Genomic DNA, 81,712 nt, shown 5'->3' with positions numbered 1-81,712 from the left:
CGTGCCGAGTTGACTGGCGCCGTGGCCGAGTTGACTGGCGCCGTGGCCGAGTTGACTGGCGCCGTGGCCGAGTTGACTGGCGCCGTGGCCGAGTTGACTGGCGCCGTGGCCGAGTTGACCGGCGCCGCGGCCGCACCGGCCGGTGGCGGGGCCGCACCGGCCGGTGGCGGGGCAGCCCGCGCCGAGAGGTCGGCCGCGGGCCGGAAATCGCCGAGGTTCTGGGGCCGCCGGCCGGCGCCGCCGTAGGACGGACCGGCATCCGCGCCCGGGTGCGCCGGCGGCACCGACGCGGTCGTCCGGGCCGGGGCGGCCGGTGCCGGCTGCGTCGGCGTGGACACCGGAGCCGCCGGCGGCGGGAAGGGGCCGGGCAGCTGTTCCTCGAGGGTGATCCGGTCCGGCCCGGGCACCGGCGCGGATCCGGCCACGGGCAGGCCCGCGACCGGCAGCCCGACCACGGCAGTCCACGGGGCGGGCTCGCCCACCGGCTTCCCGTCCTCGGCAGGCAGAGACGCCGACGGCCCGGCGACGACCGCGCCCGGCCCGGCGACGACGGCGCCCGGCCCGGCGACGACGGCGCCCGGCCCGGCGACGACCGCGCCCGGCCCGGCGACGACCGCGCCCGGCCCGGCGACGACCGCGCCCGGCCCCGCGACGACCGTCCCCGGCCCCGCGACGACCGTCCCCGGCCCGGCGACGGGCACCGGCGCCGTCCCCGGTCCGGCGGCGGGCGGTGGCGGCATCCCCGGCCCGGTGGCGGGCAACAGCGCCGGTTTCGGAGCCGCATTCGTCTCGGGCGCCGCGTGCCGGCCCACCGACACCGTCGGGAACAGTTCCTCGTCCTCGTACTCCGCCAGGCCGGCCCGCTCCTGGAGCCGGCGCAACGGCCCCGGCGCCCACCAGGCCGCGTCGCCCATCAGCCGCAGGACGGCCGGGACCAGCAGCATGCGGACCACGGTGGCGTCCAGGAACAGCGCGATGATCATCCCGACGCCGACGAAGCGCATGGTCGACACCGAGGAGAGGGCGAAGGCGCCGGTCACCACGATGAGCAGTACGGCCGCCGCGCTAATCACGCGGCCGGTGCGGGCCAGGCCCGTCGTCACCGCCTCCGCCGTCGAGGCGCCGCGGGTGCGGGCCTCCACCATGCGCGAGAGCAGGAACACCTCGTAGTCGGTGGAGAGGCCGAAGACGACTGCCGCCATGAGGACCACGATGCCGGCCTCGAGCGGGGCGGGGGTGACCCGCAGCAGGTCCGCGCCGTGGCCGTCCTGAAAGATCCACACGAGGATGCCGAAGGTGGCGCTCAGGCTCAGCGCGCTCATCAGCACCGCCTTGATCGGCAGCAGGACCGAGCCGAACGCCAGGAACATGAGCAGCAGGGTGGCGCCGATCAGCAGGGCCACCATCAGCGGAAGGCGGTCCGCGGTGGCCGCCAGGCTGTCCACGTTGCGGGCCGTCGTGCCGCCCACGAGCAGCTGCGAGCCGGTCGGCGGGCGCAGGTCGCGGATGCGGTCGACCGCCGTACGCGCCGCCGCGCTGAACGGGTCCTTGTCGGCGAGCGTCGCCGTGTACGTGACGACGTCGCCGCCCTTGCCGCCCGGGGTGACCGCCGCGATGCCGGGGACCTTCTTCACCTCGTCCGCGAACGGCCGGGTGTCCGTCAGGCTGCCGCGGAGCACGACCTGGATGCCGGCGCTGCTCAGGGCGGGATAGTCGCGCTTGAGCGTCTCGACCGCCTGCCGGGCCGGTTCGGTGGCCGGCAGCACCCGCTCGTCGTTCTCGCCGAACTGCACGCCGCGGATCGGGGCCGCCAGCACCAGCAGGCCGGCGAGGATGGGCAGCGCTACCAGGACCGGGCGGCGCAGCACCGTGTCCGCGAGGGCGGCCCAGCCCGTACCCGCGGCACGGCTGCGGCGGCGCGGCAGACGTACCGGAAGCTTGTCGACACGGTGACCCAGGACGGCCAGCAGCGCGGGCAGCAGGGTGAGGGACAGCAGGGCGGCGAGCGCGACGGCGGCGAGGCCGCCGTAGGCCAGCGACTTGAGGAAGCCCTGCGGGAAGAGGAGCAGCCCGGCCAGGGCGATCATCAGCAGCGTCGCGGAGAAGAGCACGGTGCGTCCGGCGGTCGCGACGGTACGGGTGACCGCCTGCGCCGGCGTCCGCCCGAAGCCCTGCTCCTCCCGGAACCGCCCCACCATGAACAGCCCGTAGTCGATGGCCATGCCCAGCCCCAGCAGACTGGCCACGTTGACGGCGAACGAGTTGACGTCGTGGCTGCGCGCAATCGCGTTCAGCACGCCCAGCGAGCCGAGCACCGCGCACCCGCCGACCAGCACCGGCAGCGACGCGGCGACCAGCGAGCCGAAGATGAACAGCAGCAGGATCAGCACGACGGGTAGGGAGACGGCCTCGGCGAACGCGAGGTCGTCGGTCGAGCGGGCGGCGGACGCGTCCCCGAGCGGTGCGGCCCCGGCGAGCTGGACGGTGGCCCCGGCGACCGACAGCTTGTCGTCGATCTCGCGGAACCTGTCGAGCTTCTCGCCGTCGTCCTCGCCGGTCAGCGTCAGGACGGCGACCGCGCTCCTCCGGTCCGCCGCGGCGTACTGCGCGGTCCGGCCGGGCCAGTAGCCGGTGACCGCGGCGACCGACGACTTCGGCAGGGCGGCGAGCCGGGCCTGGATCCGCCGGCCCAGCGCCGGGTCGTCGATCGAGCCCTGCGCCGGCCGGTAGATCACCACGACGTCGCCGTCCTGGGGGCCCAGCTGCGCGCGGACCACGGCGGCGGCGCGGCTCGACTCGCTGCCCGGGTCGGTGTAGCCGCCCTCGGAGAGCCGATCGAACACGCCCGTGCCCCAGATCCCGGCGGCCACGACCGCGATGATCGCGCTCGCGAGCACCGCCCAGCGGAACCGGGCCACGAATGAGCCCCACCCGGCGACCAACGAGAAACTCCCTGCAGGGATCAGCGCAGTGTCGCCGCTTCCAATGCGACGCCACCGCAGTCGGAACTGAACGAGTCCTCCGTGACCCAGCTGACGTTGATCTTGCCGTCCTTCGGCGCCCGGTACGTCACGACGAAGGCGACCGTGTCCAGGTTGCTGCCGCGCTCCTCGAAGCTGCTGCCGGCCGTCGGTCCGCCGGTGGACAGCTTGGCGGTGATCCGGCCGCGCCCGGCGAGGGCGCCGACGTACACCTTGAGCGTGCGCGTCGAGGTGCTCGCCGGCGCCGAGATGGTGAAGCCGTTGCCCTTGCCGCAGGTGCGGATGCCGGTGGGGGTGCCGTCGGAGTTGCTCACTGGGGAGCCGCCCCGCCAGGAGAAGCGCTGCGGGCTGAAGGCGTGCCGGAATCGCGGTGCGGTCGGCGCGCCCTCGAGGATGGCGAAGTCACCGTCCGACTTGCGTTCCAGCGAGAAGGTGCTCTGCTCGCCCCAGTGCACCCAGTCGCGGGTGCCCTCGTTGGAGAGGTCGACCACGGCCGTGATGCCGGTACGGGCGATCGAGACGGATCCCGCGAACGGCGAGGGGCTCTCCTTGCGTTCCGGCGGCTTCGTGGTCGTCTCGCTGGGCGACGGCGACGGGCTGTCGGAGGCGCTGGGCAGCGGGATGGGGAACTGGTTGGGCGGGTTGAGCGGCACGTCGCCCAGTGCGGGTGGCTGCACCGGCGGGATGGCGTTCTTGTCGTCGTTGCGGACCGCCCGCGTGATGATCAGGCCGAACGCGATGACGATGAGCACGCCGGCGAGGATCACGGCGGCGGGCATGAGGAACTCGCTCATCCTCCGGGGCCGGTCGTCGAGCAGCTCGGGCGGCACGGCCGCGCCGCGGCGGCCCGCCGTGCGGTAGCCGTAGCCGCTGCGGGGTGAGGCAGCCGGATAGGGCCTGCGGTGCGCGGCGTCGGACGGGCGCTCCCCGGGCTGTGGCTGGCGACCTGTCGTACGGTCGTCGTCCGGCAACCGACCCTCCCCGGTCGTTCGCGGGCGCACGCCGGTCGCCGCTGGCGGCCGGGCAAGTTGTCCCTGGTCCTGGTGCTGTGCTCAATCGGTACGGGCGGTGAGCGGCCGCCGTCATGCGGTTGGGGGAGTACACCGTCTCACCTTCTGTGAGTGACGGAGAAGAGCGAAATGAGTAACGAGCCGTTTAGTTGATCACTCGGGTCGGCGGTTCGGCGGAGGTCCGGGCGAACGGATGTCCGCCGAGGAAGTACGGTGTCCGAAGTTTCCTATCCGACGGGAGAAGCGGTACAGATGAGTGGTCAGGACCAGACTGCCGGCAAGCGTCGCGGCCAGGCGCTCTCGGGCGCCCTCGCCGGAGTCGCGGTGATCGCCGTGCTCGTCGCGGTCTTCGTCGGCATCCAGATGTCGGACGACGACAAGGGGAAGCAGAGCGCGGCACCGGCCGCCGCCACCGAGCCCGCCCCGGCTCCCAGCGAGCCGGCCGCCGCCGCGCCGAGCGCGCCGCCCGCGCAGACCGCCCTCGACCCGGCGCTGAAGGAGAAGCCGGTCGTCAAGGCGGGCAAGGGCGACGTCACCAAGCTGGTCGTCAAGCAGCTCGTCGCCGGCAAAGGCCCCAAGCTGACCGCCGGGCAGACCATCCAGGCGAACTACGTCGGCGTGACGTACAAGGACGGCAAGCAGTTCGGCTCGTCGTGGGAAAGCGGGCAGCCGGCCGAATTCCCGGTCGGCGTCGGCCAGCTGATCAAGGGCTGGGACGAGGGCCTCGTCGGCGTGCCGGTGGGCAGCCGGGTGCAGCTGGACATCCCCGCCGACCTCGCGTACGGCGAAAACGCCACGGGCGGCCGTCCCGCCGGTGACCTGCGTTTCGTCATCGACGTGCTGGCCGCGCAGTAACCCTCAGAGCTCGCGTACGACGACATCCGCCTGACGGGGGCGGCCCGCCGCGACGGGCCGCTCCTCGACGGTGTACTTGAGGTCCCGCAACGTCGTGAGCAGCTCGTCCACCGAGCCGGGCGCCACGCCCTCCTCCGCCAGCGCGCGTACCAGCCGGCCCTTGGTGGCCTTGTTGAAGTGGCTGACGACCGAGCGGCGCGGCTCGCCGTCGACGATCCGCTCGTGCAGCACCCGCAGCGCCACCGCCTGCGGCCCCGGCGTCCACATCGACGCGTACGCCCCGGAGCGCAGGTCCAGCACCGGTCCGCCGGCGGGCACGTGCCGGGTCAGGGCGGTCTTCCAGTACGGCGTGAGCCCCCCGATCCCCGGCAGCGTGACCCCGGCCGAGCACCGGTACGCCGGGATCCGGTCGGTGAGCCGTACGACGCCCCACAGCCCGGAGAACACGACGGCCCGGTCCGCCACCCACGCCCGCGCTTCCCGGGCGAGGGTCGCGACGTCGAGCGCCTCGTAGAGCACTCCGGTGTAGACCTCGGCCGCGGGCGCCGCGGGTGCGGTGGCCAGGCCGGCGTTGCGCTCGAGCTCGCCGCGCTGCCCGGCGCTGAGGCCGAGCACCTCGAGCGACTCCGCGACCGCGCGGGCGCTGCGCCGCCGGCTCATCGCGGCCAGCTTGCCGAGCACGCGCTTGCGGGCGGTGGCGAGCTTCGGCAGCCAGAGCGCGGCCGGGTCGACCGGCTCCCCGGCGGACGGCGCGGTCTTTCCCTCGGACGGCGGCAGCAGGATGAGCACGCCGCGAGATTACAAGGCCGCAGGCCGGTCACCCCGGCGGCGTTCCGGCGAGCGCGTCGGCCACGCTCGGATAGACGGCCAGGGTGGGCACGAGGCCTACCGTGCGCAGCAGGCCGTGCAGCCATTCGCCGGGAGCGGCGAGGCGCACCCAGCCCCCGGACGCCGCGGCGCGCTGGTGGCCGAGCACGAAGGCGCTGAGCCCGGTCGAGTCGCAGAAGTCGACGCCGGACAGGTCGACGACCACGCGCGGGTGGGGCCGCTCGAGCACCTGGTCCATGGTGGTGCGCAGGACCGGCGCGGTGTCCAGGTCCAGGTTGCCGCGGACGGTCACGACGACGGTGTCGTCCGGATTGCCGATGACGGACACGTGCACGGTCGGTCTCCTCGCATCGACGGAGACTTCCCTCTGCCCACTCAGGGTCGCTGCGGAACCTGCGGGACCGTGATCGTCGTCCGGACCGTCGCCTGGTCGATCTCCGTGGTCCGGACGGTGAAGGTGACGTCGTAGGTGCCGGGCAGCGGGAACGTCAGCGCGCCGACCGCGTCGTTGCGGGGGTCGAGCGGGAGCATCGGCTGCGTCACCGGTTCGAGGTCCTGCCCGCGCAGCCGGGTGGTCACCGTCCACTCCTGGGCAGCCAGCGGCTTGCCCTCCGGCGTGTACGTGAACCCGTGCACCGTGTTGTTCTCGCCGAGCTCGACCGGATACACGTAGTACTGCAGGGTGAACAGGCCCGAGGTGAGCGTGCCCGACACGCCCTTCTCGGTGGTGGCCACCCGCTCGGCCGTCGCGGCGCGCCCCGGGGTGGTCTGCACCAGCACGCCGCTCAGCCCGAGCACCACCACGGTCGCCACGAGCTCGATGCCGACCGTGCGGCGCAGCGGCCCGGGCCCGGTGGTGGTCACCCACGAGCGCCGCACGAACCGCCGGGCCACCGCCGCCACGGCGAGCACGCCCGCCAGAATCGCGATCTTGCCGAGCAGGATCCGGCCGTACGCGGTGGTCCAGAGCGCACCGAACGAGCCCAGCTGGACCACGGCCTGGACCACGCCGGCGCCGGTCAGCCACACCACGGCCAGCGCGGCCCAGCGCGACCAGACCGGCAGGATCCGGCCGAGGACCCGCGGGTGCGCCCGGCGCAGCAGGAAGACCGACAGGGTCACGAGGCCGCCGAGCCACGTGGCCATCGCGGCGATGTGCACGACGTCGGCGGCGACGATCGCGCCCGGCAGCGGTGACTCGGCGGCGTGCCCGCTCAGCGGCCAGGTCGTCAGCCCGGCGACGCCGAGCGCGATCAGGACCGCACCGCGGCGGCGGCCCCCGGTGCCGTGCAGCACCGGCGGCAGCAGCGCCGCGACGGCCGCCAGCACGGCCAGCCGGGCCAGCAGGGCGATCCCGTACGGGCTGGCCAGCACGTCCGCCAGCTCGGTCACCGACACGTCCCACCAGGGGGCGCCGCTGCTGGCGGGAGCCTGGGTCCACAGCCCGCCGAGGGTGGCCGCGGCGGTGCCGATCAGGCCGGCCCGTACCAGCAGGGTGGGGCCGCGCCGGGACAGCCGGCGGGGCCAGAGCAGCGCCAGCAGCAGCGCCGGGCCGACGATCAGCGTCAGGCCGGCGTACCCGGCGATCCGGAATGCGGGACCGGCGACCGCGACCGACGGATGCTCACCGGTGGGGTCGCCCTCGGCGGGCCGCGCCGAGGGCGCGCCGACCGAGAAGGTCATGGCGCCGCCGACCGGGTGGCTGTCGGCGGAGATGATCCGGTAGCTGACCAGGTACGTGCCCAGCGGCTGCGCGGCGCGGCGGACCTGGATGCGCAGCAGCGGGCCGGCCGCGGTGACCGTGCCGGTGATCCGCTTGCCGTCCGGGGCGAGCACCTGGGTCCGCCCGGGCACCGGCGTGACCGCCTCGCTGAAGCGCACGACGATCTCGTCCGGCGGCGCGCCCACCACGCTGCCCGGCTCCGGCGTCGCGCTCACCAGCGCCGCGTGCGCGCTCGCCGGCGCGGCCGGAAGCACGACGGCGAGACCCATCAGGAGCATGATGAGTACGCGAAAAGCCCGCGGCCCCCCGACCGCCCTCACCCCTGTCACGCGAGGTAGTTCGGATCCGCACGGGGAAAGGTTCAATCCGAGCAGCGACGCTACGATCCGGGCAGATCCACGCCCTCAAGGAGGCCCCTCGATGTCCGTGCACCCCCGCGCCGGCACCCCCGCCGATTCCCGCGACACCATCGACGTACCCCGGGTGGTCCTCAGCTACTACACCGAGCACCCCGACCCGCAGGCGGTCGAGCAGAAGGTCGCCTTCGGCACCTCCGGCCACCGCGGATCCAGCCTCCGGACCGCGTTCAACGAGGACCACATCGCCGCCACCAGCCAGGCCATCGTCGAGTACCGCCGCGACCAGGGCACCGACGGCCCGCTGTACCTCGGCCGCGACACCCACGCCCTCTCCGAGCCGGCCATGGTGACGGCCCTGGAGGTGTTCGCCGCCAACGACGTCCAGGTGCGGATCGACAGCCGGGACGGTTACACCCCGACGCCGGCGCTGTCGCACGCCATCCTCACGTACAACCGCGGCCGCACCGGTGGGCTCGCCGACGGCGTCGTCGTGACGCCGTCGCACAACCCGCCCGACGACGGGGGCTTCAAGTACAACCCGCCGAACGGCGGCCCGGCCGACACCGACGCCACCCGGTGGATCCAGGACCGGGCGAACGCGCTCATCGCGGCCGGGCTCAAGGACGTCCGCCGGGTCGGCGCGGCCAAGGCCCGCGCCGGCGACCTGGTGTCCGGCTACGACTACCTCTCCGCGTACGTGGACGACCTCGGCTCGGTCATCGACATGGAGGCGATCCGGGCCGCGGGGGTGCGCATCGGCGCCGACCCGCTGGGCGGCGCCTCGGTGGCCTACTGGGGGGAGATCGGCGAGCGGTACGGGCTCGACCTGACCGTGGTGAACCCGGACGTCGACCCGACCTTCCGGTTCATGACGCTGGACTGGGACGGCAAGATCCGGATGGACTGCTCGTCGCCGTACGCGATGGCCTCGCTGATCGCCCAGAAGGACCGGTTCCAGCTGGCGACCGGCAACGACGCCGACGCCGACCGGCACGGCATCGTGACGCCCGACGGTGGGCTGATGAACCCGAACCACTACCTCGCGGTGGCGATCTCGTACCTGTTCCGGGTCCGCACCGACTGGCCCGGAGGCGCGGCGATCGGCAAGACTCTGGTCTCCTCCTCGATGATCGACCGGGTCGCGGCGGACCTGGGCCGCACGCTCGTCGAAGTGCCGGTCGGCTTCAAGTGGTTCGTGCCGGGGCTGCTGGACGGCTCGGTCGGCTTCGGCGGCGAGGAGAGCGCCGGCGCGTCGTTCCTGCGCCGCGACGGCGGCCCATGGAGTACCGACAAGGACGGCATCCTGCTCGACCTGCTCGCCTCGGAGATCCTCGCGACAACCGGCCGGACGCCCAGCCAGCACTACGCCGACCTGACCGCGAAGTTCGGCTCGCCCGCGTACGCCCGCATCGACGCCCCGGCGACCCGGGAGGAGAAGGCCGTCCTCGGCAAGCTCTCCCCGTCGCAGGTGTCGGCGAAGGAACTCGACGGCGAGCCGATCACGGCGGTGCTCACCAGCGCGCCGGGCAACGACGCCCCGATCGGCGGGCTGAAGGTGGCCACCGAGTCCGGGTGGTTCGCCGCCCGCCCCTCCGGCACCGAGGACGTCTACAAGATCTACGCCGAGTCGTTCAAGGGCCCCGAGGCACTGGCCCGCATCCAGGAGGAGGCGCGCGCCGTGGTGTCGGCCGCGCTCAAGGGTTAGGCCGGACCAGGCCGAGGTTGTAGGCGACGATCGTCGCCTGCACCCGGTCGCGGACGCCGAGCTTGGCGAGCAGGGCGTTGACGTGCGCCTTCACGGTGCCGGTCGTGATGCCCAGCGCCGCGCCGATCTCGGCGTTCGACAGGCCACCGGCGATGCTGACCAGCACCTCGCGTTCGCGCGGGGTCAGCCCGTCCAGGCGCGGATCGTCGCGGGCGGCGGCGACCAGCCCGCCCGTGGCGAACGCGTCGATCAGCCGCCGGGTGACGGCGGGGCTGAGCATGGCCTCGCCGTCGGCCACCACCCGGATGGCGGCCAGCAGGTCGGCCGGCTCGGTGTCCTTGAGCACGAAGCCGGACGCGCCCGCCTTGAGCGCCTCGTAGACGTACGCGTCCTGGTGGAACGTGGTCAGCACCAGCACCTTCGGCGGTTGCGGCGCGGTGGTCAGCCGGGCCGTGGCGGTCAGCCCGTCCATGCCCGGCATCCGGATGTCCATGAGGACGACGTCCGGCCGGACCCGGGCGGCGACCTCCAGCGCCGCGGCGCCGTCGCCGGCCTCGCCCACGATCGCCAGGTCGTTCTCGGCGTCCACGATGGCCGCTATCCCGGCCCGCACCATCAGCTGATCGTCGACGACCATCACGCGGGTTGCGATGACGTCACCTCCCCGTTCGGCAGTGTGATCTCCGGGCTCGCGCCCGTGGTCAGGGCGCCGCCGACGGCCGCCAGGCGGGCACGCAGCCCCGCGGCCACCTCGCCGCCGGGGTCGGTGGGCATCGGCGTGACGCGGATCCGCAGCGGGTCAGCCGTGAGGTCCACCCGTACGGTCACCGGCCCGGTGTCCCCGGCCAGCAGCAGCTCCACGACCCGGTACGCGGACAGGTCCACGTCCGGGCCCAGCGCCCGTCCCGCGCCGGTCACCTCGAGGGTCACCGTACGGCCGTTGGCGCGCCACCGGTCGGCCAGGTCCGGCAGGGCGGCCAGGGTCGGCTGCGGGGTGCGGCCGTGGTCGGCCGGGTCGGCGGCCGGCGCCTCGCGCAGGTCGTTGAGCAGTCCGCGCATGCCGTCCAGGGCGGCCCGCGCCGACCGCAGCACCTGGTCGAGATCCCCGCGGTCGGCGGCCTCGGCGACCACCGCCGTGTCGCGCAGCACCGCGGCGCGCAGCCCGGCGGCGACCCGGGCCCGCTCGGCGCCCGCCTCGGCGACGGCCCAGGCGGTCAGCGCGGCGACCGCGTGGTTCTGCCGCAGGCGGTCCCGCTCGCGCCGGCGGCGCACCAGGAAACCGGTCAGCCACGCGCCGAGCACCCAGGAGCCGAGCGGGACGCCGGCGAACAGGATCATCACGACCAGCAGGAACGCGGGGGATTCCCCGGCGTCGTCGGCCGGCGGGTCGAGGACCAGGATCAGCGTGAGCGCCGGTATCGCCGTGACCAGCACCGCGAGCATGGACAGCCAGGAGAGCACCGGTTCCCGGCCGTAGCGGGCCACGGCGTGCACGGCGAGCACCTCCACACCCAGCGAGAGGCCGGCGATCCAGCCGTGGGTGAGGGAGAGAACGCCGACGGCGACCAGCGCGGGCCAGAGCCAGGTCGTGCCCACGGCGGCCGCCAGGACGATCCAGGGCCGGTCGCGCCGCCACATCAGCGGCGCCGCGTGCGCGATGATCAGAAGTACGGCCAGCGGGGCCTGCCCCGGTGTCAGGTAGCGCTCGCCGAGCAGGATCAGCAGGGCGACGACCGGTCCGACCAGGGCCAGCAGCAGCACCGCCGCGTCGATGAGCCGGTCGGCTCCCGGTCGCCGGCCGGTCGCGGCGGCGGGGGAGGGTACGGCCGGGAGCAGCGCGCGTACCTGCCATCCGCCGGCGGAGCGCGGCCCTGCCTCGAGGCTGCCGCCGAGCGCCTCGGCCCGCTCCCGCATGCCGGTGAGACCGCGACCGGAGCCGAGCCGGTCCGCGACCGTGCCGTCCGCCGTCGCGGCGCCGTCGTCGGTCACGGTCAGGTCCACCCCGCCGGGCACGTCCTGCAGCGCGACGGTGACGGTGGCTCCCGGCGCGTACCGCAGGGTGTTGGTGAGCGCTTCGCGGGCGATCCCGTAAGCGGCCTCGGCGACGGCCGGCGCCGGCTCCGCCCCGGCCGTGACCGTCACCCGCTGACCCAGCCTGCGGAAGCCCTCGGCCAGCTCCTCGAGCCGGGGACCGGCGGCGTCCGGGCCCACGTCCGGACGCTGCAGCAGGGCGACCAGCCGGTGCAGGGCGGCGAGCGTCTCCCGGCCGGTACGGGCGGCGAAGTCGCGCGCCTCGGCCACCAGCTCCGGCCGGGACGCTCCGATCCGCTGGGCGGCGGAGGCGATCACGACGATCGAGGTGAGGTGGTGCGCGGTGACATCGTGCAGCTCGCGGGCGAGCCGGTGGCGCTCGGTGTCCGCCGCCCGTGACCGGCGGTCCTCCGCCTCGGCCAGCTCCGCCGCCGCCCGGGCCCGGTCGGCGTGCCAGCGGTGCCGCGCCCGCCCCAGGGCCACGACGGTCACGTAGAACGCCACGAGCAGCGCCACCGCTGCCGGGTAGTCGGCGCCGAGCTCGTCGGTGGCCGCCACCAGCGCACACTGCCACCCGATCAGGCCGAGGACGGTCAGCAGTGTGGCGCGCTGGCTGCGGAGCACCGCCACGCCGTACAGCGCGATGACGTCGGCACCGCCGATCGCCGAGAGGGCGTCGGTCGGCAGACCCCACTCTCCGACGGTCAGCGCGACGACGATCACACCGGTCACCGCCACCGGCGCGGTACGCCGCCACAGCAACGCCACCGACGCGACCACGGTGACCGCCACGGCCGTCGCCGCAGCCAGCGCCGACACGTGTTCCCGCTCCAGGTACGGCAGCCCGGGCCAGGTCGTGAGCTGCAGAAGAGCGAGCACGACGGGCAGCACCCAGACCGGAATCCGTTTCATGACGCCTGCGACCCTAGGCGGCGTACGCACGCCCGCACATCGGTCTCCGGGTCCAACCGGATCTCTATCGCAGGTTAGGGCAGCTCCGTCGCGCTCGCGGCGGTGGCGGCCCGGATGCGGTAATTCTCAGCTTCCCTGCCCGTACGCCGACTGGAACACCGCCAGGACCAGCAGCGACAGGGAGTCGTACGCAGCATGACCACGCCGACCACGCGGGTGGGCCGCCGGCGCGCGCAGAAACAGGCCCGGCCGGGTCTGCTGCCGCCCGCCGCTGCCCTCGGCGCGGTGGTGTGGGTGCTGGTGTGGCTGGTCATGCGAGATGCCGACGACTCCATGCGCGCCGGGTACGCGGCAGGGCCGGTCGCCATGGCCGCCGCGTACCTCGCCTGCCGCCGGATCGGCGTCATGATCGTCGTCGCCCGGCCGATCCGCGGGTTCTGGCGGCTGTTCTCGCACGCCGCGCTCTGCGTCGGCATCGGGGCGGCCCTGATGGTGGCCCTCTCCAACAACCGGCCGGGGATCTCGCCGTTGGTGGCGGGGCCGGTGCTCATCGGTGTCGTCCTGCTGATGCTGGCGTTCCTGCACCTGCCGCGCGAGAAGCGGTCGTTGCAGCGCTGGGCGCAGCTGTTCCTGGACGGCGCCACGGTCGCCGTCGCGGGCGCCCTCATCTTCTCGTACGTCATCGTCGAGCTGGCCCCGCCCGCCACCGACCGCGTGACCCAGCAGGGTGCCGCCGTGGTCGGGGTCGGAGGCCTCATCGCGCTGGTGGTGATCGGCCGGGCGGCGATGAGCCCGGCCAGCGTGGTCGACTCGGTGGCGCTGCGGATCGTCACGGTCGCCCCGCTCACCGGGGTGGTCGTCGCGGTGCTGCTGATCGCCGGCGGGGAGGCCGGGCGGCTCTGGCTGTCGGTGCTGGCCGTACCGGTCGTGGGCGCGGCCATGACCCTCGCCGCCCATCGCCAGCAGCTCGTCCTCGCCCGTCCGGCCGCGGCGAGGCCGCCGGGCGGCCGCAACATCTACAACGCTCTGCCCCTGGCCGCGGTCATAGCGACCGCGGCCCTGGTCATCAGCGTCTCGGCCCGGCAGCTCGACGCCGACCAGCGGGTCGTCATCATCGGCGCCGTGCTCATCGCGGCCTTCGTCGTCGCCCGGCAGCTCCTCGGGCTGCGCGCCAACGAGAAGATGCTCGCCGGCATCCGGCGCCAGCAGGCCGAGCTCGAGCACCTGGCGATGCATGATCCGCTGACCGGGCTGGCGAACCGGGCCCGCTTCGGCGTGGTGCTCAGCGAGCGCCTGGCCGCGCACCTGCCGGCGACCGCGCTGCTCATCGACATCGACGACTTCAAGATGGTCAACGACACCATGGGCCACGCCGTCGGCGACCAGCTCCTCCACGAGGTGGCCCAGCGGCTGCGCCACCACAGCGCGGTCACCCACCTGCCGGCGCGGCTCGGCGGCGACGAGTTCACCGTCCTGCTCGACACCGAGGACCCGGTGCAGGCCGAGGCGGCCGCGGCGCGCATCCTCGCGGCGCTCGCCGTGCCGCTCAAGGTGGGCGAGCACCAGCTCCTGGCCCACGCCAGCATCGGCGTGGCCCTGGCCGGCCCCGGCGACAGCGCCGACGAGGTGCTGCGCAACGCCGACATCGCCATGTACGCCGCCAAGGCCGCCGGCAAGGCCTCCTGGGCCCGCTTCGAGCCGCGGATGCGTCACGAGGTGGTCAACCACGCCCGCCTCGGCAGCGAGCTGCACAACGCGATCATCCGGCACGAGCTGTACCTGGAGTACCAGCCGGTCTTCGACATCACCACGGGCCGCATGGCGGGGGCGGAGGCCCTGGTCCGCTGGCAGCACCCGGTGCGCGGCACGGTCCCGCCCGCCGACTTCATCCCGGTGGCCGAGCGGTCCGGGCTGATCGTCCCGCTCGGCGCCTGGGTGCTGCGCGAGGCCTGTGAGCAGCTCGCCCGCTGGCACGCGGAGCACGGCCCGGCCGCCATCCCGTCGATCAACGTCAACGTGGCGGCCCGGCAGCTGCGCGAGCCGGGCTTCGTGGACGACGTCGCCGCCGTGCTCAGCGACACCCGGCTCGGCCCCGCGAACCTGGTGCTCGAGGTGACCGAGACCTCGGTGCTCGACGGGCGGCAGGTGCGCGACACTCTGCAGGCCCTGCACGAGATGGGCGTACGGCTGGCCCTCGACGACTTCGGCACCGGCCAGTCGAGCCTGAGCCTGCTGCGCGCCTTCCCGGTGGACGTCCTGAAGCTGGACAAGTCCTTCGTCGACGGGATCTGCGAGGGCGAGGACCGCGGCCGCCTCGCGGTGGCCGCGGCCGTCGCCCAGCTCACGGAGTACCTCGACCTGTACGCGGTGGCCGAGGGCATCGAGAGCGCCGAGCAGATGGAACGGCTGCGCCGGATGGGCTACCGGCTGGGCCAGGGTTACCACCTGGCGAAGCCGCTGCCGCCGGCGGAGATGGCGGCCCTGATGGTGCGGACCGCCACCGCCGTACCGGCCTGACTCAGGCCTGCACCTCGTTGCGGTCCGCGCCCCACATGGTGTGGAACGCGCCCTCCTTGTCGACCCGGTGGTACGTGTGCGCGCCGAAGAAGTCGCGCTGACCCTGGATCAGCGCGGCCGGCAGGCGCTGGGCGCGCAGGCCGTCGTAGTACGCCAGCGCCGACGCGAAGCCCGGCGCCGGGATGCCCTGCTGGGCGGCGAGCGCGACGACCCGGCGCCACGCCTCCTGGGCGCCGCTGACCGCGTCCAGGAAGTAGTCGTCGACGAGCAGCGTCTGCAGGTTCGCGTCCTTGTCGTACGCCTGCTTGATGAAGTCCAGGAACTTGGCCCGGATGATGCAGCCCGCCCGCCAGATCTTCGCCATCGCGCCCGGGTCGATCTCCCAGCCGTACTCGGCGCTCGCCGCCTGGATCTGCTGGAACCCCTGGGCGTACGCGACGATCTTGGAGGCGAAGAGCGCCTGCTCGACGTCCGCCTGCAGGTCGGAGCCGCCGGCGCCGGTCTGCGCCGACGGGCCGGGCAGCTTGCCGGCCGCCGCCTTGCGGACGTCGGCCCCGCCGGACAGGGCCCGGGCGAAGACCGCCTCGGCGATGCCGCTGACGGGTACGCCCAGGTCCAGCGCCGACTGGACGGTCCAGCGCCCGGTGCCCTTCTGCTCCGCCTGGTCCACCACGACGTCGACGAACGGCTTCCCGCTCTCCGCGTCGACCTGCTTGAGCACCTCGGCGGTGATCTCGATCAGGTACGAGCCCAGCCGCCCCTCGTTCCAGCCGCGGAACACGTCGGCGATCTCCGCGGGCGAGTGGCCGCCGGCCTGCCTCAGCAGGTCGTACGCCTCGGCGATGAGCTGCATGTCGGCGTACTCGATGCCGTTGTGGACCATCTTGACGAAGTGGCCGGCGCCGTCCGGGCCGACGTGGACGCAGCAGGGCTCACCGTCCACCTTGGCCGAGATGTCCTCCAGCAGCGGGCCGAGCGACTCGTACGACTCCTTGGAGCCGCCGGGCATGATGCTGGGGCCGTTCAGCGCGCCCTCCTCGCCGCCCGAGACGCCGGTGCCGACGAAGTGCAGGCCCCGCTCCTTGAGCGACGCCTCCCGCCGGCGGGTGTCGGCGAAGTGCGCGTTGCCGGCGTCGATGATCATGTCGCCCGGCTCCAGCAGCGGGGCGAACTCCTCGATCACCGCGTCCGTCGGCTTGCCGGCCTTGACCATGATCACCACGCGGCGCGGGCGCTCGAGGCTCGCCACGAAGTCCTCGGCGCTCTCCGCCGGCAGGAACGTGCCCTCGTGCCCGAACTCCTCGACGAGTTCCTTGGTGCGGCCGTAGCTGCGGTTGTGCACGGCGACCGTGTGGCCGTGGCGGGCGAAGTTGCGGGCCAGGTTGCGCCCCATCACCGCCAGGCCGGTTACGCCGATCTGAGCCTTCTCCGTCATGAACGTCCTTCCTCCACGCGAGAGGCGGGCTGCATCCCGTCAGTCGCAAGCCGTCACCGTCATTGTTACGGATTCACAACGCCGCGAGTTCGATCGGTCATGAGGAACGCTCACCCTGCGGGACGGCCCGGCGCGCCGCGGAAGATCGGTCCGACGGTACGCTCGGCGCGTGAAGCGCGGCGAGATCTGGACCATCGGCAGCCGCACCGACCTGCGCTACCGGGTCCTCGTGCTCTCGGCCGACAGCTACAACGAGAGGTCGAACGCATCCCCGTACTGCGCCCCGATCGTGCGCCAGCGCGGCGTCACCGAGCTGCCACCGTACGCGGTGGCCCTCACCGAGCAGGATCCGATCACCGGCGTCGTGGTGGTCAACCGGATGCGCCGACTCCCCGCCTCCGTGGGTGCGGAGCGCATCGGCATGGTCACCGGCGCGAGCATGGCCCGGCTGACCGAGGCCATGCGAAACCTCTTCGAGCTCTAGCCACCACCGTGACCGGCACGGTAGCCCGTCCGGGTGATCCGGTCGACGTAGCGCCGCAGGTCGGATGAGGGTGGGGGTGTTCGGGGGATGACGGTGCCGCGGGCGCTGGCGTATCCAGGAGGGCGACGGGAGTTCCGCGGGCGCGGGCGTAAGAGGGGGCAGTGACCTGGATGGGCGGTCGGCAGGCGTACATCGAGGCGGTGGAGAGCCTGCGGACGGCCGCGAACCGTCCTTCGGGTGACGCCGCGCGCGCCGTCGTCGACCGGGCCGTGGGCCTGCTCGCCGGCCGCAGCCGGTGCCGGCTGGCCGACGCCCACCGGCGCCTGTTGCAGATGAGCGCCGAGCAGGGTCGCGACCTCGTCGAGGTGGCCGCCGGCGTGATCGGCCTCATGGACGTCCCCGACCAGCGCGAGGCTCGCACCGCGCCGCTCCTGCCGACGGCCGTCGGCGTCGCGCCGGTGCGGCCCAGCGCGGACTGGCTGCCCGTGGTGCAAGGCGTCCTCGACGCGATGCCGGGTCAGCACGCGCTGATGATGCCGGTCCGCGACGACACCGGCCGCCTCCACGACCTCGAGGTCGCCGTCGCCAGCCCGGCGGCGGTCGCCGTCGACGGGCTGCGCGGGCCCGCCCTGGTCGGCGCCCGGCTCGGCGAGCACTTCCCGCAGGCGCTGGTCAGCGAGCGCTGGCCGGTCTACCAGCGGGTGCTCGACACCGGCGAACCGGCCGAGATCGGGCCCTTCCGCAACGCCTTCGGCCGCTACAGCGTGCGCGCCCACCGCCTCGGCGCGGCGCTGCTCATGACCTGGGAGCGGCACGAGGACCACCCGGCGGGCAGCGAGCGGATCGCGGCCACCGAGCGTCTCGGCAACCTCGGCTGGGGCGAGTGGGACCTGGTCAGCGGCGAGGTCCGCTGGTCCGAGCAGCTGTACCGGATCTACGAGCGCGATCCCGCCCTCGGGCCGCTGCCACGGGAGGAGTCGGAGGCGCTCTCCCTCGCCGAGGACCTGCCCCTGAAGCTGGCCGCGGTCGAGGCGTTCGAGCGCGGCGAGCAGGTCGACCTGACCACCCGGGTACGCATCAACGGCCGGATCAAGCACCTGCGCTCCGTGGTGGACGCGGTCCGGGACGCGTCCGGCGCCCCGCTGCGCATCTTCGGCATCGTGCAGGACGTGACGGCCCGCGAGGCGAGCGTCCAACGCCTCGCGGAGGTCGAGCGCCAGCTGGCCGAGCAGCGCCGATCGCTCGACGCCGAGCACCAGCTCGCGGCCAAGCTGCAGCAGGTCATCCTCCCCATCCCGGAGACCCCGCTGGCGCTGCCGGGGCTCAAGGTCGCGGTCCGCTACCTGCCCGCGGAGCAGGAAGGCATGGTCGGCGGCGACTGGTACCACGCGGCGGCGCTGCGCGACGGCTCGGTGCTGCTCGCGGTCGGCGACGTCGCGGGCCACGGCACCCACGCCGCCACGACGATGGCCCAGCTGCGCCACTCCCTGCGCGCGCTCGCGGTCACCACCGGCGACCCGGGCGTGCTGCTCGGCCACCTCAACCGGCTGACCTGCGACCTCGACGAGGAGAACCCGGAGACGACGGCCACGGCGATCGTGGCCCGCTTCGAACCGGCCCGCCGCCGGCTCACCTGGGCCCAGGCCGGTCACCCGCCGCCACTGCTGTCCCGTGGCGGGCGCACCGCCCCGCTGCCGCGCCCGTCCGGCCCGATGCTCGGGGTGGTCGAGGACGCGACGTACGAGTGCGCGACGCTCGACCTGGCGATCGGCGACGTGCTGCTCTGCTACACCGACGGGCTCGTCGAGCATCGCCGGCGCAGCCTCGACGACGGCCTGAACGCGGTCATCCGGGCGGTCGACGAGGCGGTGGCGGTGTCGCCCCGCCAGCCGCTCGGCGAGCTGCTGAGCCGCCTGCGCCAGGCGAACCCGGACGACGACACCTGCATCCTGGCCGTCCGGCCGGTGACCGGCGAGACCCAGGACCTGCGGCACTTTCTGCGAGGCTGGTGAGCTCCGGTCCAGCCGGTCCCGGTCTCAGGCGACGGGTGCGCCGCGGTCGAGCCGGCGGTCGAGGCTGATGGCAGCGTCGATGAGCGCCAGGTGGGTGAACGCCTGGGGGAAGTTGCCGATCTGCTCGCCGGTGAGGGCGATCTCCTCCGAGTACAGACCGAGGTGGTTGCCGTAGGTGAGCATCTTCTCGAAGGTCACCTGTGCCTTGTCGACCTGTCCGGCGGTCGTCAGGGCGTCGACGTAGGCGAACGTGCACAGTGAGAAGGTGCCCTCGGTACCGCGCAGCCCGTCCGGCGAGGCGGCCGGATCGTAGCGGTACACCAGGCTGTCGGTGACCAGTTCCCGGTCCATGGCGGCGAGGGTGGACATCCACATCGGATCCGCCGGGCTGACGAAACCGACGCGCGGCATCCGCAGGAGCGCGGAGTCGAGGACGTCCGTGCCGTAGTGCTGCCGGAAGGCCCGGCGTTCCGGACTCCAGCCCCGCGTCATGATCTGCTGGTAGACGGCGTCCCGTTCGGCCTGCCACCGGCTGACAGCGGCCGGGCGCCCGTGCGCGGCCGCGAGCCGGATGCCCCGGTCGAGCGCCACCCACGACATGAGCCGGCCGTAGGTGAAGTCCTGTGGGCCGCCGCGGGTCTCCCAGATGCCCGCCTCCGGCCGGTCCCAGTTCTCGGTGAGCCAGTCCAGCACGTCGCAGATCCGCTGCCAGCCCTGGTGGCCCGCGGAGATCCCGTGCCGGTCGGCGACGTAGATGCTGTCCAGCGCCTCACCGTAGATGTCCAGCTGGAGCTGGTTCGCGGCGCCGTTGCCGATGCGGACCGGGGCCGATCCCCGGTACCCCTCCCAGTGGTCGAGGACCTCCTCCGTGAGATCGCTCGACCCGTCAACGCGGTACATGATGTTCAGCGGTCCGCTGCCGTCCTTGTCGCCCTGCTCCTCCACCCGGTCCCGCAGCCACCGCCCCAGCGCCGCGGCCTCCTCGCGGAATCCCATGCCGAGCAGCGAGTACACCGAGAACGAGGCATCCCGGACCCAGGTGTACCGGTAGTCCCAGTTCCGTTCGCCCCCGATCTGCTCCGGCAGCGCGGCGGTGGGTGCCGCCACCAGCCCGCCGCTCGGTGCGTACGTCATGAGCTTCAACGTGATCGCCGAACGGTGCAACGTCTCCCGCCAGCGCCCGGCGTACGTGGACTGTGCGAGCCAGCGCTTCCAATAGCCGACGGTCTCGTCGAACAGCCGCAGCGCCTCAGCCACCCGCACCGGGCGCGGTGCCGCCCGGTCGCCGGCCTCGAGGATGAGGCCCCGCAGCTCGCCGGCCCTCAGCTCCACCCGGGCGTTCAGGTCGCCGTCGGAGTCCACCCGGATCTTCGCCCGCTCGTCGTCCGGCTCACGGATGAATTCGACGGTCAGGACCGTACGGTCGCCCTCGAACCGGACGCCGTCCGGGCCCTGCCGCGTCCGGTGCGGTTCACGCCCGTAGTCGAAGCGCGGGGCGATCTCCACGTCGAAGGTCATCCGGCCGCGGACGCAGCGCACGACACGGACGAGGCGATGGCTTCCGGAGCTCTGCTTGCTGCCGGTCACCGGCATGAAGTCGACGACCTCGCCGACGCCCGACTCGGTCAGGAAGCGGGTGACGAGCACGGCGGTGTCCGGGAGGTAGAGCTGCTTGCGGTTGAAGACGTCGACGGCGGGCCGGATGCGGCAGTGGCCGCCGCGACGGTGGTCCAGGAGGGCACCGAAGATGCTCGGCGAGTCGAACCGCGGGGCGCAGAACCAGTCGACGGTTCCGTCGGTGGCGACCAGCGCCGCGGTCTGCAGGTCACCGACGAGGCCGTGCTCGGCGATGAGCGGGTAGTCGGACATGAGCTCAGCCCTTCGGGGTGCGTACGCGGGTGGCCCGACCAGCTTGGGCACCGGTCGGCGCCCCGGCATCATGCGGAGTGGATGATGTGCTGCTGTCCCGGGCGCCGTCGGGAGCTGACTGGCTACCGGCCGGGGACGACAGGCATCCGGCAGGGATGAGGCCGGCGGGAGGATCTGGCCGCCACGCTGAACGGGTGAGAGCCCGGCCGCCGACGCGCGCCACGGCGACACGTCGCAGCCTGGCCGCGACGATCGCCGTGCTGGTGACGGTGGCTGTCGCCGGGCGGATCGGGCCGCCGGGCGCCATGCTGCTGGCCGGGCCGCTGGGCGCAGCGGTGCTGCTCGCCCTGGCCCGGGGCGCCGGGATGGACGCGGAGGACCTGGGCCTCGGTCGCCGGTCGTGGCGGCGCGGGACCGCGTACGCCCTGGTGTGCGTTGCGGCGGTCGCCGTGGTGTACGCGGTGGCGGCCCTGCTGCCGGTGACCCGTCCCGCGTTCCTCGACGCGCGTTACCGCAACGGTTTCGGTGCCGCGGTGCGGGGCGCTCTGCTCATCGTCCCGCTCGGCACGGTCCTGTTCGAGGAGGTCGCCTTCCGCGGCGTTCTCTGGGGCCTGCTGTACCGCTGGGCCGGCGCCACCCGGGCCACTCTCGTGTCGTCGGGGCTGTTCGGCCTGTGGCACGTTGTCCCGTCGCTGCGGCTGAACCGGGTGAACCCGGCCGTCGCGCAGATCGTGGGGCCGGGCCGGTTCGGGCAGATCCTCGCCGTCGCGGGCGCGGTGGCGTTCACCACGGCGGCCGGGGCCCTGCTGTGCGAGCTGCGCCGGCGCAGCGGCAGCCTGCTGGCACCGGCCGGGCTGCACTGGGCGGTCAACGGCCTGGCAATTCTCATCGCGGCCGGCGTGGTGGGCTGGTGGGAAAGGACGGTCCCGCGGTGACCACAACGACCTCGCCCGAGAAGCCGGACCTCCCGGCGCGCGGCTGGTGGTGGCGGCTGCGCCATCGCTGGCACTACACCTATGTCGGCGTGCTCGGCGCCCTGATCTTCTTCTGCCTGTCGCTGACCCCGTCGCTGCTGCCCCGCGGTCACGTCCTGCAGGGAATCGTCAGCGGGATCACCGCCGCCATCGGCTACGGAACCGGCGTGCTGTCGGTCTGGCTGGTGGGGAAGCTGTCCAACCGGCCGCTGCCGAGCCCTTCTCCGGTCGCCTGGCGCGGGCTGGCCGTCGTCGCCGTACCCGTGGTGGGTCTCTTCCTCTACCAGGGGTCGGTCTGGCAGCGAGAGGTGCACCGCCTGATGGGGATGGCGGCCCCGTCCCGGTTCGGTGTCCTGGCGGTCCTGCTCATCGCCGGAGTGTCCGCGGCCGGGCTCGTCGGCCTGATCCGGGTCCTGCGTTCCGCGGCGCGCGCCATGGGCCGGCTGCTCAGCCGATGGATACCCGCGACCACGGCCCGGGCGATCACCGGGCTGGCGGTGGCGCTGCTCGCGGTGGGGATCCTCAACGGGGTGGTGATCGAGGGCCTCTTCGCCGTCACGGACACCGCGTTCCGCGACGTCAACGACGAGACCGAACCGGGCGTGGCGCCGCCGGGCGACCCGCTGCGCTCCGGAGGCCCGGGGTCCCTGGTGTCGTGGGCGTCGCTGGGCAACCAGGGCCGGCAGTTCGTCGCCGGTGGGCCCGGCCCGCAGGAGCTCTCGGGCTTCGGCCGCGCCCGGCCCGACCGGCCCGTCCGGGTCTACGCCGGACTGGACTCCGCGCCGACGTCCCGCGAACGCGCCCGGCTCGCCGTGCGCGAGCTGCAGCGGACCGGCGCGTTCCAGCGGGACGTGCTGCTGGTGATCACCACGACGGGTACGGGGTGGGTCGACGAGGACGCTGTGGTGCCGCTGGAGTACATGTACGACGGCGACACCGCGATGGTGGCGTTGCAGTACTCGTACCTGCCGAGCTGGCTCTCCTTCCTGGTCGACAAGGAGCGCGCCCGCGAGGCCGGGCGGGACCTCTACAACCAGGTGTACGCCGTATGGTCGAGGATGCCGCTGCGCGCCCGGCCGAAGCTGCTCGTCTTCGGGGAGAGCCTCGGCTCGTTCGGCGCCGAGTCGCCCTTCGGCGGTGCCGACGACATCCGCAACCGCGTCGACGGGATGCTGCTGGTCGGCCCGCCCAACCGGAACACGTTGTGGCGGGAGTACGTCGCCGACCGGGACCCGGGGAGCGCCGAGATCCTGCCCAGCTACGAGCAGGGCGCCACGATCCGGTTCGCCCGCGACCCGGCCACCGACCTCGACCGGCCCGCGACCGCGTGGGGCACGCCGCGGGTCGTGTACCTGCAGCACCCGTCGGACCCGATCGTGTGGTGGGCGCCGCGCCTGGCGGTCAGCCGTCCCGACTGGCTGCGCGAACCGCGCGGCGCCGACGTCTCGCCGGCCCTGCACTGGTACCCGTTCGTCACGTTCTGGCAGGTGACCGCCGACATGGCGTTCTCCACCGGGGTACCCGCGGGTCACGGGCACAGCTACGGCGTGGCGCCGGTGGCGGCCTGGGCGGACATCGCACCTCCGCACGGCTGGACGCCCCAGCGCACCGCCGACCTCACCGCCCTGCTGTCCACCACCGGAGGATGAGCGTCCTCGCGGCCCCGGCCCGAGGTCCGCGCGGCTCGGATACGCCCGGGCGGGCGCGGCACCCGGGTCCGGTCAGGGGAATCGCCCCGGGAGATGATGGGCGGCATGATCCGAGTGCCCCGGGTGTCCTGCGTGTTCGTCTGCCACGACGGTGCCGGGCGGATCCTGCTCGCCCGCCGGTCCGCGGGCGCCCGCGACGAACCGGGCACCTGGGACACCGGAGCCGGCGCGCTGGAGTTCGGGGAGAGCTTCGAGCAGGCCGTGGCCCGCGAGGTGGGGGAGGAGTACGGCACCCCGCCGCAGGAGGTCGCCATGCTGGGCGTGCGCAACGTGGTTCGCGAGGACTCGCACTGGGTGGCCCTGGTGTTCGCCGTACGCGTCGACCCGGCCGCCGTGCGCATCGGGGAGCCGCACAAGTTCGACGAGCTGGGTTGGTTCCACCCCGACGCCCTGCCGGCGCCCGCGCATTCGCAGCTCGCCGCGACTCTCGAGCTGCTCACCGACCGGAAATGATCGGACGTATGCGAGGTCGGACGGCGGGTATGCGCCGCCCATGTCTCACTACGGCGACGAGGTCGCGTCGCTGGCCACGGAGCTCACCGACGCCGGCGATCTCGACGCCCTGATCGACCGCGCGTCGTCCGCCCGGGTGGTCATGCTGGGCGAGGCCAGTCACGGTACCCACGAGTACTACTCCTGGCGCGCCGTGATCACCCGGCGCCTGATCGAGGAGCTGGGCTTCTCCTTCGTCGCCGTCGAGGGCGACTGGCCGGACTGCGAGCGCGTGGACCGCTGCGTACGGGGGCTGCCCGGCTCTCCCGGTGACCCGCGGGAGGCGCTGATGGCGTACGACCGGTGGCCGACCTGGATGTGGGCCAACGAGGAGGTCGTCGACTTCTGCCGGTGGCTGCGCTCCTGGAACGCCGCCCGGGAGCCGAAGGTGGGCTTCCACGGGCTCGACGTGTACTCGCTGTGGGAGTCGATGCGCGAGATCCTCGTGTATCTGCGCGAGCACGACCCGGATCAGGTGCCGGGCGCGCTGGCCGCGTACCGGTGCTTCGAGCCGTACGCGGAGGACCCCCAGGCCTACGCGTGGGCGACCCACCTGGTCGCCGCGAGCTGTGAGCGGGAGGTCGTCGACCTGCTGGTGGAGCGTCGCAAGCGGGCCGCGGGCTCGGCGGGGGAGTTCGCCGCCTGGCAGAACGCCGAGGTGGTGGCCGGCGCCGAACGGTACTACCGGACGATGGTGAACGGCGGCGCGGAGTCCTGGAACGTCCGCGACCGGCACATGGACGAGACCCTGGACCGGCTGCTCGGGCACTACGGCCCGGACGCGAAGGCCGTCGTGTGGGCGCACAACACCCATGTCGGCGACGCGCGGGCGACCGACCAGGGTGTGCACGGCGAGGTGACGATCGGCCAGCTCGGGCGGGAGCGCTACGGCAGCGGCGACGTCCTGCTCGTGGGCTTCGGCGGGCACCGCGGCACGGTGATCGCCGGGCGGCAGTGGGGTGCCGCGATGGAGGTGATGGGGGTGCCCCCGGCCCGGCCGGACGCCCTCGAGGACGTCCTGCACGCGACCGCTCCCGGGTCCGCCCTGTTCGTCTTCCCGGACCGGCCGGATCAGCCGCCGCTGCTGACCGATCTGGTCGCCCACCGCGCGATCGGTGTCGTCTACCGCGCCGAGCAGGAGCGGTGGGCCAACTACGTGCCGACGATCCTCGGCGAGCGCTACGACGCGTTCCTGTGGTTCGACGAGACGACCGCCGTCCGTCCGCTGCACACCTTCACCGTCGACGCCCGCGAGCCGGAGACGTATCCGTCCGGTGTCTGAGCAGCGCTTCACCGACCGCACGGCGGCGGGCAGGCAGTTGGGCGTCATGGTGGCGCGGCACATCGGCACCCGCGGCCTCGACCGGCGGCCGCTGGTGCTGGCCCTGCCCCGCGGCGGGGTCCCGGTCGCCGCGGGCGTGGCGGCGATCGTCGGCGGGGACCTGGGCCTGGTCATCGCCCGCAAGATCGGCGCGCCGGGGCGCCCGGAGCTCGGCGTCGGTGCCGTCGCCGAGGACGGGCAGCCGGTCTTCGACGAGGATTCGCTGCGCGAGCTGGGGCTCACCCAGGCCGACCTGGCGGAGACCGTCGCGGCCGAACGGGCGGAACTGGCGCGCCGGATCCAGGCGTACCGCGGTGACCGGCCGGCGGTCGCCGTCATGGACCGGCTGGTGATCGTCGTGGACGACGGCGTGGCGACCGGGGTCACCGCCCGGGCGGCGCTGCGCTGGCTGCGCGAGCGGGGGGCGCACCGGCTCGTGCTGGCGACGCCGGTGTGCTCGCGGGACGCCGATCATGCTCTCGCCGCGGACGCGGATCTGGTGATCTGCCTGGAACGGCCGCTGCAGTTCGGTGCCGTCGGCCGGTTCTACCAGGACTTCACGCAGCTGACGGACGACGACGTCCGCGCGGTGCACCTCATCTCTTGACATCCGCATTTCCAGGCCTACTCTAAACCTGTCGGTTGATTAACCGACTGGTTTATAAGCCGAGTGGTGGAGAGCATGACAGCGGATCCCATCAGCAGCGTCTTCGCCGCTCTCGCCGACCCGACCCGCCGGGCGATCCTGGCCCGGCTGGCGCAGGGCGACGCCACCGTCGCCGAGCTCGGCGCCCCGTTCCCGATCACCGCGCAGGCCATCTCGAAGCACCTCAACGTGCTCGAGCGCGCCGGCCTGATCGTGCGGACCCGGGAGGCGCAGTGGCGGCGGGTGCGGATCGAACCGACGCCGCTGCGGGACATCGCCGGCTGGGTCGCGCAGTACCGGCGGCTCTGGGAGGAGCGCCACGACGCGCTGGCCGGCTATCTCGACACGTTGCAGAAGGAGAAAGAGTCGTGAGCACCATCGCCATCAGCACCCCGTCCGACACCGAACTCGTCATGACCCGTACGTTCGACGCCCCGAAGGCTTTGGTCTTCGCCGCGTACACCGAAGCCGACCACATCCGGCACTGGTGGGGCCGGGGCAACCCGCTCGACGTGACGATCGACTTCCGCGTGGGCGGCACCTGGCGCTTCGTCGAGACCGCCGACGGCCGGCAGCACGCTTTCCGCGGCGAATTCCGAGACATCCAGGCGCCGGACACCTTCACGTGGACCTTCGAGTACGAGCCGATGCCCGGCCAGGTCGCCGTCGGGCGTTACGTCTTCACCGAGCAGGACGGGAGGACGACCGTCACCAGTACGACGACGTTCACCTCGCAGGCCGACCGGGACGACATGATCGAGTCCGGCATGGAGGCCGGGGCCGAGCAGAGCTACGCCGCCCTGGACGTCTACCTCGCGAAGCTCCAGGGATGAGAGGGCGCCCACCCCGGGGGCGCAGGGGCCGGAAGCCTCCTTCCGGCCCCTCGTCCGTCAGCGGTCCGGGCGATCGAGCAGTGTGGCGGCGAGTGTGATGACCGCGGCGGCGAAGTAGAGCAGATCCCCGGCGGTGTGGACGACGCTGACCCAGAAGTGCATAGTGTGCTCCCGTTCGTGTGGTGAAGAGGTGGCCGGCCGGCCTCGAGGACACGACGACTGCATCAGCCCCGCGGGCTGTCCGGCAGCAGCGCCGAACGACACCGGACAGACCCCCGGGCGGATGACGATCCACCGCGCGGGAGGTGGAACGTCTACGGTGTTCGGATGCCCTCCGGTGAGACCGCACCGAACAGCGGCCGGAGCGCCGGCCCCACCCGTGAGCCGGACGGGATCCACACGGTCCAGGAGCTGGCGGTCGCCCTCGACGCGCTGCGGGGCACGCGCTCGTACAGTGAGCTGGACCGGGCGGCCGGGGGCCGGACCACCCGCCATGTGCTGCCGCCCAGCACCCTCAGCGACATGCTCAAGGGCAAGACGACGCCCGGGCGGGACACCGTCGTCACGTTCCTGGCCGCCTGCGAGGTGGACGAGGGCGCCCGTGAGCCCTGGCTCCGGGCCTGGGAGCGGGTCAGCACCCGGCACCTGCAACGGCCCGCCGGCGCTGTCCGGGTCCGCGACGCCGACCCTCGCCTGCTCGGTGTGCACTCCTCGATCCAGGTCGGCCCCGACAGCGGCGACCTCCCGGTGTACGTGCCGCGTGATCTCGACCTGGACCTGCGCGCCTCGCTGGCCGCGGCGGGCGCCGGGCGCGGTGTGTTCCTCCTGCTCAGAGGCGGGTCGTCGGTGGGGAAGACCCGGACGCTGGTCGAGGCGGTGCGCGCGTCGCTGCCCGAGTGGTGGCTGCTGCATCCGGCCGACGCGCAGCGGGTACGGGCGACAGCCGACGCACCGCCGCCCCGCACTGTGGTGTGGCTGGACGAGCTGCAGCGCTACCTGGACGAGCCCGGCGGCCTGGCGCCCGGAGTCGTCCGGGCCCTCGTGACGGCGGGCCTGGTGGTCGTCTGCACGTTGTGGCCGGACGAGTACGCCGGCCGGTCCGCCCCACGCGTCCCCGGACGGCCCGATCCGTACGCGGGCGACCGGGAACTGCTCGGCCTCGCCCGGGTCGTCGACGTGCCGGACACCTTCAGCGCCGCCGAGCGGCGCCGTGCCGAGGAGCTGGCCGCTGACAGCCGGATCAGGGTCGCCCTGGACACCCGCGACGCCGGCCTCACCCAGGTCCTCGCGGCGGGCCCGGAGCTGATCCGGTGGTGGGAGCACGCGGACGTCACGCAGCCCCGGCAGTGCTACGGCAAGGCGGTGATCACGGCGGCGCTCGATGCGCGGCGAGCCGGTGCCGATGCGTGCCTCGGCGCCGACTTCCTCTCCGCCGCCGCCCCGGCCTACCTGACCAGCGCCCAGCAGGCGACCGCGCCGCCCGACTGGTTCGAGCAGGCCCTCGGCTACGCCACCACGCGGCTGCACGGTGCCACGGCCTGCCTCGTCCCGGTCGCCGCCGGCATGGGCCGCACGGCCGGCTACGTCGCCGCCGACTATCTGTACCAGCACGCCCGCCGTACCCGCCGTACCGTCGCCGTGCCTGATGCGGTGTGGGACGTCCTGGTGGCCCTCCACCCCGGCGACAGCATGCGCCTCGCCGGTAACGCAGCCCGGCGGGGCCAGCGGCGCGCGGCGGAGGCGCTGTACCGGCGCGCGGCGGACGCGGGCAACGAACTGGCGCGCATCCGCGTCACCAAGATGCTGGCCGAGCAGGGCCGGGTCGACGAGCTGGAGGGACGCGCCGACGCCGGCGACGGCCACGCCAGTGACCAGATCGCCAAGCTGCTGGCCCGTGAGGGCCGCGAGGAGGAGCTTCGCCGGCGCGCCGACGGCGGTGACGGGTACGCCGCCGAGCGGCTCGCCCGCATGCTCGGCGAGCAGGGCCGCGTCGACGAGTTGCGGCATCGTGCGGACTCGGGCGACGGGTACGCGGCGGACCGGCTCGCCAAGCTGCTCGCCGATGAGGGCGATGTCGACGAGGCGATCGCCCTGTTGCGACGGCACGAGCACGCGGCGGACGGATCCGCCGTCGTCCGCCTGGCCGAGGTGCTGACGAGCAGGAACCGCCTGGACGAGGCGATCGCCCTGCTGCGCCGGCACGAGGACGCGGCGGAGGGGTACGCCGGCGTGCAACTCGTCGAGCTGCTGGCCGCGCAGGGACGGCTGGACGAGCTCCGCCAACGCGCCGACCTGCTCGATTGGTACGCCGCGGAGGCGCTCGCCAAGGCGCTGGCCCGGCAGGGCGGCGTCGAGGAGTTGCACCGGCGCGCCGCGGACCGGGACGTTTACGCCCTGGTCGAGCTCGCGCGCCTGGCCGAGCAGCAGGGCCGGACGGACGAGGCGATCGCCATGCTCCGCGACCGCCCGGACGCGCCCGCCGCGGTCGAGGTGAGCAGGATGCTGGCGGAGCGCCGCTCGATCGGCGAACTCCGGTTCCGCGCCGACGCCGGTGACATGTACGCCGCCGACCGGCTGGCCGAGCTTCTCGCCGGTGAGGGAGAGGCCGGGGAGCTGCGGCAGCGCGCGGACGCCGGCGACGTCTTCGCCGCGAACCACCTGGTCGCCCTGCTGGCCGCGCAGGGCCGGGTCGACGAGCTGAGATCGGAGATGGTGGCCGGCACCCCCGGTGCCGCGGAACGGCTGGCGGAGCTACCCCGGTGAACGGCCGCGGCTCGCCGTGCGACGCCCGGAACCGTGGTCTAGTGTCGATCTCATGGGTGTCCGTACCTGGATCGAGGGCTGGCCGGTCTACCGGCAGCTGACCGGCACCGACCCGCTGGGCCGCGGCGCCGCCGCGCAGTCCGCGCGCTCGAAGGCCCTCACCGCGCGCACCGAGACGGCCGACTCCGTGGCCCGGTCTGTGTGCCCGTACTGCGCGGTCGGGTGCGGTCAGCGGATCTTCGTCAAGGACGGCAAGGTCGTCCAGATCGAGGGCGACCCGGACAGCCCGATCTCGAAGGGCCGGTTGTGCCCCAAGGGCTCGGCGAGCAAGAGCCTGGTCACCAGCGACCGCCGTCAGCAGAAAGTGCTCTACCGCCGCCCGTACGGCACCAAGTGGGAGGAGCTCGACCTCGACACGGCGATGACCATGATCGCCGACCGGGTCCTCGCCGCGCGCGACGAGACCTGGGAGGACACCGACGAGGACGGCCGCCCGCTGCACCGCACGCTCGGCATCTCCAGCCTCGGCGGCGCCACGCTGGACAACGAAGAGAACTACCTGATCAAGAAGCTCTTCACCGCCATGGGCGCCATACAGATCGAGAACCAGGCCCGTATTTGACACTCCGCCACCGTCCCCGGTCTGGGGACCAGCTTCGGCCGTGGCGGGGCCACCGGATTCCTCCAGGATCTGGCCAACGCCGACTGCATCATCATCCAGGGCTCCAACATGGCGGAGGCCCACCCCGTGGGCTTCCAGTACGTGGTGGAGGCGAAGAAGCGCGGCGCCAAGGTCATCCACATCGACCCGCGCTTCACCCGTACCAGTGCGCTGGCGCACTCCTACGTGCCCGTGCGCGCCGGTGCCGACATCGCCTTCCTGGGTGGCGTGATCAACTACATCCTCACCAACGAGAAGGACTTCCGGGAGTACGTGCTCGCGTACACCAACGCGTCCATGCTGGTCAGTGAGGACTTTCAGGACACCGAGGAGCTCGGCGGGCTCTTCTCCGGCTACGACCCCGAGACCCACGCGTACGACCAGAGCAGCTGGCAGTACGCCGGTCAGCAGGAACACGGGCAGGAGGAGGGCGGCTCGCACATCGACCGGGAAACCGCCTCCGGGCTCGAGCAGGAGTCCCACGGGCCGCCGGTGCCCGCCGACGTGCCGCGTGACCCGACCCTGCAGGACCCGCGCTGCGTCTACCAGGTCCTCAAGCGGCACTACGCCCGCTACACCCCGGAGGTCGTGGAACGGCTCTGCGGCGTGCCGCAGGACAAGTTCCTCGAGGTGTGCGAGGCGTGGACGGCCAACTCCGGCCGCGAGCGGACCACCGCCCTGGTCTACTCCGTCGGGTGGACGCAGCACAGCGTCGGCGTCCAGTACATCCGCGCCGGCGCGATCATCCAGCTGCTGCTGGGCAACATGGGCCGGCCCGGCGGCGGCGTGATGGCACTGCGCGGGCACGCCAGCATCCAGGGCTCGACCGACATCCCGACCCTGTTCAACCTGCTTCCCGGCTACCTGCCGATGCCGCACCACCGCCAGCACGAGACGTTCCGGCAGTGGATCGACTCGATCCGGCACCCCGAGCAGCAGGGCTTCTGGGCCGACGCGGAGGCGTTCGCGGTCAGCCTGCTCAAGGCCTATTTCGGCGACGCCGCGACGGCCGAGAACGACTTCGGGTACGAGTGGCTGCCGCGCCTCACCGGCGATCACGGCACGTACCAGCAGGTCCTCGACATGATCGACGGCAAGATCAAGGGCTACTTCCTGCTGGGCCAGAACCCGGCGGTGGGCTCGGCGCACGGCCGCGCCCAGCGCCTCGGCATGGCCAATCTGGACTGGCTGGTGGTCCGCGACCTGTTCCTGATCGAGAGCGCGACGTTCTGGAAGGACGGTCCCGAGGTCGCCACCGGCGAGATCGTGCCCGAGCAGTGCAAGACCGAGGTGTTCTTCATGCCGGCGGCCTCGCACGCGGAGAAGGAGGGCACCTTCACCCAGACGCAGCGGCTGCTGCAGTGGCGGGAGAAGGCCGTCGAGCCGCCGGGCGACTGCCGCTCGGAGCTGTGGTTCTTCTACCACCTCGGCCGCATGCTGCGGGAACGGCTGGCCGGCTCCACCGCGCCGCGCGACCAGGGCCTGCTCCACCTGACCTGGGACTACCCCCTGCACGGCGAGCGCGGCGACGAGCCCAGCGGCGAGGACGTGCTCAAGGAGATCAACGGGTACGAGATCGCCACCGGCCGCCCGCTGTCCGCCTTCACCGAGATGAAGCCGGACGGCTCCACCGCGGGCGGCTGCTGGATCTACACCGGCGTGTTCAAGGACGGCGTCAACCAGGCGGCCCGCCGCAAGCCGCGCACCGACCAGGACTGGGTGGCCCGCGAGTGGGGCTGGGCCTGGCCGGCCGACCGGCGCACGCTCTACAACCGCGCGTCCGCCGACCCCGACGGCCGCCCCTGGTCCGAGCGCAAGAAGTACGTCTGGTGGGACGCGGACGCGGGCGAGTGGACCGGCTACGACGTGCCCGACTTCGAGAAGACCAAGCCGCCGTCGTACCGGCCGCCGGAGGGCGCGACGGGCGTCGAGGCGATCTCGGGCGACGACGCGTTCATCATGCAGGGCGACGGGAAGGGCTGGCTCTACGCGCCCAGCGGGCTCATCGACGGCCCGATGCCGACCCACTACGAGCCGGCGGAGTCGATGGTCCGCAACGCGCTCTACGAGCAGCAGGCCAACCCCACCCGCAAGGTGTACGACCGCTCCGACAACCTCACCAACCCGAGCGCGCCGGAACGCCACCTCGACGTCTACCCGTACGTCTTCAGCACCAGCCGGCTCACCGAGCACCACACGGCCGGTGGGATGAGCCGGCAGCTCGCGTACCTGTCGGAGCTGCAGCCGGAGATGTTCGTCGAGGTGTCGCCGGAGCTCGCAGGCGAACGCGGCCTGGAGCACCTGGGCTGGGCGCACGTGGTCACCGCCCGCGCGGCGATCGAGGCGCGGGTGCTGGTCACCGACCGGCTCACGCCGCTGCGCATCGAGGACCGGATCGTGCACCAGATCTGGATGCCGTACCACTGGGGCGGCGAGGGGCTGGTGACCGGCGACTCCGCCAACGACCTGATCGGCATCACGCTCGACCCCAACGTGCTGATCCAGGAGAGCAAGGTGGGCACGTGCGACATCCGGCCCGGCCGGCGGCCCACCGGTCCGGAACTGATCGAGTACGTGCGCGGCTACCGGGAACGTGCCGGGCTGACACCGGATCACCGTACGCCGATCCTCACCACCGAGGTCGACCAGCCGGAGGAGAGCTGACGTGGCCGGACCGAACAGCCTCTACGGCCCGCTGGACCCGGCCCCGGACGCCGGCTACCTGGACCCGCCGCCGCGGATGGGCTTCTTCACCGACACCAGCGTCTGCATCGGCTGCAAGGCGTGCGAGGTGGCGTGCAAGGAGTGGAACCTCGTCCCGGACGACGGCTTCAACCTGCTGGGCACGTCGTACGACAACACCGGCGGCCTGACCGCCAACTCCTGGCGCCACGTCGCCTTCATCGAGCAGCCGGTGGCGGGTTCGGGCCACGGCACGGACGTCCCGGGCGCGTTCGAAGGACTGCCGGCCGGACCGTCGGCGAGCGCGCACACGGCGGTCGTCGCGGCGGGCACCGGACAGGACACCGGCACCACGCCGGGCGTACCCCCGGCCCCGGACGCCCTGGCCGCCGCCGGCACGCAATTCCTCGGCATGCCCATGTCGGACCTGCCCGGGCGCACCATCGACGCGCCGCGCAGCGACTTCCGCTGGCTGATGATGTCCAACGTGTGCAAGCACTGCACCCACGCGGCCTGCCTCGACGTGTGCCCGACCGGCTCGCTGTTCCGCACCGAGTTCGGCACGGTCGTGGTCCAGGAGGACATCTGCAACGGCTGCGGTTACTGCATCCCGGCCTGCCCGTACGGTGTCATCGACCAGCGCAAGGACGACGGCCGCGCGTGGAAGTGCACGCTCTGCTACGACCGGATCGGCGACGGCCTCACCCCGGCCTGCGCCAAGGCCTGCCCGACCGAGTCCATCCAGTTCGGTGAGCTCGAGGAGCTGCGCGGGCGGGCCGCCCACCGCCTCGAGAAGCTGCACGAGCAGGGCGTCGCGGAGGCGCGCCTCTACGGCCACGACCCGAACGACGGCGTCGGCGGCGACGGCGCCTTCTTCCTGCTCCTCGACGAACCGGAGGTGTACGGCCTGCCGCCGGACCCGGTCGTCACCACCCGCGACCTGAAGGCGATGTGGAAGCGGGCCGGCCTGGCCGCCCTCGCCATGGCCGCCACGGCCGTGGTGTCGTTCGCGGGACGGCGCTCATGAGGCCCCGCGAGGAACGGGAACAGCCGCGCGACGAGCGGCTCAGTCCGCCCCCGGCCGGGCGCGAGGGCAGCGGCCTGACCCGCGACCGGCACGGCGACCGCGCCGGTCTCACGGGACCGGGTGACCGGGCTGGGGATGCGCGGGGCGGTGCCCGGCGGAAGGGCGGTGGCCGCGGCGACCGGTCCATGGTCCCGCCGGCCGACTTCCGGTCCTACTACGGCCGGCCCATCGTCAAGGCGCCGGTCTGGCACCACGACATCGCCGCGTACCTGTTCACCGGCGGCCTCGCGGCCGGCTCCGCGTTGCTGGCGGCCGGCGGCGACGCCACCGGACGCCCGGCCCTGCGCCGGGCCGGACGGCTGACCGCGCTGGGCGCCCTCACCGCCAGCACCTACTTCCTCGTCCACGACCTCGGCCGGCCCGCCCGCTTCCTCCACATGCTGCGGGTGGCGAAACCGACGTCTCCGATGTCCATGGGCACCTGGATCCTCAGCGCCTTCGGTGCGGCAGCCGGCGCGTCGGCGGTCGCGGAGGCGGCACCCCTGCTGCCCCGTCACGGGATCCTCGGCCTGACCCGCCGCGTCCTGCCCCCGGTCGGCACCGCGGGCCAGTACGGCGCCGCCCTCTTCGCGCCGGCCCTGGCGACGTACACGGCGGTGCTGCTCGCCGACACGGCCACGCCCAGCTGGCACGAGGCGTACCCGGAGCTGCCGTTCGTCTTCGCCGGCAGCGCCCTGGCCAGCGGCGCCGGTGTCGGCCTCCTGGCCGCACCCGCCAACCAGGCAGGCCCGGCCCGGCGCATGGCCGTCTGCGGCGCGGCGCTCGAGCTGTACGGCGCCCACCGCATCGAGACCACCAAGGGCATCCTCAGCGAGCCCTACCGCGAGGGCAGAGCGGGCCGGCTGCTGCGCACGGGGCGGCTGCTGACCATCGCCGGGGTAGCCGGAGCGGTGCTGGGGCGGCGCAGCCGGGTGGTGTCGGCGGTGTCGGGGCTCTCGCTGCTGGCCGCGTCCCTCGCCACCCGCTTCGGCATCTTCGACGGCGGCGTGGCCTCGGCGAAGGACCCGAAGTACACGGTGGTCCCGCAGCGGGAGCGCCTGGCCTCGGCGTCGCGGCCGCAGGCCGTCGGGTCCGAGGAGCCGACGGGGAAGACGACGGACCCTCCTCGGAGGGGGCCGATCGGCCTCTGAAACGGACCCGTCATGGCAGGGCGAGGGCTTGACCGGCCCGTGCACGGCGTGCGCTGGTGCGCAGGGCGGTGACGACGGCGGCGGTGGTGGGGTTCGGGGTGTCGCTGCTGCGGATCGCGGCGAACAGCCGGCGGCGGATCGGGCGGTCGGCGATGGTGGTGGTGCGGATGCCCGGGGCCGCCGTTTCGATGGCCGTCGCGGGGATCAGCGCGGTGGCCAGGCCGGCTCGGGCCAGGGTGAGCTGCGCGGCGATGTCCGCGGTGACATAGGGCGCGGTGGGCGTGAAGCCGGCCTGCTGGCAGGCGTGGTGAATCGCCTGCCCGCATTCGGTGGTCGGTGGCGGCACGGCCAGGCGATGGGTGGCCAGGTCGGACAGGGCCACGGGCGCGTCGCCGGGGTGCGCTGCCGCGGTGACGACCAGCAGCGGGTCGTCGAGCAACGGGTACGCCTGAACGCCGGCGACCGTGGCCTCGGGCAGGTGGTGGTAGCGCTGGCCGAGGACCACGTCGACGGTGCCGAGCAGCAGTTCCCGTAGTTGCGCCTGGTCGGTGACGAGGCAGGTGACGGTGAGCTGGGGGTGCCGGGAAGCCAGCGTGTGCAGTGCCGGGGCCACGATGCGGGCAACGGTGGACGGCAGCGCGGCGAGGGTCGCGGTCGCGCCCACCGTACCCTTGACCGCCGCGACGGCGCTCTCGGCCTCCCGAATCGCGGCGAAGATCTGCTCGGCGTGGTCGACGAGTACCCGGCCTGCCTCGGTCAGGGCCACGGTGCGTCCGTCGGGGCGCAGCAGTTCGACACCGACCTCGCGGCGCAGCGCCGACAGTTGCTGGGAGACCGCGCCCGGGGTCAGTGCCAGGGACTGCGCGGCCGCGGCGATGGAGCCGCGGGCGGCGACGGTGGTGAGCATGTGCAAGCGGCGGACATCCAGCATGACTCGTTAGGATAGCTATAGGTTCACCGCAGGAATCCACCCCTTGACCTATGCGGTCGCACCGATGATCGTCCTCGCATGGAGATCGACGACTGCATCGCCGCGGTGGCCCGGCCCGTCCACGACTTCGGCGACGAGTTCATGGCCGACGAGGCGACGAGCGCCGTGGGCCGGCGCGCCGGCTTCGCCCCGGGACGCGGCTTCTACTGCCGCGGCCGCTTCGGTGTGCTCGGCGAGGCGCCGGTCGCGGTGGTACAGGCCGTCCAAGGCTTCCTCGGCCCCGGCCTGGTCGCGGCCGGCTGGCTGGCGGGACGCCCGGTGATGCCGGCGGCCGACGCCGTCGCCTGGTACGCCCGGGCCATCGGGGAATGGGGACGTGCCCACATCCCGGACGACGTCGACGTCGAGCACTTCAACCGGCTGGCGCACCACCTGATCGACGCCGCCGACGGCGACGGCCTGCCCCTGTTCGCCGGCTGGCGCGTACAGCCCTCTCCCGCCGATCCGGTCGCCGCGGCCATGCAGCACATCCACGTCCTGAGGGAGCACCGCGGTGCCTGCCACCTGGCCGCGGTACGCGCCTGCGGACTGAGCGCCTACGAGGCCATGGTCGTCAACCTCGGTCCCGGCCGGGCCACCGAGTACGGCTGGCAGCCCGCGCATCCCCCGACCGCCACGTCGATCTCGCGATGGCAGCGCGCCGAACGACTCACCAACGAGCTGCAAGCCCCGCTCTACGCCGCTCTGACCGCCGCTCAACGCAGCGCATTCGCCGAGCTCGTCGGCGCACTGACCGGCCGTCAGCCCTGACCGTGCGGCCTCCTGACCAGCGGGAGAGCGCGGACGCCGTGCGGCAGCAGCTTCGTGGCCTCCTTGTTCGGTGGTGGCGTGCGCGCCGGCTGCGCCTTGCGGGGCATCACGCCGACGGTGCCGTGGGGGCCGTCGCGCTGCACGATGCGGTCCTCGAGGATCTCACCGAGGTATCTGCCGTCGAGCCCGAACACTTCGTTGCCCACGCACCGCCCGAGATGCGCGCCCGAACGGGAGAACACATCGGTGCCGACGACGAAGCAGGCGGCCACGCCCGACGTTTCCCAGTACCACTGGACCGAATCCGGCATCCCGCCCCCTCAGCGGATCTCGAGCGTCTTCCCGTCGGCGCGGGCCGGCAACAGTTCACCCACCACCGGATAGCCCGGAACCACCCCGGCGACCAGCAGCCCGCCCGAGGTCTGCGCATCCGCCAGCAGCAGCAACTCCTCGGTGGACAGACCTCCGGTGTCGGCGTGCGGCAACACCCAGTCGAGGTTACGCCGCGTGCCGCCGCTGACGTATCCGCCGGCCAGGGCCTCCCGAGCACCGTCCAGATACGGTACGGCGCCCGCGTCGACCCGGGCCGTGACCCCGCTCGCCCGCGCCAGCTTGTGCAGGTGGCCGAGCAGCCCGAACCCGGTGACATCGGTCGCGCACACCACCCCGGCGTCGACAGCGGCCTCGGAGGCGTCCCGGTTCAGCCCCGTCATCGCCGCCACGGCCTGCGGAAACACCTCGCCGGTGGCCTTGTGGCGGCTGTTGAGGACCCCGATGCCCAGCGGCTTCGTCAACGTCAGGGGGGTGCCGGCCACCCCGGCGTCGTTGCGCATCAGCCGGGCCGGGTCGGCGACACCGGTGACCGCCATGCCGTACTTGGGCTCCGGATCGTCCACGCTGTGCCCGCCCGCGACATGACACCCGGCCTCCCGCGCCACGTCGAGGCCACCCCGCAACACCTCACCGGCCAGCTCCATCGGCAGCACGTCCCGCGGCCAGGCCAGCAGGTTGACGGCTACAACGGGGCTGCCGCCCATCGCGTACACGTCGGACAGGGCGTTGGCGGCGGCGATGCGGCCCCAGTCGTACGCGTCGTCGACGACCGGCGTGAAGAAGTCGGCGGTGGCGACCACCGCCATGCCGGCGCCCAGCTTCACCACAGCGGCGTCGTCGCCGTCGTCGAGCCCGACCAGCAGCTCGCCAGGCCCCTCGGGGGCCGCGGGGCCGACCAGCCCGGCGACCACGGCCTCGAGCTCGCCGGGAGGAATCTTGCAGGCACACCCGCCACCGTGGGCGTACTGGGTCAGCCGCTCGGGCCGCGTCGTCGTCACCCCCGCACTCTCGCACGGGGGCGGGCGGCGCGCCCGGCCCGGGAAGATCCCGCTAGGGTGATCGACGGAGGCGTTCAGGTGGCTGGTGCCCCTCCCGGTCTTCAAAACCGGTGTGGCCCGGTATCCGGGTCAGGCGGGTTCGATTCCCGTCCGCCTCCGCTTACCTGGCCGGACCCCGGCTGAGCTGCTGAAAGATGCCCTGCCGGGGTATGCGCTTCATGCCGAACCGGTTCTCACTGGGTCTCACTCAGAACCGGTGCGGTCCACTAGCTGCGACAAATGCGTGACAAAGTTTGGCGTTGATCATGCCTCTTGGGGAAGGCACCGGATGAACGGCTGGCTCACTGCGCCTTCTCAACCTCGCCGAGTCGCAGCCCGTATCCGCACCAGCTTGTGCTCTTGATGATGAGGGGAGGGCGGGGCGGCGCCGGCCATGTCAGGAACAGGTAACGCTCGCCGGAGTCGTCGACGTTCTTGTCGTAGTGTCGGTCGCGGCCGGCGGCGTGCGCACGAAGTCGGTATGTGCCGGGTCCGGCGGGGCTCATGTTGGGCAGTTGCGGGGCAGGTTCGCCGGGCATGAGCAGCTGCTGGTGGATGCCGAGCTGGCCCAGCGGGGCGGTGACGGTGATCTCGACGATGTCGTCCCAGTCATGCAGTTGTTGCCACGCATGTAGGTCGTAGTGGTCTGGTGCGTCAGCTAGGGCGTCGGCAATGACCTGCACCCTGCCTTTGTTGACGCCGGTGTAGACCATCGCGCCTATGGCCATTTCGGCCACGAGCCCGGTCGTCCAGGTGGCGCTCTCGAGCGGGAATTCTGGCCCGTCGGCGAGAACGAACGAGTGGTCTTCAGCGACGAGTGAGGAGGTCGCGGACATGGGGTGTGCCTCCGACATACCGATCAATGAAGCCGTGAGCATCGCCTGGTGCGGCCAGGTGGCGACTGCACCAGGCGATGAGACTATCGCTGGACTTCGGTCAGGGGCCTACGGAGACGATGTACGGATCGGCATGCAGCACGCGTTCGTCGTAGTAGAACCCGGACATGATGCCGCCCTGAGCGGAGTTCTCCGACGCGGTGATCATGCAGGCGCTCGCCCCGCTCGGACCCGTGACACCGGTCGGGGCGTTGATGTTGCAGCCCGAGAAGGTGCGGCGGGTCCCTCCGAAGGCGAGACCGTTGAGAGTCGTCGCCAGCGGATATTCGTCGCAGCTCTTGTTCGGGATGCTTGGCGCGTCACCACAGGCACGGCTGCGGTTCAAGGATTCGTCAGCCGGATTGGTGCTGCGGCGCAGCGGCGCGGTGACATCCCTGCCCGGCAGCCCCGAGGCCTGTGCGCGCGACACGTGCGACGTCAGCGACGGATAGCGGCTGCTGCTGTAGACGACGGGAGCCGGATACCACCACACCACACAGCCCACGCGCGCGGGACGGCCGCGGCTTTCACCGCTGGCGTTGTCGCATCGGACGTCTTGCATGCCGGTCGTGGTGGTCGTCGGGTTGTAACCGGCCACGGCGAAGGCCCAGCTCCACATGGTGGTGCAGTGGCCGATGGAGCCGAGCGGTGTCGCCGCGGTCTGGATACGGGATTCGCCTGCCCTGACCACCTGCACCGGCATGATCGCCGAGGTGGGGAAGCTTTGCGACTGGAGCACGCACGACCCGCCGGCTGTGCCGTTGGCTGCCACGGTCGCTCCCGCAGCATCTCCCCAGCCGCTGGTTGAGTAGAAGCCCGTTTGATGGGTCCATAGACCCGAGTTGCGATCGGAGTAGACGAGGTCGAGGAAGTTGAAGTAGACCTGCCCCGTCACGGTCGTTACACCGCCGGACGTCCTGGTCGTCTGCAGGAGTAATCCCTGCTTCTCGCGGCATTCCCGTACGCGGGAATCGGCGTAGATGACGCCGTCCCGGCCGCTGAGAGCGCAGATATCGGGCCAGGCAACCAGCTCGGGAGAAGCTCCGCGACCGCGCGCCGGGTTGGCTTCTCCGATACACAGCTGGGCGCCGTCCTTCGGTGCACTGCACGACGGCTCGGCCGACTTCAAGGTCGTCGGTACCGGCTTGGCCAGCGGCTGACCACCTCCGGCCGGGATGCGGCCCGGATCGGCTGCCGGCGGTGGAATCGGTGCTGCGGATGCCGGTGAGGTGAGCATCGCTGCAGCCATGGCTAGGGCGGCAAATCCAGTTAGTAACCGCCGTGTTGTTGTCGTTGACGCCATCGGTCTCCTTCGCTCGTTTTTGGCCTCGAGCGGAATCCTGACGGCTGAGAGAAGATCAAATCAGTCCCGCCTACATAGAGCTACGCCAATGCGCCAGCTGAGAGGGCATGACTGCCATGTTAAGTATTTTTTCAGCCCGGCGGGAGCACCCCCATGAACAAACGATTTCGCCACTCAGCGTTAGTGGTGTGGCCAACGTCGCTGATCGCTGTCACGGGCTGCACTGCGGCAAGCCGACCGGAGGACACGCCCTTACGACCGCGGTCGACGCCTTGGCGTACCCGATCATGCTTGCCTGCCCCGCCGGCGGCTCACTTGGGCGGACGCTAGGAACTCGCCGATAGCTATGTGACGGCGGGCGGCAGGTTGATTCCAGGTCAGCACGCCAGGTTCGGTCATCACCTCCTCACCGCAGTCGGGCAAGCACGGGCTGCGACATAGCTGATCCGGCCACATCCGGGGGGCTGTCCCGCTGAGTGGGCGTTGCTACTGTGCGGTTGTTGAGGAGGACGGGGGGTCGATGGAGCTTCCTGCAGACGGGGATGTGGTGTTCGTGCCGGCCCGCCCGGTACGCGAGGCCGGTGAGCGAGATCCCGCGATTGAGGTGCGCCGGCTGGCTAGTTCCGGTGAGCGGGTAGGGCTTGCGTTCAGCTCGGTCGAAGCGTTGGTGAAGACGTTAGGGCCGTTTCAGCCGTGGGTCGGTCTGCCGATGTACGCGTACGTGGTGTGGCTGCGGGTTCAGGGCGTGTACCAGATCCAGGTGGATCCCTCCTATGGCATCGATGTGCGGCAGTGGTCGGCGGAGGATGTCTTTTACGCCTCTGAGGGGGATTGATGGCTGCGGGCTTTCAGGTCGTCTATGAGGACCTGGGTGATATGGCGTCGGCGTTCATGACGGAGTCGACGCAGTTCGCGGGGCTTCGTCCACGGATGGCTCCGGCGCCGGTCGATGGGGGAGAGGCGACGGTGAACGCGGGGATCGCCGCGGTGCTGTCGCTTTTCGCGTCGCTGAATGCGGGGATCAGTGCGGCGATGGAGGAGCACGGCACGAAGTTGCGGGAGTGCCGTGATGACTACAAGGAGAACGACGCCGATGTGGTGGCGCTGTACAACAAGGTGATCGAGGAAGCGTGAAGATCGCAGGCGACATCGGCGGGTTGCACCGGGTGGCAGGTTTGCTGGCCGGCGTTCCGGAGGAGATGCGCGGCAGTGCGGAGGCGCTCAGTAGGCGCGTTGACCAGCTCGTCGGTGATGCAGGCTGGTCGGGGGCGGCCGCGGAGGAGTTCAAGGGTGCCTGGGAGCAGGATTCCACGGCGGTGGTGGAGCTCAGCGGCTGTGTGAAGCTCGCCGGGACCGTCGTGGCCGCACTCGCGGAGGGCCTGGCGGCGGCGCAAGCGCAACTGGATCGGGCCGTGTCGGCAGCGCAGGATGCGGGGGTCCCGGTCGCCGCCGATGGGTCGGTGCCGCCCGGCGTCTACACCGAAACCGTGCTGACAGCGATGCACCAGTACTCCACCGATGCAGCGGCGGCGTACCAGGCGGCGCAGGATGCCCGGGACAAGGCGACGGAGATGCTGCACGAGATCACGGCTGCCATCGCCGGAGAGCCGACGTCGTTTCTGAAGTCGGCTGATGTGGCGATCCTGGCAGCGTCGCTGAAGGGCTACTACGCGCTGCCGAACGAGTTCGCCGAAGACGCCAAAAGTAAGCTCGACGACTTCAACAGCCGCTACAAGGACACCCAGTACGCCCGTAAGCACAGCCCCGCCGGTTCGGCGGCCAAGGCCGAGCTGGCGGCGGAACTGCAGGAGATGCGCGCGGAGCGCAAGCTGCTGCAAACGGACCTGAAGGCCGCCGAAGGGGTGGCCGGACATTTCAAGGGCGGTCACTTCCTCGGCAGCTCGCTGGGCGACCTCGCTGACGGGCTCGGGGTGATGCAGGACGGCGGGAAACTGTCGCGGCTGCTCGACGGGGTACCAGCGGTCGACGTCGTACTCGGCGGCTTCGCCACCTGGGCGCAGGCCAAGGAGGATCACGAGAAGGGCTGGGGCTGGACCCACGCGATATTGGTCGACGGCGGTTCCAACGCCGCCGCGATCGGGGCAGGGCTGGCCACCGATTGCATCCCGTACGTCGGGCCGGTGCTGGCACCGTTCGTCTCGTATGGTGTCGGTGCCTACGGCTACGAGGCCGGCCATGCTGGACATTGGACCGAACACATCACCGAAGACGGCGTCCTGAAAGGCACCTGGGAAGGCGTCGTCGACAGTGGCAAGGCCACCTGGGATGAAGACGTCGTGGGCATGTACCACAAGGTCGGCCACGACATCGAACACCCGCAGGAGGCGGCCAAAAGCCTCTGGCACGGCGTGAAGAACCTGTTCTGACGGAAGCCGAATCTGATGAAGAAGCCCCCCAAGCGTGCCGAGGATCGAGACACCCGCCTGCGCCTGCAAGCGCGGCTCAACAATGGTGTCGTCCCCGTACCGTTCCTCGGCCAGACGTGGCAATCGCGGGGCTCCTCGTACTGGCGACGCCGACTCGGTGCGGTCATCGTTTTCCTCGCGGCCTTGGCTCTGGTCGGCGGCATGGCGATCGGCTTCACCATCGGCATCGTGGGTGCCGGCGACAACCCCCTCCGCCTGGTGCTCGCTGCCGTCTACGACCTGACCGTCGTCCTCGGAGTACGGTCCGGGCTCCGCAAGATCGCTGATGCCCCGCTGGATACCCCCGCAGGCACGCCCCGCACCTTCGTGCCGAACGGACTACTGGCACTGGCACTGGCCCCATACGGCACGGGCCTGATAGCAACCATGCTGATAGCGATGTTCGGCCGCGACTTCCTCGGCGAACGACGAGCCCGCGAGATCAGCGACATCAAACACTGACCAAGACGCGGAGCGACGGAGCGGGCGGCGTTGCAAGGGCTCAAGCGGCGGTACCTGGTCGTGCGAGTCAATGCGGGCGCCGCGCGGCAAATACGTGGCAACGAAAGCCTAAATCAGCACGTACCCCCAGGTCAGTGCCGTTGTGCAGGCCGGTCTTCAACACTGGTGTAGCTGCCTCTTCTGTCGGCGAGACGGGTGAGGAATGCCGGCTATCGAAGCTACTCATGTCCCTGTACGTCACCAAGGCCCCCCGGAACGGGGGCCGCCAACGCCGCGCGTGTTTGGCCCCGTAGATGCAGCCGGCAAATACGCCTTGAGGAAAACCGACCTCGGGCCCCCGGCCGGCTCGCCGTGGAGACGCCGACGCTGCCCGGCGACGGTCCCTGCCGGGCGTTCTGCCTGTCCGATCCCGGCAGGAGCCAGGAGGTCTGCGTCGCCTCCGTAGGAGGACGGCGCCTCAGGCATAGCCGGGAAGAACCCGTCGCATCAGACCGGTTGGACTACCCTCGACCCGTAATCTGTGAGTTCGCCGCAACTCGGGCGGGTTTCCGGCATACCCGGAAGGCTCATCAGAACAGCGATTGGCGACGCCGCATCAGCCTTGGTCAAGGGGTGCAGGGCCGTGGACGGCCGAGTATGCGATGCGAGAGGACGTTATGAGCGGGTCGACGGGGGTCGCCGGCAAGGGGCTCGGACGGTGGAAGCAGATTTTCACGAACCGTGGAGTGGGCACCAAGATCTTGCTGGCCATCGCCGTGATGGCGGTTGCAGCGGTGGCGGTGGGTGTCGCTTCTCTCATCAACATGGGTGAGATGCAGGACGGGTCGGACTACATGTACGCCCAGACGCTGGTGCCGATAACGAACCTTGCGCGCATGCAAGAGGCGGCGTTGATGATGCGGATGGGCGTGCTGAACGCAGCCGTTTCCGCCAACGGTTCGCCGGTAAGCCAGTATCTCGATTCCAGCCGTGCTCAGGACAAGGTGTTCGACGAAGCGTTCGCTGCCTACACCGCCACCGACATGACGGGCCGGGAGAAGGCTGTCGCGCAGGTCCGTGACGCCATGACCCGTTACCGCCAGGTGCGGGACGACAAGATGATCCCGGCGATCGAACGAGGCGATGTCGCCGGCTTCGTTCAGCTCCGGGACAAAGAAGGTGCGCCGATCTTCACCGTCCTCAGTAATGGGATGGACGAGCTGGTGAAGATCGAGACCGCTGCCGCCCGCTCGCAGAACGACGCCTCCCGGGCCAGGTACCGCAACTCGCGCAACAGCGTCGTGTTGATGCTCCTGCTCGGGGTTCTCGCCGGAGGGTTTCTCGGCGCGCTCATCGCCCGCTTGATCACACGGCCACTGTCGCGTTGCGTGGCTGTGCTGGAGCAGGTCCGCGACGGCGACCTGAGGGTGCGTGCCGGTCTGCACGGTGCTGACGAAGTTGCTCAGCTGGCTGCCGCATTGGATGCATCCGTGCAGGCCACCGCTGCCATGGTGCGTCAGGTGGGTGAGAACTCCGCCGCGGTGGCGGCAGCTTCGGAGCAGCTGACGGCCGTCTCCACCGAGATGTCCGCCGCTGCGGAGGAGACCTCGGCACAGGCCGGAACCGTGTCGGCTGCGGCGGGGCAGGTGTCTCGTAACGTCCAGACCGTGGCGGCCGGCGCTGAGGAGATGGGCGCGTCCATCAACGAGATCGCGGGTAATGCGGGCGAGGCGGCGAAGGTGTCGGCCGAAGCGGCTGCGACTGCCGCTCGCACGACTGAGATCGTCGCCAAGCTCGGCCAGTCGTCGGCTCAGATCAGCAGTGTGGTGCAACTGATCACCTCCATCGCCGAACAGACCAACCTCCTCGCGCTGAACGCCACCATCGAGGCGGCCCGGGCCGGCGAGCACGGCAAGGGTTTCGCTGTCGTTGCCACGGAGGTCAAGGATCTGGCGCAGGAGACCGCGCGGGCCACCGGCGAGATCGCAGCCAGTATCGCGGCCATCCAGGACGAGACCGCTCAGGCTGTGTCGGCCATCGCTGAGATCGACACCGTCACCAACCGGATCAACGACTACGCATCGACCATCGCCGCCGCCGTGGAAGAGCAGACCGCGACCACGAGCGAGATGGTGCGCAACGTGGCCCAGGCGGCGGCCGGTGCCAGCGACATCGCCGGGAACGTGGCCGGCGTCGCCACGGCCGCGGACGCCGCTGCCACGGGGGCGACCGAGACCAACACCACAGCCACCGAACTGGCCCGCATGGCAGCGGAGCTGCAGCAGAGCGTAGCCGCCTACCGGACCTGAGACCGTCAGGTCACGGCCTCGTCGAGGTCGACGGCACCGGGCCGGCGCCTCCGGGCCGAGGTTCGCACCCGTACCGCTCCACGGTCGAAACGCGGGCGGCAGCCCAAGAGCAGCCACGATGGTCTGTACTTGGAGGGGGAAGCATCATGACGACGGTGGTTATCGCAGACGACGACCCGGACGTCGCCGACCTGGTGGCCTATGCCTTCGCAGGCGCCGGGCACACGGTGCGCGCCGTGCTGGACGGCGCCCGTGCACTCGAGGTGATCAAGGATCTGCGACCGGACATCGCGGTGCTCGACCACACCATGCCGAACCTCACCGGCTCGGACGTGGTGGAAGCGTTGCGGGCCTATCCGCCCACCCGGCACACCATCATCGTGATGATCACAGGCAGCAGCCCGCACGACATAACGGCACCCGTCGACCGGCTGCTGCAGAAGCCGGTCAGCCCGCGCCAGCTGACCGCTGTCGTCGCCGAGATGCTGGCCTGACAGGCGGCGCCCGACGCGAGCATGGAGCGTCGAGCAAGGAGGACCGGCTCCGTCAGCGTGCGACCTGGAGGGCGGCGGCGACGCCGGCCAGGACGAGCACCGCGCCGTCCAGCAGGATCAGCCGGGCCGGGTCGCCCACCTTGATCCGCGTGCCGATCGCGCCCAGCATCAGCACCGCCAAGCCGATCGCCGCGAGCAGGCCGAGCACGCTCACCCCCAGCCCGGCGAGCAGCCCGACCGCGCCCGCCGCTTCGAGCAGTCCGATGGTTCGCCAGGCCGTCGGGGTCATGCCGAGGTGGTCGCGGATCCGCAGGCTCGGGCGCAGGCCCGCGACCTTCACGCCGCCGGCGATCAGGAACAGCGCTGCGAGCAGGAGCGACAAGAGAATGAGGATCATCCGTCGATGATCAGCCCTCGTGGCGCGTCCCGGAGCCGGGTGAGTTCTGGACCACAGATTCGCGTGGCCGTCCGGTCAGGATTCGAGAAGCCGGCGCGTCCCGGCCGGTCCTAGTCTTTCCGCAGGTGGCCGGCATCGCGCCGGGCCTGGGCCGAGAGGGTGGCGTGAGGATGGCTACGAAGAGTGCGCAGACCGGTTCCGACGGCTTCAGCGCCGCGGAGCGTGCCGCGATGAAGGAGCGTGCTGCCGAGCTTCGCGCCGAGGGCAGGAAGGGTGCCAAGAAGGCTGACGGGCTCGAGGCGCTCCTGGACCGGATCGCGCAGATGGCTCCGGAGGACCGGGCGCTCGCCGAGCGGGTGCATGTGGCGGTCACCGAGGCGGCCCCGGCGCTGGTGCCGAAGACCTGGTACGGGATGCCCGCCTACGCGAACGCCGACGACAAGGTCGTGATCTTCTTCCAGGATTCGGGCAAGTTCAACTACCGCTACTCGACCCTCGGCTTCCAGGACACCGCCAACCTCGACGACGGCGACCTGTGGCCGGTGGCGTACGCGTTGCGGAAGTGGACGCCGGCCGTCGAGCAGAAGGTCATCGCGCTCGTGAAGGCCGCCGTTGCCTGAGAGCACCGAGGACGGGCATTTCGTCGTCATCTCGGGGCGGCGCTGGCGGGCGACCGATCCCGCGATTCCGGAGGATGTCGCGGCGGCGCTGCGCCGGGCGCTCATGGCCGCCCGACGGGATGTCGGCGCGGCGCTGCGTGCGGGTCAGGATCCGGCGCCCGCTCGCGCGCGGGTGCAGGCGGCGAAGGTGGCTCTCGGTGAGCGCGGCACCCCGTGGTGGGAGCAGACGCTGGAGCAGCGACGCCTGCGCTGGGAGCGGGGGCTGGACGACCTCTCCGGGTAGATCCTGCCGCCGGTCGGTACGGTGACGTCGTGGACCCTCGCCGCCGGATCCCGGGTACGGACACCGCGCTCGACGACCCGCGCCTGGCCGCCGCTGCGGAGCGGATCGGGCGGGGGCCGGTCAAGGCTGCGGTGGTCGCCGCTCAGCAGCGGGCTCGCGCCGGTGAGCTGGATCCCGGTGAGGTCATCGCCGCCGCGCTGGCCGCTCTGCCGGGGACCGCCGGTGGGCTGCGGCCGGTGCTGAACGCCACCGGCGTCGTCCTGCACACCAATCTGGGCCGGGCCGCTCTCTCGCCGGCCGCGATCGAGGCTGTCGCCGCCGCGGCCGGGCACACCGACGTCGAGCTCGATCTCGGCTCCGGCCGCCGTGCGCGGCGGGGCCGGGATGCTCTCGCCGCTCTTGCCGCGGCCGTGCCGGCGGCGGGTGGTGTGCATGTCGTCAACAACGGCGCCGCAGCGCTCGTCCTGGCCGCCACCGTCCTCGCTCAGGGGCGGGAGATCGTCGTCAGCCGGGGGGAGCTCGTCGAGATCGGCGACGGGTTCCGCCTGCCCGACCTGCTCGTCTCCACCGGGGCGCGGCTGCGGGAGGTCGGGACCACCAACCGGACGTCGCGTGACGACTATGCCGCGGCGGTGGGGCCGGAGACGGGGTTCGTGCTCAAGGTGCATCCCTCCAACTTCGTCGTACGGGGGTTCACCCGGGCGGTGCCGGTGGGGGAGCTGGCCGGGCTGGAGGTGCCCGTCGTCGCGGACATCGGGTCCGGGTTGCTCGCGCCCGATCCGCTGCTGCCGGACGAGCCGGACGTGGCCTCCACGCTGGCGGCCGGTGCCGATCTCGTCATCGCCAGCGGGGACAAGTTGCTGGGTGGGCCGCAGGCGGGGCTGCTGCTCGGCGACGCCGCGCTGGTGGAGCGGCTGCGGCGGCATCCGCTGGCCCGGGCGTTGCGGGTGGACAAGCTGACGCTGGCCGCCCTGCAGGCCACCGTCTCGGGGCCGGAGACGCCGACGTGGCGGGCGCTGCGGGCGGACCCGGCCGCGTTGCGGGCGCGGACGGCGCGGGTCGCCGCCGAGCTCTCCGCTGCCGGGGTGGCCGCCGAGGTCGTGGAGGCGGTCGCCGTGGTGGGCGGGGGCGGTGCTCCGGAGCTCGAGCTGCCGTCGTGGGCCGTCGCGCTGCCGGAGGAGTACGCGCGGCCGTTGCGGCTCGGTGAACCGGCGATCGTGGGCCGGGTCGTGCGGGGACGCCTGCTGCTGGATCTGCGATGTGTGCCGCCCGGTCAGGACAAGGCCGTGGTGACCGCCGTCGTGGGGAAGTGACGTGCACGTCGTCGCCACCGCCGGGCACGTGGATCACGGCAAGTCCACGCTGGTCCGTGCCCTGACCGGGATGGAGCCGGATCGCTGGGCCGAGGAGCGCCGCCGTGGGATGACCATCGACCTCGGTTTCGCGTGGACCACCCTGGATCCCGGCGGCACGGTGGCCTTCGTCGACGTGCCGGGGCACGAGCGCTTCGTGCCGAACATGCTCGCCGGGGTCGGGCCGGTGCCGGCCGCCATGGTCGTGGTCGCCGCCGACGAGGGGTGGATGCCGCAGTCCGCCGAGCACCTGGCCGCCCTGGATGCGCTCGGCGTACGCCACGGGCTGCTGGTGGTGTCCCGTGCGGATCTGGCGGATCCCGGTCCGGCGATGCGGCGTGCCGCCGAGGAGATCGCCGCCACGTCGCTCGGCGCCGTGGCGGCCGTGGCGGTCAGCGCCGTCACGGGAGCCGGGCTCGACGAGCTGCGTACCGCGCTGAGCCGGCTGGTTACCGCGCTGCCCGCACCGGCCGGTGGTCCGGTGCGGCTGTGGGCCGACCGGGCGTTCACGATCAAGGGGGCGGGCACGGTCGTCACGGGCACCCTGGGCGGCGGCGAGCTTCGTACCGGTGACGAGCTGGAGCTGACCGCCGGGGAGCGGGTCGTGCGGGTCCGCGGCCTGCAGAGCCTCGGGGAGCCGGTCATCGCGGTCCGGGGGCCGGCGCGGGTCGCCGTGAATCTGCGGGGGGTCGGCAAGGACGAGGTCGGCCGGGGTGCCGCGCTGCTCACGCCCGGATGCTTCCTCCGCACCGATCTCGTGGACGTGCGGGTGCACGGCGATCCGGTCGCGGCCCTTCCGGGCACGCTCACCCTGCATGCCGGGTCGGCCGCGGTCACGGTACGCGTACGCCCGCTGGGCGCCGACACGGCACGGCTGCGGCTGGCCCGGGCGCTGCCGCTGCGCATCGGCGACCGGGCGTTGCTGCGGGACCCCGGCCGGCATCACGTCGCCGGCGGTGTGACCGTGCTCGACGTCGTACCCCCAGGTCTGCAACGGCGTGGCGCGGCCGAGGCCCGGGCCGTGACGCTCGCCGGGATGGACGGGGTGCCGGATCCGGCGGGCGAGCTGCGCCGCCGCAGGCTGGTCCGACGCGGGGAGCTGGTGCGCATGGGCGTGCCCGCCGAGGGTGACGCCGTGGCCGGTGACTGGCTGGCCGACCCGGAGCACTGGGCGTGGCTGGGGACTCGCCTGGCGGCGGAGGTCGCCGCCCACGCCCGGGAGCGGCCGCTCGAGCCCGGCGTACCCGTGGATGCCCTGCGGCACCGGCTGGAGTTGCCCGATCGGGCTCTCGTGGAAGCTTTGGTACGCCCGCCGCTGGTGCTCCGCGCGGGCCGGGTGGCGGCCGGAGCGGCCGGGGTGCCGCCGGAGCTGGTCGCCGCGGTGGACAAGGCCTTCGCCGACCTGGCGGACCGGCCCTTCGCCGCTCCGGAGGCGCACCGGCTCGCCGAACTGGGGCTGGGTCCCCGGCAGCTCGGCGCGGCGGTCCGGGCCGGCCTGGTCGTGCAGGTCGCGGACAACGTGGTGCTGCGGGCGGGAGCGCCGGAGCGGGCGGCGCAGGTGCTGGCCGGGCTGCCGCAGCCGTTCACGCTCAGCGAGGCCCGCCAGGCGCTGGACACGACGCGGCGGGTCGCGGTACCGCTGCTGGGGTTGCTGGATCGCACCGGTGCGACGCGGCGCCTGCCGGACGACCGGCGAACCGTGATTGACAAAGACGCGTGATCGGGTCATCCTCAGTCCACTAGTCAATTAGTGGATTGGTGCTTGTAGTGATCTTCCGGATCGACCGCCGCACCGGCACCGCCGTCTACGTGCAGCTCATCCAGCAGGTCCGGCAGGCGGTGCGGATGGGACGGCTGCTGCCCGGTGACCGGCTGCCCACCGCCCGCGAGGTGGCCGAGCGGACCGGCATCAACCCCAACACCGTGCTGCGGGCGTACCGGGAGCTGGAAGTGGCGGGTCTCGTGGAGCCGCGGCAGGGCTCGGGGACGTTCGTGCGCGACCAGCTGCCGCCGCTGCCCGCCGACCTGGGCGAGCTGCGCCGGGACCTGGCCGAGTGGGTGGCCCGGGCTCGCGCGGCGGGCCTCGACCCGTCGGACATCCAGGCGCTCGTCACCGAGGTGGCCGCCGAAGAGGAGGCAGAGCGTGTCTGAACCCGTTCCGGCGCTCGTCACCGCCGGCGTCACCCACGCGTTCGGCGACCGGCCGGCCCTGCAGGACTGCTCGTTCACGGTGCCGGCCGGCAGCGTGACCGCCCTGGTCGGGCGAAACGGCGCCGGGAAGACCACGCTGCTGCGCGCGGCGGCCGGGTTGCTGAGACCGCAGCGTGGCCACCTGGCCGTCTTCGGGGATCGGGTGGGCGATGCCTCGCTCCCGTGCATCGGGTACGCCGGACAGCAGGCCCCGCTCTACCGCACCCTGACCGTCGCCCAGACCCTGCGCCTGGGCGCCCGCCTCAACCCCCGCTGGGACGCCCCGTACGCCCGGCGCCTCGCCGACGCCGCGCAGCTGCCCCCGGCGGCGAAGGTCGGCACGCTGGCACCCGGGCACCGCGCCCGCCTGGCCCTGATCATGGCCCTCGGCAAGCGGCCGGGCCTGCTGCTGCTGGACGAACCGCTGGCGCACCTGGACCCGGTGGCCCGCACCGAGGCCGTCGGCATGCTGATGGCCGACGTCGCCGAGCACGGCACGACCGTCGTGCTCTCGTCCCACGTCGTCGCCGACATCGAGGGCGTCTGCGACCACGTCGTCGTGCTCGCCGACGGCCGGGTACGCCTCGCCGCCGACGTCGAGCAGGCGCTGGGCGCGCATCACGTGGCGGTCGGCGGCGCCGGCGACCTGGGCGCGCTGGACGGGGCGGAGATCGTCGAGTCGCAGCCGGACGGCCCGGGGTTCACCGCGCTGGTCCGGATCGCCGAACCGGTCCTCGCCGGCCGCCTGTCCTGGCACCGCCCCACCCTGGAGGAGCTGCTCCTGGGCTACCTGAGGGCCCCCGGAATCCCGTCGTTGCAGGAGGTGCCCGTCCGATGACCTGGCTCGCTCTGCGGCTGCTGAGGCCGTACCTGATCGTCGCCGTGCTGGTGTCCGGTCTCTCGACCGCCTTTCTGGGGTACGCCTCCGGTGTCGTCCAGCGGCAGCTCGACGCGCGGGGGATGCCGGACTGCGTCAACCCGAACCTGTGCTGGCCGACCGGCTCCGCGATGCACGCGATTCTCGGCATGGAGCTGGTCGCCGCGCTCGTGCCCGTCGTCATCGGACTGGTGCTGGGCGTGCCGCTCTTCGCCCGCGAGCGGGAGGAGGGCACCGTCGCGTACGTCCTCACGCAGTCCGTGCCCCGGGGCCGCTGGGTGGTGACCAAGCTGCTGTGCGCGCTGACGGCCGGGGCGCTCTGCACGGCGGTGCCCGCCCTGACGTACCGGCTGGTGGCGGCGCGGTACACGCTGCTCGCGAACGACCTCTACGAACTGATCGAGCTGCTGCACCTCAACCACGTCGGGTTCATGGTGATGCAGACGGTGCTCACCGCGGCGGTGGCCGGTCTCCTGGGCCTGATCTACGGCCGTACGCTGCGCACCCTCGTGGTGTCGCTCGTGTGGTGGCCCTTCGGCATCGCGGCCGTCTACGCCGGCGTCGCGCTGCTGCCGTTCGGCGCCGGCCCGGGTGCGGGTCCGCAGTTCTCGCCGGACGACGACCGCTACTGGACGGCGGACATCTCGTTCGCCGACGGCCTCGGCTACGCGGCCACCGTGCTGATGATCGCGTACGTGCTGGTCACGGTGCTGATCGCCCGCCGGGCCGGCCGCCGCCTCGCGGCCTGACCCCGCCTCAGTGGTCCCACCCGCCGCAGCGGACCCTTTTGCGCGCCCCGGCTTACGGGTTCGGCTCCGGTGCCGATAGGTCTGGTGAGGCCACCGGAGGGAGCTGGGGATGCACGCCGGTCATGCGCCCGCCCAGGCGTCGTCGCCGGCCCGCACCGACATCGAGGCGGTGCTGGCCGAGCGGCTCGTGCAGCCCTTGTTCCAGCCGATCGTCGACCTGTCCACCCGTACGGTGGTCGGCGTGGAAGCGCTCGCCCGCGGTCCGGCCGGCACCGACCTGGAGTTCCCGGACCGGTTGTTCGCTGCGGCCCGGGACGCGGGCCGGCTCGGCGAGCTGGACATGCTGTGCTCCGAGCGGGCGCTGGAGTGCGCCGTCGCCGCCCCCGTCGCCCCGCCGCTGGTGTTCGTCAACGCCGAGCCGGCCGCGCTGGACCAGCCGTTGTCACCGCGGCTGGTCGAGCTGATCCTGGGCGGCCTGCCCTTCCGCGAGATCCTGGAGTTCACCGAGCGCGCCCTGCCGGCCCTGCCCGGCAGCCTGCTGCGCATCGCCGGGCAGGCGCAACAGTGGGGCAACAGCCTCGCGCTCGACGACGTGGGCGTGGACCCGATGTCGCTGGCGTTCCTGCCGGTGCTCGAGCCCGAGGTGATCAAGCTCGACATGAGCCTGATCCGCGACCCCTCCGCCGAGCGGACCCGCGCCGTCTGTGCCGTGGTGCGCGCGGAGGCGCAGCGTACCGGGGCGATGGTCGTGGGTGAGGGGATCGAGACCGAGGAGGACCTGGTCACCGCGGAGGCGCTCGGGGCGCGCTGGGGTCAGGGCTGGCTGTTCGGCCGGCCGGGCCGCATCGAGCAGGTGAGCCACCGGTTCGACCCCGTGGCCGCGAGCGCGCTGCCGCCACCGCGGCCGGGCTTCCACCAGGGCGGTGGCACCCCGTTCGAGGTCGCCGCAGGCGGCGGGCCGGTCACCGCCGGTACGCGCGAGGCCATCGCCGCGGCGCTGACCCGGCTGCGCGACGCGGTCGCCGCGGACGAGACCGCCGTGGTGGTCGCGTCCTGCCCCGACCCGGGCATCGCCGAGACCGACGGCGTCACCGCCGCGCTGCAGGAACTGGCCGGTCGCGTGCGGTCCGTCATCCTGCTGGACAAGCCGATCCCGGGGGAGTTCGCGGCGGCGGTCATCGGGCCGGGATACGGGTGCGCCGTCTGCGTCCGCTCGGGCCGCCCGCTGGACCTGGTGACCCTGCACGACCTGCCCGCGGTCGCGGCCGTGACCCGGGTGCTGCTGAACCGGCACGGAAGCTAGCTCAGAACGCGTAGCGGATCCGGCAGTACGGCGTCACGCGGTTGATCACCTCGGTGAGGGCCGCGACGTGGCGTCCCTTCTGGCCGGTGCGGTAGCGCACGTTCCACGCCCCGTTCTCGGAGCGCTTGCCCTGTTGCAGGTCGGGCCGCCACAGCACCTCCTCCGCCTTCGGGTGCCAGCCGAGGTTGACCTCGTGCAGGTCACGGTTGTGGGTGAGGAAGATGACCTCGGCGGCCAGCTGCGCCTTCGCCGCCGGGCCCAGGGCGGCGTCCAGCTCGGCGAGCAGGGCCGCCCAGTCGTCGAGCCAGCCGTCGCGCACGACCACCGGGCTGAAGTTGACGTGGACCTCGTACCCGGCCGCGACGAAGTCGTCGATCGCCGCGATGCGCTCGGCGATCGGGCTGGTGCGGATGTCGAGCAGCTTGGCGTCGCGCGGCGGCATGAGCGAGAAGCGGATGCGGGTACGCCCCTGCGGGTCCCACCCGAGCAGATCGCGGTTGACGTGCTTGGTGGCGAAGCTGGCCTTGGCGGCCGGCAACCCGCGGAACAGCTCGACCAGGTCCCGCACGTTGTCGCTGATCCGGGCGTCGAGCGAGCAGTCCGAGTTCTCCCCGATGTCGTAGACCCAGGCCGCGGGGTCGCACTCGTTCGGCGCCGGCTTGCTGCCCTGGCGGACGGCGTGGCGCTGGACGTACCCGAGGATCTTGTCGATGTTGGCGAACACCGTGACGGGGTTGGAGTAGCCCTTGCGGCGGGGCACGTAGCAGTAGGCGCAGGCCATCGCGCATCCGTTGGCGGTGGACGGTGCGATGAAGTCGGCCGAGCGGCCGTTGGGGCGGGCGGTGAGCGACTTCTTCACGCCGAGGACCAGCGCCTCCCGCTTGATCCGGACCCAGCGCCGGACGTTGGTCTCGTCGCCGTAGAGCTCGGGGATGCGGTGGTGGCTCTCCACCTCGACGAGGTCGGCGCCGGGGAAGCGCGCGAGGATCTCCTTGCCGCGGGGCAGGGTGGCGGCTTCGGGCTCGACGTAGATCCGCCGGATGTCCAGGAGCTCGTCCATCAGGCCGGCACCGCCTCGGGACTCTCCACGCGGGCGGCCGTCGCGCGGGCCCGGGCGCCGGTGGTGACCAGCCCGAGCACGAGGACGGCGACGCCGCAGCCGGCCATGATCCACCATCCGGCCCGCGACGCCCGCGCGAAGTGGCCGGCCGACGGGCCGTCGAGGCCCGAGGCGACGACGGCCCCGATGACCGCGACGCCGAGCGCCGCTCCCACCTGGCGGCTGGTCGACGCGATCGCCGCGGCGACGCCGGCCTGGGCGCGTGGCATGCCGGAGACCGCCGTGTTGGTGATCGGGGCGTTGACCATGCCGAAGCCGAATCCGAACAGCACGTAGCCGATCATCAGCTGCCAGATCGGCGTGCTCGCGGTGAGCCGGGTCAGCGGAACCATGGCGAGCGCGATCGCCGTGCCCGCCAGCGCCAGGGGCAGCCGCGGACCGCGAGCGCCGACGATGCGCCCGGACAGCGGCGCCACGATCGCCGTGACCAGGGCCATCGGCAGGGTCCAGAAGCCGGCGTGCAGGGCGGACAGGCCCCGTACGTCCTGCAGGTACAGCGCGTTGAGGAACAGGAATCCCGCGAGCGCCCCGAACGCGCACACCGCGATGAGGGCCGCCCCGGTGAACGGGACGCTGCGGAAGACGTGCAGGTCGAGCAGGGGCTGCGCGCGGCCGTTCTCGTACGGGATCAGGACGCCCAGCGCGACCGCACCCAGCGCGAAACACCCGATGATCTCGGGCGCCGTCCAGCCGGCCGCCGGCCCCTCGATGATCCCGAAGGTGACGGCGGCGAGCAGCACCAGCACCAGGAGCTGCCCCACCGGGTCGAGCCGGCGGGGCCGGGCGGCCCGCGACTCCGGGACGAAGACGGCCGCGAGCGCGATCGCGGCCAGCCCGACCGGCACGTTGATCCAGAAGATCGACCGCCACCCCAGCGCGGCGACCAGCCCGCCGCCCAGCACCGGACCCAGCGCCATGCTCAGGCCGACGACGCCGCCCCAGACGCCGATGGCGCGGGCCCGGTCCCGGGGCTCGGTGAAGGTGTTGGTGATGATCGACATGGCGACCGGGTTGAGCATCGAGCCGCCCACCGCCTGCAGCGTGCGGAAGAAGATCAGCCAGCCGAGGCCGGGAGCGACGCTGCAGAGCAGCGAGCCCGTGGTGAACAGCGCCAGGCCGGTCTGGAACGTACGACGGCGGCCCACCCGGTCGGCGGTCGATCCGGCGAGCACGAGCAGGCTGGCCAGCACCAGCGTGTACGCGTCGATGACCCATTGCAGGCCGGAGACGGACGCGTCCAGGTCGGCGCGCAGCGAGGGCAGCGCGATGTTCACGATCGTGGTGTCGAGCCCGACGATGAACAGGCTCATGCAGCAGATCGCGAGCACCAGCTGGCGGCGGTGGCGGCTGAGCTCGGGCATTGCTTCCTTTGTACCGCCGTGGCGGGTGCATAATGCAGCATTCCCAGGGGTAGGTGCGTCACATGACCACGACCGACCCGGGTACGGTGCGCACGAACGTGCCGGCCCGCCTCGACCGCCTCCCCTGGGCCCGCTGGCACTGGATGATCGTCATCGGGCTCGGCACCGTCTGGATCCTCGACGGCCTCGAGGTCACCATCGTCGGTAACCTCTCCGGCCGCCTCTCCGAGCCCGGCAGTGGGCTCTCGATCAGCCAGAGCCAGGTCACCGGCCTGGGCGCCGCCACGTACGTGCTGGGCGCCTGCTTCGGCGCGCTGTTCTTCGGCTGGCTCACCGACCGCTTCGGGCGCAAGAAGCTGTTCATGCTGACCCTCGGCGTCTACCTGATCGGTACGGCGATGACCGCGTTCAGCTTCGCCCCGTGGTGGTTCTTCCTGTTCCGCTTCATCACCGGCGCCGGCATCGGCGGCGAGTACGCGGCCATCAACTCGGCGATCGACGAGCTGATCCCGGCCCGGCACCGCGGCCGCATCGACATCGTCATCAACGGCACCTTCTGGGCCGGCGCGGCGCTCGGCGCGCTGCTCACCGTGCCGATCCTCACCCAGCTGCCGGTCTCCTGGGGCTGGCGGGCGGCGTTCGGGCTGGGCGTGGTCCTCGGCCTGGTGATCCTGCTGGTGCGCCGGCACGTGCCGGAGAGCCCGCGCTGGCTGTTCATCCACGGCCGCGGCGAGGAGGCGGAAACCCTGGTCCGCGACGTCGAGCAGACCGTCGAACGCGAGGACCGGGTCACGCTCGAGCCGGCCGAGGACTACATCACCATCCATCAGCGCCGCAGCATCGGCTTCGGGCAGATCGCGAAGACGCTCGTGCGCCGGTACCCGAAGCGGGCCGCGCTCGGCCTCGCTCTCTTCATCGGCCAGGCCTTCCTCTACAACGCGGTGACCTTCGGGTACGCCCAGATCCTGCAGACCTTCTTCGACGTGCCGTCCGGCAGCACCGGCTACTACTTCGCGGTCATCGCCGTCGGCAACCTGCTCGGCCCGCTCGTTCTCGCCCCGCTCTTCGACTCCGTCGGCCGCAAGATCATGATTACCGGTACGTACGTGCTCTCCGGCGTGCTGCTGCTGGTGACCGCCTGGCTGTTCTCCACCGGGGTGCTCGACGCCGTCACGATGACCGCGTGCTGGTGCGTCGTGCTCTTCTTCGCCTCGGCCGGCGCCAGCTCGGCGTACCTGACGGTCAGCGAGATCTTCCCGATGGAGACCCGGGCCCTGGCGATCGCGTTCTTCTACGCCGTCGGCACCGCGGTCGGCGGCGTCACCGGCCCGCTGCTCTTCGCCGACCTCGTCGGCACCGGCGAGGTCGGCGACACCGTGCTGGCGTTCGTCATCGGTGCCGTGCTGATGATCGCCGCGGGGCTGGTCGAGGCGGTCCTGGGCATCAAAGCGGAGCGGCAGAGCCTGGAGCAGCTGGCGACCCCGTTGACCGCTGCGGAGCCGGCCGCCGCGACGGCCTGATCCGCATTCCCGTATTGCCGGTGCCGGCCGATCAATTTCGGCCGGCACCGTCGTCATTCTGCCGTCGCGCCGCAGGTCGGGGGACGTAGTTGTTACCCGGCAAGGAGGCGGAATAACGCGGGAAGGATGCCATTAATCAGTCGTGTGATCGGCTGTTTATCGCGGAAAGGGCCGGGGATTGTCCGGGGCGTAGGCCCAGACCCCCGGGAGAGGACAACGATGATCACCCGTAACGACATCCCCAAGCTGTACGGCATGGACGTCTACGAGTCCGACGGCGGCAAGATCGGCTCCACCGACGAGGTGTACCTGGACGCCGAGACCGGCGAGCCGGAATGGCTCGCGGTCAAGACCGGGCTGTTCGGCACCAAGCAGTCGTTCATCCCGCTGCAGCGCGCCGAGGTGGGCGGCGACCGGATCGTGGTGCCGTTCGACAAGGCCAAGGTGAAGGACGCGCCCCGCATCGACCCCGACGGCCGGCTCTCGCCCGAGGAGGAGGACGAGCTCTACCGCTACTACGGCTTCTCGTCCAGCGGCGGCAACCTCACCCGCGACGACACCGCGACCACCGGCACCGCGAGCTACGACCGTGACACCACGACCCGCGACACCACGACCTACGACCGGGACAGCTCCACGACCCGGGACGACGACGCCATGACGCGTTCCGAGGAGCGGCTCGTCGCCGACACCCGCAAGGAGCAGGTCGGCAAGGCGCGGCTGCGCAAGTACGTGGTGACCGAGCAGGAGCAGGTGAGCGTACCGGTGAGCCGCGAGGAGGTGCGGCTCGAGCGCGAGCCGATCACCGAGGCCAATCGGGGCGACGCGCTCTCCGGCCCTGAGATCACCGAGAGCGAGCACGAGGTGACGCTGCACGCCGAGCGGCCGGTGGTCGGCACCGAGGCCGTCCCGGTCGAGCGGGTCCGGCTCGGCAAGGAGACCGTGACCGACGAGGAGAGCGTCACCGGCGAGGTCCGCAAGGAGCAGATCGACTTCGACGACCCGGACCGCTCGCGCCGCTGACCGCAGCCCCTGTTCTCCCGGCGTCCCGTGGCTTCCCGGCCGCGGGACGCCGGCGCGTCCGGCATCACCGAGCGACGAGGGTTGATCCCGCTCCGGAGTGGGAAGGCCAGCGCGCAAGCCGTCCTTGAGGAGAGTCGCATGAAGATCTGGCCGGGCAACCCGTATCCGCTCGGCGCCACCTACGACGGTGGCGGCACGAACTTCGCCCTCTTCTCGGAGGTCGCCGACCGTGTGGAGCTGTGCCTGTTCGACGACGACGGCAAGGAGACCCGCATCGACCTGCCCGAGCGCGAGGCGCTGGTGTGGCACGGGTACCTGCCGCGGATCGTGCCGGGCCAGCGGTACGGCTACCGCGTGCACGGCCCGTACGACCCGTCGCGGGGGCTACGGTGCAACCCGAACAAGCTGCTGCTCGACCCGTACGCCAAGGCGATCGACGGGCACAACGAGTGGGACAACGCGCTGTTCTCGTACCACTTCGGGGATCCGGCGTCGGTCAACGAGGCCGACTCCGCGCCGTACGCGATGCGCTCGGTGGTGGTGAACCCGTACTTCGACTGGGCCAACGACCGGCCGCTGCGCATCCCGTTCCACCAGACGGTCATCTACGAGGCCCACGTCAAGGGCATGACCGTCCGCAACCCGAAGATCCCCGAGGACGTCCGCGGCACGTACTCCGGCCTGGCGCACCCCGAGATGATCAAGCACTTCAAGGAGCTCGGGGTGACCGCCGTCGAGCTGATGCCGGTGCACCAATTCGTGCACGACAGCGGGCTCATCGAGCGCGGGCTGAGCAACTACTGGGGCTACAACACCATCGGCTTCTTCGCCCCGCACAACGACTACGCCTCGTTCGGCGGCCGCGGGGGGCAGGTCCAGGAGTTCAAGTCGATGGTCAAGGCGCTGCACGCGGCCGGCATCGAGGTGATCCTGGACGTCGTCTACAACCACACCGCCGAGGGGAACCACCTCGGACCGACGCTGTCCTTCCGGGGCATCGACAATCCCGCCTACTACCGCCTCGTCGACGGCGACAAGCAGTACTACTACGACACGACCGGCACCGGTAACAGCCTGAACGTACGCCATCACGAGTCGCTGCGGCTGATCATGGACTCGTTGCGCTACTGGGTGACCGAGATGCACGTCGACGGCTTCCGCTTCGACCTCGCGGCGTCGCTGGCGCGGGAGTTCCACGAGGTCAACCGGCTCGCCGCGTTCTTCGACCTGGTGAACCAGGACCCGGTGGTGAGCCAGGTCAAGCTCATCGCCGAACCGTGGGACGTCGGCGACGGCGGTTACCAGGTCGGCGGCTTCCCGCCCTTGTGGACGGAGTGGAACGGCAAGTACCGCGACACCGTGCGCGACTTCTGGCGCGGCGAGCCGGCCAGCCTCGGCGAGTTCGCGTCCCGGTTCACCGGGTCCTCCGACCTGTACGAGATCGACGGCCGCCGCCCGATCGCGTCCATCAACTTCGTGACCGCGCACGACGGCTTCACGCTGGAGGACCTGGTCTCCTACAACGACAAGCACAACGACGCCAACGGCGAGCACAACCGCGACGGCGAGAGCCACAACCGCTCCTGGAACTGCGGCGCCGAGGGCCCGACCGAGGACCCCGAGGTCATCAAGCTCCGGGAACGCCAGAAGCGCAACTTCCTGGCGACGCTGCTGCTGTCGCAGGGCGTGCCGATGATCGCCCACGGCGACGAGCTGGGCCGCACCCAGCGCGGCAACAACAACGTGTACGCCCAGGACAACGAGCTGAGCTGGATCGACTGGGAGGACGCCCGGCACCACGACGTGCTCACCCTCTTCACCCGGCGGCTGACCAAGCTCCGCGCCGACCACCCGATCTTCCGCCGCCGGCGCTTCTTCACGGGCTCGCCGGCGGGGGACTCGAAGGTGCCGGACATCGCCTGGCTGCGGCGTGACGGCGAGCCGATGACGGCGCAGGAGTGGACGGCCCGGTCGGGCATGACCATGACGGTGTTCCTCAACGGTCACGGCATCCCGGAGCGTGACGCCCTCGGCGAGGCGATCACCGACGCGTCGTTCCTGGTGCTGTTCAACCCGTTGCCGGAGCAGGTCACGTTCACCGTGCCGCCGCGGGCGTACGGCCGCACCTGGGAGACGGTGGTCGACACGGCCGATCCGCTGCTGGCCAGCCGCAGGAAGACGGTCCGCGCGGCGGGCACCCTCGAGGTCGGCGGCCACACAATGGTGGTGCTGCGCTGCCGGTATTGATGAGACCATCGGTGACCGTGTCCGGAATCGATCTCGCGCGGCGCTTCTACGAGGAGTCCGTTCGCCCCTTGCTGGGCGACCGGCCGCACGCCGCCGCGCTCCTCGGCGCCGGTTCGGAGGTGCTGGGCTTCGACGACGAGGTCTCCACCGACCACGACTTCGGCCCTCGCGTGCAGATCTTCCTGCCGCCTGGCACGCCGGAGCTCGTCGCCGACGACCGGGTCGAGGTGACCACCACGGCAGGGTTCTTCGTCGCCCGCCTCGGCGTGGACCCGGCCGCCGGCTTCGGCCTCGAGGACTGGCTGGTGACGCCCACCCAGACCCTGGCCGAGCTGACCGCGGGGGCGGTCTTCCACGATCCCGCCGGCGAGCTGGCCCGGCGCAGGGCCGCGCTGGCGTGGTATCCGGACGACGTCTGGCGCTATGTGCTCGCGGCGGGGTGGCTGCGGGTGGCCCAGGAGGAGGCGTTCGTGGCGCGGGCCGGCTCGACCGGCGACGACCTGGGCTCGCGGGTCGTCGCGGGACGGCTGGTGCGGGAGCTGATGCGGCTCGCGTTCCTCGTCGAGCGCCGCTGGGCGCCGTACCCGAAATGGCTCGGCGCCGCCTTCGCCCGCCTGGCCCTCGCCGCCGACGCCGCGCCGATGCTGGCCGAGGCGCTGGCCGCACCCGGCTGGCGGGCCCGCGAGGCCGCCCTGGTCGCGGCCGCGAGCCGGATCGCCACGGCGACCAACGAGCTCGGGCTGGCCGAGCCGGTGGACCCGGCCCCGCGGCCCTATTACACCCGCGACATCCGGGTCCTGGGCGCCGACCGCTTCGTCGTCGCGCTCACCACCGCGATCCGGGATCCGGCGGTCGGGGCCCTGCTCGAGCGCCACGGCGGGCGCCGCGGCGGCCCGGTGCCCGCGCTGCCGGGAACGATCGACCAGGTCACCGACTCCACCGACGTGCTGACGTGCCCGGCCCGGTGCCGCGCGACGGCCCTGCTGCTGGGCGCGGGATGACCGGCGGGAAGAATGGGATCATGGCATACCAGCACGATCTGGACCGCTTCGTGGCCGCTCAGGACGGGATCTACGAGCGCGCGCTCGCCGAGCTCACGGCGGGCAGCAAGCGCAGCCACTGGATGTGGTTCGTGTTCCCGCAGATCGCCGGGCTGGGCTCCAGCCCGACCGCCCGTACGTACGCGATCCGCGACCTCGCCGAGGCCCGCGCCTACCTGGCCCATCCCGTGCTCGGCCCGCGGCTCGCCGAGTGCGCACGGGCGCTGCTGGCCGTCGAGGGCCGCACGGCCGGGCAGATCCTCGGCTACCCCGACGACCTGAAGCTGCGCTCGTCGATGACACTGTTCGCGCGGGCCGCCGACGACCCCGCGCCCTTCCAGGCCGTCCTCGACAAGTACTACGACGGCGAGCCCGACCCGGCGACGCTCGACCGGCTTTAAGCGCCCGGTACGTGGTACGGGTCGTGCTCGGCCAGCAGCTTGTCCAGCCGTGCCTGGTCGACCCGGCGCGTGACCGAGCCGGCCTCCTGCTGGTCGCGGACGCACTTGGCGAGGGTGAACGCCGACGTGACCACGTACAGCAGGCCGACCGCGAGGAAGGCCCGGATCCAGGCGCCGACCGGCAGGTACGCGATCCCGGCGGTCACGGCGGTCAAGGACAGGCCGAACGAGGCGACCGACTGCACGTAGAACGCGGTCGTGGCTCTCGGCTGAGGGTTCGAGTCCATGCCAGGAGCCTGCCCGGCCGGTCGCCAACGCGACTGAGTGCGCGTACTCACCGCCGGGTGCAGCAGGATGGCGGGATGGCGGATGTCATCGTGGTGGGCGGCGGGATCATCGGGATGACGGCGGCGGTGCGGCTGCGCGAGCGAGGCGCCGACGTGACCCTGTGGACGCCGGTCGGACCCACGGAAACCGTCTCGGCGGTCGCCGCCGCGGCCTGGTACCCGACCGGCCTGCGCTTCGCGCCGCGGGTGCTGGACTGGGCCGCCGCCACGTACGAGTGCTTCCGCCGGCAAGCTCACGACGGGGTGCCCGGCGTCCTCGTCCGGGAGACGCGCAACCTGGAGCGCGACGGTGCGACCGGCGAACCGTGGTGGGCGCCCGCCGCGGGCCGGGTGCGGTATCTGCCGATCGGTCCGCCGTGGACCCGGGAGGTACGCTTCCAGGCCCCGATGGTCGAGATGGGCGTCTACCTGCCCTGGCTGCGGGAGCGGTTCGAGCGGGCCGGCGGCCGGGTGGTGCGCCGCCGGGCCGGCCGCCTCGAGGAGGCGCTCGCCGAGGCGCCGGTGGTCGTGAACGCCACCGGGCTCGCCGCCGGCACGCTCTGCGGCGATCCCGAGGTCTATCCGGTACGCGGCCAGATCGTGCTCGTCGCGAACCCCGGAGTGTTCGTCTCCGTACGCGACCAGGGTGAACCGAGCACCTATGTGCACCCGCGCACCCGCGACGTGGTGCTTGGCGGGACGTTCCAGGCCGGAGACTGGAACACCACACCGGACCCGGCGACGCGCGACGCCATCGTCGAGCGGTGCGTCGCGCTGGTGCCCGAGCTGGCCGGCGCGCCGGTGGTGGGGGAGAAGGTGGGGCTGCGGCCGGCCCGGCGCGGGGGTCCGCGGGTCGAGACGGAGAAGTGGCCGGACGGCCTCGTGGTGCACGCGTACGGCCACGGCGGCGCGGGCATGACGCTCTCCTGGGGCTGCGCCGACGAAGTAGCGGCCCTCGTCCTCTGACCCCCGCCTCCGCTCAGCGGTCCCGGTCGAGGAACGCGAGCGCGGTGGCCGGGAACAGCGGCGAGTCGACCAGGTTGTAGTGGGTCAGGCCGGGCAGGATCGCCAGCGCGTGGCCGCCCTTGGGCCGGCCCTCGCCCATCCAGCCGCCGTCGCGCACACCGCCGTCGAGCAGGCCGAAGATCTCGACGAAGTGGCTGGGCGGCACCATGTCGGCGTCCGCGCCGAGCACCAGCGTCGGCACCTGGAGGCCGCGTACGTCCTCGGTGAAGTCGAAGTCCTGCGCCATCGCGGCGCCGATCTTGTCCAGCAGGTGCGGGAAGTCACCGGGACGCGGCGCCACCCGCTGGTAGAGCTCGTACATCGGGGTCTCCTTCATGAACTCGGCGGCCGCGGAGGACACCTGACCCTGCTGCTCGAGGATCTCCGGGTACGTCGCGTCACGCCGGATGCCCGCCGATGCCGCCACCAGCCGGCCCACCTTCCGCGGGTGCCGGATCGCGACCTGCAGCGCCACGCCACCGCCGAGGGAGTAGCCGACGACGTCCGGCCGGTCCAGACCCAGGTGGTCGATGAGCGCCGCGATGTCGTCGGCCATCAGGCGTACGTCGAGCGGGCGGTCGATGTCGGCCGTGCGCCCGTGACCCTGCAGGTCGGGGAGGACGACGTGGTGACGACCGGCGAAGGCATCGGTGTTCGGCCCGAACATCTCGCCCGAACCGAGCCCGCCGTGCAGCAGGACGAGCGGGCGTCCGGTGCCGCGCGTCTCGTAGTACAGGTTGATGCCGTTGACGTCCGCGTACATGGCTTACTCCTCGGATGCTTCGTGCCGTCTGTCGCGGGGGTAGACCGGGGCGACACCCGGATCTCATCGGTCCCCGCGCAAAAAGTTTCCGCTACTTTTGCCGGGTGAACGATGTGGCGCAGCTCGAGGCGTACCGGCCGGAGCTGACCGGTTACTGCTACCGCATGCTGGGGTCGGCGTTCGACGCGGAGGATGCGGTCCAGGACGCGATGGTGCGCGCCTGGCGCGGCATCGACGGCTTCGACGGGCGCTCCGCCCTGCGGTCCTGGCTCTACCGGATCACCACGAACGTCTGCCTGACCATGCTGAGCAGCGCCCAGCGGCGGGTGCGGCCGATGGATCTCGGCCCGGCCGGTTCGGGGCGGGCCACCGACCCGGGCGAGCCGCGCCCCGACGAGATCTGGGTCGGCCCGGTGCCGGACACCCGGGTGCTGCCGGAACGCGCGGACCCCGCCGAGGTGGTCGCCGGGCGGGAGTCGATCCGGCTGGCGTTCGTGGCCGCCCTGCAGCACCTGCCGCCGCGGCAGCGGGCCGTGCTGATCCTGCGGGACGTGCTGGCCTGGTCGGCGAGCGAGGTGGCCGAGCTGCTCGACACCTCGGTCGCCAGCGTGAACAGCGTCCTGCAGCGGGCGCGGGCGACGATGGGGGCGGCCGACACCGGCGCCGACGTCCACCGGCCGCTCGACGAGGAGCAGCGCAAGCTGCTGGCCCGCTACGTCCGGGCGTTCGAGGCGTACGACCTCGAGGCGCTCACGGCGCTGCTGCACGAGGACGCGACGCTGTCGATGCCGCCGCTGCCGCTGTGGCTGCGCGGGCGCGACGACATCGCCGTGTGGATGGGCGGCACGGGCGGCGGCTGCCGGGGGTCGCGCCTGATCCCGGTGACGGCCAACGGCCTGCCGGCCTTCGGGCAGTACCGGCCGGCCGCGGGCGGCACCGGCCACGACCCGTGGGCGCTGATCGTGCTGGAGGTCTCCGGCGGACGGATCGCCGGGGTCAGCAACTTCCTCGACACCGCCCGCCTGTTCCCGCTCTTCGGGCTGCCCGCGCGGCTCGGCTGATCACTCGTACGGCTGCTTCGGCGCCGTGACCTCCTGCCAGCTCTTCACCTGCAGGTACGGCACGTCGGCGCCGTTGACGGGGTCCTTGGCGACCCGGTCGGCGTACGCGCCGACGACCTGCACCCAGGTGTCCGGGGCGACGCCGGCGGGGCCCTCGCCGGTCAGGCCGACCTTGATCGGGCGCCCGTCCGCGGCGCAGCAGGACAGGACCATGCGGGCCAGCATCGGCTCGCCGCCGGGGCCGGGCGTCACGAAGCCGGTGAGCCGCAAGGTGCGGCCGGTCAGGCTGCGGCCCTTGTCGAAGACGGCCCGCGACGCGTAGTCGAGCAGGCCCACGTCGACCGGGTCGCCGGCGGGCAGCGGGGGATAGTCCGACGCCGAGTTCTGCGAGGTGAGGACGCTGCCCGCCTGGCCCGCCGCGTACGACCCCAGGGCGGGCGGGGCCACCAGCAGCAGGCCGAGCACGGGCAGGATCAGCAGCCAGCCGATGCGGGGCTCGTGGTGGTGCTCGTGGCCGTGGTCGTCCGGCTCGGGGGCGGCCGTGGCGGCGGGGCGGGGGCGCAGCTCGTACCAGAGGGTCATGATGGCGGCGACGACCAGCAGGAACCCGGCACCGAGGAGGAACGGCCGCAGGCCTTCCTTGACGTAGCGCAGGTAGAGGTCGCTGAACCCGGCCCGGAGGATCGCCCCGCCGAAGAGCAGCATGATCACCGCCTGGGCCTGCCGGTTCACAGCAGCACCGCCCCGACGGCCGAGCCCACCAGGATCGCGGTCAGCAGCGTCGCCGGGGCGAACCGGGAGGCGAAGCGGCGGCCGAACACCCCGGTCTGCATGCTGATCAGCTTCAGATCCACCATCGGCCCCACCACCAGGAACACCAGCCGCGACGTGAGCGAGAACTGCGAGAGCGACGCGGCCACGAACGCGTCCGCCTCGCTGCAGATCGACAGCAGGACGGCCAGCACGGCAAGCGCCAGCACCGACAGCACCGGGTTGCTCGCCAGGGAGGTCAGCCACCGTTCCGGCACCGCCACGTTGATCGTCGCGGCGGCCGCGGCGCCCAGCACCAGGAAGCCGCCGGCGTGCATGACGTCGTGGCGGGCGGCGGCCCAGAAGGCGTTGCCCCGGCTCATGCCGTCGAGGTCGGGACGGTGCGGCAGCCGGATCCACTCCGCCTTGCCCAGGCGCAGCCACAGCCAGCCCATGGCCACCGCCACCACGAGGCTGGCGGCGCCGCGGGCGACGACCATCCCGGGCCGGCCGGGAAAGGCGACGGCCGTGGCGGTGAGCACGATCGGGTTGATCGCGGGCGCGGCGAGCAGGAACGCCAGCGCCGCCGCCGGGGTGACGCCACGGCGGATCAGCGACCCGGCGATGGGCACGCTGCCGCACTCGCATCCCGGCAGGATCACCCCGGCCAGTCCCGCGGCGGGCACGGCCAGCGCCGGGTGCCGCGGCAGTGCCCGGGCCCAGAAGGAACGCGGCACGAACACGGCGATGACCGCCGACAGCACCACGCCGAACACCAGGAACGGCACGGCCTGCACGAGCACCGACACGAAGACGGTGGTCCAGGTCTGCAGCCGGGGGTCTGAGATCAGCGAGGCGAGCGGAGCGCGGAACAGGACGAGCAGCACGAGGACGCCCGCGAGGATCTCGACCGAGCCGGCCCGGCGCCGGGTGTCGATCTCGTCGGTTGTGCTCACAGCAGGGCTCCGGGTCGCGGTCGGGGGCAGGCCGCGGCCCACCCTACCCGGGCTGTGCCGAGCTGCTCATCCGTACGCCGGGCACCGATCCGCCGGCGACGATGCGGTTGCGCCCGCCCGCCTTCGCGGCGTAGAGCGCGGCGTCGGCCCGTTCCACCAGTTCGTCGGACGTCTCGGTGCCGTCCCACAGGGCGATGCCCGCGGAGAACGTCTGCCCGAGCGGCGTCACGGCCAGGGCGCGCCCGACGGTGGCGCCGGCCTCGTCCAGATCGGCGCCGGGCAGCAGCACGGCGAACTCCTCCCCGCCGTACCGGGAGATCGTGTCGACCTTGCGCAGCGCCGCGTGCCACGCCGCGCTGGCCTCCTTGAGCAGCCGGTCGCCGGCCGGGTGCCCGTAGCTGTCGTTGAACAGCTTGAACCGGTCCAGGTCCAGCACCGCCACGCAGATCGGCCGCCCGTCGCGGCGGGAGCGCTCGAGGGCCCGGGGCAGCTCGTCGTTCCAGGCGCGCCGGTTCGGCAGGCCGGTGAGCTCGTCCGTCCGCGACAGCTCGCGGACCTGCCGGGCCTGGTTCTCGACCTGCCGCACGAGCTGCGCCATGCGGGTCACGACCAGCAGGAACAGGGCCGTCGAGCCGACCACGATCGCCGCGCCGTCGGTGACCTCCCCGGCGAGCAGCTGGCCGGCCAGGATTGCCGGTGCGATCAGGGTGGCGACCGTGAGCGCGAGGAGCTGGACGCCGCCGAGCCGCGCCGGGCGCGGGGCGGTCGGGGTGCTCAGGTCGCGGGCATGGGCGTGCAGCGCGCCGACCCCGAAGAGCACGAAAGCGCCCAGGAAGATCATGTCGATGCCGCGGCGGAACCAGAGGACCTCCTCCAGCCGTACGCCGGTGTCGCCGAGGTTGCCGAGCACCACCCAGGCGGTGTCGCCCGCGAGGAACGCCGCCAGCGAGCCCGCGATCCACCAGAACGAAGCGCCGCGGACGCCGCCCGCCCGCAGCAGCCGGGTCAGCATGGCGAGCAGCAGCAGGTCCCCGACCGGGTACGCCACCTGCACCGTGCGTCCCATCAGCGTCATGTCCGCGTCCTGGGCGGCGGGCTGGATCACGTACACCCAGGCGAGCAGGCCGAGACCGGTGGTGATGGTGGTGGCGTCGACCATCGCGGTCCAGTTGCCGCCCGGCTCGCGGCGCCGGATCAGCAGCGCCAGCCCGGCCGCGCACGCCGGGTAGAGCGTCAGGAAGAACGGGTCGGCCGGCGTCGGCATGTCCTCCCAGCCGAGCACCACGTCGGCGTAGACCGCGACGGCGATGCCGGTGGAGTTGGCGAAGATGCCGAGCGCGAAGCACCACCAGGGCAGCCGGTCGCGGCTCGGCAGGCGGCGCACGCCCACGAGGACGGCGGCGGTGCCGGCCCAGCCGATGCCGACCTGCCAGCTCGTCGCCCACACCGGGTCGTCCGGCAGGACCTGGTACGCGGCGATCACCACGGCCATGGCGACCGCGAAGGTCCGCCAGTTCCTGCCTCGCATGTGCGCCCCGATCGCCGGACAGCTCAACCGCCTCAGTCAACCCCCCGCGGGTTGCCGTACCGGTGCTTCGCCGGTGCGGCCCGGGAGCGACCCTAGGATCGCGGGGTGACCATCGATTCCCATGACGCCGCTGTCGCCGCCGCCCATGAGGTCGCCGCGGCACTGGCGCCCGGCGTGGTCCGGCGGGACCGGGAGGGCGCCGCCACCGTGCCGGCCGGGGCCCTGGCCGCCCTGGACGCCTCCGGCCTGCTCGCGATCACCGTCCCGGCCGCCGACGGCGGACCCGGGCTCGGCGCGCCGACCCTGGCCGAGGTCACCAGGATCGTCGCGGCCGTCGACCCCGCGATCGCCCAGGTGCCGCAGGCGCACTACCTGCTCGTCGACGTCCTCGCCGTGCACGGCGACGACGCGACCCGCGCCGCTCTGTACGCCGAGGTGCTGGCGGGCCGGCGGATCGGCAACGCCCTGGCCGAACGCGGCGGCCGGCACGCCCAGGACCTGCGCACCCGGCTGGCCGGCGGGCGGCTCAGCGGCCGCAAGTACTACACGACCGGCGCCCTGACCTCGGCCTGGATCGCGGTCAGCGCGCTGGACGACGCGGGCCGCCTGGTGCTCGCCTTCGTGCCGCGCGACGCGCCCGGGGTCAGTGTCGACACCGACTGGGACGTGATGGGGCAGCGCGCCACGATCAGCGGTACGGCGACCTTCGAGGACGTCGGGGTGCCGCTGGTGCTGGACTACGCGCGGGCGTACGAGGTGCCGCAGCAGCTCGGCGCCCGGGCCCAGCTGGTGCACGCCGCGATCGAGGTCGGCATCGCCGGGGGAGCGTTGCGGGACGCCCGGGCGTACCTGCGGGAGAAGGCCCGGCCGTCGACCGAGGCGGTACGCGCCGGCGCGGCCACCGCCGCCGACGACCCGCACGTGCTGCACCGTTACGGCCGCGCCGCCAGCCGGGTGCGCGCGGCCGAGGCGCTGCTCGCCGATGCCGCCCGCACGGTGGACGAGGTCGGGCTGGTGCCGGCCGGCGCGGCGGAGGCGGCCCGCGGCTCACTGGCCGTGGCGGCGGCGAAGGCGTTCGGCAGCGAGGTGGCCCTGGAGGTGGCCTCGGACCTGTTCCAGATGTGCGGCACGAGCGCCACGGCCGCCGCGTACGACCTCGACCGGCACTGGCGCAACGCCCGTACCCACAGCGTCCACGACCCGCTCGACTGGAAGTACCACCACCTCGCCGCGTACGAGCTGGCGGACGTCCAGCCGCCGAACCACGGGCAGCTCTAGGGTGCCGTCGCGGCGATGAACTGCATGGGGGTGCGCTGTTCGAAGCCCAGCCGTTCGTAGAGGCGGACGGCGCCCGCGTTCTCCACGGCGGCGTGCAGGAACGGCACCTCGCCGCGGGCCCGGATGCCGGCGGCGACCGCGGCGATCAGCCGGGTGGCCAGCCCGGTGCCGCGGTGCGCCTGGTCGGTGCAGACGGCGCTGATCTCGGTGTGGCCGGGCAGCCGCATCCGCTCGCCGGCCATCGCGACCAGTTCGCCGTCGCGCCGGATGCCCAGATACGCGCCCAGCGTCACGGTGCGCTCGCGGAAGGGCCCCGGCCGGGTGCGGGCCACCAGGTCCAGGATCTCCGGCAGGTCGTCCGCGCCGAGCAGCTGCGCTTCGGGGTCCGGCTCGCCCTGGTAGTCGTGACCGACGAGCTGGACGCCCGGCGCGCCGCCGGTCACCGTCCACTCCGGCGGCAGGGCCACCGCGGGCGCCGCGACGAGCGCCATGCTGCCGGGCCCGACCAGCTTGGCCAGATCCTGCCAGGCCTGCGGGTCGGTGGGGTCGTCGACCGCCGCGAAGGGGCTGATCTCGGGGTCGAAGCGGGCGGCCCGGCCGAGCCGGTCGGCGTGGGCGGCCTGCGGGCCGGACAGCGCGGCCCAGACCGGGTTGTCGAGAGCTTCCACTCCAGGATCCTCGCAGGGGCGTCGCATCAGGCCGGCACGACCGCTGCGGCAGTGACGGGTATCTCGGCGGGCCAGACCGGCCGCGAGAAGAGGTAGCCCTGACCGTAGGGGCACCCCATGGCGGCCAGCACGGCCCGTTGGTCCTCCTCCTCGATGCCCTCCGCGACCACGGCGAGGTCGAGGTGGCGGGCCAGCGTGACGATCGCGTCCACCAGCGCCCGCTGCTGGCTGCCGGCCAGGATGTCGTCGATGAAGGACTTGTCGATCTTCAGTACGTCCACCGGGATCTGCCGCAGGTAGCTCAGCGACGAGTAGCCCGTGCCGAAGTCGTCGATCGCGATGCGCACGCCCAGCGCCCGCAACTCCTCCAGGTCCGCCCACACCTGGTCGGCGTCGCGCAGCACCAGGCTCTCGGTGATCTCGAGCAGCAGCCACGCGGGCTGCGCCTGCGTGGCCGCCAGCGCCTCGCGTACCTGATCGACGAAGCCCGGCTGACGGAACTGCCGCGCCGAGACGTTCACGCTGACGTAGCGCAGCGACAGGTCCGGCGACTCCGCGCGCCACTGCGCGAACTGGCGCAGCGCTTCACGCAGCACCCAGGCCCCGATGCCGACGATGGCGCCGCTCTCCTCCGCCATCTCGATGAAGTGGTACGGCCCCAGCAGCCCCCGCTCGGGGTGCTGCCACCGGACGAGCGCCTCGACGCCGACGACCGTACGGCTGCGCACGTCCACGATCGGCTGGTACTGGAGGACGAACTGCCGCTGCTCGACGGCCTCCTGCAGCGCGGTGCGCAGGGCGAGCCGTTCCACCATCGCGGTGTGCAGCTCGCTGCGGTACCGCTGCCAGGCGCCCTTGCCGGCGCCCTTGGCCAGGTAGAGCGCCAGGTCGGCGTGGCGCAGCAGCTCGGTGGGGCTGGTGGCGTCCCGGCTCGTGGCGACGCCCACACTGGCCGCCCCGCTGACCACGTGGCTGCCGCCGAGGCCGTCACTGACCTCCACCGGCGACCGCAGCGCCGCGACGATGCGGGCGGCCACGTCCTCGGCGGCGCCCGGGTCCGCGGCGTCCGCGACCAGGACGGCGAACTCGTCGCCACCCATCCGGGCCGCGGTGTCGCGCGGGCCGATCGCCCGGGCGATGCGCTGCCCGACCGCCACGAGCAGCTGGTCGCCGACCGCGTGCCCGAGGGTGTCGTTGACCTCCTTGAAGTCGTCCAGGTCGACGAAGAGCACGCCCACGTGGGTGCCGGCGCTCACGGCCCCGGCGAAGGCCTGCTCGAGCCGGTCCCGGAAGAGCATCCGGTTGGCGAGCCCGGTGAGGCCGTCGTGGAACGCCTGGTGGGCGAGGTCGTTCTCCAGGCGGCGCCGTTCGGTCACGTCGCGCACGGTCAGCACCAGTCCGCGGACCGTCGGATCGTCCCGCAGGTCACGGGCGAGGCACTCGACCTGCACGAGCCGGCGGTCGCCGCAGACGACGGTCAGGTCGGAGCCGTCCCGGTCGCCGGCGCGGGCGCGGATCAGCAGCGCGGCCAGCTCGTCGTGGTGGGTGTCCGCGACCAGCCGGGCGAGGGGGACGCCGGCCAGGTCCGGGCGGCCGAGGACGGTGCCGGCGGACGGGCTCGCGTACCGGATCCGATCGTCGTCGTCGATGATCAGGATGACGTCGGAGGCGCTCTGGATCAGGGTCCGGAAGTACGCCTCGCCGTCGCGGCGGCTGATCTCGGCGGCCAGCGCGATCCGCTCGGCGACCAGGGCGACCTGGTCGAACAGCGCCTGCACGGCCGGGCGCACGGCACGCAACGTGCCGCTGGCCGCGGCGAGCTGGGTTGCGGCCCGCCGCGGCGGTGCGCCGGGGAGCACCATCGTGGCCGTCAGGGCGTACGGGAATCCTACGGTGGCCCGGTCGGCCGGCGCGAGCGTGACCCCCGGCTCGACGATCTCCCCCTTCTCCACCGGCTCGGGCTCGCCGGTGAGCAGCGTGTACGGCTCGCCCGGCGGCATGACGGCGGCGATGGCCGTACGGATGGCGCTGAGCACGTCGTCCGCACCGGCGGCGGCCGCGAGGGCGGCGGTCGCCCGGCGCAGGGCGCGCTCGCTGTGGTGGGCTCGGCGCTGTTCGCCCAGCAGGCCGCCGACGCGTGCCATGACCAGCAGGACGAGCGCGGCCGAGCCGGCGGCGATGACCGGCGCGTCGACCACCCCGCCGCCGAGGTGCTGGGCCAGCAGCACGCCCGGCGCGATGAGCGCCGCGAGCGTCAGCAGCACCAGGCGGCGAGCGCCCGTCGTGGGCGCCGCGTCGGGCGGCGCGGCGTCATGGGTCAGCCAGGTCATCGACGGGTGCAGCGCGGCGAACGCGGCCGCGGCGTAGAAGACGACCCAGCCCAGGTCGATCGGGCCGCCGGCGTTCCAGTCGCTGTTGAGGCGGGCGAGGCCGTACACGACGTCCGAGACCAGCACGCCGACGATGCTGACGCTGAGCAGCCGGACGGCCGCGGGCTTGCGGCCCGGCGCGGCGAGCAGCCGGAGCATGATCGCCAGAGCGAGCACGTCGCCGAGCGGGTAGGCCACCGACACGGCCTTCTGGGTCAGGCTCAGGTCCGCGGCGCGGGTGTACGGCGCGATCAGGTAGACCCACGTGAGCAGTCCCAGGCCGACCGTCGGCACCAGCGCGTCGAGCAGCGCCGCCCGGTTGCGGTCGCCGGAGCGGGCCCGGACGAACAGCAGCAGGCCGCCGGCGAGCAGCGGATAGACGAGCACGTAGAGCACGTCCGGCGGACCGGGGAACGGCGCGTCGACGTCGTGCGTGGTCTGCACGAAATAGATCGTGTCCCCGGAGACGAAGAACAACAGCGCAGTGGCGATCAGATACCAGGGGAGCCGCTGGGACGGGCGGTGCGCGCGGACACCGAGCAGGATGCCCGCCACGCCGGAGATGCCGATCGCCGCCCAGCTGTAAAGGTGCGTCTCGGGCCACGCGTAGAAGATCCCGGCGAGCACGGTCATCCAGGCGGCGAAGCATGCGCGCGCGAATCGCGTCGTCATGCGAGCTCCGTCCAGCCGAACGTCGGGTCTTTCCCCTCTGTTCGGCGGGTCGGCGCGGGTTCTGACCCGCTACCGGGTCAGGCCCAGTCCTCCGCCGCCGTGGTGACCGTACGGTCGGTGGTCGCCGCCTCCTCGACGGCCAGCGCGATGAGGTGGTCCTGCGCCCCGTCGGCCAAGGGATACGGCGCCGGGGCGGTGCCGCGGACCCAGGCGGCGGTGGCGTCCAGCAACGTGGCGATCGCGATCTCCTCGTCGCTCCAGCGCCGGCCCTGGTACGGGTTGCGGTAGAGCACCTCCCCGCCGAACGTGATGGTGTCGGTGTCGAAGCCGTCGAGGTCGAGGTCGTAGCCGGTCTGGCGGCGTACCAGCGGGGTCCGGACGATCGTTCGCGGCGCGGTGAGCCGCACCACCTCGTCGTCGCGCAGCTCGCCGTGGCTGCCGCGGACCAGCAGCCGGCGGAACCGCAGCTGGTTGTGCCACTGGTTGTCGGTGAAGTCGTAGACGCCCGAGCGGCCCTCGCCGAAGTCCAGCGTGGCGATGGTCGTGGTGGCGGGTCCCGGGTCCGGGTCGTCGGTCCAGCCGGCGCGGGTCAGCGGGTCCACCAGGGGAGCGGTCGTGCGGGTGGCCCGTACGGCGACTTGCTCGCGTCCGACGCCGAGCAGCCCGCGGATCAGCGAGACCGCGTGGTACAGGTGCGTGGAGGACACCTGGACCTGGGTCGGGATGCCGATGAGGCCGAGGCGCACCGCCTCCAGCCGGGCGGCGTGCGCGGGCAGCAGCAGATACTGCTCGGCGACCTGGACGAGCCCCGAACCGCCGACCGCGGCCCACAGCGCGCGCAGCCCCTCGGCGTCCGGCGCGGGCGGGGTCTCGGCGAGCACGGGCAGCCCCCGCTCCACCGCCTCGGTGATCACCCCCGGATTGGCGTCCCAGGGCACCGCGGTGACGATGAAGTCGGGCCGGGCCTGGTCGACGCATTCCGCGAGCGAGGCGTACGCGGGCACGGGCAGCATGCGCGGCGTGCGTACCACCGCCCCGGCGCACTCCAGGCCGTCGAGGCCGGCGGCCAGCCGCCAGAACATCTCCGCGCGCCACCCGGCGCCCACGGTCGCGAACGAGGTCACGGGCGCACCCTATCGGGCGGGAGTGACTCCCGTGGATCCGCGCACCACGAGTTCCGTGGCGAGCTCCACGTGCAGCGCCTCCACCTCGTGTCCCTCGAGGACGCGGAGGAGCAGGGACACCGCCATCCGCCCGAGCTCGGCGAGGGGCTGCCGCACGGTGGTGAGCGGCGGGCTGGTGGCGCGGCTCAGATCGATGTCGTCGAAGCCCGCGACCGAGACGTCCGCCGGGACCCGCAGCCCGCGCTCGGCCGCCGCCCGCAGCGCGCCCACGGCGGCCTTGTCGTTGAAACCGATGACGGCCGTCGGCGGGTCCGGCAGGTCGAGCAGCTCCCCGGCGGCCCGCCGCCCCTCGGCGACCGTCGGCTCCGCGTGCCGGACGAGCTCGGGCGCGGCGAGCACCCCGGCGTCGGCCAGCGCGGCCGCGTGACCCGCCAGCCGGGCGTCGCCGGCGAGCCACTCGTCCGGGCCGGCGACCACGCCGATGCGGCGGTGGCCCAGCCCCGTCAGGTGGGCGGTGAGGCTGCGCGCCCCGGCGGCGTGTGCGGCCGACACCGCGAGCGTGTCGCGCGGCGGTGGCACCCGGGGATCCACGACGACGAAGGGGAACCGCCGGGCACGCAGCGCGGCGAGCTCCTCGGCCGGCTCCGGCGGCAGGATCAGCACCGCTCCGGCCGGCCCGGCCCGCTGCGGCAGCCGGGCGAGCACCGAACTGTGCTGGGCGGCTTCGCCGGCGTTGAGCACCACCGCGCGCCCGTGCCGGTCGAGCGTCTCGGCGATCGACGACACGATCACCCCGAAGTAGTCGGTGAGCAGGTACGGGCAGCGCACGAACACGGGGCCGGTGGGTGGGCGTACCGCGCCGCGCGGCCGGGGGCCCGGGCCGCCGACCCGCGCGAGCGTCCGCTCGACCAGTTCCCGCGTCTCCGGCGCGACGTTCCCGCGGCCGTTGAGGACCCGGGAGACCGTGGCGATGGAGACTCCGGCTGCCGCGGCGACGTCCCGGACGGTGCCCCGGAGCGCCGGTGTTACATCACCGTGTTTCACAGCTTCACTCTATCTGCCTGCGATGGGGTCTTGACAGCAGCGCAAACCGATTGTTTTCTGTCGATGGCGGGGGGTGCCGTTGTTTCATCTGTTACAGAGGAGTGGTCATGAGGCGGCGTTCCATCGGCGCGGCGGTCGGCGCCGCGGTCCTCCTGCTGGCGGCGGGGCCCGCGCAGGCCCATCGCGAGCACGTACCCCAGGCCCGGGTGTGGGTCACCACGCCGGACCGTGCCGAACAGCTGCACGAGCGCGCACCCGTGTCCTTCACCCGCGGGGGCAGCGACCTGACGACGATCACGATCGACCCCGGCACCACCTACCAGCGCATGGACGGCTTCGGCGCCTCGCTGACCGATGCGGCGGCGAGCGTGCTGTACCGCCTCGATCCGGCCGCCCGGGACGCCGCGATGCGCTCGCTCTTCGATCCCCGGCAGGGCATCGGCGTGAGCTTCCTGCGCCAGCCCGTCGGCTCGTCCGACTTCACCGCGGCGAGCAGCCACTACAGCTACGACGACGTGCCGGCCGGGCAGACCGACTTCCCGCTGGCGCACTTCAGCATCGCGCACGACGAGGCCCAGATCCTGCCCCTGCTGCGCCGCGCCCGGCAGCTCAACCCCGGATTGACCGTCATGGGTACGCCGTGGAGCCCGCCCGGTTGGATGAAGACGAGCGACTCGCTGATGGGCGGTCACCTCAAGGACGACCCGCGCATCTACGACGCGTACGCCCGGTACCTGGTCAAGTACGTGCAGGCGTACGCGAAGGCCGGGGTCCCGATCGACTACCTGACCGTGCAGAACGAGCCGCAGAACCGGCACGACGGCGGCTACCCCGGCGCCGCGGTGCCCGTGCCGCAGGAGGCGCAGGTGATCGAGGCGCTCGGGCCGCTGCTGCGCAAGGTCAGCCCCCGCACCAAGATCCTCGGGTACGACCACAACTGGACCACGCACCCCGGCGACGTGGCGACCACCCCGCCCGGCGAGGACCCGGAGACCGACTACCCTTACCGGCTGCTCGCCTCGCCGGCCGGCAAGTGGCTCGCGGGTACGGCGTACCACTGCTACTCCGGTGACCCGAGCGCGCAGACGGCGTTGCACGAGGCGTACCCGGGCAAGGGGATCTGGTTCACCGAGTGCTCGGGCTCGCACGGGCCGCAGGACACCCCCGAGCAGATCTTCCGCGGCACGCTGACCTGGCATGCCCGTACGCTCGCCATCGGCACGACCCGCAACTGGGCCAAGTCGGTGGTCAACTGGAACATCGCCCTGGACCACACGGGCGGCCCGCACCTGGGCGGCTGCGGCACCTGCACCGGCCTGCTCACCCTGCACGCGGACGGCAGCGTCACCCGCGACGCCGAGTACTACACCATCGGGCATCTGGCGAAGTTCGTCCGTCCCGGCGCCGTCCGGATCGCCAGCACGTCGTTCGGCACCACCGGCTGGAACGGGCAGATCATGGACGTGGCGTTCCGCAACCCGGACGGCTCCACGGCCCTGATCGTGCACAACGAGAACGACGCCCCGCGCTCCTTCGCCGTCGCGGTCGGCGACCACACCTTCGAGTACGAGCTGCCCGGCGGCGCCCTGGCCACCTTCACCTGGCCGCGCGGTGCCTTCGGCGGCGTCGACCGGCTGCTCCCGGCCGGCGACGCGACCGCCACCGCCGCCCCGGCCGGCGAGAACCCGGGCGCGGCGGTCGACGGCGACGCGTCCACCCGCTGGTCCAGCGGCGCCGCCCAGGCGCCGGGTCAGTACCTGCAGGCCGACCTCGGCGCCACCCGGTGGTTCCGCAAGGTCGCCGTCGACAGCGGCGACAACCTGGGCGACTACGCCCGCTCCTGGGAACTGACCGCGAGCGACGACGGCGTCCACTGGCGCACCCTCGCCACGGGCGCCGGCACCGGGCAGCTGACCACCGTGGACCTCCCCTTGACCCGGGCCCGCCACCTGCGGATCACCAACACCGGCACCAGCGGCAACTGGTGGAGCATCGCCGACCTGCGGCTGTACCGCTAGTCACGGTTTCCCGCCGGCCCGTGCGGGAACCACGGGCCGGTGACCAACCGCTGGAAAGCCCTGACGGTGGCGCTCGTGGCCGGGTTCATGACCTTGCTCGACGTCAGCATCGTCAACGTCGCCCTGCCGTCCATCCGCGCCGACCTCGACCTGAGCCCCGGCGGGCTGCAGTGGGTGCTGTCCGGATACGCGCTGACCTTCGGGCTGCTGCTGGTGCCGTCCGGGCGCGTCGGCGACGCCCGCGGCCGCCGCGACGTGTTCATCGCCGGACTGGCGATGTTCACCCTGGCCAGCGCCGCCGCCGGGATGGCCACGAGCGCCCTGTGGCTCATCGTCGCCCGGCTCGTGCAGGGCGCCGCGGCCGGCGTCGTGAACCCCCAGGTCTCCGGGCTGATCCAGCAGCTGTTCAAGCCGGCCGAGCGGGGCCGGCCCTTCGGCCTGCTCGGCGCCACCATCGGCGTCTCCACCGCCGTCGGCCCGCTGCTCGGCGGCCTGCTGATCCAGCTGCTCGGCGCCGAGCAGGGCTGGCGCTGGATCTTCTTCATCAACGTGCCGATCGGGATCGCGGCCGTCGTGCTGGGCCGCATGTGGATCCCGGGCCGCAGCCCGGAGGATCGCGAGCGCGAGAGCCTCGACCCGGTCGGCGTCGTCCTGCTCGGCGTCGGCGTGCTCCTGCTGCTCCTGCCGCTGGTCGAGGAGCGCGAATGGCACAGCCCGGCGAAGTGGCTGCTGGTGGTGGCCGCCGTGGCGGTGCTCGCCGGGTTCGTCGCCTGGGAACGCCGCTTCGCCCGCCGCGGCCGGACGCCGCTGATCGAGCTGGGGCTGTTCGGGGTGCGCTCGTACGGCCTCGGCGCGCTGATCGGCCTGCTCTACTTTGCCGGCTTCACCACGATCTTCTTCATCTACACGCTCTACCTGCAGAGCGGCCTGCACTACAGCGCGCTGGCCGCGGGCGTGGCCATCACCCCGTTCGCCATCGGCTCGGCGGTCGCGTCCGCGGTCGGCGGGCGGATCGTCAACCGGTACGGGCGCCCGCTGGTCGCCGCCGGCCTCGCCCTCGTCGCGGCCGGCCTGATCGCCACCGTGATCGCGTTGCACTTCGTCCCGGGCCACCACGCGGGGTGGGCGGCGGCCGTGCCGTTGCTGATCGCCGGCATCGGCAGCGGCATGGTGATCAGCCCGAACCAGACCCTCACCCTCTCCGAGGTCCCGGTACGCCGGGCCGGCGCCGCGGGCGCCGTGCTGCAGACCGGACAGCGCATCGGCACGGCCCTGGGCATCGCGGTGGTCGGCGCGATCTTCTTCAACCGCCTGGCGGCCAACGGCGGCAGCTGGTCGCTGGCCTTCCGGACCTCCCTGCTGGTCACCATCGCGTTCGTCCTGGTGGCGCTCGTCGCGGCCCTCGCCGACGTCCGGGCGGCGCGCCACGCGGGACCTTCGGCCCTGAACGCCGGGCCGGATGCTGTCGTAGCGTCACGGACATGACGACCGTTTCAGAGGACCTGACGACCCTCGGCCGGCTCGACGACGAGGACCTCGCGAGCCTCGACGCCTGGTGGCGCGCCAGCAACTATCTGACGATCGGCCAGATCTACCTGCAGGGCAACCCGCTCCTGCGCCGCCCGCTCACCCCCGAGGACATCAAACCCCGGCTGCTCGGCCACTGGGGGACCAGCCCCGGCCTGTCCCTGATCTACGCCCACGTCTCCCGGCTCGTCAAGCGGACCGGTCAGCAGGCGATCTACCTCGCCGGCCCTGGCCACGGCGGTCCGGCCCTCGTGGCCGCCGGCTACCTCGAGGGCACCTACAGCGAGATCTACCCGGCGGTCAGCCAGGACGAGAACGGCATGCTGCGCCTCTTCCGGCAGTTCTCCGCGCCGGGCGGCATCCCCAGCCACGTCTCCGTCACCACGCCCGGCTCCATCCACGAGGGCGGCGAGCTCGGGTACGTGCTCGTGCACGCCTTCGGCGCGGTCATGGACAACCCGGACCTGATCGCCGTGGCCGTGGTCGGCGACGGCGAGGCGGAGACCGGCCCGCTGGAGGGCTCCTGGAAGGGCATCTCCTTCCTCAACCCGCGGCGCGACGGCGCGGTCCTGCCGATCCTGCACCTCAACGGCGCCAAGATCGCCGGTCCGACCGTGCTGGCCCGCAAGGACCCCGCCGAGGTCCGTTCCCTCCTGTGGGGGCACGGCTACGAGATCATCGAGGTGGAGGGCGACGACCTGCCCGGCATGCACCACCGCCTCGCCGCCGCGCTCGCCGGCGCCTGGGCGAGGATCCGCGAGATCCAGCAGGCGGCCCGCGGCGGCGACTGGGACGGCACCCGCCCGCGCTGGCCGCTCGTCATCCTGCGCTCGCCCAAGGGCTGGACCGGACCGGACAAGGTCGACGGTGTCCAGGTCGCCGGCACGTGGCGGGCCCACCAGGTGCCGTTGTCCGGGGTCAAGGACGATCCCGACCACCTGGCGATCCTGGAACGGTGGCTGCGGTCGTACCGGCCGGAGGAACTGTTCGACGAGACCGGTGCACCCGTGGCCCTGATCCGCGACGCCGGCCCCGAGGGCGACCTGCGGATGAGCGCGAGCCCGCACGCCAACGGCGGCCGGCTGACGCGCGAGCTCGACCTACCCGCCTTCCGGGACTACGCGGTCGACGTGCCGCGCCCGGCGGAGCTGCGTGCCGAGTCGACGCGCCGGCTCGGCGAGTTCATGCGCGACATCTACCGGCGCAACCCGGAGACGTTCCGGCTGTTCTGCCCCGACGAGACGAACAGCAATCGGCTCGGCGCCGTGTTCGAGGCCTCCGACCGCGGCTTCATGGAGCGCGTCACCGACGCCGACGTACAGATCGGCCGCGACGGCCGGGTCATGGAGGTGCTCTCGGAACACAACTGCCACGGCTGGCTGGAGGGATACACGCTCACCGGGCGGCACGGCATGTTCGCCACGTACGAGGCGTTCGCCATGGTCAGCGCCTCCCAGACGGTCCAGCACGGCAAGTGGCTGCAGGAGGCGAAAGCCCTTCCGTGGCGCGCGAAGGTGCCCAGCCTCAACATCCTGCTCACCTCGACGGCGTGGCGCAACGACCACAACGGCTTCTCGCACCAGGGCCCCGGCCTCATCCAGGTCGTCCTCACCCAGCGCGGCGACGTGGCGCGCGTCTACCTGCCGCCGGACGCCAACACGCTGCTGTCGGTCGCGGACCACTGCTTCCGCTCCCGCTCGTACATCAATCTGATCGTCATCGACAAGCAGCCGCAGCTGCAGTGGCTGACCATGGACGAGGCGATCGAACACGCGGCCCGGGGAGCGGGCATCTGGGACTGGGCGGGCACCGATGACGGCACCACCGACCCCGACATCGTTCTGGCCTGCGCCGGCGACGTCGTCACCATGGAGACGGTCGCGGCCGCGCAGATCCTCCGGGAGAAGCTCCCCGGCCTGAAGGTACGGGTCGTCAACGTGGTCGACCTGATGACGCTGATCCGCCCGAAGGACCACCCCCACGGCATGAACGAGACGATGTTCACCGAGCTGTTCACGAACACGGTGGACGTGGTGTTCTCGTTCCACGGCTACCCGGGGGCGATCCACCAGCTCGTGCACGGCCGCCCCGACGCGGACCGCTTCCGGGTGCGCGGCTTCATCGAGCAGGGCACCACCACGACCCCCTTCGACATGACGGTA

The 81,712-nt window shown here is 72.6% G+C and carries 68 protein-coding genes and 1 tRNA gene (1 of these 69 cut by a window edge); 43 read left to right on the top strand and 26 right to left on the bottom strand.

The annotated features are described in order from the left end of the window. Both ACIBO8_RS29570 and ACIBO8_RS29565 read right to left on the bottom strand, forming a co-directional pair. The coding region (locus ACIBO8_RS29570; RefSeq protein WP_396118617.1) for an MMPL family transporter at positions 1–2,942 on the bottom strand (2,942 nt) is incomplete at its 3' end. 20 nt (positions 2,943–2,962) lie between these two features. After that, positions 2,963–3,952: a hypothetical protein gene (locus tag ACIBO8_RS29565; RefSeq protein WP_396118615.1), complete on the bottom strand. Its 990-nt coding sequence runs from the start codon at positions 3,950–3,952 to the stop codon at positions 2,963–2,965. Positions 3,953–4,243: 291 nt separating this feature from the next. Here ACIBO8_RS29565 and ACIBO8_RS29560 point away from each other — a divergent pair, with 291 nt between their 5' ends. Beyond that, positions 4,244–4,846, top strand: coding sequence for an FKBP-type peptidyl-prolyl cis-trans isomerase (locus ACIBO8_RS29560; protein ID WP_396118614.1), 603 nt, complete (start codon positions 4,244–4,246; stop codon positions 4,844–4,846). Positions 4,847–4,849: 3 nt separating this feature from the next. Here ACIBO8_RS29560 and ACIBO8_RS29555 read toward each other — a convergent pair whose 3' ends face one another. The 3 genes from ACIBO8_RS29555 to ACIBO8_RS29545 are packed head-to-tail and all read right to left on the bottom strand — an operon-like array spanning position 4,850 to position 7,666. Continuing rightward, positions 4,850–5,635, bottom strand: a complete 786-nt coding sequence (locus tag ACIBO8_RS29555; RefSeq protein WP_396118613.1) for a YaaA family protein — start codon at positions 5,633–5,635, stop codon at positions 4,850–4,852. A 28-nt stretch (positions 5,636–5,663) separates the two neighbouring features. Further along, entirely contained in the window at positions 5,664–6,008 is a 345-nt protein-coding gene (locus ACIBO8_RS29550; RefSeq protein WP_396118612.1) for an STAS domain-containing protein, read from the bottom strand. A gap of 41 nt (positions 6,009–6,049) precedes the next feature. After that, on the bottom strand, positions 6,050–7,666 hold the full coding sequence (locus tag ACIBO8_RS29545; protein WP_396118611.1) for a copper resistance protein CopC: 1,617 nt from the start codon (positions 7,664–7,666) through the stop codon (positions 6,050–6,052). Between the two features lie 151 nt (positions 7,667–7,817). On the opposite strand from ACIBO8_RS29545, the gene pgm reads away from it, so the two are divergent. Then, positions 7,818–9,461 (top strand): phosphoglucomutase (alpha-D-glucose-1,6-bisphosphate-dependent), encoded by a 1,644-nt coding sequence (gene pgm / locus ACIBO8_RS29540; RefSeq protein ID WP_396118610.1) that lies wholly within the window; start codon positions 7,818–7,820, stop codon positions 9,459–9,461. Here the strand turns inward: pgm and ACIBO8_RS29535 are convergent. Further along, positions 9,451–10,098, bottom strand: coding sequence for a response regulator (locus ACIBO8_RS29535; RefSeq protein WP_396118723.1), 648 nt, complete (start codon positions 10,096–10,098; stop codon positions 9,451–9,453). The genes pgm and ACIBO8_RS29535 overlap by 11 nt on opposite strands. Beyond that, positions 10,098–12,404: a histidine kinase gene (locus tag ACIBO8_RS29530; RefSeq protein WP_396118609.1), complete on the bottom strand. Its 2,307-nt coding sequence runs from the start codon at positions 12,402–12,404 to the stop codon at positions 10,098–10,100. Before ACIBO8_RS29530 ends, ACIBO8_RS29535 begins: the two co-directional genes overlap by 1 nt. A gap of 195 nt (positions 12,405–12,599) precedes the next feature. Here ACIBO8_RS29530 and ACIBO8_RS29525 point away from each other — a divergent pair, with 195 nt between their 5' ends. Beyond that, positions 12,600–14,921: a putative bifunctional diguanylate cyclase/phosphodiesterase gene (locus ACIBO8_RS29525; protein WP_396118608.1), complete on the top strand. Its 2,322-nt coding sequence runs from the start codon at positions 12,600–12,602 to the stop codon at positions 14,919–14,921. A gap of 1 nt (position 14,922) precedes the next feature. Here ACIBO8_RS29525 and gndA read toward each other — a convergent pair whose 3' ends face one another. After that, positions 14,923–16,356 carry an NADP-dependent phosphogluconate dehydrogenase gene (gndA, locus tag ACIBO8_RS29520; RefSeq protein WP_396118607.1) on the bottom strand — a complete coding sequence of 478 codons (1,434 nt, stop codon included), beginning with the start codon at positions 16,354–16,356 and terminating at the stop codon, positions 14,923–14,925. Between the two features lie 169 nt (positions 16,357–16,525). Between gndA and ACIBO8_RS29515 the strand changes: the two genes are divergently transcribed. Next, a complete protein-coding gene (locus tag ACIBO8_RS29515; RefSeq protein ID WP_396118606.1) occupies positions 16,526–16,840 on the top strand; it encodes a type II toxin-antitoxin system PemK/MazF family toxin in 315 nt (104 codons plus the stop codon). Positions 16,841–17,010: 170 nt separating this feature from the next. Then, positions 17,011–18,852 (top strand): SpoIIE family protein phosphatase, encoded by a 1,842-nt coding sequence (locus ACIBO8_RS29510; RefSeq protein ID WP_396118605.1) that lies wholly within the window; start codon positions 17,011–17,013, stop codon positions 18,850–18,852. Between the two features lie 24 nt (positions 18,853–18,876). On the opposite strand, the gene ACIBO8_RS29505 is transcribed toward ACIBO8_RS29510, so the two are convergent. Further along, a complete protein-coding gene (locus ACIBO8_RS29505; RefSeq protein ID WP_396118604.1) occupies positions 18,877–20,721 on the bottom strand; it encodes a glycoside hydrolase family 15 protein in 1,845 nt (614 codons plus the stop codon). A 194-nt stretch (positions 20,722–20,915) separates the two neighbouring features. Between ACIBO8_RS29505 and ACIBO8_RS29500 the strand changes: the two genes are divergently transcribed. From ACIBO8_RS29500 to nrfD, 11 genes are all read left to right on the top strand, one after another. Then, a complete protein-coding gene (locus ACIBO8_RS29500; RefSeq protein WP_396118603.1) occupies positions 20,916–21,656 on the top strand; it encodes a lysostaphin resistance A-like protein in 741 nt (246 codons plus the stop codon). Further along, the gene (locus ACIBO8_RS29495; protein WP_396118602.1) at positions 21,653–23,344 is read left to right on the top strand and encodes an alpha/beta hydrolase; all 1,692 of its coding nucleotides are present in this window, start codon (positions 21,653–21,655) and stop codon (positions 23,342–23,344) included. The genes ACIBO8_RS29500 and ACIBO8_RS29495 overlap by 4 nt, the downstream gene beginning before the upstream one ends. Positions 23,345–23,449: 105 nt before the next feature. Next, positions 23,450–23,857: an NUDIX domain-containing protein gene (locus ACIBO8_RS29490; RefSeq protein ID WP_396118601.1), complete on the top strand. Its 408-nt coding sequence runs from the start codon at positions 23,450–23,452 to the stop codon at positions 23,855–23,857. 40 nt (positions 23,858–23,897) lie between these two features. Next, positions 23,898–25,178: an erythromycin esterase family protein gene (locus ACIBO8_RS29485; RefSeq protein WP_396118600.1), complete on the top strand. Its 1,281-nt coding sequence runs from the start codon at positions 23,898–23,900 to the stop codon at positions 25,176–25,178. Then, positions 25,171–25,824 (top strand): phosphoribosyltransferase, encoded by a 654-nt coding sequence (locus ACIBO8_RS29480; protein ID WP_396118599.1) that lies wholly within the window; start codon positions 25,171–25,173, stop codon positions 25,822–25,824. Before ACIBO8_RS29485 ends, ACIBO8_RS29480 begins: the two co-directional genes overlap by 8 nt. A 75-nt stretch (positions 25,825–25,899) precedes the next feature. Beyond that, a complete protein-coding gene (locus ACIBO8_RS29475) occupies positions 25,900–26,235 on the top strand; it encodes an ArsR/SmtB family transcription factor (RefSeq protein ID WP_396118598.1) in 336 nt (111 codons plus the stop codon). Beyond that, on the top strand, positions 26,232–26,696 hold the full coding sequence (locus ACIBO8_RS29470; protein ID WP_396118597.1) for an SRPBCC domain-containing protein: 465 nt from the start codon (positions 26,232–26,234) through the stop codon (positions 26,694–26,696). Before ACIBO8_RS29475 ends, ACIBO8_RS29470 begins: the two co-directional genes overlap by 4 nt. A gap of 327 nt (positions 26,697–27,023) precedes the next feature. After that, complete coding sequence (locus ACIBO8_RS29465) at positions 27,024–29,459, top strand: tetratricopeptide repeat protein (RefSeq protein WP_396118596.1); 2,436 nt, start codon at positions 27,024–27,026, stop codon at positions 29,457–29,459. 52 nt (positions 29,460–29,511) lie between these two features. Next, on the top strand, positions 29,512–32,784 hold the full coding sequence (gene fdh / locus ACIBO8_RS29460) for a formate dehydrogenase (protein ID WP_396118595.1): 3,273 nt from the start codon (positions 29,512–29,514) through the stop codon (positions 32,782–32,784). A 1-nt stretch (position 32,785) separates the two neighbouring features. Next, positions 32,786–33,829, top strand: coding sequence for a 4Fe-4S dicluster domain-containing protein (locus ACIBO8_RS29455; RefSeq protein WP_396118594.1), 1,044 nt, complete (start codon positions 32,786–32,788; stop codon positions 33,827–33,829). 185 nt (positions 33,830–34,014) lie between these two features. Further along, entirely contained in the window at positions 34,015–35,019 is a 1,005-nt protein-coding gene (gene nrfD / locus ACIBO8_RS29450; RefSeq protein ID WP_396118722.1) for an NrfD/PsrC family molybdoenzyme membrane anchor subunit, read from the top strand. Between the two features lie 10 nt (positions 35,020–35,029). Here the strand turns inward: nrfD and ACIBO8_RS29445 are convergent, their stop codons facing one another. After that, entirely contained in the window at positions 35,030–35,950 is a 921-nt protein-coding gene (locus ACIBO8_RS29445) for a LysR substrate-binding domain-containing protein (RefSeq protein ID WP_396118593.1), read from the bottom strand. 78 nt (positions 35,951–36,028) lie between these two features. Between ACIBO8_RS29445 and ACIBO8_RS29440 the strand changes: the two genes are divergently transcribed. Continuing rightward, a complete protein-coding gene (locus ACIBO8_RS29440; protein ID WP_396118592.1) occupies positions 36,029–36,760 on the top strand; it encodes a hypothetical protein in 732 nt (243 codons plus the stop codon). Here ACIBO8_RS29440 and ACIBO8_RS29435 read toward each other — a convergent pair. Continuing rightward, positions 36,751–37,071, bottom strand: coding sequence for a hypothetical protein (locus tag ACIBO8_RS29435; protein ID WP_396118591.1), 321 nt, complete (start codon positions 37,069–37,071; stop codon positions 36,751–36,753). The genes ACIBO8_RS29440 and ACIBO8_RS29435 overlap by 10 nt on opposite strands. A gap of 9 nt (positions 37,072–37,080) precedes the next feature. Continuing rightward, positions 37,081–38,091, bottom strand: coding sequence for a selenide, water dikinase SelD (gene selD, locus ACIBO8_RS29430; protein WP_396118590.1), 1,011 nt, complete (start codon positions 38,089–38,091; stop codon positions 37,081–37,083). A 66-nt stretch (positions 38,092–38,157) separates the two neighbouring features. Between selD and ACIBO8_RS29425 the strand changes: the two genes are divergently transcribed. Next, positions 38,158–38,251 (top strand) — tRNA-Sec (locus ACIBO8_RS29425). Between the two features lie 181 nt (positions 38,252–38,432). Here the strand turns inward: ACIBO8_RS29425 and ACIBO8_RS29420 are convergent. Both ACIBO8_RS29420 and ACIBO8_RS29415 read right to left on the bottom strand, forming a co-directional pair. Then, positions 38,433–38,966: a hypothetical protein gene (locus ACIBO8_RS29420; protein ID WP_396118589.1), complete on the bottom strand. Its 534-nt coding sequence runs from the start codon at positions 38,964–38,966 to the stop codon at positions 38,433–38,435. Between the two features lie 100 nt (positions 38,967–39,066). Then, entirely contained in the window at positions 39,067–40,254 is a 1,188-nt protein-coding gene (locus tag ACIBO8_RS29415; protein ID WP_396118588.1) for a hypothetical protein, read from the bottom strand. Between the two features lie 574 nt (positions 40,255–40,828). Between ACIBO8_RS29415 and ACIBO8_RS29410 the strand changes: the two genes are divergently transcribed. From ACIBO8_RS29410 to ACIBO8_RS29385, 6 genes are all read left to right on the top strand, one after another. After that, complete coding sequence (locus tag ACIBO8_RS29410) at positions 40,829–41,143, top strand: SAV_915 family protein (protein ID WP_396118587.1); 315 nt, start codon at positions 40,829–40,831, stop codon at positions 41,141–41,143. Next, a complete protein-coding gene (locus tag ACIBO8_RS29405) occupies positions 41,143–41,442 on the top strand; it encodes a DUF6317 family protein (protein ID WP_396118586.1) in 300 nt (99 codons plus the stop codon). Before ACIBO8_RS29410 ends, ACIBO8_RS29405 begins: the two co-directional genes overlap by 1 nt. Beyond that, positions 41,439–42,695: a WXG100 family type VII secretion target gene (locus ACIBO8_RS29400; RefSeq protein ID WP_396118585.1), complete on the top strand. Its 1,257-nt coding sequence runs from the start codon at positions 41,439–41,441 to the stop codon at positions 42,693–42,695. Before ACIBO8_RS29405 ends, ACIBO8_RS29400 begins: the two co-directional genes overlap by 4 nt. A gap of 15 nt (positions 42,696–42,710) precedes the next feature. Then, on the top strand, positions 42,711–43,196 hold the full coding sequence (locus ACIBO8_RS29395) for a hypothetical protein (protein WP_396118584.1): 486 nt from the start codon (positions 42,711–42,713) through the stop codon (positions 43,194–43,196). A gap of 641 nt (positions 43,197–43,837) precedes the next feature. Then, positions 43,838–45,484 carry a methyl-accepting chemotaxis protein gene (locus tag ACIBO8_RS29390; RefSeq protein WP_396118583.1) on the top strand — a complete coding sequence of 549 codons (1,647 nt, stop codon included), beginning with the start codon at positions 43,838–43,840 and terminating at the stop codon, positions 45,482–45,484. Between the two features lie 155 nt (positions 45,485–45,639). Next, the gene (locus ACIBO8_RS29385) at positions 45,640–45,978 is read left to right on the top strand and encodes a two-component system response regulator (RefSeq protein ID WP_396118582.1); all 339 of its coding nucleotides are present in this window, start codon (positions 45,640–45,642) and stop codon (positions 45,976–45,978) included. Between the two features lie 52 nt (positions 45,979–46,030). Here the strand turns inward: ACIBO8_RS29385 and ACIBO8_RS29380 are convergent, their stop codons facing one another. Further along, positions 46,031–46,375, bottom strand: a complete 345-nt coding sequence (locus ACIBO8_RS29380; RefSeq protein ID WP_396118581.1) for a DoxX family protein — start codon at positions 46,373–46,375, stop codon at positions 46,031–46,033. A gap of 170 nt (positions 46,376–46,545) precedes the next feature. Here ACIBO8_RS29380 and ACIBO8_RS29375 point away from each other — a divergent pair, with 170 nt between their 5' ends. The 8 genes from ACIBO8_RS29375 (at position 46,546) to ACIBO8_RS29340 (ending at position 53,749) form a co-directional block, all read left to right on the top strand. After that, positions 46,546–46,995: an iron chaperone gene (locus ACIBO8_RS29375; protein ID WP_396118580.1), complete on the top strand. Its 450-nt coding sequence runs from the start codon at positions 46,546–46,548 to the stop codon at positions 46,993–46,995. Further along, complete coding sequence (locus ACIBO8_RS29370; RefSeq protein ID WP_396118579.1) at positions 46,988–47,278, top strand: hypothetical protein; 291 nt, start codon at positions 46,988–46,990, stop codon at positions 47,276–47,278. Before ACIBO8_RS29375 ends, ACIBO8_RS29370 begins: the two co-directional genes overlap by 8 nt. Positions 47,279–47,307: 29 nt before the next feature. After that, the gene (gene selA / locus ACIBO8_RS29365) at positions 47,308–48,591 is read left to right on the top strand and encodes an L-seryl-tRNA(Sec) selenium transferase (RefSeq protein ID WP_396118578.1); all 1,284 of its coding nucleotides are present in this window, start codon (positions 47,308–47,310) and stop codon (positions 48,589–48,591) included. Between the two features lies 1 nt (position 48,592). After that, entirely contained in the window at positions 48,593–50,350 is a 1,758-nt protein-coding gene (selB, locus tag ACIBO8_RS29360) for a selenocysteine-specific translation elongation factor (protein ID WP_396118577.1), read from the top strand. 47 nt (positions 50,351–50,397) lie between these two features. Continuing rightward, positions 50,398–50,781: a GntR family transcriptional regulator gene (locus ACIBO8_RS29355; RefSeq protein WP_396118576.1), complete on the top strand. Its 384-nt coding sequence runs from the start codon at positions 50,398–50,400 to the stop codon at positions 50,779–50,781. Then, entirely contained in the window at positions 50,774–51,658 is an 885-nt protein-coding gene (locus ACIBO8_RS29350; protein WP_396118575.1) for an ABC transporter ATP-binding protein, read from the top strand. Before ACIBO8_RS29355 ends, ACIBO8_RS29350 begins: the two co-directional genes overlap by 8 nt. Beyond that, positions 51,655–52,446: a hypothetical protein gene (locus tag ACIBO8_RS29345; RefSeq protein ID WP_396118574.1), complete on the top strand. Its 792-nt coding sequence runs from the start codon at positions 51,655–51,657 to the stop codon at positions 52,444–52,446. The genes ACIBO8_RS29350 and ACIBO8_RS29345 overlap by 4 nt, the downstream gene beginning before the upstream one ends. Positions 52,447–52,555: 109 nt before the next feature. Further along, the gene (locus ACIBO8_RS29340) at positions 52,556–53,749 is read left to right on the top strand and encodes an EAL domain-containing protein (protein ID WP_396118573.1); all 1,194 of its coding nucleotides are present in this window, start codon (positions 52,556–52,558) and stop codon (positions 53,747–53,749) included. 1 nt (position 53,750) lies between these two features. Here the strand turns inward: ACIBO8_RS29340 and ACIBO8_RS29335 are convergent, their stop codons facing one another. Then, the gene (locus ACIBO8_RS29335; protein WP_396118572.1) at positions 53,751–54,809 is read right to left on the bottom strand and encodes a spore photoproduct lyase family protein; all 1,059 of its coding nucleotides are present in this window, start codon (positions 54,807–54,809) and stop codon (positions 53,751–53,753) included. After that, positions 54,809–56,230 (bottom strand): MFS transporter, encoded by a 1,422-nt coding sequence (locus ACIBO8_RS29330; protein ID WP_396118571.1) that lies wholly within the window; start codon positions 56,228–56,230, stop codon positions 54,809–54,811. Before ACIBO8_RS29330 ends, ACIBO8_RS29335 begins: the two co-directional genes overlap by 1 nt. Positions 56,231–56,292: 62 nt before the next feature. Here ACIBO8_RS29330 and ACIBO8_RS29325 point away from each other — a divergent pair, with 62 nt between their 5' ends. The 5 genes from ACIBO8_RS29325 (at position 56,293) to ACIBO8_RS29305 (ending at position 62,461) form a co-directional block, all read left to right on the top strand. Then, a complete protein-coding gene (locus tag ACIBO8_RS29325; protein ID WP_396118570.1) occupies positions 56,293–57,750 on the top strand; it encodes an MFS transporter in 1,458 nt (485 codons plus the stop codon). Positions 57,751–57,969: 219 nt separating this feature from the next. Beyond that, positions 57,970–58,773, top strand: a complete 804-nt coding sequence (locus tag ACIBO8_RS29320; protein ID WP_396118569.1) for a DUF2382 domain-containing protein — start codon at positions 57,970–57,972, stop codon at positions 58,771–58,773. A 138-nt stretch (positions 58,774–58,911) separates the two neighbouring features. Beyond that, positions 58,912–61,020, top strand: a complete 2,109-nt coding sequence (gene glgX, locus ACIBO8_RS29315; RefSeq protein ID WP_396118568.1) for a glycogen debranching protein GlgX — start codon at positions 58,912–58,914, stop codon at positions 61,018–61,020. Between the two features lie 17 nt (positions 61,021–61,037). After that, entirely contained in the window at positions 61,038–62,021 is a 984-nt protein-coding gene (locus tag ACIBO8_RS29310; protein ID WP_396118567.1) for a DUF4037 domain-containing protein, read from the top strand. Positions 62,022–62,041: 20 nt separating this feature from the next. Further along, on the top strand, positions 62,042–62,461 hold the full coding sequence (locus ACIBO8_RS29305; protein ID WP_396118566.1) for a DUF1810 domain-containing protein: 420 nt from the start codon (positions 62,042–62,044) through the stop codon (positions 62,459–62,461). On the opposite strand, the gene ACIBO8_RS29300 is transcribed toward ACIBO8_RS29305, so the two are convergent. Then, the gene (locus ACIBO8_RS29300) at positions 62,458–62,748 is read right to left on the bottom strand and encodes a YiaA/YiaB family inner membrane protein (protein WP_396118565.1); all 291 of its coding nucleotides are present in this window, start codon (positions 62,746–62,748) and stop codon (positions 62,458–62,460) included. The genes ACIBO8_RS29305 and ACIBO8_RS29300 overlap by 4 nt on opposite strands. Positions 62,749–62,823: 75 nt before the next feature. Here ACIBO8_RS29300 and ACIBO8_RS29295 point away from each other — a divergent pair, with 75 nt between their 5' ends. Further along, on the top strand, positions 62,824–63,753 hold the full coding sequence (locus tag ACIBO8_RS29295; protein WP_396118564.1) for an FAD-dependent oxidoreductase: 930 nt from the start codon (positions 62,824–62,826) through the stop codon (positions 63,751–63,753). Between the two features lie 13 nt (positions 63,754–63,766). Here ACIBO8_RS29295 and ACIBO8_RS29290 read toward each other — a convergent pair whose 3' ends face one another. Beyond that, the gene (locus ACIBO8_RS29290; RefSeq protein ID WP_396118563.1) at positions 63,767–64,555 is read right to left on the bottom strand and encodes an alpha/beta fold hydrolase; all 789 of its coding nucleotides are present in this window, start codon (positions 64,553–64,555) and stop codon (positions 63,767–63,769) included. Positions 64,556–64,659: 104 nt separating this feature from the next. On the opposite strand from ACIBO8_RS29290, the gene ACIBO8_RS29285 reads away from it, so the two are divergent. Beyond that, positions 64,660–65,616, top strand: coding sequence for a sigma-70 family RNA polymerase sigma factor (locus ACIBO8_RS29285; RefSeq protein ID WP_396118562.1), 957 nt, complete (start codon positions 64,660–64,662; stop codon positions 65,614–65,616). Here the strand turns inward: ACIBO8_RS29285 and ACIBO8_RS29280 are convergent, their stop codons facing one another. Genes ACIBO8_RS29280 through ACIBO8_RS29270 form a run of 3 tightly spaced genes read right to left on the bottom strand, consistent with a single transcriptional unit; the run spans position 65,617 to position 68,850 of the window. Further along, on the bottom strand, positions 65,617–66,348 hold the full coding sequence (locus tag ACIBO8_RS29280) for a TIGR03943 family putative permease subunit (protein ID WP_396118561.1): 732 nt from the start codon (positions 66,346–66,348) through the stop codon (positions 65,617–65,619). After that, the gene (locus ACIBO8_RS29275) at positions 66,345–67,322 is read right to left on the bottom strand and encodes a permease (RefSeq protein ID WP_396118560.1); all 978 of its coding nucleotides are present in this window, start codon (positions 67,320–67,322) and stop codon (positions 66,345–66,347) included. Before ACIBO8_RS29275 ends, ACIBO8_RS29280 begins: the two co-directional genes overlap by 4 nt. A 43-nt stretch (positions 67,323–67,365) precedes the next feature. Continuing rightward, positions 67,366–68,850, bottom strand: a complete 1,485-nt coding sequence (locus ACIBO8_RS29270) for a GGDEF domain-containing protein (RefSeq protein WP_396118559.1) — start codon at positions 68,848–68,850, stop codon at positions 67,366–67,368. Positions 68,851–68,955: 105 nt separating this feature from the next. Between ACIBO8_RS29270 and ACIBO8_RS29265 the strand changes: the two genes are divergently transcribed. Continuing rightward, positions 68,956–70,128: an acyl-CoA dehydrogenase family protein gene (locus ACIBO8_RS29265; RefSeq protein ID WP_396118558.1), complete on the top strand. Its 1,173-nt coding sequence runs from the start codon at positions 68,956–68,958 to the stop codon at positions 70,126–70,128. Here the strand turns inward: ACIBO8_RS29265 and ACIBO8_RS29260 are convergent. The 4 genes from ACIBO8_RS29260 to ACIBO8_RS29245 form a co-directional block, all read right to left on the bottom strand. Then, positions 70,125–70,796: a GNAT family N-acetyltransferase gene (locus tag ACIBO8_RS29260; RefSeq protein ID WP_396118557.1), complete on the bottom strand. Its 672-nt coding sequence runs from the start codon at positions 70,794–70,796 to the stop codon at positions 70,125–70,127. The genes ACIBO8_RS29265 and ACIBO8_RS29260 overlap by 4 nt on opposite strands. A 26-nt stretch (positions 70,797–70,822) precedes the next feature. Then, the gene (locus ACIBO8_RS29255) at positions 70,823–73,837 is read right to left on the bottom strand and encodes a putative bifunctional diguanylate cyclase/phosphodiesterase (protein WP_396118556.1); all 3,015 of its coding nucleotides are present in this window, start codon (positions 73,835–73,837) and stop codon (positions 70,823–70,825) included. A 77-nt stretch (positions 73,838–73,914) separates the two neighbouring features. Continuing rightward, on the bottom strand, positions 73,915–74,961 hold the full coding sequence (locus ACIBO8_RS29250) for a Gfo/Idh/MocA family protein (RefSeq protein ID WP_396118555.1): 1,047 nt from the start codon (positions 74,959–74,961) through the stop codon (positions 73,915–73,917). Positions 74,962–74,970: 9 nt separating this feature from the next. After that, positions 74,971–76,005, bottom strand: coding sequence for a LacI family DNA-binding transcriptional regulator (locus ACIBO8_RS29245; protein WP_396118554.1), 1,035 nt, complete (start codon positions 76,003–76,005; stop codon positions 74,971–74,973). A gap of 107 nt (positions 76,006–76,112) precedes the next feature. Between ACIBO8_RS29245 and ACIBO8_RS29240 the strand changes: the two genes are divergently transcribed. The 3 genes in view from ACIBO8_RS29240 to ACIBO8_RS29230 are tightly spaced (at most 39 nt apart) and all read left to right on the top strand, a layout consistent with a single transcriptional unit that may run on beyond the window. Further along, positions 76,113–78,023: a discoidin domain-containing protein gene (locus tag ACIBO8_RS29240; protein ID WP_396118553.1), complete on the top strand. Its 1,911-nt coding sequence runs from the start codon at positions 76,113–76,115 to the stop codon at positions 78,021–78,023. Positions 78,024–78,062: 39 nt separating this feature from the next. Then, positions 78,063–79,508, top strand: coding sequence for an MFS transporter (locus ACIBO8_RS29235; RefSeq protein WP_396118552.1), 1,446 nt, complete (start codon positions 78,063–78,065; stop codon positions 79,506–79,508). Next, positions 79,505–81,712: the 5' portion of a phosphoketolase gene (locus ACIBO8_RS29230; RefSeq protein WP_396118551.1), read on the top strand. 195 nt of this gene lie beyond the right edge of the window; 2,208 of the gene's 2,403 nt are visible here — the first part of the coding sequence; the start codon lies at positions 79,505–79,507; its stop codon lies off the right edge, out of view. Before ACIBO8_RS29235 ends, ACIBO8_RS29230 begins: the two co-directional genes overlap by 4 nt.

The sequence above is a fragment of the Actinoplanes sp. NPDC049681 genome (assembly GCF_044465265.1).
In the GTDB taxonomy this organism is placed as follows: Bacteria; Actinomycetota; Actinomycetes; order Mycobacteriales; family Micromonosporaceae; genus Actinoplanes.
This window is presented reverse-complemented; position numbering and strand designations above follow the sequence as displayed.

Bases quoted from the DNA above. Each gene is read 5' to 3' on its own strand.
- ACIBO8_RS29560 (WP_396118614.1), top strand. From the start codon at position 4,244: ATGAGTGGTCAGGACCAGACTGCCGGCAAGCGTCGCGGCCAGGCGCTC.
- ACIBO8_RS29545 (WP_396118611.1), bottom strand. From the start codon at position 7,666: ATGGGTCTCGCCGTCGTGCTTCCGGCCGCGCCGGCGAGCGCGCACGCG.
- pgm (WP_396118610.1), top strand. From the start codon at position 7,818: ATGTCCGTGCACCCCCGCGCCGGCACCCCCGCCGATTCCCGCGACACC.
- ACIBO8_RS29535 (WP_396118723.1), bottom strand. From the start codon at position 10,098: ATGGTCGTCGACGATCAGCTGATGGTGCGGGCCGGGATAGCGGCCATC.
- ACIBO8_RS29530 (WP_396118609.1), bottom strand. From the start codon at position 12,404: ATGAAACGGATTCCGGTCTGGGTGCTGCCCGTCGTGCTCGCTCTTCTG.
- ACIBO8_RS29525 (WP_396118608.1), top strand. From the start codon at position 12,600: ATGACCACGCCGACCACGCGGGTGGGCCGCCGGCGCGCGCAGAAACAG.
- gndA (WP_396118607.1), bottom strand. From the start codon at position 16,356: ATGACGGAGAAGGCTCAGATCGGCGTAACCGGCCTGGCGGTGATGGGG.
- ACIBO8_RS29510 (WP_396118605.1), top strand. From the start codon at position 17,011: ATGGGCGGTCGGCAGGCGTACATCGAGGCGGTGGAGAGCCTGCGGACG.
- ACIBO8_RS29505 (WP_396118604.1), bottom strand. From the start codon at position 20,721: ATGTCCGACTACCCGCTCATCGCCGAGCACGGCCTCGTCGGTGACCTG.
- ACIBO8_RS29490 (WP_396118601.1), top strand. From the start codon at position 23,450: ATGATCCGAGTGCCCCGGGTGTCCTGCGTGTTCGTCTGCCACGACGGT.
- ACIBO8_RS29485 (WP_396118600.1), top strand. From the start codon at position 23,898: ATGTCTCACTACGGCGACGAGGTCGCGTCGCTGGCCACGGAGCTCACC.
- ACIBO8_RS29475 (WP_396118598.1), top strand. From the start codon at position 25,900: ATGACAGCGGATCCCATCAGCAGCGTCTTCGCCGCTCTCGCCGACCCG.
- ACIBO8_RS29465 (WP_396118596.1), top strand. From the start codon at position 27,024: ATGCCCTCCGGTGAGACCGCACCGAACAGCGGCCGGAGCGCCGGCCCC.
- nrfD (WP_396118722.1), top strand. From the start codon at position 34,015: ATGGTCCCGCCGGCCGACTTCCGGTCCTACTACGGCCGGCCCATCGTC.
- ACIBO8_RS29445 (WP_396118593.1), bottom strand. From the start codon at position 35,950: ATGCTGGATGTCCGCCGCTTGCACATGCTCACCACCGTCGCCGCCCGC.
- ACIBO8_RS29440 (WP_396118592.1), top strand. From the start codon at position 36,029: ATGGAGATCGACGACTGCATCGCCGCGGTGGCCCGGCCCGTCCACGAC.
- ACIBO8_RS29435 (WP_396118591.1), bottom strand. From the start codon at position 37,071: ATGCCGGATTCGGTCCAGTGGTACTGGGAAACGTCGGGCGTGGCCGCC.
- ACIBO8_RS29420 (WP_396118589.1), bottom strand. From the start codon at position 38,966: ATGTCCGCGACCTCCTCACTCGTCGCTGAAGACCACTCGTTCGTTCTC.
- ACIBO8_RS29415 (WP_396118588.1), bottom strand. From the start codon at position 40,254: ATGGCTGCAGCGATGCTCACCTCACCGGCATCCGCAGCACCGATTCCA.
- ACIBO8_RS29410 (WP_396118587.1), top strand. From the start codon at position 40,829: ATGGAGCTTCCTGCAGACGGGGATGTGGTGTTCGTGCCGGCCCGCCCG.
- ACIBO8_RS29405 (WP_396118586.1), top strand. From the start codon at position 41,143: ATGGCTGCGGGCTTTCAGGTCGTCTATGAGGACCTGGGTGATATGGCG.
- ACIBO8_RS29395 (WP_396118584.1), top strand. From the start codon at position 42,711: ATGAAGAAGCCCCCCAAGCGTGCCGAGGATCGAGACACCCGCCTGCGC.
- ACIBO8_RS29390 (WP_396118583.1), top strand. From the start codon at position 43,838: ATGCGAGAGGACGTTATGAGCGGGTCGACGGGGGTCGCCGGCAAGGGG.
- ACIBO8_RS29380 (WP_396118581.1), bottom strand. From the start codon at position 46,375: ATGATCCTCATTCTCTTGTCGCTCCTGCTCGCAGCGCTGTTCCTGATC.
- ACIBO8_RS29375 (WP_396118580.1), top strand. From the start codon at position 46,546: ATGGCTACGAAGAGTGCGCAGACCGGTTCCGACGGCTTCAGCGCCGCG.
- ACIBO8_RS29345 (WP_396118574.1), top strand. From the start codon at position 51,655: ATGACCTGGCTCGCTCTGCGGCTGCTGAGGCCGTACCTGATCGTCGCC.
- ACIBO8_RS29340 (WP_396118573.1), top strand. From the start codon at position 52,556: ATGCACGCCGGTCATGCGCCCGCCCAGGCGTCGTCGCCGGCCCGCACC.
- ACIBO8_RS29335 (WP_396118572.1), bottom strand. From the start codon at position 54,809: ATGGACGAGCTCCTGGACATCCGGCGGATCTACGTCGAGCCCGAAGCC.
- ACIBO8_RS29330 (WP_396118571.1), bottom strand. From the start codon at position 56,230: ATGCCCGAGCTCAGCCGCCACCGCCGCCAGCTGGTGCTCGCGATCTGC.
- ACIBO8_RS29325 (WP_396118570.1), top strand. From the start codon at position 56,293: ATGACCACGACCGACCCGGGTACGGTGCGCACGAACGTGCCGGCCCGC.
- ACIBO8_RS29320 (WP_396118569.1), top strand. From the start codon at position 57,970: ATGATCACCCGTAACGACATCCCCAAGCTGTACGGCATGGACGTCTAC.
- glgX (WP_396118568.1), top strand. From the start codon at position 58,912: ATGAAGATCTGGCCGGGCAACCCGTATCCGCTCGGCGCCACCTACGAC.
- ACIBO8_RS29305 (WP_396118566.1), top strand. From the start codon at position 62,042: ATGGCATACCAGCACGATCTGGACCGCTTCGTGGCCGCTCAGGACGGG.
- ACIBO8_RS29300 (WP_396118565.1), bottom strand. From the start codon at position 62,748: ATGGACTCGAACCCTCAGCCGAGAGCCACGACCGCGTTCTACGTGCAG.
- ACIBO8_RS29295 (WP_396118564.1), top strand. From the start codon at position 62,824: ATGGCGGATGTCATCGTGGTGGGCGGCGGGATCATCGGGATGACGGCG.
- ACIBO8_RS29290 (WP_396118563.1), bottom strand. From the start codon at position 64,555: ATGTACGCGGACGTCAACGGCATCAACCTGTACTACGAGACGCGCGGC.
- ACIBO8_RS29270 (WP_396118559.1), bottom strand. From the start codon at position 68,850: ATGCGAGGCAGGAACTGGCGGACCTTCGCGGTCGCCATGGCCGTGGTG.
- ACIBO8_RS29255 (WP_396118556.1), bottom strand. From the start codon at position 73,837: ATGACGACGCGATTCGCGCGCGCATGCTTCGCCGCCTGGATGACCGTG.
- ACIBO8_RS29240 (WP_396118553.1), top strand. From the start codon at position 76,113: ATGAGGCGGCGTTCCATCGGCGCGGCGGTCGGCGCCGCGGTCCTCCTG.